The organism is Cupriavidus sp. UBA2010 (genome assembly GCF_002335265.1).
GTDB lineage: Bacteria > Pseudomonadota > Gammaproteobacteria > Burkholderiales > Burkholderiaceae > Cupriavidus > Cupriavidus metallidurans.
The window spans coordinates 285,157-400,499 of record NZ_DDCI01000036.1; the positions used below are offsets into that span (position 1 = coordinate 285,157).

93 protein-coding genes, 1 tRNA gene and 3 pseudogenes (2 of these 97 only partly in view) are annotated in these 115,343 nt (G+C 65.3%); 46 read left to right on the forward strand and 51 right to left on the reverse strand.

Annotated elements, in window-relative coordinates:
• Both B2246_RS28555 and B2246_RS28560 read right to left on the reverse strand, forming a co-directional pair.
• Nucleotides 1–30 carry the 5' end (the start) of a dicarboxylate/amino acid:cation symporter gene (locus B2246_RS28555; protein WP_008643565.1) on the reverse strand. 1,278 nt of this gene lie to the left of the window's left edge, so only the first 30 of its 1,308 coding nucleotides appear in the window; the start codon lies at nt 28–30; the stop codon falls past the left edge of the window.
• A 295-nt stretch (nt 31–325) separates the two neighbouring features.
• Nucleotides 326–3,691 (reverse strand): diguanylate cyclase, encoded by a 3,366-nt coding sequence (locus B2246_RS28560; protein WP_286879651.1) that lies wholly within the window; start codon nt 3,689–3,691, stop codon nt 326–328.
• Nucleotides 3,692–3,968: 277 nt separating this feature from the next.
• On the opposite strand from B2246_RS28560, the gene B2246_RS28565 reads away from it, so the two are divergent.
• From B2246_RS28565 to B2246_RS28580, 4 genes are all read left to right on the forward strand, one after another.
• Nucleotides 3,969–4,370 (forward strand): nuclear transport factor 2 family protein, encoded by a 402-nt coding sequence (locus B2246_RS28565; RefSeq protein WP_035881446.1) that lies wholly within the window; start codon nt 3,969–3,971, stop codon nt 4,368–4,370.
• A 207-nt stretch (nt 4,371–4,577) separates the two neighbouring features.
• Entirely contained in the window at nt 4,578–5,456 is an 879-nt protein-coding gene (locus B2246_RS28570; protein ID WP_008643562.1) for a c-type cytochrome, read from the forward strand.
• Between the two features lie 162 nt (nt 5,457–5,618).
• Nucleotides 5,619–6,077: a (2Fe-2S)-binding protein gene (locus B2246_RS28575; protein ID WP_008643561.1), complete on the forward strand. Its 459-nt coding sequence runs from the start codon at nt 5,619–5,621 to the stop codon at nt 6,075–6,077.
• 9 nt (nt 6,078–6,086) lie between these two features.
• Nucleotides 6,087–8,339: a xanthine dehydrogenase family protein molybdopterin-binding subunit gene (locus B2246_RS28580; protein WP_008643559.1), complete on the forward strand. Its 2,253-nt coding sequence runs from the start codon at nt 6,087–6,089 to the stop codon at nt 8,337–8,339.
• Nucleotides 8,340–8,443: 104 nt separating this feature from the next.
• On the opposite strand, the gene B2246_RS28585 is transcribed toward B2246_RS28580, so the two are convergent.
• Nucleotides 8,444–9,244 carry an anti-sigma factor family protein gene (locus B2246_RS28585; RefSeq protein WP_008643558.1) on the reverse strand — a complete coding sequence of 267 codons (801 nt, stop codon included), beginning with the start codon at nt 9,242–9,244 and terminating at the stop codon, nt 8,444–8,446.
• Nucleotides 9,231–9,860 carry an RNA polymerase sigma factor gene (locus tag B2246_RS28590; RefSeq protein WP_008643556.1) on the reverse strand — a complete coding sequence of 210 codons (630 nt, stop codon included), beginning with the start codon at nt 9,858–9,860 and terminating at the stop codon, nt 9,231–9,233. The genes B2246_RS28585 and B2246_RS28590 overlap by 14 nt, the downstream gene beginning before the upstream one ends.
• Before the next feature lie 231 nt (nt 9,861–10,091).
• On the opposite strand from B2246_RS28590, the gene B2246_RS28595 reads away from it, so the two are divergent.
• Together B2246_RS28595 and B2246_RS28600 are read left to right on the forward strand one after the other, a co-directional pair.
• Nucleotides 10,092–10,982 (forward strand): metallophosphoesterase family protein, encoded by an 891-nt coding sequence (locus B2246_RS28595; RefSeq protein ID WP_017514820.1) that lies wholly within the window; start codon nt 10,092–10,094, stop codon nt 10,980–10,982.
• Nucleotides 10,979–11,353 carry a cupredoxin domain-containing protein gene (locus B2246_RS28600; RefSeq protein WP_008643552.1) on the forward strand — a complete coding sequence of 125 codons (375 nt, stop codon included), beginning with the start codon at nt 10,979–10,981 and terminating at the stop codon, nt 11,351–11,353. Before B2246_RS28595 ends, B2246_RS28600 begins: the two co-directional genes overlap by 4 nt.
• Nucleotides 11,354–11,398: 45 nt before the next feature.
• On the opposite strand, the gene B2246_RS28605 is transcribed toward B2246_RS28600, so the two are convergent.
• Together B2246_RS28605 and B2246_RS28610 are read right to left on the reverse strand one after the other, a co-directional pair.
• Nucleotides 11,399–14,596 (reverse strand): efflux RND transporter permease subunit, encoded by a 3,198-nt coding sequence (locus tag B2246_RS28605; protein WP_008643550.1) that lies wholly within the window; start codon nt 14,594–14,596, stop codon nt 11,399–11,401.
• Between the two features lie 19 nt (nt 14,597–14,615).
• Nucleotides 14,616–15,860, reverse strand: coding sequence for an efflux RND transporter periplasmic adaptor subunit (locus B2246_RS28610; RefSeq protein WP_286879652.1), 1,245 nt, complete (start codon nt 15,858–15,860; stop codon nt 14,616–14,618).
• Nucleotides 15,861–16,108: 248 nt separating this feature from the next.
• Here B2246_RS28610 and B2246_RS28615 point away from each other — a divergent pair, with 248 nt between their 5' ends.
• From B2246_RS28615 to B2246_RS28625, 3 genes are all read left to right on the forward strand, one after another.
• The gene (locus tag B2246_RS28615) at nt 16,109–16,393 is read left to right on the forward strand and encodes a helix-turn-helix domain-containing protein (protein ID WP_008651105.1); all 285 of its coding nucleotides are present in this window, start codon (nt 16,109–16,111) and stop codon (nt 16,391–16,393) included.
• A 133-nt stretch (nt 16,394–16,526) separates the two neighbouring features.
• Nucleotides 16,527–17,816, forward strand: a complete 1,290-nt coding sequence (locus tag B2246_RS28620) for an MASE1 domain-containing protein (protein WP_008651104.1) — start codon at nt 16,527–16,529, stop codon at nt 17,814–17,816.
• Nucleotides 17,813–19,036, forward strand: coding sequence for an alpha/beta fold hydrolase (locus B2246_RS28625; RefSeq protein WP_286879653.1), 1,224 nt, complete (start codon nt 17,813–17,815; stop codon nt 19,034–19,036). The genes B2246_RS28620 and B2246_RS28625 overlap by 4 nt, the downstream gene beginning before the upstream one ends.
• Here the strand turns inward: B2246_RS28625 and B2246_RS28630 are convergent.
• From B2246_RS28630 to B2246_RS28655, 6 genes are all read right to left on the reverse strand, one after another.
• Nucleotides 19,033–21,336: a patatin-like phospholipase family protein gene (locus B2246_RS28630; RefSeq protein WP_186426015.1), complete on the reverse strand. Its 2,304-nt coding sequence runs from the start codon at nt 21,334–21,336 to the stop codon at nt 19,033–19,035. The genes B2246_RS28625 and B2246_RS28630 overlap by 4 nt on opposite strands.
• Nucleotides 21,337–21,454: 118 nt before the next feature.
• Nucleotides 21,455–23,242 (reverse strand): SulP family inorganic anion transporter, encoded by a 1,788-nt coding sequence (locus B2246_RS28635; protein ID WP_186426016.1) that lies wholly within the window; start codon nt 23,240–23,242, stop codon nt 21,455–21,457.
• 83 nt (nt 23,243–23,325) lie between these two features.
• Nucleotides 23,326–24,258 carry a hydroxymethylglutaryl-CoA lyase gene (locus B2246_RS28640; protein ID WP_017512305.1) on the reverse strand — a complete coding sequence of 311 codons (933 nt, stop codon included), beginning with the start codon at nt 24,256–24,258 and terminating at the stop codon, nt 23,326–23,328.
• Nucleotides 24,259–24,459: 201 nt separating this feature from the next.
• A complete protein-coding gene (locus B2246_RS28645; RefSeq protein WP_008644510.1) occupies nt 24,460–26,499 on the reverse strand; it encodes an acetyl/propionyl/methylcrotonyl-CoA carboxylase subunit alpha in 2,040 nt (679 codons plus the stop codon).
• 13 nt (nt 26,500–26,512) lie between these two features.
• On the reverse strand, nt 26,513–28,120 hold the full coding sequence (locus B2246_RS28650; RefSeq protein ID WP_186426018.1) for a carboxyl transferase domain-containing protein: 1,608 nt from the start codon (nt 28,118–28,120) through the stop codon (nt 26,513–26,515).
• Between the two features lie 4 nt (nt 28,121–28,124).
• Nucleotides 28,125–29,837, reverse strand: a complete 1,713-nt coding sequence (locus B2246_RS28655; protein WP_286879654.1) for an AMP-binding protein — start codon at nt 29,835–29,837, stop codon at nt 28,125–28,127.
• 245 nt (nt 29,838–30,082) lie between these two features.
• Between B2246_RS28655 and B2246_RS28660 the strand changes: the two genes are divergently transcribed.
• The 3 genes and pseudogenes from B2246_RS28660 to B2246_RS28670 form a co-directional block, all read left to right on the forward strand.
• Nucleotides 30,083–30,829, forward strand: a complete 747-nt coding sequence (locus B2246_RS28660; protein ID WP_008644507.1) for a TetR/AcrR family transcriptional regulator — start codon at nt 30,083–30,085, stop codon at nt 30,827–30,829.
• A gap of 159 nt (nt 30,830–30,988) precedes the next feature.
• Nucleotides 30,989–31,696 (forward strand): response regulator, encoded by a 708-nt coding sequence (locus tag B2246_RS28665; protein WP_008644506.1) that lies wholly within the window; start codon nt 30,989–30,991, stop codon nt 31,694–31,696.
• Nucleotides 31,697–31,986: 290 nt separating this feature from the next.
• Nucleotides 31,987–33,492 (forward strand): annotated as a pseudogene (locus B2246_RS28670) (sensor histidine kinase); the annotation flags it as partial.
• 27 nt (nt 33,493–33,519) lie between these two features.
• Here the strand turns inward: B2246_RS28670 and B2246_RS28675 are convergent.
• Entirely contained in the window at nt 33,520–38,130 is a 4,611-nt protein-coding gene (locus B2246_RS28675; RefSeq protein ID WP_375198926.1) for an autotransporter outer membrane beta-barrel domain-containing protein, read from the reverse strand.
• Between the two features lie 361 nt (nt 38,131–38,491).
• On the opposite strand from B2246_RS28675, the gene groES reads away from it, so the two are divergent.
• Nucleotides 38,492–38,782 (forward strand): co-chaperone GroES, encoded by a 291-nt coding sequence (groES, locus tag B2246_RS28680; protein WP_008644494.1) that lies wholly within the window; start codon nt 38,492–38,494, stop codon nt 38,780–38,782.
• Nucleotides 38,783–38,866: 84 nt separating this feature from the next.
• The gene (gene groL, locus B2246_RS28685; RefSeq protein ID WP_008644493.1) at nt 38,867–40,510 is read left to right on the forward strand and encodes a chaperonin GroEL; all 1,644 of its coding nucleotides are present in this window, start codon (nt 38,867–38,869) and stop codon (nt 40,508–40,510) included.
• Between the two features lie 292 nt (nt 40,511–40,802).
• On the opposite strand, the gene tssE is transcribed toward groL, so the two are convergent.
• Nucleotides 40,803–41,237: a type VI secretion system baseplate subunit TssE gene (gene tssE / locus B2246_RS28690; protein WP_286879658.1), complete on the reverse strand. Its 435-nt coding sequence runs from the start codon at nt 41,235–41,237 to the stop codon at nt 40,803–40,805.
• Nucleotides 41,234–42,304, reverse strand: a pseudogene (locus tag B2246_RS28695) (AAA family ATPase); the annotation flags it as partial. The pseudogene B2246_RS28695 and the gene tssE, both read right to left, overlap by 4 nt.
• A gap of 50 nt (nt 42,305–42,354) precedes the next feature.
• Here B2246_RS28695 and tssA point away from each other — a divergent pair.
• From tssA to tssJ, 4 genes and pseudogenes are all read left to right on the forward strand, one after another.
• Nucleotides 42,355–43,299: pseudogene (tssA, locus tag B2246_RS28700) on the forward strand (type VI secretion system protein TssA); the annotation flags it as partial.
• 21 nt (nt 43,300–43,320) lie between these two features.
• On the forward strand, nt 43,321–45,141 hold the full coding sequence (gene tssF / locus B2246_RS28705; protein ID WP_008644471.1) for a type VI secretion system baseplate subunit TssF: 1,821 nt from the start codon (nt 43,321–43,323) through the stop codon (nt 45,139–45,141).
• 17 nt (nt 45,142–45,158) lie between these two features.
• Nucleotides 45,159–46,241, forward strand: coding sequence for a type VI secretion system baseplate subunit TssG (gene tssG, locus B2246_RS28710; RefSeq protein WP_286879659.1), 1,083 nt, complete (start codon nt 45,159–45,161; stop codon nt 46,239–46,241).
• 36 nt (nt 46,242–46,277) lie between these two features.
• Nucleotides 46,278–46,847, forward strand: a complete 570-nt coding sequence (gene tssJ / locus B2246_RS28715) for a type VI secretion system lipoprotein TssJ (protein WP_286879986.1) — start codon at nt 46,278–46,280, stop codon at nt 46,845–46,847.
• 133 nt (nt 46,848–46,980) lie between these two features.
• Here the strand turns inward: tssJ and B2246_RS28720 are convergent, their stop codons facing one another.
• From B2246_RS28720 to B2246_RS28795, 16 genes are all read right to left on the reverse strand, one after another.
• A complete protein-coding gene (locus B2246_RS28720) occupies nt 46,981–47,769 on the reverse strand; it encodes a metallophosphoesterase (RefSeq protein WP_286879660.1) in 789 nt (262 codons plus the stop codon).
• 232 nt (nt 47,770–48,001) lie between these two features.
• Nucleotides 48,002–48,973 carry a type II secretion system F family protein gene (locus B2246_RS28725; RefSeq protein ID WP_008644466.1) on the reverse strand — a complete coding sequence of 324 codons (972 nt, stop codon included), beginning with the start codon at nt 48,971–48,973 and terminating at the stop codon, nt 48,002–48,004.
• A gap of 51 nt (nt 48,974–49,024) precedes the next feature.
• Nucleotides 49,025–50,002 (reverse strand): type II secretion system F family protein, encoded by a 978-nt coding sequence (locus tag B2246_RS28730; protein ID WP_008644465.1) that lies wholly within the window; start codon nt 50,000–50,002, stop codon nt 49,025–49,027.
• 42 nt (nt 50,003–50,044) lie between these two features.
• Nucleotides 50,045–51,415 (reverse strand): CpaF family protein, encoded by a 1,371-nt coding sequence (locus tag B2246_RS28735; protein ID WP_186426333.1) that lies wholly within the window; start codon nt 51,413–51,415, stop codon nt 50,045–50,047.
• A gap of 89 nt (nt 51,416–51,504) precedes the next feature.
• Entirely contained in the window at nt 51,505–52,698 is a 1,194-nt protein-coding gene (locus tag B2246_RS28740; RefSeq protein WP_035881463.1) for an AAA family ATPase, read from the reverse strand.
• Between the two features lie 50 nt (nt 52,699–52,748).
• On the reverse strand, nt 52,749–53,207 hold the full coding sequence (locus tag B2246_RS28745) for a TadE/TadG family type IV pilus assembly protein (RefSeq protein ID WP_008644462.1): 459 nt from the start codon (nt 53,205–53,207) through the stop codon (nt 52,749–52,751).
• Complete coding sequence (locus B2246_RS28750; RefSeq protein WP_008644461.1) at nt 53,204–53,734, reverse strand: TadE/TadG family type IV pilus assembly protein; 531 nt, start codon at nt 53,732–53,734, stop codon at nt 53,204–53,206. The genes B2246_RS28745 and B2246_RS28750 overlap by 4 nt, the downstream gene beginning before the upstream one ends.
• 21 nt (nt 53,735–53,755) lie before the next feature.
• A complete protein-coding gene (locus B2246_RS28755) occupies nt 53,756–55,060 on the reverse strand; it encodes a pilus assembly protein TadG-related protein (protein WP_286879661.1) in 1,305 nt (434 codons plus the stop codon).
• A 22-nt stretch (nt 55,061–55,082) separates the two neighbouring features.
• A complete protein-coding gene (locus B2246_RS28760) occupies nt 55,083–55,430 on the reverse strand; it encodes a hypothetical protein (protein WP_286879662.1) in 348 nt (115 codons plus the stop codon).
• A 35-nt stretch (nt 55,431–55,465) separates the two neighbouring features.
• Nucleotides 55,466–57,334, reverse strand: a complete 1,869-nt coding sequence (locus B2246_RS28765; protein ID WP_286879663.1) for a type II and III secretion system protein family protein — start codon at nt 57,332–57,334, stop codon at nt 55,466–55,468.
• An 87-nt stretch (nt 57,335–57,421) separates the two neighbouring features.
• The gene (gene cpaB, locus B2246_RS28770) at nt 57,422–58,267 is read right to left on the reverse strand and encodes a Flp pilus assembly protein CpaB (protein WP_286879664.1); all 846 of its coding nucleotides are present in this window, start codon (nt 58,265–58,267) and stop codon (nt 57,422–57,424) included.
• Nucleotides 58,268–58,316: 49 nt separating this feature from the next.
• Complete coding sequence (locus B2246_RS28775) at nt 58,317–59,729, reverse strand: ATP-binding protein (RefSeq protein WP_286879665.1); 1,413 nt, start codon at nt 59,727–59,729, stop codon at nt 58,317–58,319.
• 43 nt (nt 59,730–59,772) lie between these two features.
• On the reverse strand, nt 59,773–60,276 hold the full coding sequence (locus B2246_RS28780) for an A24 family peptidase (protein WP_008644844.1): 504 nt from the start codon (nt 60,274–60,276) through the stop codon (nt 59,773–59,775).
• 37 nt (nt 60,277–60,313) lie between these two features.
• Entirely contained in the window at nt 60,314–60,487 is a 174-nt protein-coding gene (locus B2246_RS28785) for a Flp family type IVb pilin (protein ID WP_008644845.1), read from the reverse strand.
• A 40-nt stretch (nt 60,488–60,527) separates the two neighbouring features.
• On the reverse strand, nt 60,528–60,701 hold the full coding sequence (locus tag B2246_RS28790) for a Flp family type IVb pilin (RefSeq protein WP_008644846.1): 174 nt from the start codon (nt 60,699–60,701) through the stop codon (nt 60,528–60,530).
• 91 nt (nt 60,702–60,792) lie between these two features.
• Nucleotides 60,793–60,966 (reverse strand): Flp family type IVb pilin, encoded by a 174-nt coding sequence (locus B2246_RS28795; protein ID WP_008644847.1) that lies wholly within the window; start codon nt 60,964–60,966, stop codon nt 60,793–60,795.
• Between the two features lie 1,093 nt (nt 60,967–62,059).
• Between B2246_RS28795 and B2246_RS28800 the strand changes: the two genes are divergently transcribed.
• From B2246_RS28800 to B2246_RS28810, 3 genes are read left to right on the forward strand one after another with little or no spacing between them, the layout of a single operon-like run.
• On the forward strand, nt 62,060–63,316 hold the full coding sequence (locus B2246_RS28800; RefSeq protein ID WP_286879666.1) for a glycosyltransferase family 87 protein: 1,257 nt from the start codon (nt 62,060–62,062) through the stop codon (nt 63,314–63,316).
• A gap of 1 nt (nt 63,317) precedes the next feature.
• Nucleotides 63,318–64,556, forward strand: coding sequence for a glycosyltransferase family 87 protein (locus tag B2246_RS28805; RefSeq protein WP_286879667.1), 1,239 nt, complete (start codon nt 63,318–63,320; stop codon nt 64,554–64,556).
• Nucleotides 64,557–64,597: 41 nt separating this feature from the next.
• The gene (locus B2246_RS28810; protein WP_024570737.1) at nt 64,598–65,614 is read left to right on the forward strand and encodes a glycosyltransferase family 2 protein; all 1,017 of its coding nucleotides are present in this window, start codon (nt 64,598–64,600) and stop codon (nt 65,612–65,614) included.
• A gap of 24 nt (nt 65,615–65,638) precedes the next feature.
• Here the strand turns inward: B2246_RS28810 and B2246_RS28815 are convergent, their stop codons facing one another.
• The 4 genes from B2246_RS28815 to B2246_RS28830 form a co-directional block, all read right to left on the reverse strand.
• Entirely contained in the window at nt 65,639–66,865 is a 1,227-nt protein-coding gene (locus tag B2246_RS28815; RefSeq protein ID WP_186426336.1) for a glycosyltransferase family 87 protein, read from the reverse strand.
• A 75-nt stretch (nt 66,866–66,940) separates the two neighbouring features.
• Complete coding sequence (locus B2246_RS28820; protein WP_186426337.1) at nt 66,941–67,387, reverse strand: GtrA family protein; 447 nt, start codon at nt 67,385–67,387, stop codon at nt 66,941–66,943.
• A gap of 34 nt (nt 67,388–67,421) precedes the next feature.
• Nucleotides 67,422–68,798, reverse strand: a complete 1,377-nt coding sequence (locus B2246_RS28825; RefSeq protein ID WP_008644856.1) for a sigma-54 dependent transcriptional regulator — start codon at nt 68,796–68,798, stop codon at nt 67,422–67,424.
• Nucleotides 68,799–69,828: 1,030 nt separating this feature from the next.
• Nucleotides 69,829–70,770, reverse strand: a complete 942-nt coding sequence (locus B2246_RS28830; protein WP_286879668.1) for a LysR substrate-binding domain-containing protein — start codon at nt 70,768–70,770, stop codon at nt 69,829–69,831.
• Between the two features lie 77 nt (nt 70,771–70,847).
• Here B2246_RS28830 and B2246_RS28835 point away from each other — a divergent pair, with 77 nt between their 5' ends.
• Both B2246_RS28835 and B2246_RS28840 read left to right on the forward strand, forming a co-directional pair.
• A complete protein-coding gene (locus tag B2246_RS28835) occupies nt 70,848–72,104 on the forward strand; it encodes an MFS transporter (RefSeq protein ID WP_035881473.1) in 1,257 nt (418 codons plus the stop codon).
• Nucleotides 72,105–72,426: 322 nt separating this feature from the next.
• On the forward strand, nt 72,427–73,215 hold the full coding sequence (locus tag B2246_RS28840; RefSeq protein WP_008644862.1) for an MHYT domain-containing protein: 789 nt from the start codon (nt 72,427–72,429) through the stop codon (nt 73,213–73,215).
• 45 nt (nt 73,216–73,260) lie between these two features.
• On the opposite strand, the gene B2246_RS28845 is transcribed toward B2246_RS28840, so the two are convergent.
• From B2246_RS28845 to B2246_RS28855, 3 genes are read right to left on the reverse strand one after another with little or no spacing between them, the layout of a single operon-like run.
• Nucleotides 73,261–73,797, reverse strand: coding sequence for a TPM domain-containing protein (locus B2246_RS28845; protein ID WP_011515520.1), 537 nt, complete (start codon nt 73,795–73,797; stop codon nt 73,261–73,263).
• A gap of 13 nt (nt 73,798–73,810) precedes the next feature.
• Nucleotides 73,811–74,641, reverse strand: coding sequence for a TPM domain-containing protein (locus B2246_RS28850; RefSeq protein WP_008644866.1), 831 nt, complete (start codon nt 74,639–74,641; stop codon nt 73,811–73,813).
• Between the two features lie 13 nt (nt 74,642–74,654).
• Entirely contained in the window at nt 74,655–75,257 is a 603-nt protein-coding gene (locus tag B2246_RS28855; RefSeq protein WP_008644868.1) for a LemA family protein, read from the reverse strand.
• A gap of 399 nt (nt 75,258–75,656) precedes the next feature.
• Between B2246_RS28855 and dapA the strand changes: the two genes are divergently transcribed.
• A complete protein-coding gene (gene dapA, locus B2246_RS28860; protein ID WP_286879671.1) occupies nt 75,657–76,565 on the forward strand; it encodes a 4-hydroxy-tetrahydrodipicolinate synthase in 909 nt (302 codons plus the stop codon).
• On the opposite strand, the gene hemL is transcribed toward dapA, so the two are convergent.
• Nucleotides 76,552–77,844, reverse strand: a complete 1,293-nt coding sequence (hemL, locus tag B2246_RS28865) for a glutamate-1-semialdehyde 2,1-aminomutase (protein ID WP_286879672.1) — start codon at nt 77,842–77,844, stop codon at nt 76,552–76,554. The genes dapA and hemL overlap by 14 nt on opposite strands.
• Before the next feature lie 245 nt (nt 77,845–78,089).
• On the opposite strand from hemL, the gene B2246_RS28870 reads away from it, so the two are divergent.
• The 6 genes from B2246_RS28870 to B2246_RS28895 all read left to right on the forward strand — a co-directional run bounded on the left by B2246_RS28870 (nt 78,090) and on the right by B2246_RS28895 (nt 88,534).
• A complete protein-coding gene (locus B2246_RS28870) occupies nt 78,090–78,260 on the forward strand; it encodes a rubredoxin (RefSeq protein ID WP_008644874.1) in 171 nt (56 codons plus the stop codon).
• A gap of 377 nt (nt 78,261–78,637) precedes the next feature.
• The gene (locus tag B2246_RS28875; protein ID WP_008644875.1) at nt 78,638–79,141 is read left to right on the forward strand and encodes a response regulator; all 504 of its coding nucleotides are present in this window, start codon (nt 78,638–78,640) and stop codon (nt 79,139–79,141) included.
• A gap of 34 nt (nt 79,142–79,175) precedes the next feature.
• Complete coding sequence (locus B2246_RS28880) at nt 79,176–79,544, forward strand: response regulator (RefSeq protein ID WP_008644878.1); 369 nt, start codon at nt 79,176–79,178, stop codon at nt 79,542–79,544.
• Between the two features lie 77 nt (nt 79,545–79,621).
• The gene (locus B2246_RS28885; protein WP_008644881.1) at nt 79,622–80,164 is read left to right on the forward strand and encodes a chemotaxis protein CheW; all 543 of its coding nucleotides are present in this window, start codon (nt 79,622–79,624) and stop codon (nt 80,162–80,164) included.
• 157 nt (nt 80,165–80,321) lie between these two features.
• Complete coding sequence (locus B2246_RS28890; RefSeq protein WP_286879673.1) at nt 80,322–82,523, forward strand: methyl-accepting chemotaxis protein; 2,202 nt, start codon at nt 80,322–80,324, stop codon at nt 82,521–82,523.
• A 32-nt stretch (nt 82,524–82,555) separates the two neighbouring features.
• Nucleotides 82,556–88,534 carry an Hpt domain-containing protein gene (locus B2246_RS28895; RefSeq protein ID WP_286879674.1) on the forward strand — a complete coding sequence of 1,993 codons (5,979 nt, stop codon included), beginning with the start codon at nt 82,556–82,558 and terminating at the stop codon, nt 88,532–88,534.
• Nucleotides 88,535–88,606: 72 nt separating this feature from the next.
• Here the strand turns inward: B2246_RS28895 and B2246_RS28900 are convergent, their stop codons facing one another.
• The 4 genes from B2246_RS28900 to B2246_RS28915 all read right to left on the reverse strand — a co-directional run bounded on the left by B2246_RS28900 (nt 88,607) and on the right by B2246_RS28915 (nt 92,530).
• Nucleotides 88,607–89,920, reverse strand: coding sequence for an MFS transporter (locus B2246_RS28900; RefSeq protein ID WP_286879675.1), 1,314 nt, complete (start codon nt 89,918–89,920; stop codon nt 88,607–88,609).
• Nucleotides 89,921–90,029: 109 nt separating this feature from the next.
• Entirely contained in the window at nt 90,030–90,791 is a 762-nt protein-coding gene (locus B2246_RS28905; RefSeq protein ID WP_008643586.1) for an SDR family oxidoreductase, read from the reverse strand.
• A 70-nt stretch (nt 90,792–90,861) separates the two neighbouring features.
• Nucleotides 90,862–91,101, reverse strand: a complete 240-nt coding sequence (locus B2246_RS28910) for a hypothetical protein (RefSeq protein ID WP_008643588.1) — start codon at nt 91,099–91,101, stop codon at nt 90,862–90,864.
• Complete coding sequence (locus B2246_RS28915) at nt 91,094–92,530, reverse strand: aldehyde dehydrogenase family protein (protein ID WP_286879677.1); 1,437 nt, start codon at nt 92,528–92,530, stop codon at nt 91,094–91,096. Before B2246_RS28915 ends, B2246_RS28910 begins: the two co-directional genes overlap by 8 nt.
• Nucleotides 92,531–92,694: 164 nt before the next feature.
• Between B2246_RS28915 and ppa the strand changes: the two genes are divergently transcribed.
• Complete coding sequence (gene ppa / locus B2246_RS28920; RefSeq protein ID WP_008643591.1) at nt 92,695–93,222, forward strand: inorganic diphosphatase; 528 nt, start codon at nt 92,695–92,697, stop codon at nt 93,220–93,222.
• A 70-nt stretch (nt 93,223–93,292) separates the two neighbouring features.
• Here ppa and B2246_RS28925 read toward each other — a convergent pair whose 3' ends face one another.
• Nucleotides 93,293–94,489: a GNAT family N-acetyltransferase gene (locus B2246_RS28925; protein ID WP_286879678.1), complete on the reverse strand. Its 1,197-nt coding sequence runs from the start codon at nt 94,487–94,489 to the stop codon at nt 93,293–93,295.
• 155 nt (nt 94,490–94,644) lie between these two features.
• Here B2246_RS28925 and B2246_RS28930 point away from each other — a divergent pair, with 155 nt between their 5' ends.
• Nucleotides 94,645–96,708 (forward strand): NAD(+) synthase, encoded by a 2,064-nt coding sequence (locus B2246_RS28930; RefSeq protein ID WP_286879679.1) that lies wholly within the window; start codon nt 94,645–94,647, stop codon nt 96,706–96,708.
• Between the two features lie 113 nt (nt 96,709–96,821).
• On the forward strand, nt 96,822–97,160 hold the full coding sequence (glnK, locus tag B2246_RS28935) for a P-II family nitrogen regulator (RefSeq protein WP_008643594.1): 339 nt from the start codon (nt 96,822–96,824) through the stop codon (nt 97,158–97,160).
• 69 nt (nt 97,161–97,229) lie between these two features.
• Here the strand turns inward: glnK and B2246_RS28940 are convergent, their stop codons facing one another.
• The 3 genes from B2246_RS28940 to trxB all read right to left on the reverse strand — a co-directional run bounded on the left by B2246_RS28940 (nt 97,230) and on the right by trxB (nt 99,631).
• On the reverse strand, nt 97,230–97,877 hold the full coding sequence (locus B2246_RS28940; protein ID WP_008643595.1) for a trimeric intracellular cation channel family protein: 648 nt from the start codon (nt 97,875–97,877) through the stop codon (nt 97,230–97,232).
• A gap of 7 nt (nt 97,878–97,884) precedes the next feature.
• Nucleotides 97,885–98,559 (reverse strand): Smr/MutS family protein, encoded by a 675-nt coding sequence (locus B2246_RS28945; protein ID WP_286879681.1) that lies wholly within the window; start codon nt 98,557–98,559, stop codon nt 97,885–97,887.
• A 118-nt stretch (nt 98,560–98,677) separates the two neighbouring features.
• Nucleotides 98,678–99,631, reverse strand: coding sequence for a thioredoxin-disulfide reductase (trxB, locus tag B2246_RS28950; protein WP_008643597.1), 954 nt, complete (start codon nt 99,629–99,631; stop codon nt 98,678–98,680).
• A 181-nt stretch (nt 99,632–99,812) separates the two neighbouring features.
• Here trxB and B2246_RS28955 point away from each other — a divergent pair, with 181 nt between their 5' ends.
• The 3 genes from B2246_RS28955 to B2246_RS28965 all read left to right on the forward strand — a co-directional run bounded on the left by B2246_RS28955 (nt 99,813) and on the right by B2246_RS28965 (nt 103,508).
• The gene (locus tag B2246_RS28955) at nt 99,813–102,140 is read left to right on the forward strand and encodes a DNA translocase FtsK (protein ID WP_286879682.1); all 2,328 of its coding nucleotides are present in this window, start codon (nt 99,813–99,815) and stop codon (nt 102,138–102,140) included.
• A 298-nt stretch (nt 102,141–102,438) separates the two neighbouring features.
• Nucleotides 102,439–103,083 carry an outer membrane lipoprotein chaperone LolA gene (lolA, locus tag B2246_RS28960; RefSeq protein ID WP_008643599.1) on the forward strand — a complete coding sequence of 215 codons (645 nt, stop codon included), beginning with the start codon at nt 102,439–102,441 and terminating at the stop codon, nt 103,081–103,083.
• Between the two features lie 8 nt (nt 103,084–103,091).
• Entirely contained in the window at nt 103,092–103,508 is a 417-nt protein-coding gene (locus B2246_RS28965; RefSeq protein WP_035881484.1) for a hypothetical protein, read from the forward strand.
• Nucleotides 103,509–103,536: 28 nt separating this feature from the next.
• Here B2246_RS28965 and B2246_RS28970 read toward each other — a convergent pair whose 3' ends face one another.
• Both B2246_RS28970 and B2246_RS28975 read right to left on the reverse strand, forming a co-directional pair.
• The gene (locus tag B2246_RS28970) at nt 103,537–103,704 is read right to left on the reverse strand and encodes a hypothetical protein (RefSeq protein WP_008643601.1); all 168 of its coding nucleotides are present in this window, start codon (nt 103,702–103,704) and stop codon (nt 103,537–103,539) included.
• A 162-nt stretch (nt 103,705–103,866) separates the two neighbouring features.
• Complete coding sequence (locus tag B2246_RS28975) at nt 103,867–104,529, reverse strand: hypothetical protein (RefSeq protein WP_286879684.1); 663 nt, start codon at nt 104,527–104,529, stop codon at nt 103,867–103,869.
• Nucleotides 104,530–104,816: 287 nt separating this feature from the next.
• On the opposite strand from B2246_RS28975, the gene B2246_RS28980 reads away from it, so the two are divergent.
• The 9 genes from B2246_RS28980 (at nt 104,817) to B2246_RS29020 (ending at nt 112,640) form a co-directional block, all read left to right on the forward strand.
• Nucleotides 104,817–105,665, forward strand: a complete 849-nt coding sequence (locus B2246_RS28980) for an ABC transporter substrate-binding protein (RefSeq protein WP_017515515.1) — start codon at nt 104,817–104,819, stop codon at nt 105,663–105,665.
• Nucleotides 105,666–105,770: 105 nt separating this feature from the next.
• A complete protein-coding gene (locus B2246_RS28985) occupies nt 105,771–106,466 on the forward strand; it encodes an amino acid ABC transporter permease (RefSeq protein WP_008643604.1) in 696 nt (231 codons plus the stop codon).
• A 2-nt stretch (nt 106,467–106,468) separates the two neighbouring features.
• Nucleotides 106,469–107,161, forward strand: coding sequence for an amino acid ABC transporter permease (locus tag B2246_RS28990; protein ID WP_286879688.1), 693 nt, complete (start codon nt 106,469–106,471; stop codon nt 107,159–107,161).
• A gap of 2 nt (nt 107,162–107,163) precedes the next feature.
• A complete protein-coding gene (locus tag B2246_RS28995; protein WP_011515544.1) occupies nt 107,164–107,913 on the forward strand; it encodes an amino acid ABC transporter ATP-binding protein in 750 nt (249 codons plus the stop codon).
• A 156-nt stretch (nt 107,914–108,069) separates the two neighbouring features.
• Nucleotides 108,070–109,365 (forward strand): replication-associated recombination protein A, encoded by a 1,296-nt coding sequence (locus tag B2246_RS29000; protein ID WP_035832998.1) that lies wholly within the window; start codon nt 108,070–108,072, stop codon nt 109,363–109,365.
• A 165-nt stretch (nt 109,366–109,530) separates the two neighbouring features.
• Nucleotides 109,531–110,838, forward strand: a complete 1,308-nt coding sequence (gene serS, locus B2246_RS29005; protein WP_024570726.1) for a serine--tRNA ligase — start codon at nt 109,531–109,533, stop codon at nt 110,836–110,838.
• Nucleotides 110,839–110,925: 87 nt separating this feature from the next.
• A tRNA-Ser gene (locus tag B2246_RS29010) sits at nt 110,926–111,015 on the forward strand.
• A 673-nt stretch (nt 111,016–111,688) separates the two neighbouring features.
• On the forward strand, nt 111,689–112,135 hold the full coding sequence (locus tag B2246_RS29015; protein ID WP_186426422.1) for a pilin: 447 nt from the start codon (nt 111,689–111,691) through the stop codon (nt 112,133–112,135).
• Nucleotides 112,136–112,169: 34 nt separating this feature from the next.
• Entirely contained in the window at nt 112,170–112,640 is a 471-nt protein-coding gene (locus B2246_RS29020) for a pilin (RefSeq protein WP_186426348.1), read from the forward strand.
• Between the two features lie 126 nt (nt 112,641–112,766).
• Here the strand turns inward: B2246_RS29020 and B2246_RS29025 are convergent, their stop codons facing one another.
• Both B2246_RS29025 and B2246_RS29030 read right to left on the reverse strand, forming a co-directional pair.
• Nucleotides 112,767–114,083, reverse strand: coding sequence for a hemolysin family protein (locus B2246_RS29025; protein WP_286879691.1), 1,317 nt, complete (start codon nt 114,081–114,083; stop codon nt 112,767–112,769).
• Nucleotides 114,084–114,165: 82 nt separating this feature from the next.
• A complete protein-coding gene (locus tag B2246_RS29030) occupies nt 114,166–115,119 on the reverse strand; it encodes a LysR substrate-binding domain-containing protein (protein WP_060784393.1) in 954 nt (317 codons plus the stop codon).
• A 192-nt stretch (nt 115,120–115,311) separates the two neighbouring features.
• Between B2246_RS29030 and B2246_RS29035 the strand changes: the two genes are divergently transcribed.
• Nucleotides 115,312–115,343: the 5' end (the start) of a D-amino acid dehydrogenase gene (locus tag B2246_RS29035; RefSeq protein ID WP_286879692.1), read on the forward strand. The gene runs 1,246 nt beyond the window's last position; 32 of the gene's 1,278 nt are visible here — the first part of the coding sequence; the start codon lies at nt 115,312–115,314; its stop codon lies beyond the right edge, outside the window.

A 115,343-nucleotide genomic window follows, 5' to 3' on the forward strand; every position in this document is an offset into this window, starting at 1 on the left:
GAAGATCAGGGTTGGCAGTCGTTTTGTCATCGTGGGTACATCCTCCTTTGTACTGTGGCGGCCCCCGCGTGTTTCCTCTTGGGGATGGCGCGGCCGCGCTTGTGTGCCCTACGGCGGCGCCTAAATCGCACGAGCCGTGCCAGCCCGGTTGCATCTGGATACAGATGTAAGTGGATGAATACAAAGGGATTTTCTGAGTGATGCGTACGCGCCGTTCGGAAATCCGGATGCGGAAGCAAAAACGCCGTTCGGATTTCCGAACGGCGTAAGGGGAGGGGAGGTGCCGAGAGTGCCGTGGAGGGCACCCGGGCGAGACGCAGGCTCGTCAGGCGTCCGCGTTCTCGCAGATCTCCAGGAAAATCTCTATCGGCATGGGGCGACCGATAGCGTAGCCCTGTGCGTAGTCGACGCCAATCGCGCGCAGCACGCGCAGCGTGGTTTCGTCCTCGACCCATTCGGCCACCGTGCGCACGCCGAGCCGGTGGCCGATGTCGTTGATCGAGCTGACGATCTCGCGATCCACCACGTTGTCGGCCAGGTTGCGGATGAAGCTGCCGTCGATCTTCAGGTAGTCCACCGGGAACTGCTTCAGGTACGCGAACGACGACAGCCCCGAGCCGAAGTCGTCCAGCGCCACGGTGCAGCCCGCGTGGCGCATCTCCTTCAGCAGGCGGCTGGCGGCGGTCATGTTGTGGATCAGCGCGGTTTCGGTGATCTCCAGCACCAGGCGCGCTGCGGGCAGCATCGAATCTTCCAGCGTGCTGTGCAGGAATGGCAGCAGGAAGGGTTCCCCGAGCGAGTTGGCGGACAGGTTGATCGACACCACCAGATCCGGCACCCGCGCCAGCCGTTCGCCGAACTGGTGGAGCACGTTGCGGATCACCCAGCGGTCGACATGGCCCATCAGGTCGTAGCGTTCTGCCGCGGGGATGAACGCGCCGGGCATGATCAGGGTGCCCTGTTCGTCGACCATCCGTACCAGCACCTCCACGTGGCGCGCGTGCTCGATCTCGGGCTGCAGCGGTTGGATTTCCTGCACGTACAGGCGGAAGCGGTTAGCCTCCAGCGCCGAGTGAATGCCCGCCGCCACCTCGAGTTCGCGATGGTGGCGTCTGGCATCGCTTTCGTCGCGGCGGTAGACCGACACGCGGTTGCGGCCGGCTGCCTTGGCGGCGTAGCAGGCCACGTCGGCACGGCTCATCAGTTCGCTGACCGGTGGCGCGTCGGCGTCGATCGCGGCAATGCCGATGCTGGCGCCCACGTCATAGACGCGCCCTTCCCACGGAAAGCGGCGCTCGCGGATCGCGTTGATGACCTTCTGGCAGACCTGCTCGGCGTGGTCGATGCTGCAATCCTTGAGCAGCAACGCGAACTCGTCGCCCCCCAGGCGCGCCAGCAGGTCGTCGGGGCGCACATGGTGGCGGATCACGTAGCCAAGCTCGCGCAGCAGCACGTCGCCGGCCCCGTGGCCGGCTGTGTCGTTGACGATCTTGAAGCGGTCCAGATCGATGAAGCAGAGCGCGGTGCGGTGTCCATGCAAGCGCGCCTGCTCGCACGCCTCGCGCAGGCGCTTTTCGAACCAGGCCCGGTTGGGCAGCCCGGTCAGGGCGTCGTGGGTGGCCGAGTGGGCCAGTTCGCGCTGCATCGCCCGTGACGAGGTGATGTCCTGGAACACGAGCACCGCGCCAAGCACGCCGCCATCGTTGGTCAGCACCGGCGCGGCGGAGTCCTGCACGTCGTGCCGCTCGCCGGTCAGGCTCTGCAGCACCGCGCCTTCCTGCAGGTAGGCTGGGCGCAGCGTTTCCAGACATTGCTCGACCGGGCTCGGGATCGTGAGTCCGGTGATCTCGTCGACGATGCGGAACACCTGATCGAGCGGCTGGCCCATCGCGGCATCCAGACTCCAGCCCGTAAGCTGTTCGGCGATCGGGTTCATGAACGTGACGCGCATCACGCGGTCCGTGCAGATCACGGCGTCGCCGATCGAGCGCAGCGTGATCTGCAGCCGTTCCTTTTCCTCGAACAGCGCGCGTGTCAGCGTGCGTTGCTCAGTGATGTCCCAGTTCGTGCCGACCAGCGAGTGGGCGGTGCCGTCCTCGTGGCGCGAGATCATGGCCATGGCGCGCACATGCCGGGTCTCGCCGGCAGGGCGAACGATGCGGTATTCGGTATCGAACCGGCGCGCGCCGCGGATGGCCTGGCGCATCTCCGAACTGACGCGGCTGACATCCTCGGGATGGATCTTCGCGATCCACTCGGCCAGCGAAGGCGGCCCGAGTTCCATATCCGTGCCGTGCAGCGCATACATGCGTGCGTCCCACGTGATGGCCGCCGTGTTGAAGTCCCATTCCCAGATGCCTACGCCACCGGCCTCGACGGCGAGCTGTGTGCGGCGGGTCTGTGCCTCGAGCTGTTCCTGGGCCAGCTTGCGCGTGTGAATGTCCTCGATCTGGGCGATGAAATGCCGGGGCTCGCCCGAGTGCTCGTCGCGCACCAGGGAGACCGCCAGCAGCGCCCACAGGTAGTGGCCCTGCTTATGCCGGTAACGTTTCTCGAGCCGGTATGCGTCGATCTCGCCCGCCAGCAGCCGGTCGAGCTGGCTCAGGTCGGCGGCGAGATCCTCGGGGTGGGTCATGACCTGGAACGGCAGGTCGCGCAGTTCCTCGGCGCTGTAGCCGAGCAGATCCACCATCGCCCGATTGACCAGTTGCCACTTGCCATCGAGGCCGACCAATGCCATGCCGATGGCCGAATGTTCGAGCGCCTGCCGGAAGCGGCGTTCGCTACTGCGCAGCTCGGCCCGGCCATTGCGGTTCTGCTCGGTCATGAACGCGATGCAGATCGGGAAGACCAGGATCAGCGCGCCTGAAAGCGGCGTGGTACGCGAGACCAGGAACTGCATGCCACCCAGATGCGCGATGCTCTCCAGAGCCAGCGCCGAGACCAGCGTCAGCAGCGCCGTGGCGAACGGATTGCTGGCCAGTGCCACGATGACCAACGGCAGGGACATCACGACGAACGGCTCGTGGCCGGCCAGGATCGCGCCCGTGCCGATCGCCATGCACAGCACGAACAGTGCAATCAGGCGCAGCAGCATCGGGCGGCGCAGCGCGGCCTGCACGCGCTCGCGCGAGATCGACACCATGAGTGGCAGCAGCATCACCATGCCGATGGCGCCGGCGTTCCACCACGCCCACCACACGCGCGGAAACTGGGTGCCGTATGCGGTGGCCAGCACGGCGGCGCCGGGCACGCCGCTGATGGCCGGCCCGAGCGTGGCCGCCACGCCGAGCTTGAGCGCGAAGGTGGCCAGCGGTCCGGTGCGTGCCAGGGTGCCACTGCTGGACATCAGCCGCAGCAGCATGGCCATCCCGCCAATCTCGAGCAGGTTCGCCCCGGCCAGCAGCAGCGCCACGCCAGCAGTGTGGTGGGCCAGCAGGTTGGCGACGACGTCTGCTGCCAGCATCGACGCGAGCAGTGCCGGCGCCTCCTGTCGGGGGCGGTGCAGCAGAAGGCCCAGCCCGAAGGCGTTGCCCATCCACAGCATGGCGCCGGTGCCGGGCTGCCGGCCCAGCCAGATCCCCGCTGTCGCCAGCGCGAAGTAGCCCACGGCGGCCAGCAGCAGGCCCCAGCGGGCAGCCGGCACAGGTATCGGGAGGGTGGAACGGGTCGCGACCGTCTCAGGCGTCATCTTTCTCGCTATCCGGGGGCGCAGGCGCCGGGCGTTGCCGGTGTGGGTGCGATGGTCGGACCCTGCCCAGCGTATGGCGCACTTTATTCCCGCCGGGTGGAATCCAAGCGGCAATAAAGAGGGATTGCCGAGGCTTTGTTAGGGGTGGCGTTCGCGGCAGAAGTTTGGTATGGGCGCGAATTGCGGCGATTACCTCATGCGTAATCGCGCCGCTTCGGGCGGGCGACGATCATGCAGACATACCGCATCACAACCCGCAGACATCAAGGAGCGCAACATGACCGAAATCGCCGCCAACATCGCCAACGTCGCCCTGACCGATCTGGCCGACCGCTATCTCGCCGCCTGGAACGAAACCGACGCAGCCCGTCGCCGCGACCTGATTGGCCGCGCCTGGACCGAGTCGGCGGTCTACGTCGACCCGCTGATGCGTGGCGAGGGCCACGCGGGCATCGACGCGATGATCGCCGGTGTGCAAGCCCGTTTCCCCGGCTTCCAGTTCCGCCGCGTCACGCCCGTGGATGCGCATGGCGAGCACATGCGCTTCACCTGGGAGCTGGGCCCAGCCGGCGAAGCCGCGCTGGTGGTCGGCACCGACTTCGCGACGGTTTCGGCCGATGGGCGGCTAAATGGCATGACCGGCTTCATCGACCGGGCGCCGGCCGGGCTGGCCGGGTGAGCGGGCGGGGTAAGCGGGCCGGGTAAGCGGGCGGGGTGAGCAGACCTTCCCGCTGAAGCGCTCCCCTTTCCCATCTTTTCCATCATTGGAAGAGGGGAGCAACTTCCCCCCACTCGCCACCATCTCGGTTCGTCTGTACCATCCCGCACGGAACATCCGGCACGCAGCCGCTCCAATCAGCCCGGCGGCTTCAGAGGGGGGGGACCGATGGACGTCAAACGTTTCTACCGGATTGCCAGTTCAGCGGCGGTCGCATTTATCGTGTTCGTGGTGATCGCGGTGGGCAGCACGTACTGGTGGGGCGGGCGCAAGCTCGTGCGCAAGATCGACGTGTCCGTGCAGCCGGTGGCCTTCCCGACGGATACCGGGGCGGTCGACCACGGCAAGTATCTCTACGAATCGCGCGGATGCATGGATTGCCACGGTGCCAACGGCGCGGGCAAACAGGTGTTTGACGAAGCCAATGGCCTGCGCGTGCGTGCCCCCGACATCACGCGAGGCAACCCCGACATCGAGAAGTATCAGCCACGTGACTGGGATCTGGCGATCCGTCATGGCGTGGCGCCTTCCGGGCGTCCGCTGCTGATCATGCCGAGCGAGGACTACAACCGGCTTTCCGATAACGACTTCGGGGCGCTCGTTGCCTACGTCCGCAGCCTTCCTGCCGGGGGCGGCCAGCCGGCCGAGATCCATCTGCCGTGGTTCATCCAGGGCCTGTACGGCGCAGGGGTGGTCAAGGATGCGGCCGAGAAGATCGACCACAGCCTGCCGCCGTCGCCACCGATCGCGGCTGCCTTGAATGCGCAGTACGGCGCCTACGTCGCCAATTCCTGCAAGGGATGCCACGGCGCCACGCTGCGTGGCGGCAACATTCCCGGGGCGCCGCCCGACTGGCCGGCCGCCGCCGACCTGCGCCCGTCCGGCGCGATGAAGACGTATCCGCAGGCAGAACAGTTCGTCGCCATGATGCGCAGCGGCAAACGGCCCGATGGCAGCGAGGTGAGCCGCGTGATGCCGTTCGGCGCGTTCGCGAAGATGAACGATACCGATCTCAATGCGCTGTATCTGTTCCTCGCCGGGAAATAATCCCGCTTTCGGTGCGCGCTGCCCGATGTGAGCGGCGCTGCGCAAGTTTTTTCCGTTTGCACTATGCTCCTCGGGTCTGCCGGCCTGGCCAGCCCCCGCGTCGCCAGGCCCGGCGGTAGATCGAACAACCGACTGGGCAATGCACCCAAGGAGTTTCCCCCGATGACTTCCCTCACCATCAACGGCAAGACCGTGGAGGTGGACGCCGATCCGTCCACGCCGCTGCTGTGGGCCCTGCGCGATAACCTCGGCATGACCGGCACCAAGTTCGGCTGCGGCATGGCCTCGTGCGGCGCCTGCACGGTCCATATCAACGGCACGGCCACGCGTAGCTGCGTGATGCCTATTTCCGGCACCGCCGGCAGCAAGATCACGACGATCGAGGCGATGGGCGACGACAAAGTCGGCCGCGCCGTGCTGGCCGCCTGGCTCAAGCACGACGTCGCGCAATGCGGCTACTGCCAGAACGGCCAGGTCATGAGCGCGGTGGGTCTGCTGCGCAGCAAGCCACGGCCGACTGACGCCGACATCGACCAGGCCATGGCCGGCAACGTCTGCCGCTGTGGCACCTATCAACGGATTCGCGCGGCCATCAAGGACGCAGCGCACGCCATCGCCTGAGGAGCCAACATGCGAATTCGTGGGATTGAAGCACTGGCCGGCGGCAGCGGCGAAGCAGTGAAAACTGGCGATGCCGTGGCGCCGCTGACGCGCCGTGGCTTCCTCAAACTGACCGGCATGGCCGGTGGCGGGCTGGCGCTCGGCATCGGTAGCGTCGTGGAATCGGCCCATGCGCAGGGTGCGGCCAAGCCGGCTTCCTCGCCGCAGGCCTTTCTGCAGATCGCGCCGGACAACACGGTGACGGTCGCCGTGAACCGGCTCGAATTTGGCCAGGGCGTGCATACCGCGCTGCCGATGGCGCTGGCCGAGGAACTCGACGTCGACTGGAAGAACGTGCGCGCCATGCTGGCGCCGGCAGGCGATCCTTACAAGGACCCGATGTTCGGCATCCAGATGACCGGCGGCTCCACGGCGGTCAATCATTCGTTCGAACAGTACCGCGAGCTGGGCGCGCGGGCGCGCGCGATGCTGATCGCCGCGGCGGCCCAGCAGTGGAAGGTGGACCCGGCAAGCTGCGCCACGTCGCTCGGCGTGGTGACTTCGGGCGCCAACCGCGCCACGTATGGCGAACTGGCGCAGGCCGCCATGGCGCAGCCGGTGCCGGCGCAGGTCAAGCTCAAGGACCCGGCGCAGTTCCGCATCGTCGGCAAGCCGACGCCGCGCCTGGATGCCGCTTCCAAGCTGCATGGCGATGGCGTGTTCGGCCTGGACGTGAAGCTCAAGGATATGAAGGTGGCCGTGGTGGCCCATCCGCCGCGCTTCGGTGGCAAGGTCAAGTCGTTCAATGCGGACAAGGCGCGCAAGATCAAGGGCGTGGCCGATGTCTTCCTGGTGCCCGTCGATCGTGGTGGCACTGGCGTGGCGGTGGTGGCCGACGGCTACTGGCCGGCCAAGACTGCGCGCGAGGCACTGGAAATCGTCTGGGAAGACGCAGGCTCGAAGGTCAGTTCGGCGGCGCTGTTCGACGAGTACAGCAAGCTGGCCGCGCAGCCGGGCACCGTGGCCAGGGCGCTGGAAGGCGGCAACATCGACACGGCGCTGTCCGGTGCCGCGAAGGTGATCGAGGCCGAGTACCGTGTGCCGTACCTGGCCCATGCGCCGATGGAACCGTTGAACTGCACGATGCAGGCCGAGATCGCCGCGAACAAGGCCACGGCCGTCAAGGTGTGGGTGGGCTCGCAGTTCCAGACCATCGACCAGGCCGCGATCGCGCGCACGCTGGGGCTCACGCCGGACAAGGTCACGCTCAATACGATGATGGCAGGTGGCGGCTTCGGACGCCGTGCCGTACCGACTTCCGACTATCTGGTGGAGTCGGCCAACGTGATGCGTAGCTGGATCGCCGCTGGCCACACCGAACCGCTCAAGGTGATGTGGAGCCGTGAGGACGACATCAAGGGTGGCTACTACCGTCCGCTGCACGTGCACCGCGCACGCGTCGGCGTGGACGCGCAAGGCAAGGTGGTGGGCTGGCAGCATACGATCGTCGGCCAGTCGATCATCACCGGCACGCCGTTCGAGCCGATGATGGTCAAGAACGGCGTCGATGCGACCATGGTCGAGGGCATCATCGAGAACGACTACGGCCTGCCGCTGCAGCTGAACGTGCATCACCCGAAGACCGACGTGCCCGTACTCTGGTGGCGCTCCGTGGGCAACACGCACACGGCGTTCGTCAAGGAAACGCTGGCTGACGAAATGGCCACTGCCGCCAAGCAGGACCCCGTGGCATGGCGCATGGCGCGGCTCGACGAGAAGGCGCACGCACGCCATCGCGCGGCGCTCCAGCTTGCCGTGGACAAGTCGGGCTACGGCAAGAAGAAGTTGCCCAAGGGACACGCCTGGGGCGTGGCCGTGCATGAATCGTTCGGCTCGGTGGTGGCGTACGTGGTCGACGTGTCGATCGAGAAGGGCCAGCCGAAGGTGCACCGCGTCACGGCGGGTGTGCATGCCAACCGCGTGGTCAACCCGCTGACCGCGGAAGCCCAGGTCCAGGGCGGCTGCGTGTTCGGCATTTCGATGACCAAGCCCGGGTTTGCGATCGAGATCGAGAACGGCGTGGTGAAGAACAGCAACTTCCCCGACTATCCGCCTCCCCGCATTACTGATGCGCCGGTGGTGGACGTGTTCTTCGTGCCGTCGAACGACAACCCGACCGGGCTCGGCGAGCCGGGCGTTCCGGCGATCTCGCCGGCGATCGCCAACGCGCTGTTCCGGCTGACGGGCAAGCGTCAGCGTCAGATGCCGTTTGTGCTGACCTGAGCGTTTGCGCGTTTGCGCGTTTGCGTGTTTGCGTTAAGGTGGGTTTGCTGCCCCCGCTCCCACAAATGGGAGCGAGGGCAGCAACACGAGCAATCCCACGGCTCCTAGCGTTCCACTCCCCCTTCCGCATTCCTCCACGCCTGCACGAAAGCGCGCAGGTCGCCGGCCGAGGCATCGGTCACGGCCCAGTAGCGCATGCCGTGCGCGCCCCAGGTTTCGATCTGGTAGCCCTGGCGTTCCCGTTCCCCCAGTGACCCCGAGTTATTGCCCGGTATGACGAACACGTCGATCGGATGCTGGTTGCGCCGGTAGACGATGACCGCCACGCGCTGACCATCGACGTAGTCGAGCCGTCCGCCTACCAGCGGGAATCCCGCCGCGCCCAGGTCGCGCACGTCGGGCGCGTAGTCGATGCGGCCGTTGAACCAGGGTTTGACGGTGTGCTGGTCCGACGACACGACGTCGATCGCGCGATTCGAGATCAGGCCACGCACGTGGCTGGCGACAATCGCGTTCGCGGTCAGGTCGCCCTCTGACGGCTGCTGATTGAACTGGAACAGGCTCAGTCCCACGGCCGCAGCCGTGATCGTGGCCAGTGCGGCGTTGGCGGCGGGCGACCATGTGAACCAACTGCGCCAGCCCGCGGGCTCGGCGGCGCCAGAGTCGGCAAATCCGGGTTCTGCGGGGGCGGGTAGCGATGCCACGATGCGCGCGCGCAGATCGGCTGGCGCGCGATGATAGGCCGCGCCATGACGGGTGGCCGCGCGCAGCGCCTGCAGGTTACGCAGGCTGTCGACGCACGACTCGCAATCTTCGAGGTGGCGTTCCAGGCGCACGCTGTCGGCCGCGCCGGCTTCGCCATCGGCGCAGGCCTGCAGCAGGTTGCGGGCGTCATTGCAGTCCATGGCGGGTGCCTCCTGCGGGTTGAACGATATCGGCCGGGGCGTTGGCGGTGTTGGGGGCGTCGGGATGGGCCAGCCGTACCGCGCCTTCGTCGCGCAAGGCCACGACGGTGGCGGCCAGCATTCGCCTGCCACGTGCCAGCCGCGACATCACGGTGCCGACCGGAATATCGGCGATGCGTGCGATGTCGCGGTAATGCAGTTCCTCCAGTTCGCGCAGCACCAGAACCTCCCGAAACACGACCGGCAGTCGCTCCAGCGCGGCATGCACCAGTCGCACATCCTCCTCGCGCACCAGCCACTGTTCCGGGTCGCCGGGCCCGCCATGCCAGTCGGGCAGCTCACCCGGTGGCGCGGCTTCGTCGTACTCCACCTCGGCAGCCGCCTTGCGCTTCTGCCACGTGGTGAACCACGTGTTGCGCACGATGGCCAGCAGCCACGGCCGGGGCTGGTCGCCGCGGAAACTGCCGAACAGCCGGAACGCGCGCAGGAATGCTTCCTGCACCACGTCATCGGCATCGCCCGAATTGCCGCATAACCAGCGGGCGAGGTTGTAGGCGGCGTCCAGATGCGGCAGCACCAGGTCGTCGAAGCGGCGGCGCGTGTTGGCGGCGTCCAAGTCAGTCCTTGCGTGTCGGCTGGTCGAAATGGCATAGCGGCATGAGTGCGTCTCCCCCGTTATACCGGCGCTGGGCCGATTCTATTCCCGGCGCTTGTCCGGCGCCAATGGTGTTCTCACCACTCCTGTGTGGTGGCACGGCAGTGGTGCATCAGAATCCCACGGTCCCGGGAATAAACGCCGGGCGCCTCCGGTATGACAGTCACCACCCACAGAACGAAGGAGGCTGTCATGCACGGAAACTGGAGTCGGCGCGACATATTGCGCCTGGCGGGCGCGGCAGGCGGTGCCGTGGTCGCATCGGCGCTGCCCGGCTGGGCGGCGGGGCGTGACGAGGACTTTGTGTTCGTGCAATTGTCCGATTCGCACTGGGGGTTCGAAGGGCCGCCGAATCCGGACGCGCGCGGCACGTTGCCCAAGGCCGTGGCGGCCGTCAACGCATTGCCGAGCCAGCCCGATTTCATCATGTTCACGGGCGACCTGACGCATTCCACCGACGATCCGGCCGAGCGCCGCCGCCGCATGACGGAGGTACGCGACATCATCGCGCCGCTGCGTGCGGGCGCGGTGCACCTGATGCCGGGCGAGCACGATGCCAGCCTGGACGCGGGCGAGGCATTCCGCGAGCTGTTCGGGCCCACGCACTACACCTTCGATCACAAGGGCCTGCACGCCATCGTGCTCGACAACGTGTCCGATCCGGCCGGCATGGTGGGCGAGGCGCAGCGCAAGTGGCTGGCCGACGACCTGGCGAAGCAGTCGCGCGACGCGCGCATCGTGGTGTTCACGCACCGGCCGCTGTTCGATCTCTATCCACAGTGGGATTGGGCCACGCGCGACGGCGCGCAGGTCATCGACATCCTGATGCCGTACCGCAACGTCACGGTGTTCTACGGCCATATCCACCAGGAGCATCACCATATGACCGGCCACATCGCGCACCATGCGGCGCGCTCGCTGATGTTTCCGCTGCCGGTCGCGGGGTCGCAGCCGAAGCGTTTGCCCATACCGTGGGATGCCGCGCATCCGTATCAGGGTCTGGGCTGGCGTCAGGTGACGGCGACACCGTCGCCTGACGGATTCCAGCTGGCCGAGGTCTCCGTTAACGGGAGCAAGGCATGAGCACAGCCAATGCAAGCCGTCGCACGCTGCTGGGCTGGATGCTGGCCGCCGCGGTGGTGCCCGTGGTGTCGGTGGTGAGCCGGAGTGATGCCGCGGCGCCGCGCGTGATCCCGATGCGCGCGCGGCGCTTCGTGTTCATCCCCGATCGCGTGAAGCTCAAGGCGGGTGAGACCGTGGTGCTGTCGATCACGGCGGAAGACGTGGTGATGGGATTTTCCGCGCCCGACTTCGACGTCCGTGCGGACCTGCCGCCTGGCCAGGCGATCAAGGTGACGCTGACGGCGGGCAAGCCCGGCAGCTATGGCTTCCTGTGCGACATCTTCTGCGGGTCGGGGCACGAGAACATGAGCGGCCTCATCGAGGTGACGTAGAGACGCCATCAGAATGGTTCTGGCGTTTCTCGGGCCGAAAGGCCGTCACTCGCCTTCGCCACCCATGTACTCGTGCGTCTTGCCGTGCGGTGTCTGTTGCGTGGGTGGCGGCTTGCCGCCGCGCGCGGCCTTGCGGCGCACGTACCAGTAGTGCGCGCGATCCAGGTAGAGATAGACCACCGGCGTGCTGAACAGCGTGAGCATCTGCGATACCACCAGCCCGCCGACCATCGCGTAGCCCAGCGGCCGACGCAGTTCGGACCCCGCGCCGTGCCCGAGCATAAGCGGCAGCCCCGCCAGCAGCGCGCACATCGTGGTCATCATGATCGGGCGGAAGCGCAGCAGACACGCCTCGTAGATCGCGTCGCGCGGAGACATGCCGCGCTCGCGCTCGGCCACCAGCGCGAAGTCGACCATCATGATGCCGTTCTTCTTGACGATGCCGATCAGCAGGATGATGCCGATCAGCGCGATCACGGTGAAGTCGTAGCCACCCAGCATCAGCACCAGCAGCGCGCCGACGCCGGCGGATGGCAGCGTCGAAAGAATCGTCAGCGGGTGGATATAGCTCTCGTAGAGCAGCCCCAGCACGATGTACACCGCGATCAGCGCGGCGGCGATCAGGTAGGGCTGCGAAGCCAGCGACGCGCCGAATGCCTGCGCGGTACCCTGGAACGCGCCGCCCAGCGTGCGTGGCCGCCCCATGCCGGCCAGGGCCTTGTTGATGGCCTCCACGGCATCGCCCAGCGACGCGCCCTGCGCCAGGTTGAACGAGATGGTCACGGCCGGGAACTGCCCCTGGTGGCCGATCGACAGGTAGGCCGTGCGGTTCGTGTCGATCTTCACGAACGACGAGAGCGGCACCTGCTCGCCGGTGATCGGGGACGTCAGGTAGAGCTTGTCGAACAGGCGTGGGTCGTCCTGCAGTTGCGGCGTGGCTTCGAGGACCACGTGGTAGCTGTTGATCTGCGTGAAGTACTGTGCCACCTGGCGCTGGCCGATCGCGTCGTAGATCGTGGCGTCGATCAGCGCCGGCGTGATGCCGAAGCTCGACGCGCGCGCGCGGTCGATCGTCAGCATGGCCGCGGCTGCGGAGTTTTGCTGGTCGGACGCTACGTCGGCCAGTTGCGGCAATTGGCGGAACCGCTCCAGGACGCGCGGCGCCCAGTCGTTGAGTTCGGCGAGATTGGCGTCGGTGAGCGTGTACTGGTACTGCGTGCGCGACAGCCGTCCGCCAACGTTGATGTCCTGTCCGGCTTGCAGGAACAGGTTGGCGCCCTCCACCTTGGCCAGCTTCGGTCGCAGCCGCGCGATGATCTCGTCGGCCGTGGCCGTGCGGCCTTCCTCCTTCGGGCGCAGCGCGATGAAGAAGTTGCCAGTGTTGACCGTGTTCTGCCCGCCTGTCATGCCGACGGCCGAGATGTCGGGGTCGCTGCGCACCACATCCGCCAGCGCCACCATGCGCGCATTCATCGACTTGAATGATGCATCCTGCGCGGACTCCGCGGTGCCGAACACGAAGCCGGTGTCCTGCTGGGGGAAGAAGCCCTTCGGGATGATCACGAACAGCACCACCGTGGTGGCCACGGTCAGCAGGAACACGCACAGCGTCAGGAACTGGTGATCGAGCACGTGATCGAGCCCGCGCCGGTACGCACCGAGCATCGCATCGAAGCCGCGCTCGAACATCAGGTAGAGCCGTCCGTGATGGCGGGCGTGGGCCGGGTCGTGCGGCTGCAGGAATTTTGCGCACATCATCGGCGTCAGCGTCAGCGAGACGATCACCGATACCGCGATCGTCAGCGTCACCGTGACCGCGAATTCGCGGAACAGCCGGCCGACGATGCCGCCCATCAGCAGCAGCGGGATGAACACAGCCACCAGCGACACGGAGATCGACACGATCGTGAAGGCGATCTCGCCGGCACCCTGCAGCGCGGCCTCCAGCGGCGACATGCCCGCTTCCACGTGGCGATAGATGTTCTCAAGCATCACGATCGCATCATCGACGACGAAGCCCACGGCAATCGTCAGCGCCATCAGCGACAGGTTGTCGCGGCTGTAGCCCAGCAGGTACATGCCACCGGCCGTGCCCAGCAGCGCCAGCGGCACGGTGATGCTCGGGATCACCGTGGCCCATACGTCGCGCAGGAACACGAAGATGATGCCGACCACCAGCACGATGGTCAGGATCAGCGTGAACTCGACATCGGCTTCCGAGGCGCGGATGTTCTGCGTGCGGTCAGCCAGCACGTTGACGTTGACCGCGGCTGGGATCGAGAGCTGCAGGCGGGGCAGGGCGGCCTTGATGCGGTCCACCGTGGCGATCACGTTGGCGCCCGGCTGCTTGGTCACGGCCAGGATGATCGCGCGGCCGTTGTGGAACGTGTTGTCAGCGGGGGCGGCGGCGCCGGCGAACGCCCAGCCCGCGAGCCGGTTGTTCTCGGGGCCATCCACCGCCACGCCGACATCGCGCACGCGCACCGGGGCGCCGTTGCGCCATGCCAGCACCATGTCGTTCCACGGCGCCGCGCGGGTGATCTGGTCGTTGGTGTAGACGTTGAAGGCCTGGGTCGCGCCATCGGTGGCGCCGGTTGGCTGGTTGACCGTGGTCGCCGCGATCACGCCACGGATGTCTTCCATGCTCAGGCCCATCGACGCGAGCTTGGCCGGGTCTACCTGGATGCGCACGGCCGGCTTCTGCTGGCCGCCAATGTTGACCAGGCCCACGCCTTCGATCTGCGAGATCTGCTGCGCCAGGATGTTGTCGGCGAAGTCATTGACGGTGGTCAGCGGCAGCGCGTCGGACTGCACCGCCAGCACCAGGATCGGCGCGTCGGCGGGGTTGATCTTGCGGAACGTCGGGGGTGTCGGCAGGTTCGACGGAAGCTGGCCGCCCGCGGCGTTGATGGCGGCCTGCACGTCCACGGCGGCGGCGTCGATGCTGCGGTTCAGGTCGAACTGCAGCGTGATCTGCGTGGTGCCTTGCGCGCTGGTCGACGTCATCTGCGACAGCCCCGCGATCAGCGAGAACTGCCGTTCGAGCGGCTGCGCCACGTTCGACGCCATCGTCTCGGGATTGGCGCCCGGCAGGTTGACCGTGACCTGGATCGTCGGAAAGTCCACCTGCGGCAGCGGGGCGATCGGCAGCAGCGGCCACGCGGCCAGGCCAACGAGCAGCAACGCGAGCGCCAGCAGCGAGGTGCCGATCGGCCGCTTGATGAAGGTGGCCGAAATACTCATGGGTGGCTCATCGGAAGGCTCACTGGCGCGCGGCGGCCGTGGCGCTGGCGGCGACAGCAGGGGGGGTGCCGGCAGTGGATTCGGCGGCCGACCCGCCAGTCGGTGCGGCGCCTGGCCGCGCGGGCGCCTCGGCGATCAACGCGCCGGGCTTGAGCTTGTATTGGCCATCTGCCACCACGCGCTCCCCGGCCTGGACGCCCTTGGCGATCACGGCCCGCGCGCCCTGGAGTTCCGCTACCTCCACCGGCTGCAGCTTCACGGTCTGGTCCGCCTGCACGGCATAGACGTAGGTGCCGGCATCGTTACGTTGCACCGCTGACGCCGGAATGACCACTGCGCGGTCACGCTGGCCCAGCACGAGCCGGGCGTTGACGTACTGGCCCGGCCACAGCAGGTGCTTCGGATTCGGAAAGCGCGCCTTGAGCTGGATGGTGCCGCTGGTGGTGTCGATCGTGTTGTTCAGCAGGATCAGGCCGCCGTGCCCGAGGTCGGCATCGGTGCCGCGCTCGTGGGCGAACACTACCAGTGGCGACTGGCTGGCCTGCATCGCGCGGTTGATGCGGCCGAAGGCGTCGTCGGGTAGCGTGAAGACGACGTCGATCGGGTCGATCTGGCGGATCACGACGAGGCCGGTGGTGTCGGTGGCATGGACGATATTGCCGGGGTCGACCAGCCGGGCGCCGACACGGCCGGAGAGCGGCGCCGTGATGGTCGTGAAATCGAGCTGCACCTTGTCCAGCGCGATCTGCGCTTCGTCATTGCGCACGGCGGCGGCAAGCTGGTCGACCAGCGCGCGCTGGGTGTCGAGTGTCTGGCGCGTGGTCGAGTCGACCTTGATCAGTTCCTCGTAGCGCTTCAGGTCCAGGCGGGCGTTGGCAAGCTGCGCCTCGTCGCGCGCCTTGGTAGCCTGCGCCTGCTGCAATTGCGCCTGGAACGTGCGCGGGTCGATCTGCGCCAGCACCTGACCTTCCTTGACGTCCTGGCCTTCGACGAAGCCAACGCGCTCGAGCTGCCCATCCACGCGTGGCTTGACCGTCACAGTCTGCATGGCCTGGACTGTGCCGACGCCAGTCAGGCCAATGTCCACGTCCTCGCCCTGCGCCGCGGCGGTGGTCACTACGATGGCCGGGTTCGCCTGCGCGGCCTTGGGCGGGAACAGCCATCGTCCCAATGGCCTGGCAACCAGCCAGACCACCACGATGGCGATGACGACGTACAGGGCGATGGCCAATGGCCGCCGGCGGGGAGGAGGCGAAGCAGACATGCGTGACATTGGTCGCTTGACTCGACAAGCATAGTCGGTGGCTGTCATGTGAGATATGACCGCCTTATTACCGTTTATTTCAGGTTCACGATGTGACTCGCGCGTCAAGCCTCGGGCCCTTGCGTGGCCCTCCATCCAATCTCCTATTGCGCTGCCACGATGTGCAGCGTAGAAGATAGGCGGGAGGCCGCAATTCGTGGCCGGCGGCCTGTCACAACAACGAAAGGGTTAGAGAAAAGGGGTAGACCATGGAGACTCAGGAAAGCGCCCTCGTCTTGGCACTGCTGACGGCTCCCGTCCGCGTCACGATCTGCCGCGCCCTGCTCGATGCGGGCGAGGAAGGCATGTCCGCGGCGGAGCTGGCCGAACTGGCCGGCCTGACGCTGCGCCACGCTGCGCACCACTTCCAGGAAATGACCCAGGGCGAGATTCTGGCCCTGGCGATTCGCGACCGCCGCGTCTGTTATACGCTCAAGGCCCGTGTGGCTGTGCGCGAGGCGCTCGGCTACGTCGACGCCAGCGGCATGAATTGACACCGCAGCGGGGTCTCGTCTGACCCTGCTGTGTACAATCCGCCACACTTCTGGCGGCCCAGGTCAACGGCGGGCCTCGTCTTGCCGTTCAGATCATGGTGATAGTCAGTCATACTGAATCGGGAACATCACAGTGAATCTCACCAACCGGGCCGTCACATTGCCGCTCTGGGCAATCCTGTATTTCGTCCTCGGATACTTTTCGCACAAATTCAATGGGCCGTTCACGGCCGCCGGCTACATCTGGCTGCCGGCCGGCGTGACCGTGGCCGCTTTCATGCTGGCGCCGATGCGCCGCTGGCTCGGGCTCGGCCTGGCGTTCCTGGTGGCCCAGATGCTGCTGGGCATGGTGGAAGGGCGCGATGCGTTCCGGATGCTGCTGTTCTCGCTCGACGAGATCGGCTTCGCAGCGCTGGCCGTGGCCGTGATCCATCTGACCAAGTTCTCGCTGGAAGGGCTGGCGTTCCTGCGCGGGTTGCTGCTGGCCGGCGTGATCGCCAGTGTCGGCGGGGCGGTCATCGGCGCGGGCTGGTTCTGGCTGTTCCTTGATGTGCCGTTCTGGGCTACCGCCAAGGTGTGGGCCGCGGCGGACTTCGTCGGGGTGCTGATCGTCACGCCGGTCTTCGCCGGATGGGCGCGTTTTCGCGCCGCGCGTTCGGGCGGCCGCCAGCCCGGCGAGTTCTTCTTCGGCCTGGCCGCGCTGGCATGTGTGCTGGCGACCGCCGCGCTGGTGTTCGACGGCACGCGGCTTGCGCAGCTCTCGCTCGGCGTGGCCTATGCGCTGACCTATATCCCGTTGTTCTTCGTGGCCATCGTGGCGTTGCTGCTGGGTGGGCGTGGCGGATCGGTCGCCGTGGCGTTGCTGACCGTGCTAGTGCTGGTCAATACCGCCCAGGGCGACGGCCCGTTTGCCGAAACCGCGCTGTACCACGGTGACTCTCTGTTGATCGCGCAGCTTTACCTGGCCGTAGCCGCGCTGCTGACGCTGCTGATCAACACGCTGCGAACGGCGCGCGAGCAGACGAACGCGCAGGCCGCCGCACGCCAGAACGACGTGGAACTCGCGCTGGCTGCCAGTGGGCAACTCGTCTACCGACTTGACCCACATAGCGGGCGGCTGCGCTGGAGCGGCAGCGTGGAACGCGCGCTGGGCCTGCACGACTCGGCGTTGTCCACGCTCGACGATGTCCTGGCCCGCGTGCATCCGGACGACCGCGCCGAGGTGCGCCGCCGCTGGTTGCGCGAATGTGATGGCGAGATGCGCGGCGACCTGACGTTCCGGCTCTTGCTGCCGGCGGGCGCCACCACGACGATCGTCGACATGAGTGGCCCGCTGCTCGACGGCGACGATTCCGTCGCGTTGATTGCCGGCGCATGGCGCGTGATCGCCTCCCACGACACGGAAGGGCGGCGCGCAGCATGACAACGCAACAGGCTCCACGCACCGGAGCCCTGCTGATTCACGGATTGGGCGGTACCCAGTACGACCTCGGGCCGATGCACAAGGTGCTGCGCCGCGCGGGCGTGGAGACGCACGCCGTCACGCTGCCCGGTCATGGCGGCGTGCCCGAGGACCTGTTGCCCGTGGTGGCGGAGCAGTGGATGGACGTGGTGACCCAGTCCTACGACGAACTGGTCGGCCAGTACGACACGTTCCATGTCATCGGCATGTGCATGGGAGCGCTGCTCGCGCTGGAACTGGTCGCGCGGCGCCAGCATCGCAAGGGCCAACTGGTGGCGCTGGCTGCCCCGGTCTATATCGATGGTTGGTCCACACCGTCCTACCGCTGGCTGCGGCACGTGGTCTATCACCTGCCGGGGCTGCCCACGCGCATCAAGGTAGAGGAGAACGAGCCGTTCGGCATCAAGAACGACCTGGTGCGCGCCATCGTCAAGGCCAAGTTCGAGCGCGGCGACAACTTCCACTATCGCTGGGTGCCGTTGACCTGCATCCGGCAGGTGGACCGTCTGCGCCGCTGGGTGCTGGACAGCGCGCACCGCGTGCCTTGCCCGACGCTGGTCGTCAACGCGCGCGAGGACGAGCTGACCACGCTGCGCTCGTACGATTTCCTGCTCGGCGCGGTGCCGCAGGTGCGGGGTGTGGTGCTCGAGAACAGCTATCACATGATCTGCGTGGATAACGATCGCGAGCAGGTCATCGCCAGCGTGCTCGAGTTCCTGGGGCTGGAGGCGTCCGCTGGCAGACCCCGCGCGCGTCGGTCCGTGGAGGTGCCGATGGCGGAGGAAGCCGTCGCCACGCTGGTGGGCGAGTATCTCTCCGCGCTGACCACGCGGCATTTCGAGGCCGTCTATCCGCTGCTCGATCCGGTCATCGAATGGCGCCATCTGGGTGAGCACCCGCTGGCAGGGGTCTATGCAGACCGGGATGCCGTGATTGGCTTGTTCCAGCGCGTGGCGCAACTGGCCGGCGATACCGTGCGGATCGAGGTGGCCGGCGCGCCGCGCATCGACGGCCAGACGGTGGAAATCGACATCGCGGCGTCGTACCGGTTCGACGGTCAGCCAATGGATGGCCGTGGCACGCAGACGCTACGGCTGGCCAACGGCCGCATCCGCGCGGTCGAATATCGTCCCGAATCGGCGGCGGACAGCGATGCGCCGCTGGTCCGCCAGGCGGGCTAGAACACGCGGCCCAGCTGCAGGTAGATATTCCACACACCCTGCGGCGCCGCCGCGACGCCAAAGTAGAGCGGGCCGATCACGCTGTTGCCGCCGATGAACAGGCTGGCGCTGGACTTGTAGGGTCCGCTGCCGAAGTTGCGGCGCCTGAGCCAGACGTCGCCCACTTCGAGGCTGGAGCCGAACACCGTTGTGCGCAGCCCCGGCAGCACGAATTCACGCAGATCGTTCAGGTACGTGATGCGGCCGTAGAGCAGGTAGTTGCCCGAGAACTGGTCCGGCGCATAGGCTGACAGGCGCTGGAATCCACCCAGCGTGAATCCCAGCCCGCCACTGACGCTGCCGGAGGTGCGGTGGTCGTTGTAGGTCATCGCCCCCTCGGCCGCCAGGTTCAGCGTATGGCGCCCGTAGCTGCCCGCCCACAGGGCCTTGCCGTGGACGTCGTCGAAGCTGTTGTCCGTGCCGCCGAACGATAGCTGGTTCACCGCATTGAAGTAGTAGCCCTTGCGCGGAAAGAGCGGGTCATCGAGCTGGTCGATCGTCAGTTCCGCCCGCACCACCGGCTGCTGCACCGAGGCACTGAACTTGCCGTTGCTTGCCGCGCCAATCAGATAGTCAGAGTAATAGCGGACCTGCTGATAGTTCGCGCCGACCCGGAACTCGCCCAGCCTGCCGATCGGCAACCCGAGGTCGACGCCTGCCAGCGCCGTGTCCACGCGCACGGCGGTGAGCGGCGTGGTGCTGCGGGTGGGGCTGCTGTCGGGGTAGATGTCGACGTGCTTGCGGCCGTATTCGAGGTATGGCGCGATATAGAAGCCCAGCCGGTCCAGCACCGGTTGGCGAAGCTCCGTGTGCCACTTGGCCTGGGTGCTGCCCAGCACGATGTCGTTGCGCCATTCCAGACCGCTTTGCGTCAGCCACGGATAGCGGTGACCCAGTTGCAGGTTGAACGCGCCCTTGCCGTCGAACGTCGTGGACATGCCGAAGCCGAACAGCAGGAACTGCGGCCCCCATGATTTCTCCTGCGCGTCGATCTTGAGCACGGACCGGCCGTTCTCGGTAACCACATCCTGCGTCACGCTTTCGAAGTTGCCGGTGGTGGAGAGCTGCGAGAGGTCGCGGTTGATCGCTTCGGCGTCATAGGTGTCGCCTTCGCGCGTTCGCAGATACTGCTTGATGTAGGCGGGCGGAATGCGCCCCGAGGCATGGATCTCGATCGCGTCGATGCGCTTGGGCTCGAATCGCGCGCTATGCGTCTCCCGGGCGGCGATGTACTGGTCCCAAGCGTCGGGCGGCAAGGCCAGCGCGGCAAGCCGTGGCGCGATGCCTTCAGCCGCCGTGTAGCCAAGCTGCACGCCACGGCGCGCATTGGAGAAGTCGGTGAACGACAGATCGCCGAGATCGGGTTCCAGCAGCACATCCCGCTGCCCCAGCAATGCCTTTTGCGCGGCGAGGTTCTGGTTCATCAGGATCGTCACCATCTGCTGGGTGACGGCCGCTGGCGAATCGAGGTTGGAGGGGTCGTCGAGTGGCGAGGCCACATTGACCGCGATGACGATATCGGCGCCCATGTCGCGCGCCATCTGCACAGGCAGGTTGCTGACCAGGCCACCGTCCACCAGCGTGCGCCCATCCACCTTGAACGGCGCGAACAGGCCCGGCACGGCCGCGCTGGCGCGGATCGCACGCGGCAACGACCCTTTCTCGAGCACCACGGGCGCACCCGAGCTGAGGTCCGTGGCGATGGTGCGGAATGGAATGGGCAGTTTGTCGAAATCGATATCGCCGGGCCACGGCGCCGTCCAGTCCTGCAGCAGTGCCAGCAGCCGGTTGCCCTGCACCAGCCCGCCGGGCAGCTTGACCTTGCCGTCGCCATAGCCGACCGAGAGGCCGATCGGGTATTCGAAACTGTCCTCGCGCAGCGTCTGCGGCAGGTGCGCGCGTTCGTTACGGTCGAAGACGATGTCGCTCAGGTTGATCTGCGACAGCCGGGTGTCGAGTTCGTTTGCCGGAATCCCGCTCGCATACAGTCCGCCGACCACCGCCCCCATGCTGGTCGCCGCAATGCAATCGATTGGCACGTGCATCTGTTCCAGTGCCTTGAGCACGCCAATGTGGGCATAACCGCGCGCGCCGCCGCCGGACAGCACCAGGCCGATGCGCGGTCGTGCGGCATCGGCGGCGGAGGTGTGGCTGGCGCTGCACTCGGCGTAAGCCTGCTGGAACAGGCCCGCAATGAGCAGGCAAAACAAGGGCAGCCAGCGCAGCGGTGCGCAGCGCGGCCCGGAAACGAGTCTCGACATGATGGCGGTGCCGGGAGGGGAACGATCGGCAGCGCCGGGCGGAGGTAGGCCGCGAATACGTCGCGATGCCTCCGTCTGGCGCCGACAGGGCGGACGGGGAAATCCACCAGGCAGGAGTTTAACCGGGTGGGCGGGACTCGGGCGGCGGCGTGCCTGGCTGTGTCACGGGCCCCCACACGGCATCGGCGTGTTCCGTCTGGAACCGGACCGCGGCCAGGTCCATCGTGAAGAACATCCGCTCATGCGTCAGGGTCTGGCCCAGCGCCGAGCGCCGGACCATGTCTAGGACGTCGGGATTCATCCCGATCAGCCAGAGCATGACGCCATCCTCCTCGCGCAGCACTCGTTCGGCATCGGTCAGCATGTGCAGTGCCGTGTACTCCATGTCAGAGACCGCGGTCAGGTCGAGCGCGACCACCTTCGGCTTGTCGTGCAGGATCATTGGCCGAAGTTTGTGACCGATACGCCGCGCGTTGACGAAGTAGACGCGCCCCTCGGGCCGCAGCATCAGCAGGCCGGGCACGGTCTCGTCGTGCGGGTGTGCGTCCGATTGCGGACGGAATACGTTGGTGCCGGGCTTGCGCGCCAGCTTGTAGACCGGCGGATCGGAGGTCTGATAGGCCAGGGCCAGCATCGATACGACGATCGCCACGACGATGCCTTGCAGCGTGCCCAGGGCCACCACGCCAGCCAGGGCGACCAGCGCCCAGATGAACTCGGTGCGGCGGATGCCGAGGATCGCCAGAAATTCGGCGGGTTTGATCAGAGAGACGGAGTAGACGATGACCACCGCGGCCAGCGTGGCTTCCGGCAAACGGCCGACCAGCGGGGCGAGCAGCAGCATCGTGCCAAGCGAGGCCAGCGCGGTGACCAGGCCGGCCAGTTGCGAGCGCGCCCCCGAGAGCCGGTTGACGGCGGTCTGCGTTGTGCCGCCGCCGGCGGCCATCGCGCCGAGGAACGCGCCGCCGAGGTTGGCCAGTCCGGTGGCCGTCAACTCGCGGTTCGCGGCAGGCGCGTGCTCGCCAACCTGGGTGAACGCGCGCCCCGCGGCGATGGTTTCCGTGAAGCTCATCAGCGCGATACCCAGCGCTTCGGGCCACAGCCGTTCCATCATCGTCGGGTCAGGCACGGTGACCGGCGGCAGGCCGGTTGGCACCGCGCCGACGATGGCTACCCCATGCGCGGTCAGATTCAGCAGCCATACGCCGATGATGCCCACGGCCACCGCGATCAATGGCGCCGGGGCACGTGGAAACCGGTGCTCCATGCCCAACAGCAGCAGGACCATAAGGATGCCGACCGCGGCCGTGGCGACGGATGCGTGCGGAATGTTCTGGATGATCGCCAGCACGTTGTGGAAAAACGGGCCTTTCGGGAAATGCATCCCGAGCAGTTTCGGGATCTGGTCCACCACGATGACCAGCCCGATGCCCGCCTTGAAGCCGATCAGTACCGGCTCGGAGATGAAGTCGGCCACGAAGCCCAGCCTCAACAGCCGGGCCACCAGCAGCACGGCGCCGACCAGGAAGGTCAGCGTGGCCGAGGCCGTGATCAGCGTTTCGGCGCTGGGCGATGGGCCCACATGCCGGAATGCGGCGGCCACGAGGATTGCCAGTGTCGTGGTGGTGCTGACGCTAAGCGTGCGCGAACTGCCGAGCAGCGCGTAGATCAGCATCGGGGCGAACACGGTGTACAGGCCGACCTCGACAGGCAGGCCCGCGATGGTGGCGTAGGCCAGGGCCTTGGGGATGACCACGGCGGCGGCGGTCAGCCCGGCAATGACGTCGGGCGCCAGCCATTCCTTCCGGTACGTCAGCAGCCACCCGGGGATGGGCAGCGTGGCGGCGCCAGATGACTGGCGCCTGGACAGCAGGGGGCAGGGGTGCGGCCGCCGTTGTCGTCTCATGGTTCTGTTTCCGAGCGGACTTCACAGAACCTGAGTCTAGGCGCGATCACGGCCGCCGCAAGGACGGCGTGTCAGTGGTCAGGTTACGCGCAGGTCGCCTCGCCCGCCTGAGAGGCCCACTTCGTCAGCAACGCCCGGCCAACGCGCGAGCTGTTGGCGCGGCCGATGGCCTGCGAGATGAAATCGCCGGCACGCACCACGTCATCGAGTTCGATGCCGGTGTGCAGGCCCATGCCGTGCAGCATGTACAGCACGTCTTCGGTGGCCACGTTGCCGGTGGCGCCTTTCGCGTAGGGGCAGCCACCCAGGCCGGCCACGGACGCGTGGAAGATGGCGATGCCGACCTCCAGACTGGCCAGGATGTTCGACAGCGCCTGGCCGTAGGTGTCATGGAAATGGCCGGACAGGCGGTCGATCGAAAACTCGGCCGCTGCGGCGCGCATGACTTCCTGCACCCGGGTAGGCGTGCCCACACCGATCGTGTCGGCGATGTCGATCTCGTCGCAGCCGAGTTCGCGCAGGCGGCGCACGACGTCCACCACGGCATGCACCGATACCTCGCCCTGGTACGGGCAGCCGAGCGCGCACGAGATGCTGCCGCGCAGCCGCACGCCGGCTTCCTTCGCGGCAGCAGCCACCGGTTCGAAGCGGGCGATCGACTCGGCGATCGAGCAGTTGATGTTCTTCTGCGAGAAGGCCTCGCTGGCCGCGCCGAAGATCACCACCTCGTCGGCACCGGCGGCGACGGCGCCCTCGAAGCCCTTCATGTTCGGCGTCAGCACCGAGTACAGCGTGCCGGGGCGCCGCGTAATGCGGGCCATCACGTCGGCGCCGTCAGCCATCTGCGGCACCCACTTCGGCGAGACGAACGATGCGGCCTCGATGTTGACGAAGCCCGCGTCGGTCAGCCGGTTGATCAGCGCCACCTTGACGTCGGTGGGCACCATCGCCTTTTCGTTCTGCAGCCCGTCGCGCGGGCCGACTTCGACGATCTTTACGTATTGGGGGATTGTCATGGGGGTCTCCAGAGCCTGTTTGTCACGCCAGGCCGATGTGATGCGCTGCCCCTCTCCCGCACAGCGGGGGAGGGGAGCCAAAACAGTTATAAGCCATTTCAAAACGATTCTGGCGTCGTTGCAGGGCCTTGCGGTACGACTTGTACTGTCTGCGGCCCCGCGTCTAGCCAGAACCGCTTCGCTTCATGTTGAAACAGCGTCTTAGGCCGCTGCCTCCGCCAAGGCGAATGCCAGCAGTTGCGCGCCCTCGCTCACCTGTTCGCCCACGCCGTAGAGCACCTCGCTCACCACGCCATCGGCCGGCGCGGTGATCGTGTGTTCCATCTTCATCGCTTCCATCACCAGCAGCGGCGTGCCGCGCGTGACCTTGCTGCCGGCCTCGACCATCACGGCGATCACCTTGCCCGGCATCGGCGCGGTCAGCTTGCCGCCTTCGCCTTCACTCTCGCTGGCGTGCGCAAGCGGGTCGAGCCACTCCAGCACCGTATGGCGGCCGTCGTGGAAGACGTGGAACGTGTCGCCTTCCACGTGCACCTGGCCGTGCGTGCGGCGCGTGCCAAGGTCGACGCGGATATCGTCGGCATTGAACGTGTACGCGAACGGCGCGGCCTGGTCGGCGTAGATCAGTGTGTTCTTGCTGGTGTCGCTGGCGTTGCCCTTCAGCACGGCCTCGAGCTTGTGGCCGCCGCCGTGGAAGTGCAACGTGCGCACGTCGCGGCCGTTCAGTCGCCAGCCGCCCGCGTGGGTCCACGGCGAGTGGCGGTCCGCCTCGTCGATGCGGCGTGTGCGCGTCTCGCGTTCGAGCAGTGCCGCCATCGCCAGCGCGATCGCTTCGATGCCAGCCGTCTTCTGCGGCGGGAACAGTACTGTCTGGTTGCGTTCGATCAGGCCGGTGTCGAGGTCGGCGGTACGGAAAGCCTCCGATTTCACCAGCCGCTGCAGGAAGGCGACGTTGGTCGACAGCCCCACCACGTGATACCCGGCCAGTGCCTGGGCCATGCGCGCCAGTGCCTGGTCGCGGTCGCGGCCCCAGACGATCAGCTTGGCGATCATCGGGTCGTAGTACGGGCTGATCGTGTCGCCTTCGCGCACTCCCGCGTCGATGCGGACCGCAGCCGGTGCGTTGGCATCGCCGCCGCGCATGAACTGCACCGCGGGCGGCGTGCGCAGGAAGCGCAGCGTGCCCGTGGACGGCAGGAACTGCTTGTCTGGGTTCTCGGCGTAGATGCGCGCTTCCAGCGAATGACCGTGGATGGCCAGTTGCTCCTGCGCCAGCGGCAGCGCCTCGCCGGCCGCGACGCGCAGTTGCCACTCCACCAGATCCTGGCCGGTGATCATCTCGGTGACCGGATGCTCCACCTGCAGGCGCGTGTTCATCTCCATGAAGTAGAACGAGCCGTCCTGGTTGGCGATGAACTCGACGGTGCCCGCACCCACGTAACCCACCGCGCGCGCCGCGGCCACCGCCGCCTCGCCCATCGCGCGGCGGCGTTCCTCGGTCATGCCTGGCGCTGGCGCTTCTTCCAGCACCTTCTGGTGGCGACGTTGCACCGAGCAGTCACGCTCGAACAGGTAGACGCAGTTGCCGTGCGAATCGGCAAAGACCTGGATCTCGATATGGCGCGGCCGGGTCAGGTATTTCTCCACCAGCACCTTGTCGTCGCCAAAGCTGGCCGACGCCTCGCGCTTCACCGAGGCCAGCGCGGCGTCGAAGCCATCACCAGCTTCCACCACGCGCATGCCCTTGCCGCCACCGCCCGCGCTGGCCTTGAGCAGCACCGGGTAGCCGATACGGTCGGCCTCGCGCCGCAGCAGGGCGGCGTCCTGGTCTTCGCCGTGATAGCCGGGCACCAGCGGTACCGCGGCCTTTTCCATCAGTTGCTTGGCGGCGCTCTTGCTGCCCATCGCGTGGATTGCAGAGGCCGGCGGGCCGATGAACACGAGGCCGGCTTCGGCGCAGGCGCGCGCGAAGTCCTCGTTCTCGGACAGGAAGCCGTAGCCAGGGTGGATCGCCTGGGCGCCGGTCTCCTTCGCCATTTCGATGATGTGGTCCGCGCGCAGGTAGCTGTCCCGCGCGGCGGCGCCACCAATATGCACGGCCTCGTCGCAGAAGGCGACGTGTCGCGCGTTGGCGTCGGCGTCGGAGTAGACGGCCACGGTGCGGATGCCGAGGCGGCGGCAGGTGGCCGCCACACGGCAGGCGATCTCGCCACGGTTCGCAATCAGGATCTTCGTGAACATTATTGTTTTCCCCTTACATGCGGAACACGCCGAACTTCATGTCGCCAATCGGGGCGTTGAGGCTGGCGGACAGGCCCAGGCCGAGCACGGTGCGCGTCTGCGCGGGATCGATGACGCCATCGTCCCAGAGCCGCGCGCTGGCGTAGTACGGATGTCCCTGCAGTTCGTACTGGTCGCGGATCGGTGCCTTGAAGGCTTCTTCCTCCTGCGGGCTCCACTGGCCGCCCTTGGTCTCGATGCCATCGCGGCGCACCGTCGCCAGCACACTGGCGGCCTGCTCGCCGCCCATCACGGAGATCCGCGCGTTCGGCCACATCCACAGGAAGCGCGGCGAATACGCGCGTCCGCACATGCCGTAGTTGCCCGCACCGAACGAGCCGCCGATGATCACCGTGAACTTCGGCACTTGTGCCGTGGCCACCGCCGTCACCATCTTGGCGCCATTGCGCGCGATGCCCTCGTTCTCGTACTTGCGGCCGACCATGAAGCCGGTGATGTTCTGCAGGAACACCAGCGGGATCTTGCGCTGGCAGCACAGCTCGATGAAGTGTGAACCCTTCAGCGCCGACTCCGAGAACAGGATGCCGTTGTTGGCGACGATGCCGACCGGGTAGCCCCAGATCCGCGCGAAGCCGCAGACCAGCGTGGTGCCGTAGCGGGCCTTGAATTCGTCAAACTCGGAGCCGTCGACAATGCGGGCGATGACCTCGCGCACGTCGTACGGCTTGCGCGTGTCGGTCGGGATCACGCCGTACAGTTCTTCGGGCGGATACAGCGGCTCGGCCGGCTCGTGCAGGCGGATCTGATCCGGCTTGCGGCGGTTCAGGTGCTGCACGATATTGCGCGCCAGCGAGAGCGCGTGATGATCGTTCTGCGCGAAGTAGTCCGCCACGCCCGAGAGGCGGGTATGCACGTCGGCGCCGCCCAGGTCCTCGGCGGTCACTTCCTCGCCGGTGGCTGCCTTCACCAGCGGCGGGCCGCCCAGGAAGATCGTGCCCTGGTTCTTGACGATGATCGACTCGTCGCTCATCGCCGGCACATACGCGCCGCCGGCCGTGCACGAGCCCATCACCACGGCGATCTGCGGAATGCCTTGCGCCGACAGGTTGGCCTGGTTGTAGAAGATGCGGCCAAAGTGGTCGCGGTCGGGGAACACCTCGTCCTGGTTCGGCAGGTTCGCGCCGCCGGAATCCACCAGGTAGATGCATGGCAGGTTGTTCTGCTCGGCGATCTCCTGCGCGCGTACGTGTTTCTTGACCGTCATCGGGTAGTACGTGCCGCCCTTGACCGTGGCGTCGTTGCAGACGATCACGCATTCCTGGCCTGCCACGCGACCGATGCCGGTGATGATGCCCGCGCCGGGCGCCGCATCGTCGTACATGCCGTACGCGGCCAGTTGCGACAGTTCCAGGAACGGCGTGCCCGGGTCGAGCAGTTGCTGCACCCGGTCGCGCGGCAGCAGCTTGCCGCGCGACAGGTGCTTGTCGCGCGCGGCCTCGCCACCGCCTTCGGCCAGCTTCGTGATCTTCTGCCGGAGATCGGCCACGAGCGCCTGCATCGTCTCCGCATTGGCCTTGAAGGACTCCGAGCGGGCGTTGAGTTTGGTTTCTATGGTTGGCATGGCTTCACTTGGCCTTGGGGCTGATTCCGAGTTCCTGGGTCATCTGGTCCCGCATGACGAACTTCTGCACCTTGCCGGTGATCGTCATGGGCATCTCGTCTACAAAGCGAATGTAACGGGGGATCTTGTAGTGGGCAATCTGGTCGCGGCAGTAATTCCGGATTTCCTCGTCGGTGGCGCTCTGACCCGGCTTCAGGACGATCCAGGCGCAGACTTCCTCGCCGTACTTCTCGTCGGGCACACCGAAGACCTGCACGGACTGGACTTTCGGGTGCCGGAACAGGAATTCCTCGATCTCGCGCGGGTAGACGTTCTCGCCGCCACGGATCAGCATGTCCTTCACGCGGCCGACGATGTTGCAGTAGCCCTCTTCGTCGATCGTGGCCAGGTCGCCGGTGTGCATCCAGCCGTCGCGGATTGCCTCGCGCGTGCGTTCCTCGTCGTCCCAGTAGCCAAGCATCACCGAGTAGCCGCGCGTGCAGAGTTCACCGGTGGCGCCGATGGGCAGCGTCTGGCCATCCACGTCGACTACCTTGCATTCGAGGTGAGGCTGCACGCGGCCGACCGTCGACACCCGCTTGTCGATCGGATCGTCGGTGGCGCTCTGGAACGACACCGGGCTGGTTTCGGTCATGCCATAGGCGATGGTGATCTCGGCCAGGTGCATGTCCGCCATGACGCGCTTCATGACTTCCACCGGGCAGGGCGCGCCGGCCATGATGCCGGTGCGCAGGCTGGAAAAGTCGTACTTCGAGAAGTCGGGGTCGTCGAGTTGCGCGATGAACATGGTCGGCACGCCATGCAGGGCCGTGCAGCGTTCCTCGCTGACGGCGGCCATCGTGGCGCCCGGGTGGAATGCCTCGCCCGGGAACACCATGCTGGCCCCGGTGGACACGCAGGCCAGCACGCCCAGCACCATGCCGAAGCAGTGGTAGAACGGCACCGGAATGCAGAGCTTGTCCTGTTCGGAAAAGCGCATCGCGCCCGCGATCGAACGGCCGTTGTTGACGATGTTGCGGTGCGTGAGCGTGGCGCCCTTGGGCGCGCCGGTGGTGCCGCTGGTGAACTGGATATTGATGGGGTCGCGCGCGTCGAGTCCGGCGGTGATCTCGTCGAGCGCAGTCTTTGGCACGTTTGCGCCGCGCGCCAGCAATTCGCGGAAGGTCAGCATGCCGGGCGTCGGCACGTCTTCCATGCGGATAACCCAGCGCAGCAGCGGCAGCCGGGCGGCGTACAGCGCGCCCGGTTCGGCTTTGGCCAACTCGGGGGCCAGTGTTGCCAGCATGTCCAGGTAGCGCGAGGTCTTGAATGCTTCCGGCGCGATGATCGCCTTGCAGCCAACCTTGTTCAGCGCGTATTCGAGTTCCGCAAGGCGGTACGCCGGGTTGATGTTGACCATGACCAGGCCAACCCGGGCCGTTGCAAACTGCGTCAGCAGCCACTCGAAGCGGTTAGGGGACCAGATGCCGACCCGGTCGCCCTTGCGCAGGCCCAGCGCGTGGAGGCCGGCGGCCATCCTGTCCACTTCGGCGCTGAATTCATTCCAGGTCCAGCGGATGTTCTGCTCCCGGAATACCACCGCCGGCCGGCTGCCATGGAGCGCAGCAGTGTTCGCCAGCAGCGCAGGCACCGTCAGTTCGCTGAGTGGTGGGGTGTCGGCCCCTTTCACGTAAGACAGCCCCCCAATGGGCAGGGAGGTTCCCGGTTGCATCGCCATACCTGTCTCCTGTCGCGGCCGGATCGCCGTGAATTGAGTAATACTCAATCTCAGGAAATCAAGCCTATTGAGCGTTATATTAGGAATACGATGCGGAGACTGTATACTCTGCTGAGTCAAAGGGCAAACGAAATTTGAGTGGTATTCAACTTTCGGGCGAACGCGGTCGGACAGGCGTGCCGAGCGCCGCTCGCGCCCTATAATTCCGGGCCATCACCGTTCAGGTTACGCAACAGGGACCGCAAATGCAGCAGATCGTGAATCAGCGTCGTATCCCGGCAGGCGCCAAGGCGGAGCAGCGTATTCGCGACATCCTGCGCGTGGGCCGCGAAGTGTTCTCGGCGCTTGGCTACGAGCGGGCGACCACGACCGAGATCGCGCAGCGCCTGGGGATTTCCGAGGGCACGATCTTCACGTACTTCCACAGCAAGCGGGACCTGTGTGTCCGCGTGATCCAGGACTGGTACGACGAGATCATCGCGGCGATGGAGGGCGGCATGCCGCGCGAGGGCACCGCCCGGGCGCAACTGGAGTTCTTTATCGGCACGCACCTGCGGCTGTTCCTGATCCATGGCACCGGCCTGTGCGCGCTGGTGCTGTCGGAAGGGCGCGCCAAGGGGCAGGGGCTCGACGAGGTGTTCGTGCCGTTGCAACGGCGCTACACGGCGCCGCTGATGGCGCTGCTGGCTGCCGCGCAGGCGGGTGGGGAGATCCGGGCCGACATGCCGTTGCGGCTGATGCGTTCGGCCATCCTGGGCCCGATGGAGCACATTCTCTGGGATGCCATCGTGAGCGGCCGCCCGGTCGACATTGACCGCACCACGCAAGACATGATCGCCCTGCTGTGGCCCGCGCTGCAGCCGCAGAACCTGCATGCCGCCGCGCTGGGGCAGTTCTATGGCGAGGTCAGCGCGGCGCTGGCGCGGGTGCAGGCGGCGGGCGGGGCGGCGGGCTCCGCTGAAGGCCCCGCCGAGGGTTCCGAAGCCTCTTGACGCCGCATCGCCGGTATCCCCGGCTACCTGTAATCGGGGATGCCACATACGGCCCGTTTCTGGCAGGCTGGCATGACCTCGTCCGGAATCGTCCGGGCGTTCGCCAAGCCCGGCGGTAGTACGGCTACACTCAGGCCGCGCCCCCACCACTGTCACCCCATGATCCAACCCTTGCCCGACACGGCTGAATCGGTATTGCCAGCGCCCCTGCTGGTCGTTGAAGACGAGCCGCCGATGCAGTCCAGGCTACGCACGATCCTGGCCGCACTGGGTTATAGCGACGACGCCATATGGTTTGCCGGCAGCCTCGAGGCTGCCAACACGTTGCTGGCCACGCAGCCGTTCGCCATGGCGCTGGTTGACGTGGGGTTGCCCGACGGCAACGGTATCGACCTCATTCGGGTGATGCACGAGCAAGACCCGGCCTTGCCAATTTTGGTAATCTCCACGTGGAATACGGAACGGGTCATCGTAAGCGCGCTGCAGGCCGGTGCTACCGGCTACCTGCTCAAGGAGCGCGACGACGTCGAGATCATCCTGTCGATTCGCAGCGCGCTGCGGGGTGGTGCGCCGATCGACCCCTTCGTGGCCAGGCGCATTCTCGATCTGGCTGGCAAGATGGCGCCGCTGGCTGGCGGCGCGGAAGTCCAGGCCGAGCCAATGGTCGGTGCGTCGCCACTGAGCGCGCGAGAAATAGAAATCCTCTCGCTGGTAAGCAAGGGTCTGACCAATCGGGAAATTGCGGAGGTGCTGTCCTTATCAAAGTTGACGGTCGAATGCCATATCAGAAACACATACAAGAAACTGGCAGTTCACTCCCGCACCCAGGCAGTCTTCGAGGCGCGTGCCTCTGGCTTATTGCGCTGATCTGCGGCGTCATGCTGCTTGCCGGCGCAGCCAGCGCCCGGGCGCAATCGGAGGCCGTCACCTTTACCCGAATCGAAGCCGCACAGTCGACCTGGCAGGACGATGGCCCGCCCGCCACGGGCTGGGTGCCCGTGTCGTTGCCGGACATCTGGTCCACGCGCTGGCCCGGCTTCGACGGTGTGGTCTGGTATCGCCTGAGCTGGCAGGGCTCTGACCCGCGCCAGCCCGTGGCGCTGCTGCTCGACTACCTGAACATGGCTGGCGCGGTCTATCTCAATGGCAGCCTGTTGATGCGCGACACGAGCCTGGTCGAACCGCTCACGCGTGCCTGGAATACCCCGCGCTACCAGTTGCTGCCTGCCGCGCTGCTGCGAGAGGGCGCCAACACGCTGCTGGTTCGCGTCTCGGGGTTGTCGGCCTACCAGCCTGGCCTCGGGCCCGTATCGATCGCCGCCCCTGAACACCTGCGGCCCGCATACGATCGCGCGTACTGGCTGCGGCACGATCTGCAACTGATCAGCCTTGCCGTCACCGTCGCGCTTGGCTGCCTCTTCTTTTCGCTCTGGGTGATGCGTCGGCAGGAAGCGGCTTACGGATGGTTCAGCCTGATGTCGCTGGCCTGGTGGTGCGTGGCGCTGAACCAGGTGGCGACTACCACCTGGCCGTTCGCGAGTACCGACGCCTGGGAGCGTGCGAACACCGTCGCGCTGCTGGTCTACAGCGTCGCGTACATGTTATCCATGGCGCGATTCTGCGAGCGGCGTCTGCCGCGTGTCGAAGGCGGACTCTGGCTGCTTGCCGCGGTGGGAGCGGCGGCGGTGATCTGGGCGCCGACCGAATCCCTGTCCACGGTGCGCAATGTGCTCACGCTGTGGGCAGCGTGCGTCTTCTTCGCGACGTGCATTGTGTTCCTGGGCTTCGCCTGGCGTCATGGCCGCACCGATCATCGCATCCTGTCGGTTTGCATCGCCATCTTCCTCGTCGCGGCGGTGCACGACCTGCTGTCCTTTCTCGGCATCCTGACGGACAACGCCTACTACGCGGCGCTGACTTCGCAGGTCCAGATGATCGCTATGGCGCTGGTGCTGGCATGGCGCTTCGTGGCCAACCTGCGTCGGATCGAACGGTTCAACGACGAGTTGCACGGCAAGGTTTCCGAAGCCAAGGCCGAACTCGTCGTCAACCTGGGGCGCCAACGCGAGTACGAGGTTGCCAACGCGCGGCTCAACGAGAGGCTCAATCTGGCGCACGACCTGCACGACGGGCTCGGCGGCACACTCGTCAGCGGCATCGCCACGCTGGAGCGCAGCCCGCATGACATCCCGCCCGGGCAGGTGCTGTCGATGCTCCGGGCGTTGCGCGATGACCTGCGCATCATCGTCGATACGACCGCCAGCCAGCAGTTCGGCGAGCCGGCGCTGGCGGGGCAGATCGTGCCGCTGCGCCACCGCCTTAGCCGGTTGCTGGAGAGCCATGACATCGCGTGTCATTGGCAGCTCGATGGCCTTGAGCAATGCCATCTGCCGAATTCGCGGATTCTCGATGTCATGCGGACCTTGCAGGAAGCACTGACCAACGTGATGAAGCACAGCAAGGCCAGCCGCGCGGACGTCGCGGTACGCGTCGGCACGCGCGGGCTGGAGCTGTTGGTCAGCGATAACGGCGTTGGCTTCGATCCGGCCGCCGCCGGGCGGCACGCCGGTGCGGGCATGCGCAGCATGCGGGCGCGTACCGAGCGCCTTGGCGGCACGTTCAGCGTGCGATCAACGGGAGAGGGGACCGTGCTGGCCGTTCATATCCCGCTCGATGCTGGTGGCACTGGCCTACCACTTGACCTGCAACCCGGCGGAGCCAAGGATCGAGTTTCTGACCTTGGCATTGCCGCCGGCGGCCCAGATCCTGCCGACCTCGCCGTACAGGCTGAAGCGCCGGTTCAGGGCCGCGGTTAGGCCCGCGGCCACCTCGATGCTCGTGCCGCCGGTCGCTGCCACGATGTCGGTGGTGGCGGCCGGGTTTGTGAAGCGGGCGACGTCGCTACCGTTCGATGCCATGTAGAGGTTGACGCGGCCATATGGCCGCAACGCGGCGGAGCCTGCCTCCATTTCACCCTTCACCCGCGCGCCGACGCGCGCGAGCCAGCTGCTGTTCACGTCGGTCTGGACCATTGCTCCGGGGATCTGCGCGTTGTCGAGGTGAATGCGTTGGTGAATCACCTGCAACTGGGGTTCGATGCTCCAGGCGCTGCCGCCAAGTGGAAAGGCGCGTCCCAGTTCCAGCGATGCCAGCAGGCTGTCTCCCTTGGTCTCGACCCCGGAGCTGGACGCTGGCGTCACCGTGTAGCGGTGACGGCCCAACTGCAGCACCGCGTCGGCGTAGATGCCGCTGTTCCCGGCATATGTGCCGTAGAAGCCCAGATACTGGTTGTGCAGATCGTTGCGGCCGGCGCCAGCATTGTCGATGCCGCCGATGAAGCCATTGACGCTTACGTTGCCATCCAGCTGGCCGACGTAGAGGCCAGCGCGCCAGTCCTGCGTGGCCAGCAAATCCGTGCCGGCCTGGAAGCCGGTCAACCGGCCCTTGCTCTTGGGCGCCACCGTGCCGTCCTGGCTGACGTCGACATCGGTGGTCAGCACGCGGGCCCATGCCCGGCGATCGCGACCGGCAGGGGTGCCCGATGGGGTGCCGGATAGGGTGCCCGATGTGGCGGACCTCGGGTCGTCATCGCCCACGCGCTGGTGCAGGTTGCCGATCATGGCAAGGTTGCTCTGGCGCAGTTGACTCGGCAGCGCCGCGTACAACGCGGCTTCGGCACGGTAGGTCGTGACGGGCGGGTCCGCAGGTTCGGTGGTCGGGGTGGTTTCGGTGGTCTCGCCATTGGAGCGCAGATACCAGTTCTCGCCCGATCCCTTGGCGTCGGCAGCGTACAGGCGGTACTGGTAGGCGCCGGCATCTACATGGCCACCTGCGAGCACGAACGCGCTCTTGCTGGTCTGCGCCGTGGTGCTGGCGCCATTGACGGCGCTGATCACCTCGATGCCGTTGCCCGCGGTCAGCGCGCCAAGCCCATTCAGGTTGGAGATCTGCAGCGTGGTCTGACCGCTGGCGACGGCGGCGGGGCCGCTGAGGATCAGCCGGTCACTCACGCCGGTGCTGTCGCCGAGCGCAGTGCCCATGCGCAGCGTGCCGTTGTTGCCCGTGTAGGGGCCCGTCACCGTCAAGGTCGCGCCGGGTGTCGTGCCCATCAGCGAGACCACGCCCCCGTTGTTCAGTCCCGCGACGCTCTGGCTGAAACCGGCGAGATCCAGCGTGGCGCCGCTGGCCACCGTGTGAACGGATGCCGCGCTGAAGGTGTTGGCCGCTCCCGCCCGCAGCGTGCCGGCCGCAACGTTGGTGGCCCCGGTGTAGTCGTTGGCGCCGGCAAGCGTCAAGGCGCCACTGCCGTTCTTGGTGAGAAAGCCCGAACCACTGATGGCCCCGGCGAGCGTGGCATTGAAGGCGCCAGTGTCGATCACAGGATCGTTGCTGCCCGTCAGGCGGATCGCATTGGCGATGCGCAGCCCATCGGTGGCAATGCCGAGCGTGGTGCCGTCATCCATCGAGAGTGTGCCGGTCCCCAGCGCGCCGTTGCTGCCAAGGTCGATGCGTCCTTGCTTGAGCGCGGTGCCGCCACTGAAGCTGTTGTCGCCGCCAAGCGTCAGCGTGCCGCTGCCGTTCTTGAGCAAGCCGCCCGTGCCCGAGATGGCGCCCGACAAGGTGCCGCTGCTGTTGTCACCGCCCGTTGCCAGCGTTCTGGTGCCCAGCTTGATCTGGCCAGCGCCACTCAGGCTTCGGAAGCTGGCCTGTGCGGCGGTGATGCCGGAGATGTCGAGGATGCCTGCCGCATCGACTTGCACACCGCTGGAGTTTGCGATGCTGCCCGCGCCGGACAGGGCAAGCGTGCCGCCGGCGACCTGTGTCGCGCCGGTATAGGTGTTGACGCCAGTCAGGGTCAAGGTGCCGGTGCCTTGCTGGACGAGATTCCCGGTGCCACTGATGACGTCGGCATAGCCGATGCTGTCGGTCCGGTTGAACATCAGTGTGCCGCTGTTGACCACGTTGCCGCCAATGCTGCCGGTGGTGGTGCCGTTGCCGATGCGCAGTGTGCCGCTGCCGATTTGCGTGGTGGCGGCCTGCACGTCCCCCAGCGCGAAGATCCACTGGCCGGTGCTTGTACTGAGCGCGAGTTGTCCGCTGGCCGTCACTGGCCCGTACAGCGCGATGCTGTCGCGGGCAGAGATCGTGATATTGCTGCCGCTCAACGCGGCATTGGCTAGCAACGTGCCGCCGTTGGCCGCGAGTTGCAGATTGCTCGTGCCGGTGTTGATTGCCGATACCGGTAGCGTCAACGCCCCGCCAGCGGTCAGGCTGACCGCGCCGTTCGTGCTGTTGTTTAGCGCCGAGACGCGCAGATCGCCAGCCGCGCGCAATGCCACGCTGGACCCCGTTGCAGCGATCGGGCCCTGAAAGCTGTTGCTCGCGTCGGTCAACGTGATGGCGCCAGTGCCGGCGCTGATGGTGGTGCTACCGGCAACGTTGAGCGCTCCGCTTTGGGTGATGGCATTGTCGTTGGTGGATGCCGACAGGTAGCCACGCACCGTGCCGGTGCCAAGGTTCATTGGACCCAGGCTCGTGGCAAGCAATGTATCCGTATTGACGTTACCGAAGGTCAGGGCCGAGGCGCTGCTGATTATCGTGGCGCCACCGGTCAGGTTCACGGTGCCACCAAACCAGTTTCCCATGTTGGTTAGCGAGATAGCACCCGTGCCGGCATTGAAGGTGCTGTTGCCCGCAATGGTGAGCGCACCGTTTTGCATGATGAAGCCGCGGTTGCTCGTTGCCGACAGGCTGCCGGTCACGGCGGTGGTGCCGAAGACCAACGCACCCGTGCTTGTGGCGGTCAATGTGCCGGCGTTGACGGTGCCCAAGTTCAGTCCCGCGGCACTGGTGATCTGCGTGGTGCCACCGGTCAGGTTTACCGCGCCACCGAACGAATTGCTGGCGTTGGTCAGCGTAATGGCGTTCGTGCCTGCGTTGATCGTGGTATCGCCGCCGATCGACAACGGGCCGGATTGTCCAAGCGAACGGGTCGTGGTCAACGCGAAGTCGCTGCCCGTGCTGATCGGCCCGAGCGCGGCGATGCTGTTGCTGCTCTGGTCGAGCTTCATGCTGCCGACGGCGCTGCCTGTCAGGGTTCCCGCTGTCAGGCTGCCCCAGGTCTGGAGGACGTCCCCCAACGATTGCAGGCTGATCTGGCCTGTCCCGGCGGTCAGCGTGCCACCGAGCTGGACACTACCACCCGAGATGGCAATCGAGCCGCCCGTCGTCGTGCCCGACGCGTCGATGTTGCCCCCCAGGATCACGGCGGCGTCTGACGTGATCTGAACCTGCCCAGCTTGGGACTGGCCACCCTGCGAGACGTCGATGCTGCCGTTGTTGACTACGGCGCCCCCTATTGCGCTGAGGCTGACGTTTCCACCATTCGCGATGATGACGCCGCTGTTGTTGACTAGCGTGCCGTACAACCCCGGCTGGGCTGCTGCCGCCATGATGATCGTGCCGCCGGTTGCCTGGAGGGTTCCGGTATTGACGACCGCGGTGCCGCCCTGCGCGGTGCTCAGTGCGCCGGCAATGGCAACATTCATCAGACCCTTGTCGTCGAACGTCATCGTTGCGTGGTCCGCGGCCACCAGGCTGATTCGCCCGCCATTGGCCGTCAGCACGCCATTGTTCGACACGCCGGCGCCGACGAGTGCCGCGGAGTTGCCAATGAACGTTGCACCGCCAGCAAACGCTACGGTGCCGCGCATGGCCGCTGCATCAAGGCTGTAGCTGCCTCCCGTCGTGGCAGGGGCGGAAACACCGAGCGAGGTGGCGAGAAGTCCGCCGGCTGATGTCGTGCCACCGAAAACCAGGCCGTTTGCATTGGCAAGGATCGTCTGCCCGGCTGCCGACACGGTTCCGTAGATCTGGCTGGCCGTAGTGCCAGAAATGTTGTTGAGGGTGACGGCGCTCGCACCCGTATTCGGCGTGAAATTGACCGTACTGTTCGAAGCGACATCGAAAGAGGACCAGTTGATCGTGCCCGATGACGAATATTGATTGACCGTCGTGGTGGTCCCTGTCGAGTTGACAGTCCCGCTCCCGCTGATCCAGACCGAGCCGGTTGGCAGCGTTCCGGCAATCGGTGTGGCAGCCATCGCAATGGCGGGGAGCAGGCCCGCGGAAAGCGCCGACAGTGCCGGCAAGCCGACGCTCCAGCCGGCACGCCGCCGGGAAGCCGTTGGGGCGATGGTTGCGGTGCCCGTGCCTTCCGAGCCCTGGCTTCCGGCCGTTTCCGGCGCCACCTTCAATGCGCACAGTGTGCGATTCCAGACAAGTCGATAGATGTGGTTCAAGGTGCGGCCTCCCCGGTGGCTGCGAATGCCCCAGAGGGCGGCAAAGCCTCGAAGTTACAAATTGCAACAACTACAGGGAATCCCAAGAACTAGGGAATTCGGGGTGGGAGGACCAGATTTTTGTGTGATCTATGGGGCGTATTCATCGGCTGGGACTGTTTCCCTCGGCGCATTCTTGTGATCTGTACGGGAAAACCCCCATTCAGCCCGCGTCTTGAAAACGAAATACCCCGTCCCTATAATTAGCACTCGCTGGGGGAGAGTGCTAACAGTCGCCCCCGCGGTACCCGAAACCCGATGGTCGTCGCTATCAGACGACCATTTTGTGATTTAACACTCACTTTTGTATCTAGGAGTCCGTATGAACCTGCGTCCTCTGCACGACCGCGTGATCGTGAAGCGTCTGGACAATGAAACCAAGACCGCATCCGGCATCGTGATTCCCGACAATGCTGCCGAGAAGCCCGATCAAGGCGAAGTGCTGGCGATTGGCCCTGGCAAGAAGGATGACAAGGGCAACAACATCGCCCTCGACGTCAAGGTGGGTGACCGCGTGCTGTTCGGCAAGTACGCCGGCCAGGGCGTGAAGGTGGATGGCCAGGAACTGCTGGTCATGCGCGAAGAAGACATCATGGCTGTCGTCAACAAGTAATCGACGCCCACAAGCCACCCAATTCCCGATCGTCCCCCTGACAATCCAGCGGGACGCATCCATCCAGATTCGGAGATTCAGAACATGGCAGCAAAAGACGTAGTGTTCGGCGACGCCGCCCGTGCCAAGATGGTCGAAGGCGTGAACATCCTCGCCAACGCAGTGAAGGTGACCCTGGGCCCGAAGGGCCGCAACGTGGTGCTGGAGCGCAGCTTCGGCGGCCCGACCGTGACCAAGGACGGCGTGTCCGTGGCCAAGGAAATCGAACTGAAGGACAAGCTGCAGAACATGGGCGCGCAGATGGTCAAGGAAGTGGCTTCCAAGACCAGCGACAACGCCGGTGACGGTACCACCACCGCAACCGTGCTGGCCCAGTCGATCGTGCGCGAAGGCATGAAGTTCGTTGCCGCCGGCATGAACCCGATGGACCTGAAGCGCGGCATCGACAAGGCCGTTGGCGCCGCAGTCGAAGAGCTGAAGAAGCTGAGCAAGCCGACGACCACCAGCAAGGAAATCGCCCAGGTTGGCGCGATCTCGGCCAACAGCGACGCCTCGATCGGCGAGCGCATCGCCGAAGCCATGGACAAGGTTGGCAAGGAAGGCGTGATCACCGTCGAAGACGGCAAGTCGCTGGCCGACGAGCTGGAAGTCGTGGAAGGTATGCAGTTCGACCGTGGCTACCTGTCGCCGTACTTCATCAACAACCCGGAAAAGCAGGTTGTTCAACTGGACAGCCCGTTCGTTCTGCTGTTCGACAAGAAGGTCTCGAACATCCGTGACCTGCTGCCGGTGCTGGAGCAAGTGGCCAAGGCTGGCCGCCCGCTGCTGATCATCGCTGAAGACGTGGAAGGCGAAGCCCTGGCCACGCTGGTGGTGAACAACATCCGTGGCATCCTGAAGACCGCCGCCGTGAAGGCTCCGGGCTTCGGCGACCGCCGCAAGGCCATGCTGGAAGACATCGCCATCCTGACCGGCGGTACCGTGATCGCCGAGGAAATCGGTCTGACGCTGGAAAAGGCCACGCTGCAGGACCTGGGCCAGGCCAAGCGCATCGAGATCGGCAAGGAAAACACCATCATCATCGACGGCGCCGGCGACGCATCGGCGATCGAAGGCCGCGTGAAGCAAATCCGCGCCCAGATCGAAGAGGCGACCTCGGACTACGACCGTGAGAAGCTGCAAGAGCGCGTGGCCAAGCTGGCCGGCGGTGTTGCCGTGATCAAGGTTGGCGCAGCCACCGAAGTCGAAATGAAGGAAAAGAAGGCACGCGTGGAAGATGCACTGCACGCTACCCGTGCTGCCGTGGAAGAAGGCATCGTCCCGGGCGGTGGTGTGGCCCTGCTGCGTGCTCGTGCTGCGATCGCTGGCCTGCACGGCGAGAACCCCGACCAGAACGCCGGTATCAAGATCGTGCTGCGCGCCATGGAAGAGCCGCTGCGCCAGATCGTGCTGAACGCTGGTGAAGAAGCTTCGGTCGTGGTGGCCAAGGTTATCGAAGGCAAGGGTAACTACGGTTACAACGCGGCTTCGGGCGAGTACGGCGACCTGGTGGAAATGGGCGTGCTGGATCCGACCAAGGTGACCCGCACCGCGCTGCAGAACGCCGCTTCGGTGGCTTCGCTGATGCTGACGACCGACTGCGCAGTGGCCGAATCGCCGAAGGAAGAGTCGGCTCCGGCAATGCCGGGCGGCATGGGCGGCATGGGCGGCATGGAAGGCATGATGTAATTCATGCCGGACTGCTGAGCCAATCAGCCTGTCTGAGAAAAACCCCCGAGAGCGCGAGCCCTCGGGGGTTTTTCATTGGCCGTTCAGATCGCGGACAACGCCTTTCCAAGCGCGTCCGCAGCGGCGGTCAGCCTATCCAGAATGCGCTCGGGGCTGCAAATCACCTCGGGCAGCAGTTTGGCCAGTTGTTCGGCAATGTCGTTGGTGCTGCCGCCGGCGCGTTCGGTGCTTTAGTAGTGTGCGGCGGCATGTGCCGCTGAGATCCCTGGCAGCGCTCAGGGGGGATTGGTGGTTAGTCATGATCGTGCGCCGACCTCAGCAGCTTGAGCCGTGTCTTGCCGTCCGGCATGAAATGCGTACCGAATCGCACCAGTCCAGACTGATGCAAATGGCAGGTCATCGTGAAGCTCAACAGCATGCCCGGTTCGGGCTCCTCGATCTCGAGGTCGAGGGCCTTCAATCTCGGCTCGTAGCGCAGGAGCGTCGTCTCGATTTCCCGCTTGAGCGTGTGCGCCGAGGCAGGCAGGTGGCGGTAGATGCGGGACAGATCTCCCAGTCCGTAGTCAGGCAGATGCGCAAGGCCACCGCGCCGACTGTTAAGGATGCGCTGGATGTTGTCCTGGACCGACAGGAAGGTCTGGGTCGAGGCATCTAACTCGTCAACGGCAACGCCATTCGCAAAGAACCCGGTAACCGCTTCGAAGAGACCTGGCCCGCCGCGCGTCACGCGTGTTCCTCTGTGGTGGTTGCCGCATCATCGAAGTCCAGCCCAATGCCGTCGTCCTCAGAGAACGAAAGGCGGATAGATGCAGGTGCCCGCTTGCTGGTCATGCGTACCAGTAACTCACGCGACAGCACGGGCAAGATCTGCTGGTCGAGCAGGTTGTCGATATTGCGTGCGCCGGAATCGGGCAACAGACAGGCGCGCACCAGTTCGGCCACCAGGGCGTCGTCACAGCACAGCGGCACGCCGAACCGGCGTTCGATGCGCTCGGCCACCTTGGCTAGCTTCATCCGTACGATCGTGGCCATGGCCTCGGCGGCGAGCGGCCGGTACACAATGGTCTGGAAGCGCGCCAGCAGCGCGGGCTGGAAGCGGTCGATCAGGAGCGGCCGGATGGTCTCCATCAGCGCGCTGGCGGGGATTTCCCCGCCAGCCTCCGTTGCGGCGTCGGTGGCCGCCAGGATTTGCTCGCTGCCGAGATTCGACGTCATCAGGATGACGGTGTTGCGGAAATCAATGACCCGGCCTTCGCCATCGCGCATGAAGCCGCGATCGAAGACCTGGTAGAACAGGTTGACCACGTCCCGATGGGCTTTCTCCACCTCGTCCAGGAGGACCACGCTGTAGGGTCGCTGACGGACAGCCTGAGTCAGGATGCCGCCCTCGCCATAGCCGACATAGCCCGGCGGCGCCCCCTTCAATTGCGATACGGTGTGGGCTTCCTGATACTCCGACAGGTTGATCGTGATGAGCGAGCGTTCACCGCCGAACATGAGATCGGCCAGTGCCCGCGCCGTTTCGGTCTTGCCGACCCCAGAAGGCCCCACGAGGAGAAAGACGCCCAGCGGTGCCTCCTCGGACTTCAAGCCCGCCTTGGCGGCGCGCAGGCTCTTGCCGAGCGCGGCAAGAGCCTCGTCCTGCCCGACCACGACCCGTCCGAGGCGTGCCTCCAGTTCCAGCAGGGTGGCCAGTTCATTCGACAACAGGTTGTCAACCGGCACGCCGGTCCAGTCGGCGATTACCTGTGCTACGACAGTCTCAGCAACTTCTGCATGTAGAAGTGTCGCCTGAGGGGAACATCGCTGCTCCGAAAGCCCTCGCCACGGCGTCGCTCTTGGACGGAGAGGTGGCCTCCACGCGCGACCTGGTGGATCGGGCGCGCCAGATGGCGCTGTTCCTGCGCCAGCAGCCCGACGGCTATCTCGCCGCCTACCGGCTGATGCGCTGCGTGCGTTGGGACACCCTTACCGAGGCGCCGCCGCATGAAGCTAGCGGCAGGACCCGTCTGATAGCCCCACGCGCCGAACTACGCGCGCAAATCAAGCGATTGGCGTTGCAAAAGCAGTGGCCGGAATTGCTCGACCGGATCGAGCCGGCCTTCGCCGAGGGCGCCAATCATTTCTGGCTGGACTTGCAGTACTACGCGTTCATGGCGCAGGACCAGGCGGGTGGCGCCTACGCACGCGTGCGCGACCTGCTGGCCACCGACTGCGCCCTGATGCTGGAACGTCTGCCGGGCCTGGACCAGCTTGCCTTCTCGGACGGCACGCCGTTTGCTGACGACGCCACGCTCGAATGGATTGCGCGCTACGCCACCGTGCGGGATATCGAGCGCGGCGAACCTGTGACGCCGGTTGCGGTGGCCTCTGTGAGTACCGACTTGGCGGAAACGGAAGCGCAGGCGGCCGACCTCGCCGCACAGCAGAGCCTGGAGGCTGCCTTTGCCTGGCTGCAGGGGTTGCCGGCACCGGCTGGCGAGCGCGATCGCTTTGTGCGGCAACTGGTGATGGCGCGAGTGGCCGAGCGCGCCGACCGGGCCGATACTGCCTTGCACCTGCTGTCCGCGCTCGAATCTGGCACCCAGCGCTATCAGCTGGCCAACTGGGAGCCCGCCCTCGCGTTCGAGGTCAAGCAGCAACTGCTGCGCCTGCTGAAAGTGCGCCTCACCCGCAAGGACGCGGACAAGGCAGCCCTGAGCGCGCGCATCGAGGCGCTGGTGGGCGACCTGATCGCCATCGATCCTGCCCGCGCCGTGGCCGTGGCCGTCGCCGCCGCCGCCGCCTAAAGCGTACCCATCCTGTACTGCATGAACCATCCCACCCAAGACAACGAGATCCTGCGTTACTACGAAGCGGAGATGCGCTACCTGCGCGAAGCCGGAAAGGAGTTCGCACAGGCGTTCCCTGACCGCGCCCGCATGCTCAACATCGACCGTATCGGCGAGCGGGACCCCCACGTCGAACGGCTGTTCGAGGGCTTCGCCTTCCTGATGGGGCGGCTGCGCCATAAGCTGGACGACGAGTTGCCGGAACTGACCGAGGGCCTGGTCAGCATGCTATGGCCGCATTACCTGCGCATGATCCCGTCATTGTCGATCCTGGAACTGACCCCGAACGGCGGAACGCTGCAGCGCCATGAAACGCTGCCGGCCGGGCTGGAGGTGGTCTCCGACCCCATCGCGCTCGCGATACAAGGCGGGAGTGAGGGCAGTGTCGAATGCACTTACCGGACCACGCAACCGGTCGATCTATACCCGTTGCGGCTCACTGAAGCCAACGCCTATGCGCGCGAGGATGGCCGCTCGGTCATCCGGCTGCGGCTGGCACTACAAACTCAGGGGCGCCGCGAGCAGTTGGCGGTGCCGCGCCTGCGGCTCTACCTGCATGCCGATCGTCCGCTGGCGCTGGCGCTCTATTCGGCGCTCACCGCTGAGCCATTGGCCATACAAGTGCGGGTACCGGGCTATCCGGCCGACCGGCCCGGCGCACCGCAGCCGATGACGGGGGTGCGGCTGGAGCCAGCCGGATTCGCGACCGAGGAACGCCTGTGGCCGAAGGCTGACAACGCCTTCGGGGGCTACCAACTGTTGCTGGAGTACTTCACCTTCCCCGAGAAGTTCATGTTCGTAGATCTCGTGGGGCTCGATCTGGACGCCATCCCGGAAGGCATCGAGCACTTTGATGTGGAGGTGATACTCAATCGGCCGTTCCCGGATGACATGCGCTTCTCGGCCGATAACGTGCGCCTCTTTTGCACGCCGATCATCAACTTGTTCGAGCTGGAAGCCGACCCGATCACCATCACCCACTTCGAGACCGAGTACCGGGTGCGGGCCATGGAACAGCATGGTCAACATGTGGAGCCCTATTCGGTGGAAACCGTACGGGGCTTCGAGGCGGGCAGTGGCAAGCGCTTCGAGTACGCGCCGTTCGCCGCGTTCCGCCACCGGGGTGGCATGCTGCGCCACGAGATGCCGGAGCGCTATTTCCACACCCGCGTGCGCCGCGGTCCTTCGGGGAGGTTCGACACCTGGGTGGTGCTGGGAGGGCACGCCTGGGATCATCAACAGTCCCTGCCCGAGGAGACGCTGTCACTGTCGGTCATCGGCACCAATGGCATGCTGCCGCGCAAGGGCCTGCGCGAGGCAGGCATCACCCGCACGAGCGGGGGATTTACGCACATTGGCACCGTGCGCAACCTGACCGCGCCGACGCTGCCGGTGTATCCACCTACCGCCGATCGCTTCCATTGGCGCGTGCTGTCGCACCTGGCGCCCAACTACCTGTCGCTGCTCGACGCCGAGGTTTTGCGCGGCAGCCTGGCGCTGTACGACTGGACCGATGGGGAACTGAACCGTCGGCGTATCGAGGCCATCACAGACGTGCGGCACCGCCCGCTCCAGAAGCTCGTCAAAGGCGGCCTGTTGCGCGGCGTGGAGATCGAAGTGGTGCTGGATAGCACGCGCTTTGCCGGCGAAGGCGATGTGGAATTGTTTGGCGAGATGCTTAACCGCTTCCTGTCGCTATACGCAACCGTCAATCTCTATACGCGCTTGGTGATCGTGTCGCAGCCTAGCGGCAAGCGCCAGGTGTGGCCCGACAGCAAAGGGGAGGGGGCTCCGTTTTGAGCGCACCGAGTCAGACCATGTCACCCCCGAAGGAAGGCCCCTTGTTGCGAGCGTTGCTCGCCAATGCACACCGGATGAATTTCTTCCGGCTTTGTGAACTGATCGAGCTGTCCGCGCCGCATCGCCCGCCGTTGGGCACCACGGATTCCCTGGCCGACGAACCGGTGCGCTTCCGCTCCAGTGGGGGGCTTGGATTTCCGGGACGTGAGATCGATGCGGTTGAGTACGACGATGACGACCCCGACCGGCCACCAGTCATCCGCACGGCCTTCCTTGGCCTGTACGGCGTCGACGCGCGTATGCCGTCCTATTTCGTGGACGAGATTGCCCAGCGTCGCGATGGCGCGGAGCCGCTGGCGGCCTTCCTGGACCTGTTTCACCACCGCGTTGTCACGCAGTTCTACCGGGTCGCGCGCAAGTATCGCTATCCGATGGGTTTCCTGCCGGGCGGACAAGACGAGGTTTCACGCTACCTGCTCAGTCTGCTCGGGCTGGGGCTGCGCGAGCCGGGAGCCGGGCAGCCAAGCGTTGCACAGGGCGAACACGTCGAAGGTACCGTCAGCCCGCGCAAGCTGTTGTCGATGCTGGGACTGGCCAGCCAGCGCACGCGGACTGCCGAGGGTCTTGCTGGCGTATTGCAGCACGCCGTGCCGGATGCGCAGATCCTGGTGGAGGAGTTCTACCCCGTGTGGGTGCGCCTCGATGCCACCGAGCGCATGCCACTCGGCGAGAACTGCGTGCTGGGACGCGGCTTCTACGACCGGGCGAACACCGTGAGTGTGGTGATCACGCCCCAGACGCCCGAATCGGTGCTTGGGCTGATGCCGGGTCGGGCCATGCACCGGGAGCTGATGGCGCTGTTGCGTTTCTATCTCGGCCATGCCGCGCACGCGCATCTGGAAATGCAGGTGAGGCCAGCGCTGATGCCGGCTCCGGTCCTGAACTCGAATGAAGTGAACCTTGGATATAGCACGCAACTCCAGTACTCCGTGGCCACCGCCAACGCGACCCGGAAAGACGCGATCACGCGCGTGCAGTTGGGAACATGGAATGGACTCAGCGCCGGTGCATCCGCGCCGCCAAGCCATCGCAGTCAATGAAATCAAGCCGCACACTAGAACAAAGGGATGAACACGATGAAGCAAGCGCTGCGAAACGGGGGCATAGCCTTAGTCGCCACCCTTACCGTTGCCGGATGCGGGGCCGCACAAGCCGTGAAGAACAGCACAGTGGAAGCAGCGAAGTGGGCCTTCACGACGCAGGTCAAGACCATGAACCTCGATCTCGTCAGCCGGTCGTCGTTGAATACAAACAGCGCAGGCGAATCGTTGTCGACAGTGGTGCGGATCTATCAGTTGAAAACGCCGCAGGCTTTCGAACAGCTGAGCTACGTGCAGTTGCAGACAAATGACCTGGAGTCGCTGAAGGCGGATCTGCTCGCAAGCAACGATGTGGTGCTGCGCCCGGCGGCGAGCGTGAGTCTTGCAGAACCGATACGAGAGGACTGCGAGTACGTTGGCGTCGCAGCGTTGTTCCGCGACGTGGGCAACAACGCGGTGTGGAAGCTGGTCATCCCGAAGAAGCAGTGGAAGAAGACCGATCCCGTGAAGATCGAGGCGCGTGGGAATGTCCTCGAACGTATCGGGGTGCCGTCAGGTGCACTCAAGTCGCAGGCGTCACAGCTTGGCGCAACGAGCGATACGTGACGACCGTCGGCGCCTGTCGCCTTGATGCGGCGAGATGCGCGGCAGTAACGAGACCGGCCCGCGCTTGCCGGAGTACGGCGTAGGCAGTATGTCTCTTATGAACACAAATCAAGATTCGTATTCATAAGCCGCTTCAAAGCGCCACAGCCTTGCTCCAGTCGAACGCCGGGTTCTCCGGCTCGCCACTGCGTCGGGAGATATAGCCGCGCGGGTTGCACACCACGCGTGAACTGTCGATCCAGTAGTCGAAGCTCGTATGGGTATGGCCATGGATCCAGAGGTCGGCCTGGGCCACCAGATCGGGTCGGCGGGAGATGAAGCCGGCCGAGACGATGTCGTGCGCATAGCGTGCATCGAGGCTACCGAGATCGGGGCCGTGATGGGTCACCACCACGGTCTTGCCCTCGAACGGTTGCGCCAGCGCACCGGCCAGCCACGCCGTGGCCGCGTGATGGCGAGCCAGCGCATCGGCGGGCGTGAATGGGCGGTGCTGGCCGTCGGCATCGGCGGTAGCGATCAGGCGATGATCAAACATCACGCGCGAGCACGCCTGCATGGCTTCGTCGACACGATCGACGCCATAGAGGCAGTAGTCGGTCCACCACGTGGTGCCGATCACGCGCACGCGCTGGCCTGCGGCGTCCTCGAACTCGGCGATGCCGTCGCTGAGCAGCGTGACATTCCCCGACTCCCCGGCCGCGTCGGCCATCTGCCGATCCACTGCGTCGAACGTGCTTTCGTAGTACTCGTGATTACCCGGCACGTAGAGCACGGGCCCCTCGAACACGCGCGCCGCCCAGTCGATGCCGTCGCGGCCGTTGGCGATGTCTCCGGCCAGGATCGTGAGGTCCGCGCCACAGGCGGGGACGTCCTCGGGCATGTTGTGTTCGATGTGCAGATCGCTCAGGATGCGGATCTTCATGCGGCGGCTCCCGGATGACTGTACGGACAGGGGTGGGGGATGGGTTTGCCCAGTATTTTTCAGAAGACTGGCGCGCGGGTCAAGCCGCCAGCCACGACCGGGTCACTGACGCGTCGTCGCCGCAGAAAGCAGAAAAGCCCGGACACTGTCCGGGCAAGACTGTCCACCTGGTGTTGCACCAGGGCGAGACAGCCGGGGGAACCGCTATGGCAAGGCGCCGCTTGTGCGACCGTCAGTTGGTGCCGGTCATGGTTGGCAGCAACACGCGGTAGATCTGGATGAACGCGGGCCCTAGCAACACCAGCAGGAGTGTGGGGAAGATCGTGAAAATCAGCGGAAACAGCAGCTTCAGCGCAATCTTCGCCGCCTGCTCCTCCGCGCGCATCCGGCGCTTGGTGCGAAGCATGTCGGACAGCACCCGCAAGGATTCGCCAAGGCTGGTACCGAAACGGTCCGCCTGGATCAGCATGGACGCGAATTTGTCGACGTCCTCGACGCCGGTGCGCAGCGACAGATTGCTCAACGCTTTCTCCTTCGAGAAGCCGGAGCGGAGCTCCAGCAGCATCAGTTGCAGTTCGTCGGCCAGCACCGGGCAGCGCAGCGCAAGTTCGTCGGCCACGCGCATCAGTGCGGCATCAAGGCCGAGGCCGGCTTCCACGCAGACCGTCAGCAGGTCGATGACGTCGGGGAACTCCTCGAACACCGTTCTCTGGCGTGCCGTCACTTTCCGGGACAGCACGATATTCGGAATGTAGTAACCGATCGCGGCCAGCACTGCCAGCACCGCGAACATCATGCTCTGTTCCTGGAATGCCGGGACACTGCTTGTCGCGATCAGTCCGATCATCGGGAGCGCCACCGCCAGCAGCGTCTTGGCGGCGAAGTACAGCGGGGCGGCGCTCGCATCGCGCCATCCGGCGTTCATGAAGCGCACGCGCAGCTGCGAATTCTCCCAACCCTCCTTGGGCAACGAGAGCCGCGAGACCGGCTGCGCCCATTTCACGAGCTTCTCGACCCAGGCCTGCTGCTGCCCGGCGTTGCCCGGGACAGTGCCAGTCTCGTTGGCGATCTGTTCCATCCTGCCGCGCATGCGGTCTGGCGAGAACACATAGAGCACGCCAAGTACCGTGCCGAATGCCGCAACGAAGACCAGCGCCAGCACGATCAACTGGTCTGCCCGAAACCCCTGCATGATGTCTTGCATGATCGACTCCCCCTCAGGATGCGCGCTCAAGCCTGCCTGTTGTTATCTGACTCATACCCGGATGCGGATGATCTTGCGCATCCACAGCACGCCGAAGATCATCGACGTCATGGCGGTACCCACCATTCGCCATCCAATCGGGTCTTCCCACAGCACCCGCATGAATCCCGGGTTGACCACCATGATCAGGCCCGCCGTGCCGAACGGCAGCAGGCCGAGAATCCACGCGGAGAGTCGCCCTTCGGCCGAGAGCACGCGGATCTTGTCGAAGAGCTTCAGCCGCTCGCGCACCATCGTGGCGATCGTGTCGAGGATCTCCGCCAGGTTGCCGCCACTCTCGCGCTGGATTAGCACGGCGATGACGAAGTAGCGGAGGTCGCCAACAGGCACACGCATGGCGAGGTTCGTCATGGCCTCGTCGAGCGCCACGCCATAGTTGATCTCTTCGAACGTGGTGCGGAACTCGGGACCCAGCGGCGCCTTGATTTCCTGGCCGACCATGCCGAGCGCCCCGGCGAACGAGTGGCCCGCACGCAGCGCGCGGCTGATCATGTCGACGGCGTCTGGCAGCTGCACTTCCATTTGCTTGAGCCGCTTGGTGCGCAGCCGCATGACATGCAGGAACGGCAGCAACCAGACGAATGCCACGCAGCCCAGTATGATCGGCAGCGGCACCGGCACCAACGGAATCAGCGCCACCGCGCACAGCACCACCAGGCCGCAGTAGCCGAACAGCTGTGCCACGGACCATGTGCTGCCGGACTGCTCGAGCCAGCGGTCCAGCGCGCCGATACGCGGCACGCTCATTAGCCAGCGCTGCATCCGCGGCGAATCGCTGAGAAGGCGCTTCTTGAGAATGGACAGCCGTTCGGCGCTGACGTGTCCGCCGGCCGAAAGCGCTCTCAGCCGCGCTTCGATGCGCTTGGCCGCGGGGCCGTGGGCATTGTTCCACCACAGATAGATGGCTTCGACACTGAGCACCACGGCGACGAACAGCAGGATGCCGAAGGCATAGAAGATCGTGCTCATGTGTTACCCCCCGGATATGTTGTCGTTGATCAGTGCGTGGGCTCAGACTTCGTAGCGCCGCGCGGGATCGTAGGTCTCGTCCGGCAGCCCGACGCCAAAGACGCGCAGCCGCTCCGCGAACTTCGGATACACGCCCGTGGCCTTGAAGTGGCCGCGGACCGCGCCATCCTCGGCCACACCTGTGCGCTGGAACGTGAAGATCTCCTGCGTGTTGATGATGTCGCCTTCCATGCCGGTGATTTCCTGGATGCTGATGATCTTGCGCCGGCCGTCTGTCAGACGCGCCGCCTGCACGATCACGGTGATCGCCGAGGCGATCTGCTGGCGCATGGCCTTGGCCGGCATGGTCAGGCCTGCCATGCTGACCATGTTCTCGAGCCGCGTCAGCGCATCGCGCGGGGTGTTGGCGTGAATCGTCGTGAGCGAGCCCTCGTGGCCGGTGTTCATGGCGTTGAGCATGTCCAGGGCCTCGCCGCCACGGATTTCGCCGAGGATGATGCGGTCAGGGCGCATCCGCAGGGCGTTGCGCACTAGCGCGCGCTGGGTGATTTCTCCCTTGCCCTCGATATTGGGCGGCCGGGTTTCCAGGCGCAGGACATGAGGCTGGCGCAGTTGGAGTTCGGCGGCATCCTCGATGGTCACCACGCGTTCGTCTTCCGGGATGAAACCGGACAGGATGTTCAGCAGCGTGGTTTTCCCGCTGCCCGTGCCGCCCGAGACCAGCACGTTGATCTTGGCATGCGCCAGCGCCTGCAGCATTTGCGCCATCGGCTGCGTGAGGCTCTTCAGCTCGACCAGGTCGGACACTTGCAACGGGTTCACCGAGAAGCGACGAATCGACAGCAGCGGACCATCGATGGCAGACGGCGGGATGATGGCGTTGACGCGAGAGCCGTCCGGCAGGCGCGCATCCACCATCGGGCTGGTTTCGTCGATGCGGCGCCCGACGCGCGACACGATTTTCTCGATGACTTTCATCAGATGAGCGTCGTCATAGAACACCACATTCGTCAGCTCGAGCTTGCCGCGCCGCTCCACGTAGGTTTGCCGTGCCGTGTTGACCAGGATGTCCGAGACCGAAGGGTCCTTCAACAGTGGTTCCAGCGGCCCGAAGCCGAACATCTCGTCATAGATCTCGACGGTGAGTTGTCGCCGCTCGTTGTCATTGAGCAGCACCTTATGTTCCTCGATGATCAGGCTTACCAGCGAGGCAATCTCCTGGCGCACCTGTTCCTGCGGGAAGTGCGCCAGGCGTTCCAGCTCCACGCGGTCCAGCACGGTCTCGTGCACGTCGCGCTTCAGCGCGTGGTACCCGGGCGATGTCGTGTTGGTGGCCATCGAGAAATGGATCGCGGCGTGACCATTTGCCGTGTAGGGTGTCCCGGCGCTGGCGAGCTGTTCGCGGATTGACATGATGGACTCCTTGCTAAGCGTATTCGGTTCGGGTGGCACGGATGGCACTGACGACTCTGATGGCTCTGACGGATCGATGGCCTGCGGATTCAGGTGCTACGGGCGCGCAGCATCAGCTTGCGCAACGGCGACACGCCCTCCTGCCGGCTGCGGCGCTCGGCTTCATGCGAGGGCGCCAACTGCATGGCCATCGCCTGCAGCGCCCGGGCGATGCTGCTGCGCTTGCTCAGCTTCGCAACCGGCTCGCCGTGGCTGACGGCTTCGTCCACGGCCGCCGGATCGTCTGGCAGGGTGAAGGACACCTTCATGCCGAAGATCTCCTCCATCGTGGTTCGGGGCACTTCGTTCTTGCGGCCTACGCGGTTCAGCACCACGCGAATCTTGTCGTCGGGGTAGTGCAGCGCGCGCAGGATGTCGAGCAACCGTCGGCTGGGGCGGCCGAATGCGATGCTCGGCTCGGTCACTACGCAAATGCGGTCGCTGTGGTCGAGCATGCTGATCGACAGCGGGTCGATGCTCTGCCCGACATCGAAGATCACGTAGTCGTAGTTCGGCTGCATGACCGACAGGATCCACTCGAGCTTTTCCTTCTGGATCTGGCTGGCACGCACCGGGTCGGCCGCGCCCGCCAGCATGTCGAATCCGTTGTCCACGTGAACGAGACAGGCTTCCAGGAACGCCGCGTCCATGCGATCGATCTGGCTGCAGATCTCCGACAACGTGCTGGGCGGCGCCTTGTCCGAGACGATGTACGTGAGATCCCCGAAATGGCGGTTCAGGTCGACGACGAGCACGCGCTTGCCGAAGTGGCGGGCGAGGGCGTCGCCAAGGTTTGCGGCCACGAAGCTGGTGCCCGCGCCACCCTTGCAGGAGATCATCGATATGACCTGCGCTACCTCCTGCATGCGCGGCACGTGTGTGGCTTCCACGCGCTTCAGCGCCTCGACAAGCTGGCCTTTGTCCAGCGGCCAGGGCAACACATCGCGCACGCCGGCGCGCATCGCCTGGATCAGCACGCTGGAGTCCTGGGATTGCGTGATCAGGATGCAGGGAAGTTCGGGGTGCTGCTGGCGCAGGGTTTCCACCCCGAACATCTGCGCAGGTCCGATTTCGGGCAGGTCGAGCACCAGCAGATCGGCCATGCGCAGCCGGCTCGCCTGGAACGGCAGCCGAGCCAGACCTTCCTGCAGCGACGTGGTCTGGAAGTTTCCGGCGATGGTAGCGAGCCGATTGATCTCCGCCAGCCGTGCGGTGTCATCGGATGCAATCAGGATCTTCAGCATGGTGTCCTCGCGATGTTCGGGTCGGATGGATGGAATGGGTGTATTGGATGTCAGCTACAAACCGACCCGCCGGTCGATGTCTGCATGCTCTCGCGTGTCATGGTGGTCGTGAACGGCGGCATGCCGATGCGCAACCGCGTCACGGGGATCATGGTGGCGATGGTCACGTTGGACACGCTCACGGTTACTGTCTGACAGGTGGAGCGCGCCGTGGCGGGATCGCTGTCGCAGCCCGTCGGGGCGTAGACCACGCTGATGTTCGAGTCCTGCAGCAGCGGCAGCATGTTCTCCATCCTGGTCTTGATGATGCTGGCGCCGGAGTCGCAGACCACGGCCGATCGCGCGGCCATGCGCGTGACTTCGGCCGCAGTGTTCCAGTAGAACAGCACGCGCGAGAACTCCATGATGCCGATCAGCAGCGTGAAGAACATGCCGGCGATAAGGGCGAACTCCACGGCGGCCAGGCCGCGCTGGCGTGCGACGCGGAGCGGATGGGCGCGATGTTTCATAGCACTTGCCTCATGACGGTGGTGATGTCGCCGAAAGTCAGGCCGGACACGTTGATGAACGACTGCAGCGGCGTGTAGGTGTAGCCGCTGATCCTGACGGCGATCAGGTTCACGGTGCCGGCCTGCGTGCCGCTGCCACCACTGGTGCTGTCGTAGGTTGCGACGTTGCTGAACGTTTGGGTGGCGCCGGGGCAGCCGGACGAATCGACGCGATCGCAGATGATCACCATGGCGGTGGTCAACCCGGGTGCCAGAGGCTGGCCCGAGCAGGCGGTGTTCCCATAGGCCGCCAGACACTTGGTGGCCGCCGTCGGGTAGGCGACGTCATCGGGCGAGTATTGCGACAGGTAGCGCGCTGCCGAGCGGGTGGCCTTGGTCAGCGTGTCGTACTGGTAGATCGCGCGGCCGAACTCGGCCACGCCGCACGCCATCAGCAGCATCGGCACGAGCATGATGCCGAACTCGACTGCGGCGACGCCGCGCTGGCGCCTGCGTGATTGCCTGTGTGCGTTGGTCAGTCGTTTCATGATCGACTCCCGTTTTGACGCCTATTGCACCAGCACTGGGACGAGCGGGCCGACGCCGGTACTCGCACCCGGCATGCCCTGCGTGGCGCAGGGGCTGCCTGGCAGGCTCGAGTCGCCGCGATACTCGAGATGTACCGTGTCGATGTTGCCGCCCTGCTGCATGGGGTCGACCATCAACACGCAGGCCCAGCCCGTGACGTTGGCCTGATGGGTGCCCGGCGTGCTGAACGTCGAGCAGTCAACGATCGGCGCCAGCACCAGGCGCCGGTCAGCGCCAGCCTGATAGGTGGCCTGCGACGCGGCTGTGCCTTTCGTGCTCAGGCCGGTAACGGAGTCCCCCTGATAGGGCTGATAAGCCTTGCGGGCAGCCAGGAAGTTCGGCTGGGAGGTACCCTTGCTGTCCGTCGATGTGCCGTTGTAAGCGTTGCTCTGCGCCGTCCACGTTGTGCTCGTGTAGGCGAAACCCGTAAAGTCGGTCACGCCGGTGGTCTTGTTCGTGGTGATGCCGAAGCGGCTGTTCCACGCGTCCGCGAGCGAGGCCTTGTTGCCGGTTGTCCCGATCTGGGTGTTCAAGGCGGGCAGATTGCATTGCCCCGCTCCCTGAAGCTGGGTGTCCAGAGCAGGTGTGTTGCCCTTGCCACCGCTCAGGTCGGCCCAGCCGAAATTCCCGCCTCCGTAGACGCCCCCGCCCGAGGTCCCTATCTTGGCTGTCAGCCATTGACCGATCGTGTATCCGCCGGGCACCGCCGGCGTAGCGGTGTCGGGTCTGCAGATGTACACAGGAATCGCGCAGGTGGTCTGCGCCGAGGTCGTCGTTGCGACAGCGAAGGCCCCAACCGTGTTCGCTCCGATGTGGATGCCAGGAATTGCATTCAGCACCTGCGCGAACCAGTTCGCGATGTTGCCGCGCGAGACGTCGCATTTGACGTACTTGATCGTGTTCAGCGCGTAGGTGACAGAGTTCTTGTCCAGAAAGGGATCCGCCAACGAATCGCTGTAGGTCACGGTTTCGGCCGACGTGATGTTCGGCTGCTTTTCCAGATTGCCCTGGAACAGCACCAGGTTGCGGGCCGCCGCGGTCAGGCCGGCGGCTTCGGAAACCGTTAGCGGGGTAGCACCGGTCAGGTCGCGCGCTGCGGCCAGCGCGCACGAATCCGCGCGGTTCTGCAACTCGCTCTTGCTCACATACAGTTTGCCGAGATCGAGTGCCAGGCCGATGAAGCCGACCAGCACCACGATCATGAGGCCGACGATGATGGCAACGGCGCCGCGCTGCCTCTCGTGAATGCGAGGCAGTGACATGCCGCGAGACCTGGTTGTGGACATGATGGTGCTCCCCGCGGTTTGCTTAGCGTTGGCTGCCGCCGCCCATACCCACGCCGCCATACCCGCCCGCGCCGAAGTCGATGCCGAAACCACCGACGGGGCTGCCCGTGCCGGTCTGGAAGCGGATCAGCGAGCGGTCGAAGTTACGCATGGCGGCTACGGCGGTCTTGCCGTCGGTGCCGTCCATGGTCGGCAATCCGGCCGGCGCATCCGGGTTGATGATCTGCTGCTGCTTGACCGCGGCGAGGGCCTCGCCGCGATGCTGGTCCCACGACGGCGTCGAGGTCATGCAGCCGGACAGTCCGATGCAGGCCAGGGTGCCAAACGCCAGCACTGTGGCGCCACGCGAAAGCTTGAGTGTCTTGTTCATGATCGTTCTCCTTGGTTTCCCTTGCGCGTGGCGGATCAGTTGCTGCCCGTGGTGCCGGAGGTGGTCGCGGCCCCAGCCCCGGCCCTTGCCTGGGCCAGGCGGAGCGCGGTGGCCTCGATGCGCGCGACACGCGCACTGTTGTCCTCGGGAGGGGTGGCGGCTACGAGGTCACGCGCGGGCCCCTGGGGCGGCCGTGGCCCCACGGTTGCCACTGGTGCTGGCGAAGCCGCGGGGGCCGACGGCGCCGGCTCGTCCAGGAGCTTGCCGATCGGAGTGGGGCTGGTGGGAACCGACGTGGTCGGGCCGGTTTCGCTGCGCGGGGTCGAAGGCACGGGAGCAGGTGCCGTGGCGGGCGCGGCGGGTTGCGAAGGCGCCGGTGCCGGCTGCGGAGCAGGCCTGCCCTTGCCTTCCATGTTGCCCATGAAGTAGAGCGACAGCGGGTCAGGCGTGGTGAAGCCGTCGGTCGGCAGCGGGTAGTTCTGCGTCTGCATCGGCTTGACCAGGTGCGGTGTGATGATGAACACCAGCTCGGTCAGGTCTTGCTGGAACTGCGTGCTGCGGAACAGCGTGCCAAGCACCGGAACCTCGCCGGCACCAGGCAGTGCCTTCAGCGAGCCACGTGCGCTGTCCTGCAGCAGGCCACCGATCGCGAAGCTCTCGCCATCGCGCATCTGCACGGTGGTGGAGGCGCGGCGTGTCGTGATGAGCGGCAGGATCGTCTGTCCGGTCAGCGTGCTGCCGCTGACTGTTGCGCCAGTGGGCGACAGTTCCGAGACTTCCGGCGACACCTTCAGGTGGATCCGTCCGTTGGCCAGCACGGTCGGGGTGAACTTCAGCCCCACGCCGAACTCTTCTTCCTGCAGCGTGATGGTGGAGGCGCCACCGAGCGCGTTGCTCTGCGCGACCGGGATGTAGATCTTGCCGCCAGCGAGGAAGCTGGCTTCCTGACCACTGATGGTGACGAGATTCGGTTCGGCCAGGACCTTTACCAGGCTGTCGTTCTTCTGCGCGTCGATCGCGAGATTGAACGGCTTGTTATTGGCCTTGCTACCGAAGATGCCGGCCGCCGCGCCCGTGAGCAAGTTCGAGATCACGCCACCGGTCCACGATCCGAAGCCGCCCTGGATATTGACTGCCGAACCGAGCTGGTTGAGCAGCGTCTTGGAGACTTCGGCAACCTTCACCTCCAGCATCACCTGCTGCGGGGTGTCGACGGACATCATGTTGAGCACGCCGCCCTTCTTGCCGTTGGCGCCGTCGCCCTGTGCCGCGTTGGCGTACGCCTGGGCGATATCCATGGCCTGCAGCGCCGCCTGTGAGCTGGAGACGCTGCCGGTCAGCACCAGATTGTCCGCGGCGGTCATCACGCGGATGCCCGATTCACCCGGCAGCAACTGGGCCAGCGAGGTCTGCAATCCGTTAGCGTCCGCGTTGACCACCACGTTGATGATGCTGCAACCGCCACTGCGGCCCTGCACGATCATGTTGGTGGTGCCCACGGTGCGCCCGAGGACATAGAGCGTCTGCGGCGACACCATCGTGGCCTGCACGACGTTCGGGTTGCCCAGGGTACGGTTGCGCACTGGCTCAGGCAGCGGAATCAGCTGCGACTTGCCGATCGGCACGATCACGCTCGATTCGTTGCGGATCGCGCCGGAGCAGTTCGGGCCACGGGCGTCAGCGGCAATCGAGGGGGCGGCGGGCACGGGCGCCATGCTGATGGTCATCTGCACCGGGCCTCCCGGGACCTTGACGGCTGGCGAGGCCGCCGCCGGCGTGGTCGACCTGGCGACGTTGCCGGCTTCTACCGCGACCTGTGCCGCGGCGGCGAGTGGTGTGCAGAGGATGGCAGCCAGGACGAAGTGGCGTGTGCCGCGTGCTGCTTCAGTTGTCTTCTGGTTCATTTTTGATCTCCCCCCGGAGAGTGAAGCGGATCTGGATGCGCTAAGCGTCTGGGTGTCTCGGTGCTTCGGCTGTTTCATCCATTGCGGTCAGAAGCACTCCAGGCTGCCCTGGATGCCTGCGAGCACGCCGACACAGTTGCCAGCGCGCGGTGCGGCGGCGACCGTGCGGGTCTTGACCACCGTGCGCGTAACGGGAGCCGGCGCAGCGAGCGGAGCCGGCGCGGGCAGTTCGGCCTTGCCGAGCAGCGTGTGCTTGGTGGCGCCGCCAGTGTTGATGTCGGCCACGTCCATCTGATTGCGCAGCACCAGCGACAGCGTTCCCACGCTGCGCGCCACGTCGAGCTTCTCGGCCTGATCCGGCGAGACTTCCAGCGTCACGGCGTTGACCACCTTCGGCTGCGTGTCATCGCGGCTGACCTGTTGCGCCACGGCCAGCACCAGAATCTTCTCGAGCACGATCTTCGAGATGCTGCCGTTCTGCGCGCTCTTGGAGTCCTCGTTGGTGTTGACGATCACATCGACGTAATTGCCTGGCAGCGCGAAGCCAGCCACGCCCACCACATCGTTGACGCGAACCGTGATGGCGCGCTTGCCGTCGTTGATGACGGCGGAGAGGCCGCCCTTGGTGCCCACCGGCGCCAGCTTCGCGTCGATGATGGGTTCGCCGCGTTGCAGGCTGGTGCGGACCACGCGTCCGTCCAGCGTCTTGGGATCTTCGAACGCTCCGGGCGGCACGCTGCCGGCGGGCCAGCTGACGAGCTTGAGCTGGCTGCCGTTGAGCGGCTGGCCGAGATCGAGATCGTTCGCGGCCACCACCACCTGCTTGACCGAGCTGGACGACTGCTGCAGCAGCCAGCGGGATGCGGAAACCACCGCCGCCGCGCCGGCCACCAGCGCAATCAGCAGCATCAGGATTGCTCGCGTGTTCTTCATGATGACTCTCCCCTACGTATGTACTTGCTTCCTTCCTGGTTGGGCTGACTCAGCCCGCTGCACGATGGCCGGCGGGCCAGCGGTGTTCGTTGTCCGGCGGTGGTGCTTCCGGTTTGCCCTGCAATCCGTAGTAGCCCTGCCAGGCGCGGCACAGGCTCTCTTCCGTGACTTGCGGTGCGTGGCCGTGGTAGCGCACGTGCGATGCCACAAGCCGCAACAGGTCGCGCGGGATGCACGCGAGCAGGGGGGTGTCGCTGGAGAAATGCAGGCTCTCCAGCAGGAAATCGAAGGCGGACTCCGGCCACGTCAGACCGAGTTCGGTGGCCGTGCGCAGGCAGACTTCGCGGTAGTCGTCGATCGGCAGCGGCCCCACGTAGAGCTTGCTGCCAAGCCGGCGCAGGAACGCATCGTCGCTGAGGTCCGTGGGCGATAGGTTGGTCGAGAACACCGGCCATACGTCGAAGGGCACCGAGAACCGCACGCCGCTATGAAGCGTGAACATGTCGATGCCGCGGTCCAGCGGCACGATCCAGCGATTCAGTAACTGTTCGACACCGACCATCTGCCGGCCAAGGTCATCCACGATGTAGATGCCGTTGTTGGCCTTCATGTGCGGGGGTGCCTGATAGAAGCCCGAGTTGCTGTCGTAGCGCAGGTCGAGCATCGACAGCGTCAGTTCGCCGCCGGTCAGCACGACGGGACGATGGCAGACGACCCAGCGGCGGTCTATTGACCGGCGGGCGGACGAAGCCTCGCTGTCGTCGATGGGCGTGTGCACGAGCGGGTCCATGATCTGGATGATCTCGCCCGCCACGGTGATCGCATGGGGCACGGGCACCGCGCCGGGCAACAGCGCACCGAGTCGCTGCGCCAGGTAGGTCTTGCCGCTGCCCGGCGGGCCGTAGATCATCAGCGCGCGGGCGGTGTTCAGTGCCATGCCGATGCTGTCGAGCAGATGGACCGGCGCCACCAGGTTGTGGAATGCCGCGGTGACATCCGCCTTCGTGACCGATGTGTGATGGATCGAGTGATGCTGGATCGCATCGAGGTAAGCCTGAAGCGTGACCGGCGCGGCACCGGCGTAGCTGCAGCGGGCCGAGGTCTCCGCGGCGCGGGCGTAGCCGGCGTCGGTCAGGCGAAATCGCACGTCGATGTCGCTGGCGCCGCGATGGGCCACTTCCAGCAGCCGCTCGCGAACGGCGACCGCCGCGATCTCGTTCACCACAGAGGCAGGCAGCTTGAGCGTGTCCGTCAGGATCGTCAGGGAGACGCTGCGGTGCAGGTAGGCGGCCTTCAGCAACAGCCCAAGCAGCAGCGAGATCTCCAGACCGGTATCCGCGATGGATCGCGGCGGAACGTGCCAGGCCGGCAGCGCGTCGTGATCAGCCTGGGCATGCCGCACCATCGAGGCGACTGCCTCGGGGAGTCTTGTTGCCTGGCCTGCTTCATGGTGCTCTAACATTGCCGTTCCCCTTGTGTTTGTCCCTTGTGGTCCGGTTGGTCCATCACGTGCTGGCGAACAGCATGGTCAGCGTGCCGGCCGCGATCGCCACCCCATAGGGCAGGGAGCCGACGGATGCGCCACCTTGTCCAGTGAGTGCGATCCCGCCGAGGTTGCGCACGACCTGGCGGCCCTTGCCGGATGCCAGCACAAGGGTCAGGGCCCACACGCCCCCAATGACGAACGACGCCAGCGCGATCGATGCGGCAAGGCTTGCGCCGAGCCACGCACCCACGGCGGCCATCAGCTTGACGTCGCCGGCGGCCATGCCGCGCAGCAGGTAAATGGGCAGGAAGATGCCAAGGCCCGTCAGCCAGCCCAGTGCCCATGTGGACGCGCCGGCGGCCAGGCCGTGGATCGTCATCTGGACGGGCAACGCCACCAGCCATGCGCCAAACGTCAGCCAGTTCGGAATGCGGCGCCGCTGCAGATCCGTGGCGGCGGCGGTTAGTACCACCGCGATAACGGTGGGACCGATATAGGGTGAGAGCGTCGGGATGGTGGTCATGGCGTGCTCGGCTCGTTCTGGAATGGTGCGGCCCTTATCAGGGCACCTCCGCGGCGACCATGTCGTAGAGCGCCTTGAGATTGGTGCCGAGGAGGCTCACCGCGCCGATGATGACCATGGCAATCAGCGCTCCCAGCAACGCGTACTCGATGGACGTCACGCCGCGCGTGTCACGTCGGAAGGTGCTGCACATGATCTTGAGACTGGACATGGTGGTCTCCTCGATGGCGTGTCGTGTCGGGTGACTAGGCTCAGGACAGTTCCGAGGCGATCGTGCTGAAGATGCTGCTCAGGTTCGTACCGACGAGCTGCACCGAGGCGATGATCACGACCGCGATCAAGGCGGCGATCAGGCCGTACTCGATGGCGGTGACGCCGTCGTCGTCGCGGAGGAACGCCTTCAAGCTGACGAAGTGGTTGGACATGTGGCTCTCCTTGGGAGGTGATCCGTGATGGCCGGTATCAACGGTTCGCGGCGTGGCACATGAACCGGCCACGCCGCGAACCGTCGAGCCGTCAGGCCAGTTCGGCGCCGATGAGGCTGAAGACCTTGCTCAGGTTCGTGCCGACGAGTTGCACCGAGGCGATGATCACTACGGCGATCAGTGCGGCGATCAGGCCATATTCGATGGCGGTAACGCCGTCTTCGTCACGTACGAAACGCTTCAGGTTTTGGGTCAGACGTTGCATGGTGGACTCCTTGGGTTGAAAAGCACGCTTGCGACTACGGACAGAAACTTCGAACAGACATCTGTGATTTCAGAGCGGGAGGAAGCGGCAGGACGGTGGCGCGCAGATCGCGCAGCAATGAAATGGCCAACGGCCAGCGCCGACGCTTGCGCCGTGAGGGCAACGCGCCTGCAGCCGTCGCTCGGCGGAGGCATGGATGCACCGTGCCGCGTGTTGGGCGTGGCTTGCGCGAACCATGCAACGGTAGGGCACGCTGCCGCCGCTGCGAGCGGCGGAGATGCGACCCATGGTCCGATGCATTCTCACGAGCTGACCGATAGCTGGCATGGTGTTGCTCCCCGAATCTTTGTTCTTCTGCCGGCGGCGAACAGCTCGCTGGCAGTTGCGGCTTACCGTGAGTGACGGTGCCGCAGGCTGACATAGGCAATCCGTGGGCCAGCCCTGATGAATTCGTTGTCCCACAAGGCTTTGCGGGGAGGCCCGCCTGGCGGGTGCTGCGGCGATGTGGGCGGAATGCCGCGTTTCGGGCCCGCGTCGTTGCCAGCCGGAAACGCTGGGCCCTGATTTATTTTGGATGAGCCCACCGGCGGGTCAGCCCCAGTATGAATGGATCGCCGACATCACTAGGTCGGGCGGATGTGTCGCTCATCCAAAAGAAGTAGTCAGGTGCGGCGCATTACGCAGACCGTTCGCCCTGGAGGATGACAACCGTGGATGCATGACTGCGCGATGCCTGCGCCGGCCCGACTGATGGATGAAGCGGACCCTGCGGAGGGCAACGTTTCCGAATGGAAACGCGCGTGGTTGCCTGCGTTGCGGGGCGGCACGTGCGCTGGCATCGCGCGTCGCCCGCAATCGCTTGTGCGACGCCATTCTCCACCTCTAATCCGCGCGTGATTCAGGAAGGAAACATCGCGCGCACGGATCGCGTTTTCCGGGGCGCCGGCTCGTTCTCGACCCCTTGGGGCGCCTTGCGCTAACGCGCTCGCGTGACAAGACTTAGGCAACACCAGGCGTTGCCGACGTTCGGACAAGACCGCGGCATGGCACCTGCAAGAACATAAGGCAAGAACACAAGGGAACGGGGTGAGTCATGAGTCAGGAAGCAGTGCGGGCGGACACGGGGAGGCAAGGCGGGGCGTGGCTGGATCTGGATCGCGCCCGCGTCTACAGCGCGGCCGTGCTGTTCCTGTTCATGGTGTTGATGGTGACGTGGGCCTGGTACACCGAGGGCTTCACCGATAGCCACGTCAGTCGTCCGGGTACAGATTTCGCCGTGTTCTGGAGCGCATCGTATCTGGCGCTGAGCGAGGGGGCAGTGCGGGCCTACGACGTGGCCAGGCACCTGGAGGTGATGGCGACCTACGGGCCGCTCGACATCGGCAACACTGCCGTCCTGCCGTGGCTGTATCCGCCAACGTTCCTGCTGGTGGTCCTGCCGCTGGCCACATTGCCGTTCGCGTTCAGTTACGTGCTGTTCATCGCCGCAAGCGCCTATGCCTACCTGTGCGCGATTGGCGGGCTGGTCGGAGCCGGCTCCATGCTGCGGCGCGGCTTGTGGCTGCCGGTGGTGGCGTCGCCGGCCGTCCTGGTCTCGGTCATCCTCGGGCAGAACTCGCTGCTGACGGCGTCGCTGGTCGGTGGGGCGATCTGCCTGCTGGGCAAGCGGCCGGTTCTGGCCGGCGTCCTGATCGGGCTGCTGGCCATCAAGCCGCAGCTGGCATTGCTGATTCCGGTGGCGCTGATCGCGGGTCGCCATTTTCGTACTTTGGCGAGCGCCGCCGCCACGGCGGCGATCTTCGCGGCGGTCAGCGTCGTGATCTGCGGCTGGGAGACGATTCCGGCATTCCTGAACAGTGTCGCGTGGGCCCGCGCAAATCTTGTGGAAGGCACGCCGGAAGGGTGGTACGGCATGCCATCGGTGCTGGCCGCCGCGCAGCTGTCAGGGTTGAACCGCGCTTCGGCCTACGCCGTGCAAGGGCTGGCAGCGCTCGCCGCCGCGGCCGCCGTCGTCTATGTATGGTCCCGCACGCGCGAGGCGCCACTGTGCGCCGCCGTGCTCGCCGCCGCCGCGTTGCTGGCCACGCCGTATGTCCGTCACTACGAACTGACGTGGCTGGGGATCGCGGTCGCGGGTCTCGTCGGCGATGGCATTCGTCATGGCCTGTCCAACCGCGAGCGCCTCTTGTTCCTGGTGGCGTGGTGGTTGCCGATCTTCGAACAGATGAACCCCAAGCTCGGAATGCCGCAGATCGGCCCCGTTATCTCGGCATTGCTTGTGATCGTGGCCGTTCGTCGGACCATGGCCCGCACTGCGTCCGCGTCGGTGCCGGCGCCGGTGGGAACCTGACATGGCCACGCTGCAGGCTGCCGCGCGCCGGGCACGGGACGATGCGTCACGCTCGCATTGGCTCGATGCCAGCCGGTTGCGGCTCTATTCGTGCGTGGCGATTGCTTGTTACGCGCTGTACTTCGGGATCTGGCTGTTCCGCGCCTGCGTGCTGAAGGTACCGGGCGTATTCGCACCGGGTGGCGATTTCGTCGTGTTCTGGAGCACGGCGAAGCTGGCGCTATCCAGTGGGGCGGCCGCGCCCTACGATCTGGGCGCGCTGCGGCATGTGGAACTCTCCGCGGTGCCCGGGCTTGCCATCGGCGATGGTGTGCTGCCCTGGCTGTATCCGCCCATGTCGTTGTGGTTCGTACTGCCGTTCGGGCTGGTGCCCTATGGACTGGCCACGTTCGTGTTTCTGGTGGGTGGCGTTGCCTGGTTTGCGTGGGCGCTATGTCGCACGTTGCCATGGCGCGATGCCCGGCTGGCGGCGATTGCGTTTCCCGGCATCGTGGTGGTGCTGGCCACCGGACAGAACTCGCTGTGGCTTGCGGGCTGCGCCGGCCTGGCACTGACGTGCCTGCGCTCGCGTCCGTTGCTGGCGGGGGTGCTGCTGGGCGTGGTGGCGATGAAGCCACAGCTCGCGCTGATGGTCCCGGTGGCGCTGCTTTGCGCGCGCGCTTGGCGTGCGCTGGGCGCCATGGCTTGCACGACGCTGGTGCTGACGGTGGCGTCGCTGCTGGTGTTCGGCTCGGAGCCCTTCGCCGCATTCCTGCGCAACGCCGCCATGGCGCGCGAGTCGGTGGAGCAGGGCTCCGCACTGATGGCGCGGATGCCAACGGTGTTTGCCTCAATGAAGCTGATCAGTGGCGGCTTGCTGTTGCCTTACGCGATACACGGTCTGGTGGCAGCGGCAGCGCTGGCGTCGGTGGTGTATGCGTGGTCCCGGCCCTGCAGCTTCGCGCTGCGTGCCGCCGTACTTGTGGTGGCTGGGTTGCTGGTGCCGGCCTACCTGTATGACTACGACCTCGTGTTCCTCGGGCTGGCAATTGCCTGGCTCGGCGCGCACGGCCATCGCGCCGGCTGGTTGCGGGGCGAGCGGGAGTTGCTGGTGCTGCTGTGGCTGATGCCGCTGTGGAGCCGTGTGACAGGTCCGGAGATCGGATTCCAGCCGTTGCCGCTCGGGCTTATGCTCGCGTTGGCGCTGGGCGTCTGGCGAATCCGGCTGGAAAGGATGGACAAGGCATCGTTCAATGCCTGATGACGGAGCGCGCGGCAACGCGTGCCGGGAGGAAAGAGATCATGGCCGACTATGACAACATCCAGCTCCTGTCGCTGGTGGTGCCGTTCTACAACGAGGGCACTGCGCTGCAGACGTTCTTCGACCGCGTGGTGCCGATCCTTGAGTCGGTGCCAGCGACGCGTTTCGAGATCGTCTGCGTCAATGATGGCAGTGCCGACGACACGCTCGCGCGGCTCGTCGACATCTCGCGGCGCGATGGCCGCATCCGTGTGATCGACCTTACGCGCAACTTCGGCAAGGAGGCGGCATTGACCGCGGGCATCGACGAAGCATTCGGTGACGCGGTAATCCCGATCGACGCCGATTTGCAGGACCCGCCGGAGCTGATTCCCACCCTCGTCGAGAAATGGCGGCAGGGCGCCGAAGTGGTGCTGGCGCAGCGTGCCAGCCGCGCCAGCGATTCGTTCCTGAAGCGTGTCACCGCGACGGCCTACTATCGCGTGCATAACTGGCTGTCGGACCTGAAGATTCCGGAGAACGTCGGGGATTTCCGGCTGATGGACCGCGCCGTTGTCAACGCGCTGAAGCAGTTGCCCGAGCGGCACCGTTTCATGAAAGGGCTGTTCGCCTGGGTTGGCTTCAATACGGTAGTCGTCCAGTACGAGCGCGCGCCGCGCTGCGCCGGGGAATCGAAGTTCTCAGGCTGGCGGCTCTGGAACCTGGCGCTCGAAGGCATCACCAGCTTCAGCACGTTGCCGCTGCGAAGCTGGACGTACGTCGGGTCGTTCATCGCCATGATCGCCTTCTGCTACGGCACGTTCATCGTGGCGCGCACGCTGATCCTGGGGGTCGACGTGCCGGGTTATGCCTCCGTGCTGTCGCTGCTGCTGTTCTTCGGTGGCATCCAGCTCATCGGGCTGGGCGTGCTGGGCGAGTATATCGGCCGCATCTACGACGAATCGAAGGGCCGCCCGATCTATCTGGTCAAGCGCCGCTACCAGGAGCGCCGTCCGCAAGGCCGCGCTGTGGGCAATGGCCGCGTCATCCCGATCGCGGCGGCGGCCAAGCGGCACTGAGAGCTTTTGAAGCTGCCCTTCCGTTCAGGATTGGGCGGTGCTTCTCGCGGCTTGATGACGCAGGACGATCAGGCCAAGGAGGCACACCAGCACGAGGGGCGTGAGTTGCGGGACGTGGTCGATGAAGAAGGGGCTGAGGCCCTGCATCGGCGCGAACCAGGTGACGATCAGCAGCAGGCGCTCCCATCCACGGCTGCCAAAGCGGATCATGTCGACGCAGAGCAGGGCCACGGGAATGGCCAGCCACGCAAGGTCGTAGTAGATCAGATAGGGCTGCGTGAGCAGGGTACCAACCACGAGCGTGGAAGCGCTCAGCGCGAGCCGAGGCCTGGTGCACCATACCCACACGCATGCCGCGATCGCGCAGAGCGCCACGGCGGCATGCACGCTGTTAGCCAGCGGAATGCTGGCACCGGCCACGTACAGCACACCAAAGACCGTCGGCGCGCCGCGCAACGTGTCGATGTTCACGGCCACTGTTTCCCGGAACATCGCCAGGCTGTGCAGGAACGCCGGGTAGATGTCGACGCCGAAGGCCATGACAGTCAGGCCGACGAACAACGCAGAGCATCCCGCCGCCGCAGCCATTGTGGTCCAGCGCCGCTCGCAGAGGAGCATCAGGGGAAACAGCACGCCGAGCTGCGGCTTGACGCAAAGCAGCGCAATGCAGGCCCCCGCAGCCACCGGGTGACGACGCATGAGCCAAAGCGCGCCACCCGCGGCTGCCAGGGTGTACAGCGAGTTCTGACCCGAAATCAGCGTGGTCCAGACTCCTGGGAATGCGAGCGCGGGAACGAACCAGTAACGGTGCAGATGGCCGACCACGGCGCGCAGATAGCCCAGATACAGCGCGATGCCCGTCAGCGCGAACAGGACAAGCGCCATGCTGAAAGGCAGCGCGGCAAGCGGGTAGATCATCAGCAGGAACGTGGGGGGATAGGCGAACGGACCGAATGTGTTCGGCAGTAGCGGTGTCTTCGCCACGCGCAGCAGTTCCCAATCGTAGGCAGCGACCGCGCCATGCATCTGCGCGAGTCCCGAGGCGCACCAGTAGACGACGAAATCCCAACCCAGACGCGGCACAGTCGGATTGGCAATGACCGAGTGGCCGTACCACCACGCCGTGACCACGACGCATTCGAGCACCAGCAAGGTGGCGGCATACAGGCAGATGCGTCCCGGCGTGAGCCAGCGGACAGGGGTGGCGCTGTCGAGCGAAGCCGTCTTGGGCGTGTCGGTGGCGGCTGGCATGGGGGCTCCTCGAGGTGATGCGGATGGCCGGCCGGGCCAGGCACGCCCGCCCGGTGGCATGGTGTGGCTGCGCGGTCAGCGATACGTCCAGGTCCGGTGCAGCACGAACGTGACCGCCGGCACCACCGACAGGATCGCGGCGAGACCGGCCCAATAGCCAAGGCCAAGCGCCTGCGCGCCGGCAGAGATACCAAGCGTCAGGCCCAGACCCAGCAGCGATACGATCAGAAAGCGCACGTAGCTGTCACGCGTGGGGATAGCGCCGAAGCTCCACAGCGTATTGAGCAGATACGACGCGATATTGGCGACGACGAACGCCACGCCGTTGGCGCCCACCTGCGAGGCATGGAGCAGGTAGATCAACGGGGTGGCCACCGCCACGTGGATGCCGGTGGCGATGACGCCGGATACACCGAATCGAAAGAGCCGGACCAGTGTGTCCCGCGCGGGCAGGCGATGCCAGATGGCATGACCGGCGGGCTCGCCTGGCTCGTCTCGGGAGCGGGACTGGACTTGCAGCATGTTCGAACTCCGCGTCGTGGATCGACACCAGCCTTCAGTTCTGCACGCAGACCAGTCCCACGTTGCCCTTCCGCACTTGCAGCTTGTAGTCGCGCATGAGCCGGAACAACGTGACTCGCGAGATGCCAAGCTCGGCCGCCACGTCGATCAGACGTTCGTGGTGGCGTTGCAGGGCTTCGAGGATCGCGGCCTGCTCGGCCGCTTCGCGAATCGCGGCCAGCGTCGGCGGCTTGCTTTCCACGGGTGTGTCGAGTTCGAGGTCGGAGGGCTGGATGACCCCGTTCTCGCACATCGCCGCGGCAAGGCGGATCCGGTTGAGCAGCTCGCGCACGTTGCCTGGCCAGACATGGGTGGTGATGGCGCGCAGGGCCATGGGCGAAAAGCCACGGATGTGCTCGGGCGAGTCCTTGCGGACGGAATCCAGGATATGTTCGGCCAGCAGCAGCACATCGGAGCCGCGTTCGCGCAGCGGTGGCTGCTTGACGCGCAGCACGCACAGGCGGTGAAAGAGGTCGCCACGGAACCGTTCGGTCGCCACGGCGGCTTCGAGGTCGACGTGCGTGGCCGAGATGACCCGGACATCGACGGCGACGGATTCGGTACCACCCAGCCGTTCAATCCGGCCTGTTTCCAGGAAGCGCAGCAGACTGGTCTGGCTCTCGAGCGGCATGTCGCCGATTTCATCCAGGAACAGCGTGCCGCCTTGCGCGATCTCGATCCGGCCCGGCTTGCGCTTGGTCGCGCCCGTGAAGGCGCCACGCTCGTAGCCGAACAGTTCGGACATCAGCAAGGTGGGCGGGATGGCCGCACAGTTGACTGCGACGAACGGCTGGTTGGCCCGGCGCGAGGCGCGATGGATGGCCTGCGCGGCGAGTTCCTTGCCGGTGCCGGATTCACCGGAGATCAGTACCGGCGTGTCCCACCGCGACACCTTCTCGATGCTGCGGAACAGCGCCTGCATGGCATTGCATTCGCCGATGATCCCGTGCGGGCGCGTCAGCGGCACGGCTGGCTGCTCGCGGCCCGGCCGCAGGGCTGCCATGCCAACCGCGTGTCCGAGCGTCCGGCTCAGCTCGGCCATGTCGAACGGCGCCGTGTAGTAGTCAATGAAGTACAGGCCGAGCAGCTTGCGCGCGGTGTCCGTCAGCTCGTCGGCGCAGCTGATCGCGCCAATCCAGCCGATCTGGCGCGTCGCCAGCCAAGGCTCCATCAGTTCGAGATCGGCATCGCTGAAGCCGCTCTGGAAGTCGAGCAGGCCCGCCGAGAATGGTCCGTCGAGCGGCAGCGCGGCCAGATCCTCGAGGCTGTTCGCGAACACCAGCTTCCAGCCGTGCTGCGATAGATAACGGCACAACGACGCGTCGTGATGCCTGGAGACATACAGCAACGGGCGGTTGACATAGTGACTCATTTTTTCCCCCAGCCTTTTTTTGTTTTTCCCGCTGCGCGGCGAGGCGCCATGGACGCCTTCGGCCACGTTGCTCAAGGGAGAAGGGGGATGCTGGAACGCTGGAGGCAAGCCTGCCCGGCGCGACTGCGCCCGGCTGCACGTCACGAACCAAAGCGCAACCCATGCCGCCTGGTAGTGATCGTGACTAACCCCCGGATTCCGGCTGTTGGATTCGCCGATTCCCGTTTTCCCGCAAGCATTTTCCCGGCCGGCCTTCCGGACTGACTGCTTACCCCAATAGGCCGCAAACTACGAAAAGAAACCCCGGGACTATGACGTCGTGGTGGCACCCGGCTGTTGCGCCAGATGCCACCACGCGGATTGGATCCGCGCATCACTGCGTCGGTCCATCGCTTATTTGCGGATCGAATTGCCTGGGAGCACTCCGGCGCCGCACGACTGACCCGTCCCTGGAATCAGCCCTTTGACGGGAATATAGTCGTGGATCTCTCAATCTCGCTAAGCACATGATTTTTAAGGATTTTTATTTTTGTGCGTGGAAATTGCAGGATGGCGTCGCAAAAAGTGTTTCGTTGATGAAACCTTGGCGCGATTGATGATCGGCAGGCGCACGGCGTTCGCCCAGGGGCTAGTCCCCATAATTGATTAGCCCATATGCTCGCCATTGCATGTTTTTACCCCTCGACGGGGGTGTTTAATACGATCAGCACGTTTCTCTGGAAGTCATTCTGTAGAAAAATTTCATGGGACTGATGTCTCTCTTCTGATACTTTTCTGGACGACTTGCCTTGAGATAAGTCTTGGCCTGGGACCTGCGCCAGGGAGAATCCGGAAGTTGCTGAAACTCATTCTCGATGCCGAGCCCATTTCATCGGGAAAATATCGGCTCCAGTCCATCGTTTGGTCTATTTTTCTCACTTGCCCTCGCCTTTACGGATGAGTTCGGAGGGGTAAGGGACGCATTTGCCAGTTTCGGAGTCAGATGGTTGCAATTCTGAAACTGGCTATCCAACTAAATGCGCAACCTGTTTCACAATTGAGAGTCATTTTCCGGCGCAATGCCGGCAATCTGCTCCTTGAGCCAGGCATGAAAGCGCAGGATCGCCTTTTCGCGCGGATTGCCTTCGCGCCAGGTCACCCAGTAATGCAGGCTCGATGGAATCCGCGTGGTGCCGATCTGCACGAGTTGTCCGCTGGCGATGTAGTCGTGCGCGAGCTGCGCGCGAGCGGTGGCCACGCCCAGGCCGGCCACGGCCGATTGCAGCATCAGGCCGGCATCCTGGAAGATCGGCCCCCGCACGGGTTCGTCGGGCGGCAGGCCGGCCAGCAGCAGCCAGTCGCGCCATGGCCGGAGCGCGAAACGCAGCATCGGCAGCCTGGGCAGGTCCGCCACAGTGAAGCCCGGATACCGCGCCAGCAGCGCAGGGCTGGCCACGGCGATCACGTAGTCCTCGAGGAGGTTGTGGCATTCGAAGCCGGGAAGGTCCACGCGCTGGTGCCAGATGCCGACGTCTACCGCGTAGGGGTCGGGCGGCGAAATCTCCGCATGCAGCCGCAGATGCAGATCGAGCTCGGGCGCCTGTGCGTGCAGGCTCGGCAGCCGGCGGATCAGCCAGGCGTTGGCAAGGTCTGCCATCACACTGACCTGCAGTTGCACCACGGGTGGGCCTGACACGCTGCCGGCTTCCCGCAGGGCCGATTCAAGCTGGTCAAGCGCGCCGCGCACCTGTTCGGCCAGGCGCGTGCCGGCGCTGGTCGGCGTCATGTTGAGGCCAGTGCGCTGGAATAGCTTGGTGCCAAGGTTGCTCTCGAGCGCGCGGATGTGGTGGCTGATGGCGCTATGCGTCAGGGCCAACTCCTCGGCTGCGCGGGTGAAGCTGCGGTGGCGCGTGGCCGCCTCCAGTGCGCGAAGCGCCTGAAGCGGGGGCAGATGGGGGGAGCGCGAGTGACGCGGGGGGCGCGAATCGGTCATGGTCGTCAAATTCTACTCACAATTGCCGCAGGTATCTTTCGCTGGTCTTGCACCATGCCGGTGACGACAATGCATGCATGACTGCATCCACTACCAATCCGGCCACTGACATGGCCTCCCAGCCTAACCATGCGTCTGGCGCGCGCTGGCGCGTGCTGGCGTTCTTCTCGCTCGGCTTCCTGGTCTCTTATGTGTTCCGGGGTGTCAATCTCGGTTTCGCGCCCTATCTGACGCGCGAACTGGGACTTACCGCAGGCGATCTCGGGCTGCTCACGAGCTTCTATTTCCTCGGGTTTGCCTGCGCCCAGTTGCCGGCCGGCATCCTGCTCGACCGCTTCGGCCCGCGCCGTACCGAGGCCGTCATGCTGATGTTGGCCGTGGCGGGCTCGCTCGTGTTTGCCTGGGCGCCGGGGATGGTGGGGCTTGCTGCCGGGCGGGCGATGATCGGCGTGGGCGTATCGGTCTGCCTGGGCGCCGCGATCCAGGCGCTGTCGATGTGGTTTCCGCTGTCGCGCATGCCATTGCTGAACGGGCTGGTCATGGCCATCGGCGGGCTGGGTGCGGTGGTCGTGGGTGCGCCGCTGTCGTGGCTGCTGTCATGGACCGACTGGCGCACCATCAGCGCCGGCATGGCCGTCATATCGTTCGGCATGGCCGCGCTGCTCTGGTTTGGCGTGCCCGACGTGAAGCGCCAGGGCAAGGAGAGCTTTGCCGAACAGTTGCGTGGCACGCGGCAGATCCTGAGCAGCGAGCGCTTCTGGCGCGTGGTGCCGTTGACGCTGCTGAACCAGGGCATTTTCCTGGCGGTGCAGACGCTTTGGGTCACCGCGTTCATGCGCGATGTGCAGGATCTGGGGCCCGGCGAGAGCGCGCGTCTGGTGTCGGTGATCGGGTTTGCGATGATGGCCGGTTGCATCGGCGCGGGCTGGGCCGCGCGTCACCTGGAGCGCCGTGGCATCAGCCTGTATGCGCTGGCCGGCTCCGGCATGATCGGCTTCATCGTGATCCAGTTGCTGCTGATGGCCCGGCTGCCATTCCTGCCGCTGGGGCTGCTGTGGGCGCTGTACGGTGTGTTCGGCTCCACCGGCATCCTGACGTACGCGCTGCTGGCGCGACGCTTTCCCGACGCACTGATTGGCCGGGCCACCACTGCCATGACGCTGACCGTGTTCCTGGCCACCTTCGTGTTCCAGGTGGGCATCGGCTTCGTGCTCGATTTCTTCCCATTGAATGGCGACCGTTACCCGGCGTCGGCGCACCTGATGGTGTGGGCCGGGCTGGTGGTGATCCAGGTGCTTGCTGCCATCTGGTACTTGATGGAAAAACGCTCCTGAGCGTTCTCCGGGAGGCGCCGATCTTAACGCCCCGTTGGCGCCTCGAAACCTCCGGCCGCAGCGGTTTTTCTGGCGTCCGGAATTACTCGAAATGGGTTATTGGCGTGCTCCCGCACGCCCGCCATACTCCCCCGGACGGAGCGTCCGCGCGGGGGCATCCGCAGTAAGAAATCATTAAGAAAGGGCCACTGCAGTCCTTATCCTCGCGCGCATCCGCCGCATCACCTGCTGTCGACGCATTGCATTCCCAAGATGTCTTTGCCGTAACAACGACGCCTTCGCCCGAAGGCGGAAAACAGTCGGTGTCCTACGAGGGGTCTACATGTTTAACGGATTTGCAGCCGTCCCCGGCGCAGTCGTGCCGTATTCGTACAACTGGCTCATGGTGGGCCTGTCCTTCCTGATCTCCGCGTGCGGGGCCTACGTGGCGTTGCGATGGTGCCGGGGTATCCGAAAACCGAACGGCCGCCTGGATGTGGATCGCCTGATGTGCGCGAGCGTCGCGCTCGGCGGTGGCGCGGTCTGGGCGATGCACTTTATCGGCATGGTCGCGTATCAGACGCCGACCCATATGGAATTTAGCCTGCTGGTCACGCTGGCTTCGCTGTTGGCCGTGATGGTGTTTGCCGCCGCCGGTCTGGCGAAGGCATCGAGTCCCACGGGTAATCCCCTGACCAATACGATCAAGGGCGGCGTGCTGACGGGCACCGGCGTGGTGGTGATGCACTACACCGGCATGGCCGCGATTCACACCAACAGCGTGTTCGAGTGGGATCTGTTCATCGTGGCGCTGTCCGCCTTGATCGCCATTGTCGTGTCCGCGGTCGGCCTGTGGCTGGCCACCAACGTGAAGACCGTGGCGCAGCAGATCGGCGCCGCGCTGGTGATGGCCGTGGCGGTCTGCGGGATGCACTACACGGGCATGACGGCGGGCACCATGATCTGCACCGGCCGCACCTACTCGCCGACGCTGCTCGCGCTGGAAGGCGACAACATGGGTTATGCGGTCTTCGCGCTGACAGCTGTGGTGCTGATTTTCATTCTGGTGATCGAGGCGACGCGCAGTGGGTCGCAATCGGTTTCGGTGGTGTCGGCCAGCGGCCGCCGCTGATGCGCAACGCGGGCGGGGCATGGCTCCGCCCGGTTGCGTGACAGGTCAGAGCACGATCGGTCGATCGTCGAGTTCGTTGGGATTGTTGCCACCACTGGCCGGGAAATGGCGCGTCAGCAGCGTGTGAATCTGCGCGATGGCTTCGAGCACCGGCTCCACCGACACGTTTCGCGCCAGGCCTTGCGCCAGATGGGCGCAGATGTCATGCCAGGCCTCGGGCTTCACGCGTGCGTCGATGCCGCGATCGGCCAGCAGTTCCACCGCATGGTCGGCCAGGTTGATGTACAGCAGCACGCCGGTATGGTCCTCGGTGTTCCACACTTCGAGTGCGCCGAACAGCGTGCGGGCGCGGGCGCGCGGCGTCACGCCGCGCCAGGCCAGCGAGAGGGGCAGATTGGCCTCGATGACGACGCGCACCTCGCCGCGATGATGCTGCTCGCCCGTGTGCACGGCCACCTGGAGCTGGTGCCGTGCCTCGTCGGGAAACGCCCTGCGCGCGACGCTGTGACCCGTGCCGATATGCCGCAGCGCGCGCTTGAGCGACTGATGAAACGGCGGACGCGGATGGCTGGCCTTTTTCATGATGGTCTCTCCGTTACCAGTTGCCGGATGAGCCGCCGCCGTCGAAGCCGCCGCCGCCACCGCCACTGAAGCCACCGCCGGAGTCGCCTCCGCCGAAGCCACCGCCACCGCCACCTCCACCGCCCCAACGGCGGCCGATTTCGTAACCGGTCATGCCGCCGAGCCCGCCGGCGGTGACGTCGGGCCAGCCGCGCCGGCCGGTGACGACATGCGGGCCGCGGCTACTGCGCAGGATGGCGGACAGGAAGAAGAACACGATGATCGCCAGCGGGAAGAGCACCGGCAGCCAGTTGGCCACGTTCTCGGTGGGCGTCTGGCGCGCGCGGTTGGGCGCGGCCAGTCCTTCCTTGTCGATCAATGCCTGGATGGCGGAAATGCCGGCGGAGAGTCCGCCGTAGAAATCGTTTTGCCGGAAATGGGGAGCCATCACGTCCTGAAGGACGCGATTCGACATGGCATCGGTCAGCGACCCCTGCACGCCACGGCCCACTTCGATGCGCATCCGCCGCAGTCCGGGCGGATTGTCCTTGGCGATCAGCACGATCACGCCATCGTCGACGCCCTTGCGGCCCGCGCGCCAAGCGTCCGCCACGCGGATGCTGTAGGCGTCGATCGTCTCCGGCGCGGTGGTCGGCACCATCAGCACGAAGATCTGGCTGCCGCGCTGCTGCTCGTATTCGGCCAGCACGTTTTCGAGCGAGCTGCGCTGATCGGCGCTCAGCGTCCCGGTCAGATCGGTCACGCGTTGCGTGAGCGCGGGGACGGCGACGAAGCCGTCCGCTGCCCATGCCGGGAGCGCCAGCATCAGCGCCAGGAACCAGAAAACGACGGCCTTGCGCATCATGATGGTCGTGGTATCAGAACTTCACGGCGGGCGGCGTGGAGATGGCCTTCTCGTTCTCCACGGTGAACGACGGCTTGACCGGGTACTTGAAGATCATCGCCGTGAGGTTGGTCGGGAAGCTGCGTGCCAGCACGTTGTAATCCTGCACGGCTGCGATGTAGCGCTGGCGCGCCACCGTGATGCGGTTCTCGGTGCCTTCGAGTTGCGATTGCAGGTCGCGGAACGAGGCGTCGGCCTTCAGCTGCGGGTAGTTCTCGGAGACGGCCAGCAGGCGCGACAGCGCGCTGGTCAGTTGTCCCTGGGCCTGCTGGAACCGCGCGAAAGCCTCGGGATCGTTGAGGGTCTCGGGCGTGACCTTGATGCTGGTGGCCTCGGCGCGTGCCTTGGTGACGGCTTCAAGCGTCTCGCGTTCGTGTGTGGCGTAGCCCTTGACCGTGGCGACCAGGTTCGGAATCAGGTCAGCGCGGCGCTGGTACTGGTTAATGACCTCGCCCCATGCCGCCTTGACGGCTTCGTCCTTGGCCTGGAAGTCGTTGTAGCCACAGGCGGAGAGCAGGCTTGCCAGCATGGCGATCGCCAGCCAGCGGAACAGGGCGGTGGAAGAGGCAGCGCGCATCTAGGGCTCCGGCAAATGTCAGGGGTCGATAACGTTGAAGTGTAGCGCAGGGTGATTGCCGTACATTGTCAAAAGCTGTCAAGGCGCCACGCTCCGGCAAGCGGGCAGGGCGCTGGATTGGTATCCGGGCACTTGACCACGCCCGCCGTGCCGGCTAGATTCTCCCCCATGCCGCGCGTATCCAATGCCTCCACGACTCGCATCGCCCTCCAGGGCGTGGGTCAGGCCGCGCGCGCCAAAGCCAAAAAACAGTCGCTCGTCTGACCGGAGCGCACTGTTCCGTCAGATGGGCGACGGAACAGTACCGGTCGAAGGGGCGATCTGCCCGCGTTTGCATTCCCCGTGTCCTGCCGCGTCGCGCTCTGACGGTTTCCGAATCGGTCGATCCGGAGTCCTTTCATGCAGAACACGCAGTCCCATCCTGGTTTTCGCGGCATCTGGCTGCCGCTCGTGACCCCTTTTCATCGTGGCGAAGTCGATTTCGACGCCTTGCAGCGTCTGGTTGGCCACTTCAGCGTAACGGGCATCACCGGCTTCGTCGTATGCGGCAGCACTGGCGAGGCGGCTGCGCTGGAGGAGCCCGAGCAACTGGCTGTGCTCGACACGGTGCTCGAATGCGCCAACGGGCTACCGGTGATCATGGGTCTGGCTGGCAACCATCTGGGCCATGTGCTGGCACGCCTGGGCCGCTGCAACGAACGGCCGCTGGCGGGCGTGCTGGCCCCCGCGCCGTACTACATCCGTCCGTCGCAGGACGGATTGCGCGACTACTTCCGGCGACTGGCAGATGCCTCGCGCGCCCCGCTCGTGCTCTATGACATTCCGTACCGAACCGGCACGACGCTGACGCTGGAGACGCTGCTGACGCTGGCTGATCACGGCAATATCGGCGCGATCAAGGATTGCGGCGGCAATGCCCTGAACACGCAGGCGCTGATCGCCGATGGCAGGCTGGCGGTGTTGGCGGGAGAGGATCACCAGCTTCTTGGCACGCTGGCGTTGGGCGGGCAGGGCGCGATCATCGCTTGCGCGCACTTCCATCCGGAGCGGTTCGTGGCGATCTGGCGCGCCGTGTCCGAGGGTCGGCTGGACGAGGCGCGCCGCTTGTTCTACGCATTGATGCCGCTGATCCAGACGCTCTTCGCGGAGCCGAACCCGGGGCCGATCAAGGCGCTGCTGGCGCGTCAGGGCTGGTTGCGCGATGAGCTGCGCGCGCCGATGACCCGCGCATCGCCGGAACTGGTGAACCAGCTCGCGGCGATGTTCGATGCGATGGATACCGTGAGCGGGGCGGTCAGCCAGCCTTGAAGGCCTTGGCGGCGGCAGCCACCGTCGCCTCGATGATCGCATCGTCATGCTTGGCCGAGACAAAGCCGGCCTCGAAGGCCGATGGCGCCAGGTAGACGCCTTCGGCCAGCATGGCATGGAAGAAGCGGTTGAAGCGGCCCACGTCGGCCTTGGTCACCTCGGCGAAGCTGCCGGGCACTTCGTTGGTGAAGTAGATGCCGAACATGCCGCCGATCGCGTCCGCGCAGAATGGCACGCCAGCCTCGCGGGCGGCCGCGGTCAGGCCGTCGGCCAGCTTGCGCGTCTGCGTGGCCAGGCGGTCGTAGAAGCCCGGGGCCTGGATCAGGCGCAGCGTGGTCAGGCCGGCGGCCACGGCCAGCGGGTTGCCGGAGAGCGTGCCGGCCTGATAGACACCACCCAGCGGCGCAAGCTTGGCCATGATGTCGCGCCGGCCGCCGAACGCCGCCGCCGGCATTCCGCCGCCGATCACCTTGCCCAGGCAGGTCATGTCCGGCTTGATGCCGTAGTGCGCCTGCGCGCCGCCAAGCGCCACGCGGAAGCCCGTCATCACCTCGTCGAAGATCAGCACGCTGCCGTGTTCGCTGCACAGGTTGCGCATCGCGGTCAGGAATGCCTCGCTGGCGCGCACCAGGTTCATGTTGCCGGCCACCGGCTCCACGATCACGGCGGCGATCTCGCCCTTGTGGCGCGCGAACGCTTCCTCGAGCTGGGTGACGTTGTTGTACTCCAGCACCATCGTGTGCCGCGTGACATCAGCCGGCACGCCCGCCGACGACGGCGCGTTCTGCGTGGTGTCGGCAAACGTCAGCAGGCCCGAGCCGGCCTTGACCAGCAGGCTGTCGGCATGGCCGTGGTAGCAGCCCTCGAACTTGATGATCAGGTCGCGGCCGGTGAAGCCGCGTGCCAGGCGCAGCGCGCTCATGGTGGCCTCGGTGCCCGACGACACCAGGCGCACCTGCTCGATCGACGGCACGAGCTTGCAGATTTCCTCGGCCATGTCGATTTCGGCCTCGGTCGGCGCGCCGAACGAGAAGCTCTGGGTGGCGGTCTCCTGCACGGCGCGCACCACGTCCGGATGCGCGTGGCCGACGATCATCGGGCCCCAGGAGCCGATGTAGTCGATATAGCGCTGGCCGTCGGCATCCCACATATAGGCGCCCTCGGCGCGGGTGATAAAGCGCGGCGTGCCGCCCACCGAACGGAAGGCGCGGACGGGCGAGTTGACGCCGCCGGGAATGGTCTGCTGGGCGCGATCGAAAAGCTGCTGGTTACGGGACATGGGAATCTGGCTGAAAAGGATTCAGGAGGAAAAACATGCGTCCGGCCGGGGGCCGCGTCGGCTTCGAAATGCTCAAAATATGAGCAAATCGGGTGAATTGCGTGCCGTTCGGGCGGCATCTGCACGCTAACATGCGCGAACGCAAACGAAACTGGTGTGAACGCGCCGGGGCATGGGTGGCGTCATCGGCGCTGATTCGGTACCATCTGCGCTTGATTTTAATGGAGACTGGCAAGAGCCTGCATATGGAATACAAGACTTGGATGTGCCTGATCTGCGGCTGGATTTACGACGAAGCCGCTGGCGCGCCGGAAGACGGCATCGCCCCGGGTACCAAATGGGAAGACGTGCCCATCAACTGGACCTGTCCGGAATGCGGCGCGCGCAAGGAAGATTTCGAGATGGTGGCGATCTGAAGCCATTCGCCGTAACCGTTTCCCGTCGCGGGAAAGAGACAGTTCGACAGGCCGGGCCGGAAGCCCCGGATTGACGGCCTAACTATGAATTGTCACACTTTGCGGCAAAACTGCACCCCGGTCCGGCCTGCGCACGCAGGCTGAGCGCGGTGGTATGCAGCTACAAGAATAAAAGGAGCCGCCAGGTCAAGGCGGCTTCCAGCAAGGCAGGCGCGAGCAGTCAGAACGCGCCGCCGGACCGGCCGGGTAGCCGGGTTTGTTGATTGGGAAAGTTGAAATCGGGGGCCGCCGGCACGCCATGGGTGATGCCGTGCGGGAGTTCTCAAGTGAATGCCGGCGTCCGTGCTTCTCTGCGGGCAGTTGGTCGCGGGAACAACATGCGGGTCACGCAAACAGAAATAGACAGCAAGTCTGTCGACGGGGTCAGAATCGGTGCCGATGCCGGCGCCGACGAGGCATCTGCGGTGTCGGGCCGCAGGGTGTCGGGCAAGATTCTTGTCATCGACGACTCCAGCACCATCCGCCGCACGGCGGAAATCTTCCTGACGAACGCTGGCTATCAGGTCATGCTGGCCGAGGACGGATTCGAGGCGCTCGCCAAGGTTGGCGACCTGCGCCCGGACGTCATCTTCTGCGACATCCTGATGCCCCGTCTGGACGGCTACCAGACCTGCTCTCTCATCAAGAAGAGCCCACGCTTCCACGCCATTCCCGTGATCATGCTGTCGTCTCGCGACGGCGTGTTCGACCGTTCGCGCGGCAAGCTTGTCGGCGCGCATAACCATCTTGCCAAGCCCTTTTCCCGCGAAGCCCTGCTGCAGGCCGTCCAGTCCTGCCTGACGGGTTGCGTGGCCGACGAGGGTGCGGCCGTGGCGGCCTGACAACCGGCCGCCCGAAGCATCCAGGAACAAGACAATGACCATCAGCAAAATCCTTATCGTCGACGATTCGCCCACCGAAGCCCTGTTCATGTCCGACCTGCTCGGCAAGAAGGGCTTCAAGGTTTCCGTGGCCGGCAACAGCGACCAGGCCATGGCCCGGCTCGAGGCGGACGCTTTCGACCTGATCCTGATGGATGTGGTGATGCCGGGTCAGAACGGCTACCAGGCCACGCGCGCGATCAAGCGCGACGACCGCTTCAAGGACATCCCCGTGATCATGTGCACCAGCAAGGGCCTGGAAACCGACCGGATCTGGGGCATGCGGCAGGGCGCGTCGGACTACGTCGTCAAGCCGGTGGACAGCGAGGAACTGCTGTCGAAGATCGCCGCGCTGGCGAACTGAGCCAGCCAGCCCATCAGCAAGCGGGCAACGCGCTCCGGCACCACTGCCCCAAGGTTTCACCTACCGGTATCCCCATCATGAACGCGCCGCGCCAAGACCTTCGTGCCCGCCAGACCCGCCTGCAGGATTACCAGGCCATGCTGGCCCGACGTCTGCGCGACGCGCGCAACCTGCCGGCCGTCGATAGCTACCTGGGTGTGGTGGTGGGCCAGCGCAACTGGCTGCTGCCGTTGCTGGAAACCGGCGAGGTGATCGAGATGCGCCAGCCTGCCGGCGTGCCGCTGACGCAGCCCTGGTATCGCGGCCTGGTCAACGCGCGCGGCAACCTGCTGGGCGTGATCGATTTCGCCATGTTCTGTGGCGACGGCCCCACGCCGGTACAGCCGGGCAGCAAGATCGTCGTCCTGTCGCGTCACGTCGAACGTGCGTGCGGCATCATCGCCACGCGCGTGCTGGGTCTGCGCCATGCGGCGGATCTGACGCCGGCTCAGGGTGAGGAACCCGAAGGCTGGCAGGGCTTGCGCTTCGCGGACAGGGAGGGGCGTGGCTGGCAGGTGCTTGATATCGGGCAGTTGCTGGCGTCGCCTGTGTTTCTGCAGGCCGGCCGTACCGTGGCTTGATCAGCGGAATCTGGAAATGAAGCCGTTTCAGAATGAAGCGCAGTGGTTCTGGCTGGGCGCGGGGCCGCAGACAGTACAAGTGGGTTGGCAAGGCCCCGCAACGACGCCGGAATCATTCTGAAGCGGCTTCATAATAACGAACGAACAGAGGGTTGCTATGGGTATCAAGAAGATCGGCCTGGGTCGCCGCACCGCAGCCGCGGGCGCTGCCGCAGAAGTGGCGGCGCCGGGTGGCGCCGCGTTTGCGGCGGCCGGCGCGGCCAGACAGCAGGGCGGCCTTGGCCAGACCCCTGTCGAGATGATGTCGGGCTGGCTGATGCGGATGCCGTTCTCGGCGCAGCAGCGCGCGCTGACCGTGGGCGTGGTGGTGTCGCTGTCGGCGCTGCTCGCCTCCGTGTACCTTGATAACCGGCAGGCCAGCAACGGCGCGGCGCAGATCGAGGTGACCGGCGACATGCTGATGCACTCGCAGCGTCTCGGTAAGGCGGTGCCTGTGGCGCTGCTCGGTAACGCCCAGGCGTTCAAGCAGCTGCGAGAGTCGAAAGAGCAGTTGACCACCGACATGCTGGCGCTGCAGAACGGCAGCGACGAGAAGCATGTGCGGGCCACGAGCGGGCCGGGCGAGCCGCTGCTGGAAAAGGCGATGGGCTCGTGGAAGCGTTCCGAGAAGAGCGCCGCCGACGTGCTCGCCCAGCAGGCCATTCTGACGACGATCGGCCAGACGCTGCAGATCTTCAACGCGTCCAACCCCGAACTGCTCGAAGCCGCCGAACAGGTGGCGGCCATCAAGCTGCAGTCGGGTGCCAATACACGTGAGGTGGCGGCTTCCGCTCAGCTGGTGATGCTGACGCAGCGTCTGGGCAAGAACCTCAACGAGTTCCTCTCGGGCGAAGGCGTCAACCCTGAAACCGCGTTCCTGCTTGGCAAGGACACCAACACGTTCCGCGAAACACTCGACGGCCTGATCAACGGCTCCGAAGCGCTGCGTCTGACCGCCGCGCACGATGCCGAGACGCGCAGCTACCTGCAGCAGCTTTCGCAGCGCTTCGACGCCGTGCAGAAGACCACGCAGACGATTCTGCAGAACCTGCCTGGCCTGATCGCCGCCAAGCGCGCCCAGCAGCAGATCTTCAACGACAACGAAGCCCTGCGCGGCGAGTTGTCGGCGTTGCAGTCGGCCTATGCGCAGGATGTGCGCTTCCGCCCCTGGACACTGGGCGCGATGGTTATCTCCGCGCTGGCCACGCTGCTGTGCCTGGCCGGTCTCGCGGCCCTCTACCTGCGCGACTCGCGCGTCCGGGCGCTCGAAGCCGAGGCGCGCGAGCACGAAGCCGAAGCGCGCCGACTCGATGAAAAGCGCAACAACGACGCCACCCAGAAGGCCATTCTGCAGCTGATGAATGAGCTGCAGGACATTGCTGACGGTGACTTGACGCGTCAGGCCACCGTGACCGAGGACATCACTGGCGCCATCGCCGACTCGGTGAACTACACGGTGGAAGAACTGAAGGAACTGGTGGGCCGCGTGCAGCAGACCGCTGGAGACGTGCAGCACGCCTCGACGCAGGTGCAGGAAACCTCGGTGCAACTGGCCACCACGACCGAGCAGCAGTCGCGCCAGATTCGTCAGACCGGCGAATCCGTGGTGGAGATGGCGGACCGCATCACGCAGGTTTCACGCGGTGCGGCCGAATCGGCCAACGTGGCACGCGCATCGCTGGCCGCGGCGGAGCAGGGCCAGCACGCCGTGCAGAACGCGATCGCGGGCATGAACGGCATTCGCGAGCAGATCCAGGAAACGTCCAAGCGGATCAAGCGTCTGGGCGAATCGTCGCAGGAGATCGGTGAAATCGTCGAGCTGATCTCGGACATTACCGAACAGACCAACGTGCTGGCACTGAACGCCGCCATCCAGGCGGCTTCCGCAGGCGAAGCCGGCCGCGGCTTCTCGGTGGTGGCGGAAGAGGTGCAGCGTCTGGCCGAACGTTCGGGCGAGGCAACCAAGCAGATCGGCGCGCTGATCCGCACGATTCAGACCGACACCCAGGACGCCGTGCACGCCATGGAGCAGAGCACGCAGGGCGTGGTCGAGGGCGCGCGCCTGTCCGATAACGCGGGTGCCGCACTGGTCGAGATCGGTCGCGTGTCGCGCCAGCTCGCCGAGCTGATCGAACAGATCTCGCAGACCACATCGCACGAAGCGGGCCTGGCCACCAACGTGGCCCGCCACATCGACGGCATCCTGCAAGTGACCGCGCAGACCACCGCCGGCACGCGCCAGACCGCCGCGTCGGTGCGCCAGCTGACCGCACTGACCGAAGAGCTGCGTAACTCGGTATCGCGGTTCAAGATCGCCTGACGGCCGCCCGCAAGGGCGCAACGGAACTGGTCATGTCTTTCAATACCATCCTGTCGAGCGAAGTGGCCGAGGCGGCCGCGGCGCAACTGTCATCCACGCCGGAGCCTGCTCCCGTTCCGGCGGCGGAGGCACCCGCCGCGCCGCAGCGCGACCTGTCGGTGCTGGCCTGGCTCGCGCCAAGCCTGCGTACCGCGCTCGACGATGCCGCCATCGAACTCGGCCACTACGTGGACGAGATCCAGCAGACGCCGGAGGCGTTGGGCGCGCGCGATACCACTTCGCTGCGGCTGGCCGGCCAGCAACTGCATCAGGCCGCAGGCGCGGTGCATATCGTCGGGCTGCGCGGCGTGGATGCCTATTGCCAGGCATTGCGCCGCCTGCTCGAGGCCATCGACGCCGGCACGGTGCCCGCCAGCCAGGAAACGCTCGTGGTGTTCCGCACCGGCGCGCAGGCGCTGGCCGAGTACGTCGACGACCTGATGGCGGGCGATGCCGAAGACCCGCTGCGCCTGTACCAGCCCTATGCCACCGCGTTGAACCTGATGAAGGAAGAGCGCGTGCATCCGGCGGACCTGTGGCTCGATGAGCTGCAGATGCTGCCGGGTATCGTGCTGCCTACGCTTTCGGCATCGGCCGTCACCCGGGCGCGCCAGCGCTTCGAGGCTGCCTTGCTGCGCGCGCTGCGCTTGCCCGCGCCGTGCCCGGACACGTCCATGCTGCGCGAGGCCTGGCTGCCGCTGCAACTGGCGCTCGACGACGTGCGCAACCAGGAGCAGGAGGCGCGCCGCGCCACAGACACGCCTGATCGCGGTATCTGGCATACGCTGGCCATGGTGTTCCGTGGCCTCGCTCATGGCCTGCTGCCGTCCGATCTGCTGGCCAAGCGTTTCGCTGCACGCACGCACCTGCTGGTGCGCCAGTACCTGCAAGGCCAGGTGCGCGTGCCGCAGGCGCTGTTGAACGATGCGATTTTCTTCCTGGTCAGCACCGGGCTGGCCGCCGATGAATCCGACGACATCGCGACGCCCGCCGTGCAAGTTGCCGTGCAGGTGCTGCGCGCCGATATCGCTCGCAGCCTGCAGGCATATCGTGTCGACCCGGCGCATGTGGTGGCGCGTGCCGACTTCCGCCAGCGCTACTACGGCTGGCTCGATGCCATCGACACCCGCAATCTGCAGCAGGCCGCGCGGTCGATCGAGCGTGCGGCAGGCGAGGATCAGGCCGGCTGGGAGCTGGCGGTGGCCTCGCTCGCCGAAGCGGCGCTGCCGCTTGCTCAACCGGCTTTGGAGCAATGCCTGACCGCGGTGGCTGCTCATGCGGGCCGCCGTCCGTCGAACGACGCGCTGGGCCGTGCTGGCGTGGCGCTGTTCCTGTCGCAGGCGCTGGCAATGCCGTGGCGTGTGCATGGCAAGTCAGGTCACGCATCGGCACAGGAATTCGCGCAGCGCTGCGACGCGCTGGCTGCCTGCCTGGCCAATCCCGATGCCCAGGCACCGGCCTGGCTCGCCGGGATGGTCGAGGCCGCCAGTGCCCAGGCAATGCGTGCGGAAGCGGTCGCTCAGTTGCGCGCGCAACTCGACAGCGGCGAATCATGGCTCGATACGTATGATCGCAACGCGGCGCGTCCTGACGCCAGCGAAGCATTGGCCGATGCCAGACAGGCATTCGAATCCCTGCTTGCCACGCTCGAGCGCGTGTACGTCAGCGCGGCGATGCGGGATGGCATCGACGAAGCGGCGGAGGCGGCGCTGGAAGCGGTGCGGACCGTGCTGCGGTGGCTGGAAGTCCTGCCCGGAACTGTCGAGGAAGCGTCGCGCATCGCGATGCTGTCCGATATCGCCGCCGAGCTTGGCGCGGTACATGCCTTTGCCGATCTGCTGGAGTTTGGACGGGCCAAGGCCGATGTCACGGAAGACGACATCTACGCGGACTTGCAGCATCGCGATCCGGCGCCGCAGGGCGTGCTGGCGGTGGCGCGTGGCGCGGCCATGGATGCGATCCGCGTGGCGGCAGGCGCCGACTCGCCAGAGATCCAGCGCCTGCGTGGTGCGTTGCAGGCGGTCTCCGATCAGGCCGCCATCGACGACGATGCGGCGCTGCGGCGTCAGGCCAGCGAAGCCACCACGCAACTCCATGCATGGCTAGCCGGCAGCGATTCGGCGGCCGAACGTATGATCGTGGCACTGGCCGATCCACTGCCGGCGACGGCTGCAGCACCGGCAGCCACCGTGGCGCCGGCCGCCGCGCCGATGCCGGTGGATGCCGAAGCGATCGACGCCGAGCTGCTTGAGATTTTCCTCTCCGAGGCCGAAGAGGTGCTCGGGAGTATCGCCGCCGACGTGCAGGGCGGGCTCGAGGCACTGCGCGATACCGATGTGCTGAGCCGCGTGCGTCGCGGCTTCCATACGCTCAAGGGCTCCAGCCGCATGGTTGGCCTGAGCCGCTACGGCGAAGCCGCGTGGGCCGTCGAACAGGTCATGAATCTGTGGATTGCCGAAGCACGCGAGCCGCAGCCCGAACTGCTTGTGCTGCTGCACCAGGCGCACGATCTGCTGCGCGAATGGGCGCAGGCGTTGCAGCAGGACCCGTCGACCGTACGGGACATCGCTGGACTCGTTGCCGCCGCGCAGCGTGTGCGCGATCCAGACTCGGCGCCGGCCCACGCTGCCGCCGCCGCTGCCGTCGACGCAACTGCGCCGCTGGACCCGCTCGATGCGCTGCTGACGCTGCCGGCCGCGCAGCCAGATGTGGCTGCGGAGGAGGTTCCGGCCGAGGACAACGTGCTGCCGTTCCGCCTGTCCGGCGGACTCGCCAGCGACGACGACAACTACAAGGTGATTGGCCCGGTCCGGATCGGACTGCCGCTCTACAACGTCTACCTGCAGGAAGCCGACGATCTGCTGCGGCAGTTCGCGACCGATCTGTCCGAGTGGAAGCACGAGGAACATCCTTGTCCGAGCGAGCTTGCGCTGCGCGTGGCTCACACGCTGCAGGGCAGCGCGTCGACGGTGGGCCTGGAGCCGGTGCGCGAGATCGCCGAGGCGCTGGAGCAGCTTCTGCTGCTGCTGGGCCGGCACCCGGTCGCGATGCATCCGGGCGATTTCCGCTTGCTGGAGCAGGCCGTCGAACGGCTGCGTGGCATGCTGCACCAGTTCGCCGCGGGCATCTGGCCTGATGCCGATGCCGCGGTCGTCCGCGACCTGAACGATTTTGGCGAGCGAGCGCTGATGCGCCCGCGCGCAGCGGTGCCGGAGACCGATGTGTCGGGACAGGTGGGCTCGGTCGCGCGATTGTTCGGTCAGTCGCAGCCTGCTGAAGATACCGATGATGCCGATCTGCGGGAATTGCCCGAGCCGCACGCGGTGACGAACCTTCCGCCGGTCAAGCTGACGCCGATCACATCGCTCCCGCCGGTCTCGGCGCCAACGCTGACGACAGTCGGTCCGGCCGACGCCGAGACGCCGGTGCATGATGCGGTGGTGATTTCGTTGCCGACGCCGCGCCATGAGTCGGCAGCCGTCGCGCACGTATCGCCGGGCGCTCCTGACGTACTTGACGCACCGCAGGTCGACTTGTCGACCGACGCCTCGTCACTCGATCCGGCACTGGTGGAGATCTTCCTTGAGGAAGCACAAGGCAGTCTGCCCGACCTCGGCAAGATGTTGCGCACCTGGGAATCCGCACCTGCCGATACCCAGCACGGCGGGCTGATCCTGCGCGGGCTGCACACGCTGAAGGGCAGCGCGCGCATGGCTGGCGCGATGGCCCTGGGTCAGGCCGCGCACGAAATGGAAACGCTGCTCGAAGCGAGCGTGCGTGGCCAGCGCATGGCGCCGGAGTTATTCGGCCGCCTCTATGCCTGGTACGACCGCATCCTCGCGCACGTTGATGCGTTGCAGAGCGGCCGGCTGCTGCCGGTGGACGATGCCGATGTGGTCAACGGGTTGATCGCGGCCGAGCCCGAATCCGCCGTGCCGGCTGTGCCGGTTACATCGGTGGTGTCGATGGACGTGACGCAGCAGCCTACGCAGGATCTGCTACCGGCCGCGCCGCAGGCGATGCCGGTGCCGGCGAACCTGCCGACCGATGCCGATCGCCAGCGCGCGCTGGTGCGGGTGCAGGCCCGCGCGCTCGATACGCTGATCAACGATGCGGGTGAAGTGGGCGCGACGCGAGCGCGTCTGGATAGCGAACTGCTGGCGCTGCGCAGCTACCTCGGTGAACTGAACGATAACGTCGCGCGTCTGCGGATGCAGCTTCGCGAGATCGAAATCCAGGCCGAGACGCAGATGGCATCGCGCATCGCCGACGCGCAGCAAAACCAGGAATTCGACCCGCTCGAGTTCGACCGCTTCACGCGCTTCCAGGAACTGACGCGGATGATGGCCGAGTCGGTGAACGACGTGGCGACCGTGGAGCAGAACCTGCAGCGCGGCTTTGACCGCGCGTCGGGCGACCTGGCAGCGCAGGCGCGACTCACGCGTGGCTTGCAGCGCGGGCTGATGCAGGCTCGCATGGTGCAGTTCGATGCGCTGGCCGAGCGTCTCTACCGCGTGGCGCGGCAATCCGCGACCGAGACTGGCAAGGAAGTGCGCCTGCTGATCAAGGGCGGCACGGTGGAAATCGACCGCTCGGTGCTGGACCGCATGGCCGGCCCGATCGAACACCTGATCCGCAATGCCGTGGTGCATGGCATCGAGCCGGCCGACGCGCGTCGTGCCGCCGGCAAGTCGGCCACGGGCGCGCTGACGCTGGAAGTGCAGCAGGAAGGCAACGAGGTCGTGCTGACGTTCTTCGACGACGGTGGCGGCCTTGACCTTGCTCGCATTCGTCAACGGGCGGTGGCGCGGCACCTGCTGGCGCATGACGAGGATGCCAGCGACGCACGCCTGACCGAGATGATCTTCGCGCCGGGCTTTACGACGGCCGATGCGGTGTCCGAACTCGCGGGCCGGGGCGTTGGCATGGACGTGGTGCGATCGGAGACGGTGGCGCTGGGTGGCCGTATCACGCTCTCGACGGAAGTTGGACGGGGCACCAGTTTCACGGTGCATCTGCCGCTGACCACGGCTATCACGCAGGTGCTGCTGGTCTCGCTGGGCGGACGCCTGTATGCCATCCCGAGCGGCATGATCGACCAGGTGCACCAGCTGCGCGAAAAGCCGCTGCTCGATGCCTACAATGCCCGCCGCTTTGGTCCTGCGGGCGCGGATGCGCCGTTCTACTACTTCGGCGCGCTGCTGGAGGAAACCGCGCCGATGGCGTCGGGCCGCAAGTACTCGCCGGTGGTGGTGGTGCGTTCGGGCGCCGAGCGCGTGGCCGTGCACGTGGACGAAGTGATCGGTAACCGCGAAGTGGTGGTGAAGCACATCGGCCCGCATCTGGCTCGTCTGGAAGGCATTGCAGGAGCAACCACGCTGGGCGATGGCGAGATCGTGCTGATCTACAACCCCGTGGTGCTGGCGCAGCGGTGGATGCGCGAGCGCGGCGGCGTGGCACCGTCCGCGCCGGTACACCTGCGGGCGCCGGAGACGATGGGCGCCGTGGCCGAGTTTGCGGGCAATGGCGAAGCGGTGCCCGTGGCGGGTCTGATCACACAGCCGACCGTCATGGTGGTGGACGACTCGCTGACCGTGCGCAAGGCCAGCCAGCGGCTGCTGACGCGCGCCGGCTACCAGGTAGTGCTGGCCCGCGACGGCGTCGACGCACTGCGTCAGCTACAGGAGGTGATGCCCGATGCGATGCTTGTCGACATCGAGATGCCGAACATGGACGGTTTCGACCTGACGCGCAATGTTCGCGCCGACAGCCGCACGAGCCAGATGCCGCTGGTGATGATCACCTCGCGCACTGCGGAGAAGCACCGTCGCTATGCCGCGGAGATTGGCGTGAACGTGTACCTGGGCAAGCCGTTCAACGAGGATGAATTGCTGCGCACGCTGCAGCAGCTGATCGGCGAGAAGGCCGCTGCAGCGGCCGGGTCGGTGGCGCAGATGTTGGGCGAGTCGTAAGCCGTTCGCTTCGGCCGGCGCCGCTCTCCCGTCCTACGGGAGAGCGGCGCTTCAACCCAAACCTTCTATCCCTCAATCCTTCTTCTGATTCACCATCCGCGCCGGCACCGACAGCGTCAGCGCAGCGCCCACCACCATGCAGACCGCCAGCAGGTACATGCCTGAGTCGGTACTTTGCGTCATGTCCTTGAGCCAGCCCACCGCGTAGGGGCTCAGGAAGCCAGCCAGATTTCCGAGGGAATTGATCAGCGCGATGCCCGCGGCGGCGCCGGTTCCGGCCAGGAAGGACGTCGGCAGGCTCCAGAACAGCGGCAGCGTGGTCAGGATGCCAATCGTGGCGATCGTCAGGGCCACCATCGCCATGGTCGTGTCGCTGTGCCATTGCACCGACAGCACCAGACCCACCGCGCCGGCCAGCGCCGGAATCGCGATATGCCAGCGCCGCTCGCCGCGACGGTCGGCGCTGCGCGCGAACAGGATCATCCCGATCACCGCGCACCCGTAGGGAATCGCGGTCAGCAGGCCCACGTCGAGCGCGCCCTTCACGCCGGTCTGCTTGATGATCGTCGGCAGCCAGAAGCTCACGCCATACAGGCCCATCACGAAGCTGAAGTAGATCGCGCTCATCAGCCACACGCGCGGGCTCGACAGCACCTGGACCACGGGCGGGTCTTCCTTGTGCTGGTCCTCGCTGGCGATATTCCGCTGGAGCAGCGCCTTCTCGTCATCGGTCAGCCACTTGGCGTGGGTGATGCGGTCGTCGAGATACGCCAGCACCCACAGGCCCACCAGGATCGACGGGATGCCTTCGACCAGGAACATCCATTGCCATCCCGACCAGCCGTTGTGGCCGTCGAACGATTGCATCAGCCACCCGGACAGCGGGCCACCGATCACGCCGGACAGCGCGATGGCCGTCATGAAGTACGTGGTCGTGCGTCCGCGCCGGCTGGCCGGGTACCAGTAGGTCAGGTACAGGATGATACCGGGGAAGAAACCCGCTTCCGCCACGCCCAGCAGAAAGCGCAGCACGTAGAACATCATCGGCGTGGTGACGAACATCATCGCCGCCGAGATCAGGCCCCAGGTGATCATGATCCGCGCGATCCAGATGCGCGCACCCACCTTGTGCAGGATCACGTTGCTCGGCACTTCGAAGATGAAGTAGCCGATAAAGAAGATGCCCGCGCCGAGGCCGTAGATCGTCTCGCTGAACTTGAGGTCGTTGAGCATCTGCAGCTTCGCGAAGCCCACGTTGACGCGGTCCAGATAGGCCACCACGTAACAGAGCAACAGGAAGGGCACCAGGCGCCAGCTCACCTTGCGGTAGGTGGCGTCCTCGAAGCCGGCGTCTTGCGCGCCGGAACTGACTGCGGTCGTTGTCATTGCTGTCTCCTCTTTCGGGTTTTGCTTTGGGATACGACGTTACCGCTGGGTTGGAAAAACGAATCGGGGGCAACTCGGATTCACATCGGATGTGAATCGGGGGCGTGGATCAGACGCAGCGTCCTCCATCGACTTCGATGCAGGTGCCGGTGATGAACGCGGCTTCGTCTGATGCCAGGTACAGGCAGGCGTTGGCCACGTCCTGCGGTGTCGACATGCGACCCATCGGGATTGTGGCCAGGAACTTCGCGCGGTTCTCCGGGGTGTCAGGCAGGCCCATGAACTGTTCGAGCAGGCCGGTGGCGCCGATGACGGGGTTGACGCAGTTGACGCGGATATTGTCGGGGCCAAGCTCGGCGGCCATGGCCTTGCTGGCGACGATGACCGCGCCCTTGCTGCCGTTGTACCAGACCAGCCCGGGGCGGGGGCGAATGCCGGCGGTGGAGGCCACGTTGACGAAATTGCCGCCGCCGCGCTTGCGGAAATGTGGGATGAAGTGATGCGCGGACCAGTAGATGCTCTTGACGTTGACCGCGTAGACGCGATCGAACTCGGCTTCGGTGACTTCCAGGATCGGCTTGTTGCGATGGGTCGTGCCGGCGTTGTTGACCACGCAGTGGACGTCGCCGAACGCGGCCAGCGTCGCATCGCGCATCGCGGCCACGTCATCGCCCTGCGACACGTCGGCACGCATCGCGCGCGCCTGGCCTCCTGCCTCGCGGATGGCCGCCGCCACACGCTCGGCGGCTTCCAGGTTCAGGTCGGCCACCATCACGCTGGCGCCTTCGCGCGCGAACGTGTGCGCGATGCCCTCGCCAAAGCCCGAACCCCCACCTGTGACTACCGCTACCTTTCCAGACAGTCTGGCCATCGTTTGTCTCCTGTGATTGTGGTCCGGACGCGGTGCATGCCGCGCCTGGTAACCGTCCAGCTACGGATGCTCAGTGGAAGGGGCCTTTGCCCCGCAATGCATTGCCGACCATCATGATGGCCAGCAGGAAGGGCAGGGCGACATAAAGGCACCAGTGGATGCGATCCCCCAGCGACTCGCCCCATTTGCGTTTGAAGACTTGCAGGCGCGGCATGCCGGACGGGTTCGTGGCGCGCTTGTTTCTCACGTGCCAGGCCATCCAGAAAAAGAAGATGGCGAACGCGACCGACAGGAAATTGATGTTACCCATGTTGAATGGCAATGGTTTTCAGAGTGGTGAATCCGTACAGGGCCTCGAAGCCCTTCTCCCGGCCGTAGCCTGACTGGCCGGTGCCGCCGAACGGCAGCTCGACGCCGCCGCCGGCGCCATAGTTGTTGATGAATACCTGGCCCGCGCGCAGCTTGCGCGCCAGGCGCAACTGCCGCCCGCCGTCGCGCGTCCAGACCCCGGCCACGAGGCCGTACGCGGTGCCGTTGGCCAGTTGCAGGGCTTCGTCCTCGGTATCGAACGGCATGGCCGCCAGCAGCGGGCCGAAGACTTCCTCCTGCGCCAGCCGGTGCGTGGCCGGCACGTCGCGGAACAGCATCGGCACCTGGTAGTAGCCGGACTCAGGCGCTTCCGCCACGATCTGGCCCTGCGCCATCACGGAGATGCCGGCGTGCTGTGCGTCGGAGACGAAGTCCCAGACACGCTGCTGCTGCTTGCGGCTGATCAGCGGGCCGCATTCGAGATCGAGTTCCGAGGGGCCCACGCGCAGCGATTCGAAGACGCTGGCGACGCGGTCGAGCAACTCCTCGTAGACCGGCCGTTCCACCAGCAGGCGGCTGCCCGCCGAGCAGGTCTGGCCCGCATTCTGCACGATGCCGTTGACCACCACGGGCAGCAGCGCGTCGAGGTCGGCATCGGCAAAGACAATCTGCGGCGACTTGCCGCCGAGTTCCAGCGTCACCGGCACGTGGTTTTCGGCCGCGAGCTGGGATACGAGCTTGCCGGTTTCGGGCGATCCCGTGAACGAAATATGGTTGATGCCGGGGTGCCGGGCCAGTGCCGCGCCCGCTTCGTGGCCGTAACCGGTGACGATGTTCAGGGCGCCTTCGGGCAGGCCGGCTTCGGCGGCCAGTTCGGCCACGCGCAGCAGCGACAGGCAGGCATCCTCGGCCGGCTTGACCACGCACGCGTTGCCGGCGGCCAGCGCCGCGCCCACGCTGCGGCCGAAGATCTGCAGCGGGTAGTTCCACGGGATGATGTGGCCGGTTACCCCATGCGGCTCGCGCACGGTCAGGACGGTATAGCCGGCCTGATAGGGGATCGTCTGACCATGCAGCTTGTCTGCCGCGCCCGCGTAGAACTCGAAGTAGCGTGCCACCGCCCGTGCGTCGGCACGGGCCTGGCGCAGCGGCTTGCCGGTGTCGCGTGCTTCCAGCGCGGCCAGTTCGTCCTCATGCGCTATCAAGGTGAGCGCCACGCGGTTCAGCAGACGCACGCGGTCGGCAGGGGACATCGCGCCCCAGGCGCCGTCGAACGCCCGGCGGGCCGCGTGGACGGCCACGTTGACGTCCGTGGCGTTGCCGCGGGCGATCTCGGCGAAGGGTTGGCCGCTGGACGGGTCGAACACCTTGATGCGCAGGCCGGAGTCCGGGGCGATCAGGCGGTTGGCGACAAAATGCTGGGCGTGCATGCGGGGTCTCCACGGGCTCCGTTATGGAGCCATTGCTGAATTCGGGAATGCCGCATTATCGCGCACCGCGCGGGGCGTGCAAGGCACCCGGATGTCAGCCAGAGGTAAGAAGCAAACCGCTATAATGCCGGCCATCCCAACACACAGGCATTCGGAGAACTCTCATGAGCTTCAACCTCGTCTCCCCGGGCAAGGACCTTCCCAACGATTTCAACGTCATCATCGAGATCTCGGCCCAGAGCGATCCCGTGAAGTACGAGGCCGACAAGGAGACCGGCCTGCTGTTCGTGGACCGCTTCATTGGCACCGGCATGCGCTACCCGGCCAACTACGGCTTCATCCCGCAAACGCTGTCGGGCGACGGCGACCCGGTGGATGTGCTGGTCATCACCCCGTTCCCGATCCTGGCCGGCGCCGTTGTGCGCTGCCGTGCACTGGGCATGCTGAAGATGACCGACGAGTCGGGCGTGGACGCCAAGCTCGTGGCCATCCCCATGGACAAGCTGTGCCCGGCTACCGCCCACATGAAGGGTCTGTCGGATGTGCCGCAAAATACGCTCGACCAGATCAAGCACTTCTTCGAGAACTACAAGGCACTCGAAGCCGGCAAGTGGGTCAAGGTGGAAGGCTGGGCTGGCATCGAAGAAGCCCACAAGGAAATCAGCGACGGCGTGGCGAACTTCACGAAGTAATTCGCTGCCTACCGCGTTATCGAAGAAACCCGCCATCTGGCGGGTTTTTTTGTTGCCGGGGGACGACTCGCTACTCGCGCGCGCCCGCGAACGGATTCCGCTCGTTCAACTCATCCATATACGCATCGATCCCCTGACGCTCCCGCTCCAGGAAGCGCTCGACCGCGTCGGCGAACGACGGGTGCGCCAGCCAGTGCGCGGAGCGCGTGGCCACTGGCAGGAAGCCGCGCGCCATCTTGTGTTCGCCCTGCGCGCCGCCTTCGAACGTGCCGATGCCTTCGCGGATGCAGAACTCCAGTGGCTGGTAGTAGGCAGTCTCGAAATGCAGGCAGGGATGGTGTTCCAGCGCGCCCCAGTAGCGGCCGTACAGCGTGCTGACCGCCGGATCGGCATCGTAGACCAGCAGTGAGCTGGCGATGTCGCGGCCTTCGCGCTCGGCGATCACCAGCAACAGGTGCTCGGGCATCGCCGCGCCGATGCGGCGGAAGAAATCGAGGTTCAGGTAGGGCGTGGAGTGGTGATCGCGGTAGGTCTGGCGATAGCAACGGTTGAACAGCTTCCACGCATCGTCGTCGATGTCGGCCCCGCGCAGATGGCGGAACGTGATGCCGGCCTCCGTCACGCGACGGCGCTCGGCGCGGATGTTCTTGCGCTTCTTCTGCGATAGCGTGGCCAGGAACGCGTCAAAGTTCTCGTAGCCCGGATTGGACCAGTGGAACTGCACGCCGTGGCGCATCATCATCCCGGCCTCGTCCATCAGGTCGGCTTCATGGTCCGACGGAAACAGCACGTGGAGCGACGAGAGCTCGCTCTCCTGGGCCAGCGCCAGCGCGAAGCGCAGCAGCACGCGGCGCGACAGTTCATCCTCGGCCAGCAGCCGCGCGCCACGCACCGGTGTGAACGGAATCGCGGCCAGCCATTTCGGGTAGTAGGGGATGCCGTGCTGGCGGTAGGCATCGGCCCAGGCCCAGTCGAATACGTACTCGCCGTAGGAATGGGATTTGGCGTAGAGCGGCATTGCCGCGGCCAGCCGGTCCCGGCCCGGCTCCTTGCCGTCGGGCACCCACAGCGCCAGGAAGCGCGGCGACCATCCGGTTTCGTCCGTGGCGCTGCCGCTGGCGTGCAGCGCCTGCAGGAACGCGTGGCGCAGGAATGGCGTGGGCTCGGCCTGCGCGGCGAGCAGCGCATCCCAGTCGTTGGCGTCGATGTCGGCAAGGTCCTGCACGATCTCCGTGCGGTAGTTGGGGCTGAGGCGCGATTCGCTCATGAATACTGGGGAGGGCGGGGGAGGGCAGGTTGTCCACGGCCAGATGCTGGTCGAGTCTACCGGAAACGATGCTGCGGCGCAGGATGCGGGGCAGCACGCGCCGCGTGTGCGTCGTAGAATGCAGGCATCCTCAGCCCCCCAATCCTGGGCCATCCATGACTCACCCGTTCTTCAACCTCTATTCCCACGGCTTCGCGCGCGTGGCCGTGGGCGTGCCCGAGTGCCGCGTGGCCGATCCGGCCTTCAATGCCGAGCAGACGATCCTGCTGGCGCGCCAGGCGGCCGACGGCGGCGCCGTGCTGGTGGCGTTTCCGGAACTGGGCCTGTCGGCTTACACGTGCGATGACCTGTTTCACCAGCGGGCGCTGCTGCGCGAATGCGAACTGGCGCTGCAACGGATCGTGGAGGCGTCGGCCGGGATCAATGCGGCGCTGATCGTCGGCCTGCCGGTACTGGTGGAGCACCAGCTGTTCAACTGCGCGGTGGTTGTGGCCGGCGGCAAGATTCAGGGCGTGGTGCCCAAGAGCTATCTGCCCAATTACTGGGAATTCTATGAGGCACGCCAGTTCAGCTCCGCGGACTGCGCGGCCACGCCGCTGGTCTCGCTGCTCGGCGCGGAGGTGCCGTTCGGTGCCGATCTGCTGTTCGAGATCGAGAGCATTCCATTTTTCCGCTTCCATGCGGAGATCTGCGAAGACGTCTGGGTGCCGATTCCCCCGTCGTCGTTTGCCGCGCTGGCCGGTGCCACCGTACTCGTGAACCTGTCGGCATCGAATATCGTGATTGGCAAGTCGGGGTATCGCCATCAGCTCGTGTCGCAACAGTCGGCACGCTGCCTGGCCGCGTACCTGTACACGTCCGCCGGAAAGGGCGAATCGACGACCGATCTGGCCTGGGATGGCCAGGCGCTGATCTATGAAAACGGTGAACTGCTGGGCGAATCGGAGCGGTTTGCCGACAGCTCTCACCTGCTGTTCGCCGATGTCGACCTCGAGCGGCTGTCGCGCGAGCGGATGCACCAGACGTCGTTTGGCCAGTCGGTGCGTCGCCACCGCGAGGAAGTGGAACGCTTTGACACCGTGTCGTTCCACATCGACGTGCCGTCCACGCAGGCCATGCCGCTCCAACGCAAGGTGGCGCGTTTCCCGTATGTGCCGTCGGACCCGCGCCAGCGCGACGAGCGCTGCATGGAGGTCTACAACATCCAGGTGCAGGCGCTGGTGCAGCGGCTGTCGTCGAGCAAGATCTCGAAGGTGGTGATCGGCGTCTCGGGCGGGCTCGATTCCACGCATGCCCTGCTGGTGTGCGCCAAGGCGATGGACCGGCTCGGCCTGCCCCGCTCGAACATCCTGGCCTATACGATGCCGGGCTTTGCCACGAGCGACCGCACGCTGCAGCAGGCGCGCGAACTGATGAAACTGGTGGGCTGCACCGCGCGCGAGATCGATATCCGGCCGAGTTGCCTGGCAATGCTCGCGGATCTGGATCATCCGTATTCGCGCGGCGAGCCCGTCTACGACGTCACGTTCGAGAACGTGCAGGCCGGTGAACGCACCAACCATCTGTTCCGGCTGGCGAATCACAACCATGCGATCGTGATCGGCACCGGCGATCTCAGCGAACTGGCGCTGGGCTGGTGTACCTACGGCGTGGGTGACCACATGTCGCACTACAACGTCAACGCCAGCGTGCCCAAGACGCTTATCAGCCACCTGGTGCGCTGGGTGGCCGAGACCGGGCAGGTGGCCGAGGGAGGCCAGGATGTGCTGCTGGCGGTGCTGGCCACCGACATCAGCCCGGAACTGGTGCCCAGCGGGGCAACCGCGGCCGGGCAGGACAAGGCACCCGAGCAGAAGACCGAACAGATTATCGGGCCGTACGAGTTGCAGGATTTCAACCTGTACTACACGCTGCGCTTCGGGTTCACGCCGTCGAAGGTCGCATTCCTGGCGCTCCATGCCTGGGGTGACGCGGCGCGTGGAACGTGGCCGAACGGACCTCATGTGGCCCGCAACGTCTATCAACTGCCCGAAATCAAGCGCGTCCTCGGTATCTTTGTCGACCGCTTCTTCCGCACCAGCCAGTTCAAGCGCTCCTGTATTCCGAACGCGCCCAAGGTCGGCTCGGGCGGCTCGCTCTCCCCGCGCGGCGACTGGCGCGCGCCGAGCGATGGCGAGTCGGTCGTGTGGATGCGGGATCTCGCGCGGATCCCGGATTGAACCGGCAGAAATCGGGTGCGATTGCGGGCAATGTGGGTCTGCCCGCAATCGTCATGTGGTGTTTCGGGCTAGAATCCTTCATCTTCCGACATATTTAGAGACAGAGGCCAGCCATGAAGCAGATTACCGCCATCATCAAACCGTTCAAGCTCGACGAAGTGCGTGAGGCAATGGCCGACGTCGGCGTGACGGGGTTGACGGTGACCGAAGTCAAGGGTTTTGGCCGTCAGAAGGGCCACACCGAGCTCTATCGCGGAGCCGAGTACGTGGTCGACTTCCTTCCGAAGATCAAGATCGAAGTGGTCGTGGCCGAGAACCAGCTCGACACGGTGCTCGACGCCATCGTCAAGGCCGCCCACACCGGCAAGATCGGTGACGGCAAGATCTTCGTGACCGAGATCGAACGTGTGATCCGCATTCGTACCGGCGAGCAGGACGAAGCCGCAGTCTGATCGAGACTGAGATGGCAAAAAGGCCGGCAGATGCCGGCCTTTTGTTTTGGGTCGCGTCGCGGGCTTGCGCTAGCTCGGCAGCTTCCAGCCAAACTGCACCGACACCAGCCGCATTCCCATCGTGACCAGCGCGCCGGCCAGCAGCGCCACCTCCTGGTCGGCACGCAGCCAGGTCAGCCCCACGTAGATCCAGCAGCCGACGAACGAACAGGTGGCATACGGCGAGCGGTCGCGCAGGATCATCGGCACCTCGTTGCAGAGCACGTCACGCACCACGCCGCCGAACACCGCCGAAATGATGCCCATCATCACCGCTACGGTCGGCGTCATCTGCGCTACCAGCGCCAGCGAGGTGCCGGTGACCGAAAACAATCCGAGCCCGATCGCATCGGCCACCAGCATGGTGCGGTCCGACGCCACCCGGCTGGCCACGCGCAGGACGAACGACGCGCCCAACGACATCACAAAGATCAGCAGGACGTAGTACTCGTGGTCCACCCAGTAGAAGGGCCGGCGGTCGAGCAACACGTCGCGCAAGGTACCGCCGCCAAATGCCGTGGCGAATGCGACGACGAAGGTGCCGACCACATCCAGCCGCTGCTTGCGGGCATCGACCACGCCGGAGACGGCGAACGCCAGCACGCCGATCACTTCCATCACGTGCAGGATCAGGGGCAGTCGCCCCATCAGCAAATCGAACGGCAGGTGATATTGCATCCGGTTCTCAGGTCTTGGGCTGGCGTAGCAGGACCATCAGCGCGCCGGCGCCGCCCTGCGATTCGCGTGCCTGGACGAAGGCGATCACTTCTTCCTTCTGGACCAGCCAGCTACGTACCTTGCTCTTGAGCACCGGCAGCTTGTCTGGCGACCCGATGCCTTTGCCGTGAATTACGCGCACGCATCGCACGCCGTTGCGCACCGATCGGCGGAGAAAGTTGGCCAACGCCTCCCGGGCCTCGTCGGAGCGCAGGCCGTGCAGGTCGACCTTGTCCTGGGGTACCCATTCGCCGCGGCGCAGCTTCTTGATGACGTCCTCGCCGATGCCCGGGCGCCGGAACGACATCGTCTCGTCGATATCGAGCAGGTTCTCGACATCGAATTCATCGGACAGCGATGCCTCGAGCACGGCCTTGTCGTTGAGGCGGGTTTGCACCGGCTCCGGGGTCGGCTTCTTCACGGGATGCTCGACGCGGTTCCGGTCGCGCAGGTTGCTGACCTGCCCGACGCTGGTGCGGAACACGTTGGCTTCTTCCTCGGCGCGCCTGGCGGCGGCCTCGGCGGCTTGCCGCTCGGCTTCGCGGCGCTCGGCGTCGGCCTTGAGGCCGTCGCGCACCGTGGCCAGATCGTGCAGGCCCATGCGTTGGGGGGGCTTGGATGTGGGTTTGGCGCCGTGCGACATGGAGCGATTCTCTAAGGGGGCAGGTGGCTCGGCGTCGATTATAAGGAATCCAATAAGGAATCGGGCCGGTAAAAACCGGCCCGATTCGGTGACGCTAGTACCAGGTGCCCGGGGGCGATTACTTCAGCGCTTCCACATAGCGTTGCGCGTCGAGCGCGGCCATGCAGCCCGTGCCGGCGCTGGTAATGGCCTGGCGGTAGACGTGGTCCTGCACGTCGCCGGCGGCGAACACACCCGGGATGTTGGTGGCCGTGGCGTCGCCCGACAGGCCGCTCTTGGTCACGATATAGCCGTTCTTCATCTCGAGCTGGCCTTCGAACAGGTCGGTGTTCGGCTTGTGGCCGATGGCCACGAACACACCGGCGAGCTTCAGATCCTCGGTCTTGGCGGCGTCCTTGGTGTCGCGGATGCGCAGGCCGGTCACGCCCGACTCATCGCCCAGCACTTCGTCCAGCGTGCTGTCGTAGCGCAGGGCGATCCGGCCTTCTTCCACGCGCTGCATCAGGCGGTCCACCAGGATCGGCTCGGCGCGGAACTTGTCGCGGCGGTGGATCAGCGTGACCTTGCTGGCGATATGGGACAGATAGAGCGCTTCTTCCACGGCGGTGTTGCCGCCACCGATCACGGCCACTTCCTGGTTCTTGTAGAAGAAACCGTCGCAGGTGGCGCAGGCCGAGACACCGCGGCCCATGAAGGCTTCTTCCGACGGCAGGCCCAGGTACTGGGCGGACGCGCCGGTGGCGATGATCAGGGCGTCGCAGGTGTACTCGCCCGAATCGCCGATCAGGCGGATCGGCTTTTCCGTCAGCTTGGCCGTATGGATGTGATCGAAGATGATTTCCGTGTTGAAGCGTTCGGCGTGCGCCAGGAAGCGCTGCATCAAGTCCGGGCCCTGCACGCCGTTAGGATCGGCGGGCCAGTTTTCCACGTCGGTCGTGGTCATGAGCTGGCCGCCCTGGGCCAGGCCGGTGATCAGCACCGGGTTCAGGTTGGCGCGGGCAGCGTAGACGGCGGCGGTGTAGCCGGCCGGACCAGACCCGAGAATCAGCACTTTTGCGTGTTTTGCGGACATGATGCGTTCCTGTAGGCAGCGCGTGCACCGGCACGGTGGTTGCGCCGGTGTCACTCGAAACCGCCATTATAAGTGGCATGGCGTTTTGCCGACTGTTGCAAATTCCAATGAGGGCGATAGCCCGGCCAAGGTTAAAATGGCCGCCATCGTTCACTTCGTACTCTCGAACCGACCCTGACGCATGGCGCGCGCTACCACGACTACCCGGACCGACCCGTCGGCACTTCCATCGCGTATTGGCAAGCTGCTGGGCGAGGTGCGCTGGTTCCTGCTGCTGGCCGTCACGCTCGGCTTTCTCTGCGTGCTGGCCAGCTACAGCAAGGCCGATCCCGGCTGGTCTCATGCGAGCCAGGTGGCCGACATCCATAACCTTGGCGGACGTGTGGGCGCCTGGGTGGCCGACGTCCTGTTCTTCATCTTCGGATTCTCGGCCTACTGGTGGAGCGTGTTGCTGATCCGCCGCTGCTGGCGTGGCTGGCGCGAGCTGACCGCCGAACTGCCCGAGCGCGTGCAGGAGCCGCAGCACAGCACGGTCATCAGCTGGATTGGCTTCGGGCTGACGCTGGTGTCCAGCATGGGCCTGGAGGCGATCCGCATGTATCCGCTGCGCTCGGCCCTGCCGCGCGCGCCCGGTGGCGTGCTGGGTGACCTGCTGGGCGGCTGGCTGCAGCTTGCGCTCGGCTTCTCCGGCGCCACGCTGCTGTTGCTGCTGCTGTTCGCGATCGGCCTGTCCCTGTTCTTCCATTTCTCGTGGCTGTCGGTGGCCGAGCACGTCGGCGCCTTCGTCGAAACCCTGTTCATGGGCATCAAGGCTCGCCGCGAGAACAAGCAGGACCGCATCATCGGCGCCGCTGCCAAGGTGGAGCGCACCGAGACCGTGGAAGTGCAGCGCGTCCGGCAGGAAGAGGCGCCGCCGATCCAGATCGTGCGCCCGCAGGCGGTGCCTAAGCACGAGCGCGTCGAGCGCGAGAAGCAGCAGCCGCTGTTCGCCGATATCCAGGATTCGGACCTGCCGCCGCTGTCGCTGCTCGACCCGATCCCTGTGCATCAGGAAACGGTCAGCGCCGAAACGCTCGAATACACCTCGCGCCTGATCGAAAAGAAGCTCAAGGACTTCGGCGTGGAGGTCAAGGTCGTGGCCGCCTATCCGGGCCCCGTCATCACGCGCTACGAAATCGAGCCGGCCACCGGCGTCAAGGGCAGCCAGGTGGTCAATCTGGCCCGCGATCTGGCGCGTAGCCTGTCGCTGGTGTCGATCCGGGTGGTCGAGACGATTCCGGGCAAGAACTACATGGGTCTGGAGCTTCCGAACCCGAAGCGCCAGACCGTGCGCTTGTCGGAGATCCTGGGCTCACAGGTCTACAACGAGAGCGTGTCGCACCTGACCATGGCGCTCGGCAAGGACATCGCCGGCAAGCCGATGGTGGCCGATCTGGCCAGGATGCCGCACTGCATGGTGGCGGGTACCACAGGCTCGGGCAAGTCGGTGGGTATCAACGCAATGATCCTGTCGCTGCTCTACAAGGCCAAGGCGGATCAGGTCCGCCTGATCCTGATCGACCCGAAGATGCTCGAAATGAGCGTCTACGAAGGCATTCCGCATCTGCTTTGCCCGGTGGTCACCGATATGCGCCAGGCCGGCAACGCGCTGAACTGGGCGGTCGGCGAGATGGAGCGCCGCTACAAGCTCATGAGCAAGCTCGGCGTGCGCAATCTGGCCGGCTACAACAAGAAGATCGACGAAGCCGCCGCAAGGGAAGAGAAGATTCCGAACCCGTTCAGCCTGACGCCGGACGCGCCGGAACCGCTCGACAGGCTGCCGACGATCGTGATCGTGATCGACGAACTGGCCGACCTGATGATGGTGGTCGGCAAGAAGGTCGAGGAACTGATCGCCCGGATCGCCCAGAAGGCGCGCGCGGCTGGCCTGCACCTGGTGCTGGCCACGCAGCGGCCGTCAGTGGACGTGATTACCGGCCTGATCAAGGCCAACGTGCCGACGCGCATCGCATTCCAGGTGAGCAGCAAGATCGACTCGCGCACGATTCTGGATCAGCAGGGCGCCGAAGCACTGCTCGGCATGGGCGACATGCTTTACCTCGCGCCGGGCACAGGCTTGCCGGTGCGTGTCCACGGGGCGTTCGTATCCGATGAGGAAGTGCATCGCGTGGTCGAAAAGCTCAAGGAAAGCGGCGAAGCCAACTACATCGAGGGCATTCTCGAAGGCGGTCTGGTCGACGGCGATGGCGCGGGCGATAGCCTGGGCGGCGGCGCCGGGATTGGCGGTGGTGGCGCTGAGGCCGATCCGCTCTACGATCAGGCCGTGGAGGTGGTGATCAAGAATCGCCGCGCATCGATCTCGCTGGTGCAGCGCCATCTGCGCATCGGCTACAACCGCGCGGCGCGCTTGCTCGAGGACATGGAAAAGGCCGGACTGGTCTCGGCCATGTCGGGCAACGGCAACCGTGACATCCTCGTGCCGGCCGGCGCGGGCGCGCACGACGAGTAAGAGGCGCTATCAAGATGAAGCAAAGCGGTTCTGGCTAGACGCGCGGCCGCAGACAGTACAAGTGGTACGGCAAGGCCGCGCAACGACGCCAGAATCATTTTGACAGCGCTTCTAAGGCGTGAGGAGGATGAAACGCGTCATAGCGCGTTTCACACGGCTTCGGGCCCCTCGCAAGTGACGGTTAATATACCGTTACGCCGCTCACAAGCCGCTGCGGAATTCAGGGCGCCGACTCCGGCTCTAACCCGACATCCCGGCCAGCGCCGGGCATCAGCCACTCAAGAAAGGAATCGGATACATGCGATATCGCATTCTTGCTCCCCTGGTTTCCCTGGGCGCCGCACTGGCACTGCTGGCGGCCGCGCCTGTCGCGCAGGCGGCGGCAACCGACCAGTTGCAGACCTTCGTGACCAGCGTGAAGACGGCTCGCGGCGAATTCACGCAGCAGCAGATGAAGGGGAAGGGCGCCGATCTCAAGGTAGCCAGCACGTCGAGCGGGACATTCGCGTTCTCGCGCCCCGGCAAGTTCGCGTGGCGCTATACCAAGCCATACGAGCAACTGCTGCAGGCCGACGGCCAGATCCTCTACATCTACGACAAGGACCTGAACCAGGTGACCGAGCGTAAGCTCGATGGCGCGCTTGGGTCGAGCCCGGCGGCCATCCTGTTCGGCAGCAATGACCTGTCGAAGAATTTCGACGTGAAGAACGGGGCCACGCGCGATGGCGTGGAATGGCTGGAACTGACGCCGAAGGAAAAGGATACGCAGTTCGAGCGGATCGGCATCGGTTTCAAGGGCGGCAACCTCGAGGCGATGGAGTTGCGTGACGCCTTCGGCAACACGACCATCCTGACCTTCTCGGCGATCCAGAAGAATCCGTCGCTGCCCGCCGATGCATTCCGCTTCACAGTGCCCAAGGGCGCCGATGTGATGAAGCAGTGAGGAGCGCCATGACACACGCCCAAGCATTCCTTTCGTTGCGTCGCCTGGCCGTGCCGGGCGCCACGCTGGCCGCGGCGCTGGTGCTGTCCGCCTGCGCAAGCTCACATGCAAGCCGTTTCGACGTCGATGCCTTCCTGCGCGGCTCCGATACGGCGCTGCCCGAAGTGCTCGGCAATCCGGACTTCCTCAAGGCCACGCGCATTCCGCAGACCGACTGCGCGACGATGCTGCAATCGCCTCACAACGGCACCCTGGAAGACCTGCCGGCCAGCAATACGGCGCGGGGTCCAGCATGGCTGCTGCATCCCGCCGATACGCCGGACAAGGTCTGGCTCGTGGTGGGAGAGGCCGGCGGCGAGCGTAGCTGCCACGGTCCGCTGCCTGCCGATGCCATGAAAAAGCTGACCGAGCGCGCCAAGGGCTGACCCGGCGACGCCCCGTCAGCCTTTGGCGCTAGGCCTGTGCCTCGCGCGCGTAGCGCAGACGTGGCTTGGGCATGGCCTGCAGTTGTTCGCGGCGGATGCGGATCGCCTCCGCGTCGCCGCGCTTGATCGCCGCGCGCAACTTCAACACGGCTTTGCGGTACTGCTTCTTCTTGCGGATGCGGGTCGTGATGGCCATGGCTACGGTTTCCTCATGGGGCCGGCACCAGCGCCGGGTGTCCGTCATGGTAGGCCGCACTGGCCGTCCCGATCCCGTCTATCGAAAGAATTCAGATCGGATTGCCATCGCACATATTGCGGCGACGCAGCATCGGCCGCGCCGCCGTGAACCAGCCGAGGCTCAGAGCAGAAAGCGCCGGTTGTCGTTTTCCGCGTATCGCGGCTCTACCTTGCGGAATTTCAGCTTCGTGCTGCTGCGCAGCTTGCGCGCCGCCATCTTGCGCTGCAATTGCCGATGGGCGGAGTGGATCTGGCCAATCGAGCCTTGCGCGTAGGGCTTGCCATCGTTGGCGCCTGCCAGCGCGCCACCCGCCGCCAGCGCGGCATTGTGCGCCGCAGCCGACTTCTTGATCAGCGCGTCAAGCACATGCCGCGCACGGACGGCAGCATGGAGCAGGCCGTCGGCAGGATTGTCGCGCGCCCGCACCGCATCCTGCGGCAGCCGGACATTGCCAGCCACCCGCCGCAGCGCGGCCCGCAGTTCGGCGCTATCGAGCTGGCCTTCCTGCGCGATCCAGACCGCATCGTGGCGTAGCCAGCCTTCCACGTCGGCCAGCCGGCGCAAGACTGCCTGCATCAGCGTCTGGCCACCAAAGCGGTGCGAACGACGGATCGCGGCCAGGCCAATACGGCGTACCTGCGGATTCTCGTGATCGACCAGATCCGCGATGATGCGGTCCACCTCCTCCTGTGACGTGATCATCTCGGCGAACTGGCCCGCCAGTGAGATCTCTTCCGCGCCGGTGAGCCTGTTCTTGCCCACCAGCCGATTCAACTTGAACATCAGCATTCGGTAACGCAACATACAAATCCCCGATTTTCGCTAGGCCGACCAAGGGTCGGCCGATATCCGCCTGGCCGGCGGCCGCATCGGCGCGATGCGGGCCGCATCCGTCGAAACGCAGGCCATTAGGAAATATCGGCAGATTCGGCGCGAACTGTAGGGAAGCGGCGCAGTGTCCGCTGTCGCGCGGCGAAGATAGGGTTCGCCCCGACATCGAATCGGAAGCGTCACAAATAGACTATGTTTCTGCTGCACCCCACAAGACCTTCTTCAACCGAGGAGAGAATATGCAAGCAGACTTCAGGCGGAAACTCCGCCAGATCGCCGGCGTGGCAACGCTGTCCGCGCTTGCACTGAGCGCAGCACCGGCCAGTGCCGACCAAATCGCGGATATCAAGGCCAAGGGCCAACTGGTGTGCGGGGTACTTGGCACGGACGAGCCGTTCAGCTTCGTCGATCCGGCCACCCGCGAGATCGTGGGATACGACGTTGACATGTGCAATGCGGTGGCCAAGAGCCTTGGCGTGAAGCCGGTGCTCAAGCAGATCTCCGTGGCGGCCCGTCTGCCGGAGCTTCAGCAGGGCCACGTGGATCTGCTGGCGGCGTCGCTGACGCACAACAAGGAGCGCGAGTCGCAGATCGATTTCTCGCTGTCGACCTTCATCACCGGACAGAAGGCGATGGTGCGCAAGGAGAGCGGCATCACGACGCTGGGCCAGCTCGACGGCAAGAAGATCCTGACCGTCAAGGGTTCCACCATGGAATCCAATATTGCCGCCAAGATCAAGAATGCCACCGTGGTGTCGTTTGACAACAGCCCGCAGGCGCTGCTGGCGCTGGAGCAGGGCAAGGGTGTGGCGTATGTGAATGACGAGACGTCGCTGGTGAGCAACCTCGTGAAGCTCGGCCCCGCAGCCAAGGACTACACGCTGGTGCCTCAGTACCTGTCGAGCGAGCACCTCGCGCTGGGCATCAGGAAGGGCGAGACCGGGTTCCGCAACCAGGTCAACCAGGTGCTGAGCAAGATGGAAGCCGATGGCGACGCGCAAAAGCTCTACGACAAGTGGTTCGGGCCCAACACCAAGATGAAGTTCCCGCCGCGCGCGTTCAAGATCTCGACTGACAAGATCGACTGAGGCGCCAACCCCAGGCCCGGGCCAGGCCAGAGGAGTCCGGCTTGATCAACCCGGTCCGATAAACCTCCCCTGGCTGTCCGGCATCGCGCCGGACAGCCACATCCCATGCCCACCTTCAACCTGTCGATGTTGCTGTCGGGGCAGTATCACGAATGGCTGGTCAGCGGGTTCGTGATGTCCCTCAAGCTGTCGGTCATCGCGTTTGCCATATCGTTGCCGCTGGCTATCGTGATCGCCCTGCTGCGGCTTGCGCCGCTGGCGCCCCTGCGGGGATTGGGCCAGACCTATGTCGAGGCGATTCGCAACGTTCCGCTGCTGGCCCATATGCTGTTCTGGTATTTCGGCGCGCCGCAGCTGCTGCCGTTCGCGATCAAGAGCTGGTTGTACGAACACAACTACGAGGCCGTCAGCGCGCTGATCGCGCTGGTCCTGTACACCACGGCCTATATGGCGGAGGACATCCGCAGCGGCATTCGCTCCATCCCGAAAGAACAACTGGAAGCCAGCCGCGCGCTTGGTTTCAGCTTTCTGGCGTCGATGCGGCTGGTGGTGTTGCCGCAATCGCTGCGCATCACGGTGCCGCCGCTGGTGAACCAGATCCTGAATCTCTGGAAGAACTCGAGCATCGCGATGGTGATCGGCGTGGCCGAGCTGATGTACCAGGCGCAACAGGTGGAGAGCGCCACCTTCCGGGGCTTCGAGTCCTTCGCGTTCGCCACGCTGGCGTACCTGACCATATCGATGACGATCACGCTGTTCTCGCTCTGGTATCAACACCGGTTTCCGGTACGGAGCATGTAGCCATGCTCGACGTTCTGCAGAACTACGGACTTTATTTCCTGATCGGCCAGTATCCGAATGGCCCGCTGGGCGGGCTGGCGTTGACCGTGTTGCTGGCGGCGTCCGGGCTGGTGCTGGCGTTGCCGGTCGGCATCGTGCTGGGGCTGTGCCGCGTGAGCCCGTTCCGCTCGCTGCGTTGGCCGGCCACCGTCCTGATCTACGTCGTGCGCGGCACGCCGCTGCTGATGGTGGTGTTCTGGGCGTACTTCCTGCTGCCTTCGGTGACCGGGCATCGCACGCCGCAGTTCGCGACGATGCTGGTCGCGCTGGTGGTCTTCGACGGGGCCTATCTGGCGGAGATCGTGCGCGCCGGCATCCAGGGGCTGCCGCGCGGGCAGATGGAATGCGCGCGGTCGCTCGGCTTGTCGTATGCGCAGGCGATGGCGCTGGTCATCCTGCCGCAGGCACTGCGCAACATGCTGCCGTCGCTCGTGAACCAGCTTGTGTCGACGATCAAGGAGACGTCGCTCGGCTACATCATCAGCTTGCCGGAGGTCTCGTTCATCGCCGGGCAGATCAGCACGCAGATGCTGACCCAGGCCGCGCAGGTCTACCTGCTGCTGGCATTGAGCTATTTTGTCATGTGCTTCGGATTGACCCGTTGCGCCTATCTGCTCGAGCGCCGGCTCGCGGCACGCAACGCTGTGAAGGTGTAACCATGATCAGCATCGAACATGTCAGCAAGTGGTACGGCGATTACCAGGCGCTGGTCGATATCAACGAATCGGTGGCGAAGGCGGAAGTGGTCGTCGTGTGCGGGCCGTCGGGCTCGGGCAAGTCGACGCTGATCCGCACGCTGAACCGGCTCGAGGCCATCCAGAAGGGGCGGATCGTCGTGAACGGGCAGGACGTGCACGCGCGCAACGTGGACGTCAACGCACTGCGTAGTGGCATCGGCTTCGTCTTCCAGCAGTTCAACCTGTTTCCACACCTGACGGTGCTGGAGAACTGCACGCTGGCGCCCGTGCGGCTCAAGCGGATGTCGACACAGGAAGCGAAAGATTTTGCGATGAGCCTGTTGGAACGGGTGGGGCTGCCGCACAAGGCGTCGGCCTATCCGGGGCAGTTGTCTGGCGGCCAGCAACAGCGCGTGGCGATTGCCCGCGCGCTGGCAATGAAGCCACCGGTCATGCTGTTCGACGAACCGACGTCGGCGCTTGACCCCGAAATGGTCAACGAGGTGCTCCAGGTGATGAAGGGGCTCGCGCGCGACGGCATGACGATGGTCTGCGTCACCCACGAAATGGGCTTCGCGCGCGAGGTGGCGGACCGCGTGATCTTCATGGATCAGGGCGAGGTGCTCGAGCGCGCCACGCCGGAGCGCTTCTTCCAGAAGCCCGAGCATCCACGCGCGCAACGCTTCCTGGCCGATATCCGATCGCCTTGGGAGTCGGTTATCGCACCCTGATACCGGCAGGCCGGATGGCGTGGGGCGGGCCGCGGCAGGCGGCGCCGATGGTCTACACTGTGGCGTTCGCAAGCCGCTTCCGGCGGCCGCACCAGATTGAGAGGCCCTAGTACCGTGGCGGATTCGCTGTTCTCCGACCCCCCCGACCGTTCCCGAATGCCGCTGGCCGAGCGCCTGCGCCCGCGCAATATCGACGAAGTCATCGGCCAGCAGCACCTGCTCGGCCCGGGCAAGCCGCTGCGCGTGGCGTTCGAGTCGGGCGAGCCGCATTCGATGATCCTCTGGGGCCCGCCCGGCGTGGGCAAGACCACGCTGGCCCGGCTGATGGCCAATGCGTTCGATGCCGAGTTCATTGCCCTGTCGGCCGTGCTGTCGGGAGTCAAGGATATTCGCGAGGCGGTGGAACGGGCCGAGCAGTTCCGTGCGCATGGACGGCGCACCCTGGTGTTCGTCGACGAGGTGCATCGCTTCAACAAGAGCCAGCAGGACGCGTTCCTGCCGCACGTGGAAAGCGGGCTGTTCACGTTTATCGGCGCCACCACTGAGAATCCGTCGTTCGAGGTCAATGGCGCGTTGCTGTCTCGGGCGGCCGTCTACGTGCTCAAGAGCCTGAACGAAGACGAACTCAAGCAGCTCGTGCTGCGTGCCAGCGAGGAACTCGGTGGCATTCGCTGGGACGACGAGGCAATGGGCCTGATCGTCGCCTCGGCCGACGGCGATGGCCGCAAGCTGCTCAACAATATCGAGATCGTGGCGCGTGCGGCTCGCAATGCCGGTGTGGATGCGGTGGATACGGCGCTGTTGGGCAGCGCGCTATCGGAAAACCTGCGTCGTTTCGACAAGGGTGGCGACGCGTTCTACGACCAGATCAGCGCCTTGCACAAGTCCGTGCGTGGTTCCGACCCGGATGGCGCGCTGTACTGGTTCTGCCGGATGCTCGATGGTGGCGCCGACCCGCGTTACCTGGCGCGCCGGATCGTGCGGATGGCGTGGGAGGACATCGGCCTGGCCGATCCGCGCGCGGCACGGATCACGCTCGATGCCGCGGAGACCTACGAGCGGCTGGGATCGCCGGAAGGCGAGCTTGCATTGGCCCAGGCGCTGCTGTACCTGGCCGTGGCGCCAAAGTCGAACGCGGGCTACAACGCGTACAACGCGGCGCGTGCCTTTGTCGCCAAGGACAAGTCGCGGGCCGTGCCCGTGCATCTGCGCAACGCGCCGACAAAACTGATGAAGGAGCTTGGCTACGGCCATGCGTATCGCTATGCGCATGACGAGCCGGAAGCCTACGCAGCGGGCGAGCACTACCTGCCCGACGATCTGCGCAGCCAGGACTGGTACCAGCCCACGCCGCGCGGGCTGGAAGGCAAGATCGGCGACAAGCTGCGGCATCTGCGCGATCTGGACGACGCCTGGCATCGCGAGCAGCGCGGCAAGTCCGGCAAGGACTGAGCAGGGGGCGAGGGGAGAGCGGGGCGGCGAGCAGGGACCCGGATAACTCCCAAAGTGTGGAGCAGACGGCAAAATCCAGCCGGATTTGCTCCCGGCGGGTAGTGCCAGTGCAGTAAAATGTTCCGTTCGCCGGCATGTTGCCGGCACTGCACATGACCAAGCAACATGCTCGACATCCAGCTGCTCCGCAAAGACATCGACGCCGTGGCCCAGCGCCTCGCCACGCGCGGTTTTCAACTCGATGTGGCCCTGTTCCAGGCCCTTGAGGCCGAACGCAAGCAACTGCAGACCCAGACCGAGGATCTGCAGGCGCGCCGCAACAGCCTCTCCAAGCAGATCGGGATGCTCAAGGGCAAGGGCGAAGACGCCTCGGGCCCGATGGCCGAAGTGGCCGGTATCGGCGACACGCTGAAGGCATCCGCCCAGCGCCTGGCCGAAATCCAGGACCAGATCAGCGACGCGATGCTCTCGATCCCGAACCTGCCGCACGAAAGCGTGCCGACGGGCAAGGACGAAACCGAGAACGTCGAAGTGCGCCGCGTGGGCACGCCGCGCACGTTCGATTTCGAGATCAAGGATCACGTGGATGTCGGCGCCCGTCTCGGCCTGGATTTCGAGACGGCCACGAAGGTCACTGGCTCGCGCTTCGCCTTCCTGCGGGGTGGCGTGGCACGCATGCATCGCGCGCTGGTCCAGCTCATGGTGGACACGCACACGCTTGAACATGGCTACACCGAGATGTACGTGCCGTACATCGTCAATGCCGCGTCGATGCGCGGTACCGGCCAGCTGCCGAAGTTCGAGGACGACCTGTTCAAGGTGCCGCGCAAGGTCGGCGGTGAGGATGGCCAGGACGCTATCGAGAACTTCTACCTGATCCCGACCGCCGAAGTGCCGCTGACCAACATGGTCCGCGACGCGATCGTTGCCGCGGAAAAACTGCCGCTGCGCTTCGTGGCCCACACGCCATGCTTCCGTTCGGAAGCCGGCTCGTACGGCAAGGACACGCGCGGCATGATCCGCCAGCATCAGTTCGACAAGGTCGAGATGGTGCAGGTGGTGCCGTCCGAGCAGTCGATGGACGCGCTCGAGCAGATGACTGGTCACGCCGAAACGATCCTGAAGAAGCTCGAGTTGCCGTTCCGTACCGTCGTGCTGTGCACGGGCGACATGGGCTTCGGCAGCACCAAGACCTACGACATCGAAGTGTGGATTCCAGCGCAGAACACGTACCGCGAAATCAGCTCGTGCTCGAGCATGGGCGACTTCCAGGCGCGCCGCATGCAGGCACGTATGCGCGCCGGACAGGGCAAGCCGGAACTGGTGCACACGCTGAACGGCTCCGGCCTGGCCGTGGGCCGCACGCTGGTGGCGATCCTGGAGAACTACCAGAACGCAGACGGTTCGGTGACGGTGCCGAAGGCGCTGCAACCGTACATGGGCGGCATCACGCGTCTGGAACCGGAAGCGTAAAAATAGTTACAGAAGGGGCTTGCGCTCCGGATATGGATATCCCTATAATCTTGGTTTCGCCGCTAACGCAGCGACGACCAAGTTACCGGAGAGGTGGCAGAGTGGTCGAATGTACCTGACTCGAAATCAGGCGTACCGGCGACGGTACCGTGGGTTCGAATCCCACCCTCTCCGCCAAACAAAAAGCTGCTGACGGATTCGACCACCAGCAGACAAAAACAGCGTAGTAAAACTAAGAACCGACGTTTGCGAAAGCAACGTCGGTTTTGTTTTTTGCGCCCCACATAACAGACTCATAGAAGCCCGACAAAGATTGCCCACTCAACTCGTATGAGGCGGTGTCTTAGTCGGATGCACATGAGTAGGCGCTCAAGAGCAAGAAACGCACATACGAACCAGCGCACTGCGCGAAGTAGGTGTCCGCTCAAATTACTCTGAGAAGCGGCCGGACGGTAGGCCTCGAAGGGATGCTCGCGAGGACTCGATCAGGCGGTAGCGTTGTCGCCAGCAAGCTCAATCGCATCGCGCGATTTCTCAAATGCCGGGGTAAGCGTTTACAACCCAAGAGTGCGCAGCTAGCTGAGGGTCAAGCTAAGAGCAAGTAGCTAAGATCTGGCCCAAGTTCGTCAAAGTGACAGATTTTGTCACTTGCGCTTCATTAAAAGTGACAGTGTTTGTCAAAAATTACTCAAGTGCTGTGTGCGACGGTGCCAGATTTTGTCAGCAATCGGGTGTTGAGCGGCGCTTCCAATGCTGGCGCAAAGCTTGCTTTGTTGGCTTTGTGGCACTTTTGCTGCCGATGAAAAATCTCTTCAAGGGGTCAAATCACATGCAACGGGTACAAATGAAAATGCTGGGCCGTCGTGCCCAGAAGGGCTTCACGCTGATCGAACTGATGATTGTCGTCGCGATCATCGGTATTCTGGCCGCCATCGCAATCCCGCAGTACCAGGATTACACGCAGCGTACGAAGGCGAACGGCGCGGTCGCGGGCCTGGAAAGCTTCAAGACCTCTATTGCGATGTGCTCCCAAGAGCTGGGAACTCTCACTGGCTGTGATGCTGGTTCGAACAACGTTCCGGCCATTCCCGCTGGCACTGCGGCCGATCCGCTGCCGAAGTACGTAACGGGTATCACTTCCATCAAGTCGGGCATTATTATTGCGACCCTGGAAGCGACCGATTCGACAGGCGCGGCAGATACGCTGACGCTGACGCCGACCGTCAACGCGACCAATGTCACCTGGGTTGCTACTGGCACGGCTTGCGATAACGGCAAGCGAGGCCTCAAGTGCTGATCTAGTATTTGGCAAATCGGGGCGCGAACGCGACATGCAATCAACACCTGACCGTGAACTCGTGAAAACCAGCAAGGGCTTCACACTGATCGAACTTATGATCGTGGTGGCAATTATTGGGATTTTGACGGCGATCGCGCTCCCCCAGTATCAGGACTACACGCAAAGAACAAAAGCCAACGGTGCAGTGATCGCACTCGCTGGCTTTAAGACTGCAATCTCGATGTGCTCACAAAGCAACGGTACGCTTGTCGGTTGCAACGCTGGCGCGAACGGAATTCCAGCGATCCCTGCTGGCACTGCAGTTGATCCGCTGCCAGAGTATGTTCAATCCATTGCGTCAATTTCTAACGGTGCTATCAGCGCAACGCTGGATGCAACCGATTCCACGGGTACGGCAGAAACTCTGGTTCTAACCCCGATTTCCGGAACGAGCGGTATCAACATTACTTGGGTCGCAAGTGGCACTGCATGTGACGGTGGTGTTCGCGGTTTGAAGTGCTAGTCGAGGTGCAGTTTCCACCCGCGTACGACCGGGGTTGTAGAGTTGGAGGCGCTTTCTCGGGCGCCTCTTTCATTTGGGGGGCAAACCGTAGGAAAGCCTAATTCCATTCCCATCAAGTGGTCTCTGCTATTGACCGACAGGCGCAGTCTGCGAAGCACTCGCTGGCAGCCTTGAAACCAGCAACTGGTCGATCTTGTGATGGTCGATGTCGACCACCTCAAACCGGAAGCCCGCCACGGTGATCGCTTCCGACTTCTTCGGGATCCGCTTTAGCGAGTAGATCACCAGGCCGGCTGCTGTATCTACATAGTCTTCGCCAGGCAGCACGTCGATATCCAGTGCCTTCTTCAGGTCGACCAGCGGCGTCAGGCCGTCGACCAGCCACGAAGATTCGTCACGGCGCACGATCTGTTCGTCTTCGTTCGAGTAGAGGATGTCACCCATCAGCGCGCCGACGATGTCGTCCAGCGTGACGATGCCCACCACCAGCCCGTACTCGTTCATTACCACCGCAAAATTCTCATGCATCTCGCGGAAGCGGGTCAGTGACTCCGAGAGTGTCAGCGTGTCCGGGATCACCAGCACGTTCTTGTCGTAGTGTTTGCCGATGCTGTCCAATGCTGCGCCGCTTTCATCGGCCAGCAGCAGTTGCAGGATGACCTTCGACTCCATATAGCCCAGCACGTCGTCGATATTCTTGCCGCACACCGGGTATTGTGCGTGCGGTTGCTTGACCAGCTTGCGGCGCAGGCCGTCGGCGGTGTCGTCGAGGGTCAGGAAGACCACGTCGTCGCGCTGGGTCATGATGGCCGTGATCGGCTTCGAATCGAGTTCGAACACGTTTTCGATCAGATGCAGTTCGTGCTTGTGCAGCACCCCGGCCTCGGCGCCGGCATCGACCATGGCGGCGATATCCTCGGTGGTGATCTGATCGACCGGCTTGGTGGGAATGCCGAACAGCTTGAGCGTGGCATCGGCTGCTGCATTGAACACCCAGACCACGGGCTTGAACAGCTTGAGCAGCGTCAGCATCGGGCCGATCACCTGCACCGCGCACGCTTCGGGGAAGGTCATGGCGATGCGTTTGGGGATCAGGTCCGCGAACTGGATAAACAGCAGCGTGACGATCAGGAACGAGCTGACATTGGCGATGCGCTGTGCCATGCCGGCATCGAGGTACGCACTCAGGAATCCGTAGACGAGATCCGAGACATGCTTCTCACCGAGGATACCGGCCAGGATCGCCACGCTGTTGACGCCGATCTGTACCACCGTGAAGAAGTTGCCGGGCTCCTCCTTGAGCAGCAATACCTTGGTCGCGCGGTGGTCGCCGCGTTCAGACAGGACTTGGAGCTTGGTGCGGCGGGCGGCGGTCAAGGCGATCTCGGAGATCGAAAAGAACGCGCTTACCACCACGAGAAGGGTCAGGATCAGTACGAACATAAGTTATTCACGCGCCGATCTGGGCGTGTTGATATTGGTGCACAGGCGGGGGCCTGTCAATTGTCTGGTAAATGTCTGCCAGTCAGCGCGGGGCAGGATCAAACTGGACGACGGGCGAATCCAGACGATCGTCGAGCGTGGCGGCCAGCGCCGAGGCGGCGGCCGCGAACTGTGCCCGCATATCATCGACCAGGCTCGATTTGCCACGATGGGTGGCGCGCAGCATCTGGATTTCGAACGGCAATTCGGGTTGCACGTCGTGCAGCGCGACATTGGCCGGATTGGCGCTCAACGCGGTGTACTGGTCGAGCAGCGTGACGCCCAGGCCCGCATCCACCAGGGCCAGTGCGAGGGAATAGGTTTGGACCTCGAGCGTCGAATGTGGTTCCAGCGCGTGACGGGCCAGCGTTTGCCGGACCAGCAGCCCCAGCGAGCTGTCGTCGTCATAGCCGATGAACGGCCGCTCCATCAGCTTGCGGATCGACACGATGCCGCGCCGGCCGCCCGAGGGCAGTGCCTGCGGGCGCGGCACTGCCAGCAGCATTCGCCCGGCGGCCACCGGCTCGCTGGTGATTGCCTCGTGCCTGGGCGGCGAAAAGGCAAAGCCCACGTCGATCTGGTTGGCCAGCAGCGCCTCGACAATCTCGCTCGTATGGTGCGTCAGCACCTGAACCTGCGTTTCCGGATGCCGCGCGCAGAAGCGGCGCACCGCCGGCACCAGCAGCGGGTTGGCCAGGCTCGGCGTGGCGGCCACGCGCAGGCGCCCCGTGCCCTTGTGGCGCAGGCTTTCCGATACGCGCCGCACACGCTCGATCTCACCATATAGCCTTTCGACATCGCCATAGAGCGCAAGCGCTTCCGGCGTCGGCTGCAGCCTGCCGCGCTGGCGATCGAACAGGCGGAAGCCCAGCGACGATTCCGCATGCTGCAGTACCCGGCTTACCACGGGCTGGGACACATGGAGCAGGCGCGCCGCCTCGCTGACGGTACCGGTCAGCATCACGGCGCGGAACACTTCAATCTGGCGCAGGCGCATGGTTCTGGTGCGGGGGAATGGTCGCGCTGGTGTTCGTGTTGGTGCGGGAAATGGTGCTCCGCACTACGGGTAGACCCGGGTGGCGGGCCCCTATAGCTTGAGGACATATTCTGGCACGTATTGGCATTGGGCAAGCCGCGCCGGGTGCTCTACGCTCTGGCCCATCGTTTGAACAGGACGCAAGGCAAGCGGATGCGCATAGCGATCGTGGGTGCCGGTGTGGT

Bases quoted from the DNA above. Each gene is read 5' to 3' on its own strand.
- B2246_RS28560 (WP_286879651.1), bottom strand. From the start codon at position 3,691: ATGACGCCTGAGACGGTCGCGACCCGTTCCACCCTCCCGATACCTGTG.
- B2246_RS28565 (WP_035881446.1), top strand. From the start codon at position 3,969: ATGACCGAAATCGCCGCCAACATCGCCAACGTCGCCCTGACCGATCTG.
- B2246_RS28570 (WP_008643562.1), top strand. From the start codon at position 4,578: ATGGACGTCAAACGTTTCTACCGGATTGCCAGTTCAGCGGCGGTCGCA.
- B2246_RS28575 (WP_008643561.1), top strand. From the start codon at position 5,619: ATGACTTCCCTCACCATCAACGGCAAGACCGTGGAGGTGGACGCCGAT.
- B2246_RS28580 (WP_008643559.1), top strand. From the start codon at position 6,087: ATGCGAATTCGTGGGATTGAAGCACTGGCCGGCGGCAGCGGCGAAGCA.
- B2246_RS28585 (WP_008643558.1), bottom strand. From the start codon at position 9,244: ATGGACTGCAATGACGCCCGCAACCTGCTGCAGGCCTGCGCCGATGGC.
- B2246_RS28595 (WP_017514820.1), top strand. From the start codon at position 10,092: ATGCACGGAAACTGGAGTCGGCGCGACATATTGCGCCTGGCGGGCGCG.
- B2246_RS28600 (WP_008643552.1), top strand. From the start codon at position 10,979: ATGAGCACAGCCAATGCAAGCCGTCGCACGCTGCTGGGCTGGATGCTG.
- B2246_RS28605 (WP_008643550.1), bottom strand. From the start codon at position 14,596: ATGAGTATTTCGGCCACCTTCATCAAGCGGCCGATCGGCACCTCGCTG.
- B2246_RS28610 (WP_286879652.1), bottom strand. From the start codon at position 15,860: ATGTCTGCTTCGCCTCCTCCCCGCCGGCGGCCATTGGCCATCGCCCTG.
- B2246_RS28615 (WP_008651105.1), top strand. From the start codon at position 16,109: ATGGAGACTCAGGAAAGCGCCCTCGTCTTGGCACTGCTGACGGCTCCC.
- B2246_RS28625 (WP_286879653.1), top strand. From the start codon at position 17,813: ATGACAACGCAACAGGCTCCACGCACCGGAGCCCTGCTGATTCACGGA.
- B2246_RS28630 (WP_186426015.1), bottom strand. From the start codon at position 21,336: ATGTCGAGACTCGTTTCCGGGCCGCGCTGCGCACCGCTGCGCTGGCTG.
- B2246_RS28635 (WP_186426016.1), bottom strand. From the start codon at position 23,242: ATGAGACGACAACGGCGGCCGCACCCCTGCCCCCTGCTGTCCAGGCGC.
- B2246_RS28640 (WP_017512305.1), bottom strand. From the start codon at position 24,258: ATGACAATCCCCCAATACGTAAAGATCGTCGAAGTCGGCCCGCGCGAC.
- B2246_RS28645 (WP_008644510.1), bottom strand. From the start codon at position 26,499: ATGTTCACGAAGATCCTGATTGCGAACCGTGGCGAGATCGCCTGCCGT.
- B2246_RS28650 (WP_186426018.1), bottom strand. From the start codon at position 28,120: ATGCCAACCATAGAAACCAAACTCAACGCCCGCTCGGAGTCCTTCAAG.
- B2246_RS28655 (WP_286879654.1), bottom strand. From the start codon at position 29,837: ATGGCGATGCAACCGGGAACCTCCCTGCCCATTGGGGGGCTGTCTTAC.
- B2246_RS28660 (WP_008644507.1), top strand. From the start codon at position 30,083: ATGCAGCAGATCGTGAATCAGCGTCGTATCCCGGCAGGCGCCAAGGCG.
- B2246_RS28665 (WP_008644506.1), top strand. From the start codon at position 30,989: ATGATCCAACCCTTGCCCGACACGGCTGAATCGGTATTGCCAGCGCCC.
- groES (WP_008644494.1), top strand. From the start codon at position 38,492: ATGAACCTGCGTCCTCTGCACGACCGCGTGATCGTGAAGCGTCTGGAC.
- groL (WP_008644493.1), top strand. From the start codon at position 38,867: ATGGCAGCAAAAGACGTAGTGTTCGGCGACGCCGCCCGTGCCAAGATG.
- tssF (WP_008644471.1), top strand. From the start codon at position 43,321: ATGAACCATCCCACCCAAGACAACGAGATCCTGCGTTACTACGAAGCG.
- tssG (WP_286879659.1), top strand. From the start codon at position 45,159: ATGTCACCCCCGAAGGAAGGCCCCTTGTTGCGAGCGTTGCTCGCCAAT.
- tssJ (WP_286879986.1), top strand. From the start codon at position 46,278: ATGAAGCAAGCGCTGCGAAACGGGGGCATAGCCTTAGTCGCCACCCTT.
- B2246_RS28720 (WP_286879660.1), bottom strand. From the start codon at position 47,769: ATGAAGATCCGCATCCTGAGCGATCTGCACATCGAACACAACATGCCC.
- B2246_RS28725 (WP_008644466.1), bottom strand. From the start codon at position 48,973: ATGCAAGACATCATGCAGGGGTTTCGGGCAGACCAGTTGATCGTGCTG.
- B2246_RS28730 (WP_008644465.1), bottom strand. From the start codon at position 50,002: ATGAGCACGATCTTCTATGCCTTCGGCATCCTGCTGTTCGTCGCCGTG.
- B2246_RS28735 (WP_186426333.1), bottom strand. From the start codon at position 51,415: ATGTCAATCCGCGAACAGCTCGCCAGCGCCGGGACACCCTACACGGCA.
- B2246_RS28740 (WP_035881463.1), bottom strand. From the start codon at position 52,698: ATGCTGAAGATCCTGATTGCATCCGATGACACCGCACGGCTGGCGGAG.
- B2246_RS28745 (WP_008644462.1), bottom strand. From the start codon at position 53,207: ATGAAACATCGCGCCCATCCGCTCCGCGTCGCACGCCAGCGCGGCCTG.
- B2246_RS28750 (WP_008644461.1), bottom strand. From the start codon at position 53,734: ATGAAACGACTGACCAACGCACACAGGCAATCACGCAGGCGCCAGCGC.
- B2246_RS28755 (WP_286879661.1), bottom strand. From the start codon at position 55,060: ATGTCCACAACCAGGTCTCGCGGCATGTCACTGCCTCGCATTCACGAG.
- B2246_RS28760 (WP_286879662.1), bottom strand. From the start codon at position 55,430: ATGAACAAGACACTCAAGCTTTCGCGTGGCGCCACAGTGCTGGCGTTT.
- B2246_RS28765 (WP_286879663.1), bottom strand. From the start codon at position 57,334: ATGAACCAGAAGACAACTGAAGCAGCACGCGGCACACGCCACTTCGTC.
- cpaB (WP_286879664.1), bottom strand. From the start codon at position 58,267: ATGAAGAACACGCGAGCAATCCTGATGCTGCTGATTGCGCTGGTGGCC.
- B2246_RS28775 (WP_286879665.1), bottom strand. From the start codon at position 59,729: ATGTTAGAGCACCATGAAGCAGGCCAGGCAACAAGACTCCCCGAGGCA.
- B2246_RS28780 (WP_008644844.1), bottom strand. From the start codon at position 60,276: ATGACCACCATCCCGACGCTCTCACCCTATATCGGTCCCACCGTTATC.
- B2246_RS28785 (WP_008644845.1), bottom strand. From the start codon at position 60,487: ATGTCCAGTCTCAAGATCATGTGCAGCACCTTCCGACGTGACACGCGC.
- B2246_RS28790 (WP_008644846.1), bottom strand. From the start codon at position 60,701: ATGTCCAACCACTTCGTCAGCTTGAAGGCGTTCCTCCGCGACGACGAC.
- B2246_RS28795 (WP_008644847.1), bottom strand. From the start codon at position 60,966: ATGCAACGTCTGACCCAAAACCTGAAGCGTTTCGTACGTGACGAAGAC.
- B2246_RS28800 (WP_286879666.1), top strand. From the start codon at position 62,060: ATGAGTCAGGAAGCAGTGCGGGCGGACACGGGGAGGCAAGGCGGGGCG.
- B2246_RS28805 (WP_286879667.1), top strand. From the start codon at position 63,318: ATGGCCACGCTGCAGGCTGCCGCGCGCCGGGCACGGGACGATGCGTCA.
- B2246_RS28810 (WP_024570737.1), top strand. From the start codon at position 64,598: ATGGCCGACTATGACAACATCCAGCTCCTGTCGCTGGTGGTGCCGTTC.
- B2246_RS28815 (WP_186426336.1), bottom strand. From the start codon at position 66,865: ATGCCAGCCGCCACCGACACGCCCAAGACGGCTTCGCTCGACAGCGCC.
- B2246_RS28820 (WP_186426337.1), bottom strand. From the start codon at position 67,387: ATGCTGCAAGTCCAGTCCCGCTCCCGAGACGAGCCAGGCGAGCCCGCC.
- B2246_RS28825 (WP_008644856.1), bottom strand. From the start codon at position 68,798: ATGAGTCACTATGTCAACCGCCCGTTGCTGTATGTCTCCAGGCATCAC.
- B2246_RS28830 (WP_286879668.1), bottom strand. From the start codon at position 70,770: ATGACCGATTCGCGCCCCCCGCGTCACTCGCGCTCCCCCCATCTGCCC.
- B2246_RS28835 (WP_035881473.1), top strand. From the start codon at position 70,848: ATGACTGCATCCACTACCAATCCGGCCACTGACATGGCCTCCCAGCCT.
- B2246_RS28840 (WP_008644862.1), top strand. From the start codon at position 72,427: ATGTTTAACGGATTTGCAGCCGTCCCCGGCGCAGTCGTGCCGTATTCG.
- B2246_RS28845 (WP_011515520.1), bottom strand. From the start codon at position 73,797: ATGAAAAAGGCCAGCCATCCGCGTCCGCCGTTTCATCAGTCGCTCAAG.
- B2246_RS28850 (WP_008644866.1), bottom strand. From the start codon at position 74,641: ATGATGCGCAAGGCCGTCGTTTTCTGGTTCCTGGCGCTGATGCTGGCG.
- B2246_RS28855 (WP_008644868.1), bottom strand. From the start codon at position 75,257: ATGCGCGCTGCCTCTTCCACCGCCCTGTTCCGCTGGCTGGCGATCGCC.
- dapA (WP_286879671.1), top strand. From the start codon at position 75,657: ATGCAGAACACGCAGTCCCATCCTGGTTTTCGCGGCATCTGGCTGCCG.
- hemL (WP_286879672.1), bottom strand. From the start codon at position 77,844: ATGTCCCGTAACCAGCAGCTTTTCGATCGCGCCCAGCAGACCATTCCC.
- B2246_RS28870 (WP_008644874.1), top strand. From the start codon at position 78,090: ATGGAATACAAGACTTGGATGTGCCTGATCTGCGGCTGGATTTACGAC.
- B2246_RS28875 (WP_008644875.1), top strand. From the start codon at position 78,638: ATGCGGGTCACGCAAACAGAAATAGACAGCAAGTCTGTCGACGGGGTC.
- B2246_RS28880 (WP_008644878.1), top strand. From the start codon at position 79,176: ATGACCATCAGCAAAATCCTTATCGTCGACGATTCGCCCACCGAAGCC.
- B2246_RS28885 (WP_008644881.1), top strand. From the start codon at position 79,622: ATGAACGCGCCGCGCCAAGACCTTCGTGCCCGCCAGACCCGCCTGCAG.
- B2246_RS28890 (WP_286879673.1), top strand. From the start codon at position 80,322: ATGGGTATCAAGAAGATCGGCCTGGGTCGCCGCACCGCAGCCGCGGGC.
- B2246_RS28895 (WP_286879674.1), top strand. From the start codon at position 82,556: ATGTCTTTCAATACCATCCTGTCGAGCGAAGTGGCCGAGGCGGCCGCG.
- B2246_RS28900 (WP_286879675.1), bottom strand. From the start codon at position 89,920: ATGACAACGACCGCAGTCAGTTCCGGCGCGCAAGACGCCGGCTTCGAG.
- B2246_RS28905 (WP_008643586.1), bottom strand. From the start codon at position 90,791: ATGGCCAGACTGTCTGGAAAGGTAGCGGTAGTCACAGGTGGGGGTTCG.
- B2246_RS28910 (WP_008643588.1), bottom strand. From the start codon at position 91,101: ATGGGTAACATCAATTTCCTGTCGGTCGCGTTCGCCATCTTCTTTTTC.
- B2246_RS28915 (WP_286879677.1), bottom strand. From the start codon at position 92,530: ATGCACGCCCAGCATTTTGTCGCCAACCGCCTGATCGCCCCGGACTCC.
- ppa (WP_008643591.1), top strand. From the start codon at position 92,695: ATGAGCTTCAACCTCGTCTCCCCGGGCAAGGACCTTCCCAACGATTTC.
- B2246_RS28925 (WP_286879678.1), bottom strand. From the start codon at position 94,489: ATGAGCGAATCGCGCCTCAGCCCCAACTACCGCACGGAGATCGTGCAG.
- B2246_RS28930 (WP_286879679.1), top strand. From the start codon at position 94,645: ATGACTCACCCGTTCTTCAACCTCTATTCCCACGGCTTCGCGCGCGTG.
- glnK (WP_008643594.1), top strand. From the start codon at position 96,822: ATGAAGCAGATTACCGCCATCATCAAACCGTTCAAGCTCGACGAAGTG.
- B2246_RS28940 (WP_008643595.1), bottom strand. From the start codon at position 97,877: ATGCAATATCACCTGCCGTTCGATTTGCTGATGGGGCGACTGCCCCTG.
- B2246_RS28945 (WP_286879681.1), bottom strand. From the start codon at position 98,559: ATGTCGCACGGCGCCAAACCCACATCCAAGCCCCCCCAACGCATGGGC.
- trxB (WP_008643597.1), bottom strand. From the start codon at position 99,631: ATGTCCGCAAAACACGCAAAAGTGCTGATTCTCGGGTCTGGTCCGGCC.
- B2246_RS28955 (WP_286879682.1), top strand. From the start codon at position 99,813: ATGGCGCGCGCTACCACGACTACCCGGACCGACCCGTCGGCACTTCCA.
- lolA (WP_008643599.1), top strand. From the start codon at position 102,439: ATGCGATATCGCATTCTTGCTCCCCTGGTTTCCCTGGGCGCCGCACTG.
- B2246_RS28965 (WP_035881484.1), top strand. From the start codon at position 103,092: ATGACACACGCCCAAGCATTCCTTTCGTTGCGTCGCCTGGCCGTGCCG.
- B2246_RS28970 (WP_008643601.1), bottom strand. From the start codon at position 103,704: ATGGCCATCACGACCCGCATCCGCAAGAAGAAGCAGTACCGCAAAGCC.
- B2246_RS28975 (WP_286879684.1), bottom strand. From the start codon at position 104,529: ATGTTCAAGTTGAATCGGCTGGTGGGCAAGAACAGGCTCACCGGCGCG.
- B2246_RS28980 (WP_017515515.1), top strand. From the start codon at position 104,817: ATGCAAGCAGACTTCAGGCGGAAACTCCGCCAGATCGCCGGCGTGGCA.
- B2246_RS28985 (WP_008643604.1), top strand. From the start codon at position 105,771: ATGCCCACCTTCAACCTGTCGATGTTGCTGTCGGGGCAGTATCACGAA.
- B2246_RS28990 (WP_286879688.1), top strand. From the start codon at position 106,469: ATGCTCGACGTTCTGCAGAACTACGGACTTTATTTCCTGATCGGCCAG.
- B2246_RS28995 (WP_011515544.1), top strand. From the start codon at position 107,164: ATGATCAGCATCGAACATGTCAGCAAGTGGTACGGCGATTACCAGGCG.
- B2246_RS29000 (WP_035832998.1), top strand. From the start codon at position 108,070: ATGCCGCTGGCCGAGCGCCTGCGCCCGCGCAATATCGACGAAGTCATC.
- serS (WP_024570726.1), top strand. From the start codon at position 109,531: ATGCTCGACATCCAGCTGCTCCGCAAAGACATCGACGCCGTGGCCCAG.
- B2246_RS29015 (WP_186426422.1), top strand. From the start codon at position 111,689: ATGCTGGGCCGTCGTGCCCAGAAGGGCTTCACGCTGATCGAACTGATG.
- B2246_RS29020 (WP_186426348.1), top strand. From the start codon at position 112,170: ATGCAATCAACACCTGACCGTGAACTCGTGAAAACCAGCAAGGGCTTC.
- B2246_RS29025 (WP_286879691.1), bottom strand. From the start codon at position 114,083: ATGTTCGTACTGATCCTGACCCTTCTCGTGGTGGTAAGCGCGTTCTTT.
- B2246_RS29030 (WP_060784393.1), bottom strand. From the start codon at position 115,119: ATGCGCCTGCGCCAGATTGAAGTGTTCCGCGCCGTGATGCTGACCGGT.